Source organism: Stutzerimonas stutzeri, from assembly GCF_024448895.1.
Lineage (GTDB): Bacteria > Pseudomonadota > Gammaproteobacteria > Pseudomonadales > Pseudomonadaceae > Stutzerimonas > Stutzerimonas stutzeri_Q.
Window position 1 is genome coordinate 1 of the sequence record NZ_JAMOIC010000018.1, and the last position, 115,343, is coordinate 115,343.

At 60.6% G+C, this 115,343-nt stretch carries 98 protein-coding genes (1 of these 98 running past the window's edge); 50 read left to right on the forward strand and 48 right to left on the reverse strand.

The genetic code is table 11. The features are described from left to right. Positions 1 to 241: 241 nt before the first annotated feature. From NA619_RS25150 to NA619_RS18720, 7 genes are all read left to right on the forward strand, one after another. A complete protein-coding gene (locus tag NA619_RS25150; protein ID WP_255963308.1) occupies positions 242 to 643 on the forward strand; it encodes a DUF4145 domain-containing protein in 402 nt (133 codons plus the stop codon). A gap of 556 nt (positions 644 to 1,199) precedes the next feature. Next, complete coding sequence (locus tag NA619_RS18695; RefSeq protein WP_255963309.1) at positions 1,200 to 1,469, forward strand: hypothetical protein; 270 nt, start codon at positions 1,200 to 1,202, stop codon at positions 1,467 to 1,469. A gap of 89 nt (positions 1,470 to 1,558) precedes the next feature. Beyond that, complete coding sequence (locus tag NA619_RS18700) at positions 1,559 to 1,843, forward strand: hypothetical protein (protein WP_255963310.1); 285 nt, start codon at positions 1,559 to 1,561, stop codon at positions 1,841 to 1,843. Between the two features lie 235 nt (positions 1,844 to 2,078). After that, positions 2,079 to 2,339, forward strand: coding sequence for a hypothetical protein (locus NA619_RS18705; RefSeq protein ID WP_255963311.1), 261 nt, complete (start codon positions 2,079 to 2,081; stop codon positions 2,337 to 2,339). 62 nt (positions 2,340 to 2,401) lie between these two features. Further along, positions 2,402 to 2,890: a YcxB family protein gene (locus NA619_RS18710; RefSeq protein ID WP_255963313.1), complete on the forward strand. Its 489-nt coding sequence runs from the start codon at positions 2,402 to 2,404 to the stop codon at positions 2,888 to 2,890. Positions 2,891 to 2,995: 105 nt separating this feature from the next. After that, positions 2,996 to 3,433, forward strand: a complete 438-nt coding sequence (locus NA619_RS18715) for an NUDIX hydrolase (protein WP_255963314.1) — start codon at positions 2,996 to 2,998, stop codon at positions 3,431 to 3,433. A 43-nt stretch (positions 3,434 to 3,476) separates the two neighbouring features. Then, positions 3,477 to 4,052, forward strand: a complete 576-nt coding sequence (locus NA619_RS18720; protein WP_255963315.1) for a nucleotidyltransferase family protein — start codon at positions 3,477 to 3,479, stop codon at positions 4,050 to 4,052. 104 nt (positions 4,053 to 4,156) lie between these two features. Here NA619_RS18720 and NA619_RS18725 read toward each other — a convergent pair whose 3' ends face one another. Both NA619_RS18725 and NA619_RS18730 read right to left on the reverse strand, forming a co-directional pair. Continuing rightward, positions 4,157 to 4,945, reverse strand: coding sequence for an alpha/beta fold hydrolase (locus NA619_RS18725; protein ID WP_255963316.1), 789 nt, complete (start codon positions 4,943 to 4,945; stop codon positions 4,157 to 4,159). A gap of 201 nt (positions 4,946 to 5,146) precedes the next feature. Next, a complete protein-coding gene (locus tag NA619_RS18730; protein ID WP_255963317.1) occupies positions 5,147 to 6,781 on the reverse strand; it encodes an AMP-binding protein in 1,635 nt (544 codons plus the stop codon). A gap of 311 nt (positions 6,782 to 7,092) precedes the next feature. On the opposite strand from NA619_RS18730, the gene NA619_RS18735 reads away from it, so the two are divergent. After that, entirely contained in the window at positions 7,093 to 7,296 is a 204-nt protein-coding gene (locus tag NA619_RS18735; protein WP_255963318.1) for a hypothetical protein, read from the forward strand. A 110-nt stretch (positions 7,297 to 7,406) separates the two neighbouring features. Here the strand turns inward: NA619_RS18735 and NA619_RS18740 are convergent, their stop codons facing one another. Both NA619_RS18740 and NA619_RS18745 read right to left on the reverse strand, forming a co-directional pair. Further along, positions 7,407 to 7,715 (reverse strand): AzlD family protein, encoded by a 309-nt coding sequence (locus NA619_RS18740; protein WP_255963319.1) that lies wholly within the window; start codon positions 7,713 to 7,715, stop codon positions 7,407 to 7,409. After that, positions 7,712 to 8,422 carry an AzlC family ABC transporter permease gene (locus NA619_RS18745; RefSeq protein WP_255963321.1) on the reverse strand — a complete coding sequence of 237 codons (711 nt, stop codon included), beginning with the start codon at positions 8,420 to 8,422 and terminating at the stop codon, positions 7,712 to 7,714. The genes NA619_RS18740 and NA619_RS18745 overlap by 4 nt, the downstream gene beginning before the upstream one ends. Positions 8,423 to 8,596: 174 nt before the next feature. On the opposite strand from NA619_RS18745, the gene NA619_RS18750 reads away from it, so the two are divergent. From NA619_RS18750 to NA619_RS18765, 4 genes are all read left to right on the forward strand, one after another. After that, a complete protein-coding gene (locus NA619_RS18750; protein WP_255963322.1) occupies positions 8,597 to 9,475 on the forward strand; it encodes a LysR family transcriptional regulator in 879 nt (292 codons plus the stop codon). A 208-nt stretch (positions 9,476 to 9,683) separates the two neighbouring features. Then, the gene (locus NA619_RS18755) at positions 9,684 to 10,379 is read left to right on the forward strand and encodes a response regulator transcription factor (RefSeq protein ID WP_255963323.1); all 696 of its coding nucleotides are present in this window, start codon (positions 9,684 to 9,686) and stop codon (positions 10,377 to 10,379) included. Between the two features lie 8 nt (positions 10,380 to 10,387). Beyond that, on the forward strand, positions 10,388 to 11,716 hold the full coding sequence (locus tag NA619_RS18760) for a sensor histidine kinase (protein WP_255963324.1): 1,329 nt from the start codon (positions 10,388 to 10,390) through the stop codon (positions 11,714 to 11,716). Between the two features lie 84 nt (positions 11,717 to 11,800). Then, positions 11,801 to 13,756 carry a TonB-dependent receptor domain-containing protein gene (locus NA619_RS18765; protein ID WP_255963325.1) on the forward strand — a complete coding sequence of 652 codons (1,956 nt, stop codon included), beginning with the start codon at positions 11,801 to 11,803 and terminating at the stop codon, positions 13,754 to 13,756. A 60-nt stretch (positions 13,757 to 13,816) separates the two neighbouring features. On the opposite strand, the gene NA619_RS18770 is transcribed toward NA619_RS18765, so the two are convergent. After that, complete coding sequence (locus NA619_RS18770) at positions 13,817 to 14,011, reverse strand: hypothetical protein (RefSeq protein ID WP_255963326.1); 195 nt, start codon at positions 14,009 to 14,011, stop codon at positions 13,817 to 13,819. 114 nt (positions 14,012 to 14,125) lie between these two features. Beyond that, a complete protein-coding gene (locus tag NA619_RS18775; protein ID WP_255963327.1) occupies positions 14,126 to 14,899 on the reverse strand; it encodes an IclR family transcriptional regulator in 774 nt (257 codons plus the stop codon). 101 nt (positions 14,900 to 15,000) lie between these two features. On the opposite strand from NA619_RS18775, the gene hmgA reads away from it, so the two are divergent. Both hmgA and fahA read left to right on the forward strand, forming a co-directional pair. After that, positions 15,001 to 16,311, forward strand: a complete 1,311-nt coding sequence (hmgA, locus tag NA619_RS18780) for a homogentisate 1,2-dioxygenase (RefSeq protein ID WP_255963328.1) — start codon at positions 15,001 to 15,003, stop codon at positions 16,309 to 16,311. Then, positions 16,308 to 17,612, forward strand: a complete 1,305-nt coding sequence (gene fahA / locus NA619_RS18785; protein WP_255963329.1) for a fumarylacetoacetase — start codon at positions 16,308 to 16,310, stop codon at positions 17,610 to 17,612. Before hmgA ends, fahA begins: the two co-directional genes overlap by 4 nt. A gap of 193 nt (positions 17,613 to 17,805) precedes the next feature. On the opposite strand, the gene NA619_RS18790 is transcribed toward fahA, so the two are convergent. The 4 genes from NA619_RS18790 to NA619_RS18805 are packed head-to-tail and all read right to left on the reverse strand — an operon-like array spanning position 17,806 to position 22,613. Beyond that, positions 17,806 to 18,873, reverse strand: coding sequence for a hypothetical protein (locus NA619_RS18790; protein ID WP_255963330.1), 1,068 nt, complete (start codon positions 18,871 to 18,873; stop codon positions 17,806 to 17,808). Between the two features lie 2 nt (positions 18,874 to 18,875). Further along, a complete protein-coding gene (locus NA619_RS18795; RefSeq protein ID WP_255963331.1) occupies positions 18,876 to 19,124 on the reverse strand; it encodes an acyl carrier protein in 249 nt (82 codons plus the stop codon). After that, a complete protein-coding gene (locus NA619_RS18800; RefSeq protein ID WP_255963332.1) occupies positions 19,121 to 21,040 on the reverse strand; it encodes an HAD-IIIC family phosphatase in 1,920 nt (639 codons plus the stop codon). Before NA619_RS18800 ends, NA619_RS18795 begins: the two co-directional genes overlap by 4 nt. A 34-nt stretch (positions 21,041 to 21,074) precedes the next feature. Then, complete coding sequence (locus NA619_RS18805; RefSeq protein ID WP_255963333.1) at positions 21,075 to 22,613, reverse strand: MBOAT family O-acyltransferase; 1,539 nt, start codon at positions 22,611 to 22,613, stop codon at positions 21,075 to 21,077. Between the two features lie 514 nt (positions 22,614 to 23,127). Between NA619_RS18805 and NA619_RS18810 the strand changes: the two genes are divergently transcribed. Beyond that, positions 23,128 to 24,810, forward strand: a complete 1,683-nt coding sequence (locus NA619_RS18810) for a methyl-accepting chemotaxis protein (RefSeq protein ID WP_255963334.1) — start codon at positions 23,128 to 23,130, stop codon at positions 24,808 to 24,810. A gap of 287 nt (positions 24,811 to 25,097) precedes the next feature. Here the strand turns inward: NA619_RS18810 and NA619_RS18815 are convergent, their stop codons facing one another. The 4 genes from NA619_RS18815 to NA619_RS18830 all read right to left on the reverse strand — a co-directional run bounded on the left by NA619_RS18815 (position 25,098) and on the right by NA619_RS18830 (position 29,338). Beyond that, complete coding sequence (locus NA619_RS18815) at positions 25,098 to 26,438, reverse strand: short-chain fatty acid transporter (protein WP_255963335.1); 1,341 nt, start codon at positions 26,436 to 26,438, stop codon at positions 25,098 to 25,100. A gap of 150 nt (positions 26,439 to 26,588) precedes the next feature. Beyond that, positions 26,589 to 27,770, reverse strand: coding sequence for an acetyl-CoA C-acetyltransferase (locus NA619_RS18820; RefSeq protein ID WP_255963336.1), 1,182 nt, complete (start codon positions 27,768 to 27,770; stop codon positions 26,589 to 26,591). Positions 27,771 to 27,960: 190 nt separating this feature from the next. Further along, a complete protein-coding gene (locus tag NA619_RS18825) occupies positions 27,961 to 28,617 on the reverse strand; it encodes a CoA transferase subunit B (protein ID WP_255963337.1) in 657 nt (218 codons plus the stop codon). Between the two features lie 22 nt (positions 28,618 to 28,639). Next, positions 28,640 to 29,338, reverse strand: coding sequence for a CoA transferase subunit A (locus tag NA619_RS18830; protein ID WP_255963338.1), 699 nt, complete (start codon positions 29,336 to 29,338; stop codon positions 28,640 to 28,642). Between the two features lie 152 nt (positions 29,339 to 29,490). Here NA619_RS18830 and NA619_RS18835 point away from each other — a divergent pair, with 152 nt between their 5' ends. The 8 genes from NA619_RS18835 (at position 29,491) to pcaD (ending at position 39,352) form a co-directional block, all read left to right on the forward strand. Next, positions 29,491 to 30,384, forward strand: a complete 894-nt coding sequence (locus tag NA619_RS18835; RefSeq protein ID WP_255963339.1) for a LysR family transcriptional regulator — start codon at positions 29,491 to 29,493, stop codon at positions 30,382 to 30,384. A 189-nt stretch (positions 30,385 to 30,573) separates the two neighbouring features. Continuing rightward, a complete protein-coding gene (locus NA619_RS18840; RefSeq protein WP_255963341.1) occupies positions 30,574 to 32,199 on the forward strand; it encodes a methyl-accepting chemotaxis protein in 1,626 nt (541 codons plus the stop codon). Between the two features lie 318 nt (positions 32,200 to 32,517). After that, complete coding sequence (locus tag NA619_RS18845) at positions 32,518 to 34,449, forward strand: hybrid sensor histidine kinase/response regulator (protein WP_255963342.1); 1,932 nt, start codon at positions 32,518 to 32,520, stop codon at positions 34,447 to 34,449. A gap of 118 nt (positions 34,450 to 34,567) precedes the next feature. Beyond that, complete coding sequence (locus NA619_RS18850) at positions 34,568 to 35,410, forward strand: IclR family transcriptional regulator domain-containing protein (protein WP_272891832.1); 843 nt, start codon at positions 34,568 to 34,570, stop codon at positions 35,408 to 35,410. Between the two features lie 169 nt (positions 35,411 to 35,579). After that, positions 35,580 to 36,449 (forward strand): CoA transferase subunit A, encoded by an 870-nt coding sequence (locus tag NA619_RS18855; RefSeq protein WP_255963343.1) that lies wholly within the window; start codon positions 35,580 to 35,582, stop codon positions 36,447 to 36,449. Continuing rightward, positions 36,449 to 37,231, forward strand: a complete 783-nt coding sequence (locus tag NA619_RS18860) for a CoA-transferase subunit beta (protein WP_255963344.1) — start codon at positions 36,449 to 36,451, stop codon at positions 37,229 to 37,231. The genes NA619_RS18855 and NA619_RS18860 overlap by 1 nt, the downstream gene beginning before the upstream one ends. Beyond that, positions 37,228 to 38,433 carry a 3-oxoadipyl-CoA thiolase gene (gene pcaF, locus NA619_RS18865; protein ID WP_255963345.1) on the forward strand — a complete coding sequence of 402 codons (1,206 nt, stop codon included), beginning with the start codon at positions 37,228 to 37,230 and terminating at the stop codon, positions 38,431 to 38,433. The genes NA619_RS18860 and pcaF overlap by 4 nt, the downstream gene beginning before the upstream one ends. Positions 38,434 to 38,563: 130 nt before the next feature. Continuing rightward, positions 38,564 to 39,352 (forward strand): 3-oxoadipate enol-lactonase, encoded by a 789-nt coding sequence (pcaD, locus tag NA619_RS18870; protein ID WP_255963346.1) that lies wholly within the window; start codon positions 38,564 to 38,566, stop codon positions 39,350 to 39,352. Positions 39,353 to 39,416: 64 nt separating this feature from the next. Here the strand turns inward: pcaD and NA619_RS18875 are convergent, their stop codons facing one another. After that, complete coding sequence (locus NA619_RS18875; protein WP_255963347.1) at positions 39,417 to 41,414, reverse strand: methyl-accepting chemotaxis protein; 1,998 nt, start codon at positions 41,412 to 41,414, stop codon at positions 39,417 to 39,419. A 278-nt stretch (positions 41,415 to 41,692) separates the two neighbouring features. Continuing rightward, entirely contained in the window at positions 41,693 to 43,429 is a 1,737-nt protein-coding gene (locus NA619_RS18880; protein ID WP_255963348.1) for a tannase/feruloyl esterase family alpha/beta hydrolase, read from the reverse strand. 519 nt (positions 43,430 to 43,948) lie between these two features. Here NA619_RS18880 and NA619_RS18885 point away from each other — a divergent pair. Then, positions 43,949 to 45,589 (forward strand): Na+/H+ antiporter, encoded by a 1,641-nt coding sequence (locus NA619_RS18885; protein ID WP_255963349.1) that lies wholly within the window; start codon positions 43,949 to 43,951, stop codon positions 45,587 to 45,589. On the opposite strand, the gene NA619_RS18890 is transcribed toward NA619_RS18885, so the two are convergent. Then, a complete protein-coding gene (locus tag NA619_RS18890) occupies positions 45,586 to 46,326 on the reverse strand; it encodes a hypothetical protein (RefSeq protein WP_255963350.1) in 741 nt (246 codons plus the stop codon). The two genes, NA619_RS18885 and NA619_RS18890, sit on opposite strands and share 4 nt — an antisense overlap. Before the next feature lie 19 nt (positions 46,327 to 46,345). After that, positions 46,346 to 47,143 carry an alpha/beta fold hydrolase gene (locus NA619_RS18895; protein WP_255963351.1) on the reverse strand — a complete coding sequence of 266 codons (798 nt, stop codon included), beginning with the start codon at positions 47,141 to 47,143 and terminating at the stop codon, positions 46,346 to 46,348. A gap of 203 nt (positions 47,144 to 47,346) precedes the next feature. On the opposite strand from NA619_RS18895, the gene NA619_RS18900 reads away from it, so the two are divergent. Both NA619_RS18900 and NA619_RS18905 read left to right on the forward strand, forming a co-directional pair. Further along, positions 47,347 to 48,171, forward strand: a complete 825-nt coding sequence (locus NA619_RS18900; protein WP_255963352.1) for an AraC family transcriptional regulator — start codon at positions 47,347 to 47,349, stop codon at positions 48,169 to 48,171. Positions 48,172 to 48,216: 45 nt separating this feature from the next. Next, the gene (locus NA619_RS18905; protein ID WP_255963353.1) at positions 48,217 to 48,546 is read left to right on the forward strand and encodes a gamma-glutamylcyclotransferase family protein; all 330 of its coding nucleotides are present in this window, start codon (positions 48,217 to 48,219) and stop codon (positions 48,544 to 48,546) included. Between the two features lie 8 nt (positions 48,547 to 48,554). Here NA619_RS18905 and NA619_RS18910 read toward each other — a convergent pair whose 3' ends face one another. After that, positions 48,555 to 49,469, reverse strand: coding sequence for a DMT family transporter (locus NA619_RS18910; RefSeq protein ID WP_255963354.1), 915 nt, complete (start codon positions 49,467 to 49,469; stop codon positions 48,555 to 48,557). A 135-nt stretch (positions 49,470 to 49,604) separates the two neighbouring features. Next, positions 49,605 to 50,030, reverse strand: a complete 426-nt coding sequence (locus tag NA619_RS18915) for a VOC family protein (protein WP_255963355.1) — start codon at positions 50,028 to 50,030, stop codon at positions 49,605 to 49,607. Between the two features lie 112 nt (positions 50,031 to 50,142). Here NA619_RS18915 and NA619_RS18920 point away from each other — a divergent pair, with 112 nt between their 5' ends. Next, positions 50,143 to 51,009, forward strand: coding sequence for a LysR family transcriptional regulator (locus NA619_RS18920; RefSeq protein ID WP_255963356.1), 867 nt, complete (start codon positions 50,143 to 50,145; stop codon positions 51,007 to 51,009). Between the two features lie 27 nt (positions 51,010 to 51,036). Here NA619_RS18920 and NA619_RS18925 read toward each other — a convergent pair whose 3' ends face one another. Continuing rightward, a complete protein-coding gene (locus NA619_RS18925; RefSeq protein ID WP_255963357.1) occupies positions 51,037 to 52,257 on the reverse strand; it encodes an MFS transporter in 1,221 nt (406 codons plus the stop codon). A gap of 280 nt (positions 52,258 to 52,537) precedes the next feature. On the opposite strand from NA619_RS18925, the gene NA619_RS18930 reads away from it, so the two are divergent. After that, the gene (locus tag NA619_RS18930) at positions 52,538 to 55,123 is read left to right on the forward strand and encodes a bifunctional diguanylate cyclase/phosphodiesterase (protein ID WP_255963358.1); all 2,586 of its coding nucleotides are present in this window, start codon (positions 52,538 to 52,540) and stop codon (positions 55,121 to 55,123) included. A 60-nt stretch (positions 55,124 to 55,183) separates the two neighbouring features. Here the strand turns inward: NA619_RS18930 and NA619_RS18935 are convergent, their stop codons facing one another. Further along, on the reverse strand, positions 55,184 to 57,709 hold the full coding sequence (locus NA619_RS18935) for a bifunctional diguanylate cyclase/phosphodiesterase (protein ID WP_255963360.1): 2,526 nt from the start codon (positions 57,707 to 57,709) through the stop codon (positions 55,184 to 55,186). A 441-nt stretch (positions 57,710 to 58,150) separates the two neighbouring features. On the opposite strand from NA619_RS18935, the gene NA619_RS25155 reads away from it, so the two are divergent. The 4 genes from NA619_RS25155 to pgm all read left to right on the forward strand — a co-directional run bounded on the left by NA619_RS25155 (position 58,151) and on the right by pgm (position 63,812). Further along, the gene (locus NA619_RS25155; RefSeq protein WP_255963361.1) at positions 58,151 to 60,241 is read left to right on the forward strand and encodes an ATP-binding protein; all 2,091 of its coding nucleotides are present in this window, start codon (positions 58,151 to 58,153) and stop codon (positions 60,239 to 60,241) included. A 150-nt stretch (positions 60,242 to 60,391) separates the two neighbouring features. After that, the gene (locus tag NA619_RS18945; RefSeq protein WP_255963407.1) at positions 60,392 to 61,231 is read left to right on the forward strand and encodes an AraC family transcriptional regulator; all 840 of its coding nucleotides are present in this window, start codon (positions 60,392 to 60,394) and stop codon (positions 61,229 to 61,231) included. Positions 61,232 to 61,336: 105 nt separating this feature from the next. Continuing rightward, on the forward strand, positions 61,337 to 61,930 hold the full coding sequence (locus NA619_RS18950) for a LysE family translocator (protein ID WP_255963362.1): 594 nt from the start codon (positions 61,337 to 61,339) through the stop codon (positions 61,928 to 61,930). Between the two features lie 217 nt (positions 61,931 to 62,147). After that, positions 62,148 to 63,812 carry a phosphoglucomutase (alpha-D-glucose-1,6-bisphosphate-dependent) gene (gene pgm, locus NA619_RS18955; RefSeq protein WP_255963363.1) on the forward strand — a complete coding sequence of 555 codons (1,665 nt, stop codon included), beginning with the start codon at positions 62,148 to 62,150 and terminating at the stop codon, positions 63,810 to 63,812. Positions 63,813 to 63,878: 66 nt separating this feature from the next. Here pgm and NA619_RS18960 read toward each other — a convergent pair whose 3' ends face one another. Continuing rightward, entirely contained in the window at positions 63,879 to 64,286 is a 408-nt protein-coding gene (locus NA619_RS18960) for a RidA family protein (RefSeq protein WP_255963364.1), read from the reverse strand. 128 nt (positions 64,287 to 64,414) lie between these two features. On the opposite strand from NA619_RS18960, the gene NA619_RS18965 reads away from it, so the two are divergent. Beyond that, positions 64,415 to 65,353, forward strand: a complete 939-nt coding sequence (locus tag NA619_RS18965; RefSeq protein WP_255963365.1) for a LysR family transcriptional regulator — start codon at positions 64,415 to 64,417, stop codon at positions 65,351 to 65,353. A gap of 162 nt (positions 65,354 to 65,515) precedes the next feature. Here the strand turns inward: NA619_RS18965 and NA619_RS18970 are convergent, their stop codons facing one another. After that, entirely contained in the window at positions 65,516 to 65,914 is a 399-nt protein-coding gene (locus NA619_RS18970) for a DoxX family protein (RefSeq protein ID WP_255963366.1), read from the reverse strand. A gap of 578 nt (positions 65,915 to 66,492) precedes the next feature. Here NA619_RS18970 and NA619_RS18975 point away from each other — a divergent pair. Then, on the forward strand, positions 66,493 to 67,263 hold the full coding sequence (locus tag NA619_RS18975) for a 3-hydroxybutyrate dehydrogenase (protein WP_255963367.1): 771 nt from the start codon (positions 66,493 to 66,495) through the stop codon (positions 67,261 to 67,263). Between the two features lie 214 nt (positions 67,264 to 67,477). Here the strand turns inward: NA619_RS18975 and NA619_RS18980 are convergent, their stop codons facing one another. The 8 genes from NA619_RS18980 to NA619_RS19015 all read right to left on the reverse strand — a co-directional run bounded on the left by NA619_RS18980 (position 67,478) and on the right by NA619_RS19015 (position 75,680). Further along, a complete protein-coding gene (locus NA619_RS18980) occupies positions 67,478 to 68,962 on the reverse strand; it encodes a sigma-54 interaction domain-containing protein (protein ID WP_255963368.1) in 1,485 nt (494 codons plus the stop codon). A 75-nt stretch (positions 68,963 to 69,037) separates the two neighbouring features. Beyond that, positions 69,038 to 70,405: a TRAP transporter large permease gene (locus tag NA619_RS18985; RefSeq protein ID WP_255963408.1), complete on the reverse strand. Its 1,368-nt coding sequence runs from the start codon at positions 70,403 to 70,405 to the stop codon at positions 69,038 to 69,040. 16 nt (positions 70,406 to 70,421) lie between these two features. Next, positions 70,422 to 71,030, reverse strand: coding sequence for a TRAP transporter small permease subunit (locus tag NA619_RS18990; protein ID WP_255963369.1), 609 nt, complete (start codon positions 71,028 to 71,030; stop codon positions 70,422 to 70,424). A gap of 111 nt (positions 71,031 to 71,141) precedes the next feature. Beyond that, the gene (locus NA619_RS18995; protein WP_255963370.1) at positions 71,142 to 72,227 is read right to left on the reverse strand and encodes a TRAP transporter substrate-binding protein; all 1,086 of its coding nucleotides are present in this window, start codon (positions 72,225 to 72,227) and stop codon (positions 71,142 to 71,144) included. 624 nt (positions 72,228 to 72,851) lie between these two features. Next, the gene (locus NA619_RS19000) at positions 72,852 to 73,247 is read right to left on the reverse strand and encodes a MerR family transcriptional regulator (protein ID WP_255963371.1); all 396 of its coding nucleotides are present in this window, start codon (positions 73,245 to 73,247) and stop codon (positions 72,852 to 72,854) included. Between the two features lie 148 nt (positions 73,248 to 73,395). After that, the gene (locus NA619_RS19005) at positions 73,396 to 74,022 is read right to left on the reverse strand and encodes a CoA transferase subunit B (RefSeq protein WP_255963372.1); all 627 of its coding nucleotides are present in this window, start codon (positions 74,020 to 74,022) and stop codon (positions 73,396 to 73,398) included. Between the two features lie 2 nt (positions 74,023 to 74,024). After that, entirely contained in the window at positions 74,025 to 74,720 is a 696-nt protein-coding gene (locus tag NA619_RS19010) for a CoA transferase subunit A (RefSeq protein WP_255963373.1), read from the reverse strand. Between the two features lie 45 nt (positions 74,721 to 74,765). After that, positions 74,766 to 75,680 carry a hydroxymethylglutaryl-CoA lyase gene (locus NA619_RS19015; RefSeq protein ID WP_255963374.1) on the reverse strand — a complete coding sequence of 305 codons (915 nt, stop codon included), beginning with the start codon at positions 75,678 to 75,680 and terminating at the stop codon, positions 74,766 to 74,768. A 176-nt stretch (positions 75,681 to 75,856) separates the two neighbouring features. Here NA619_RS19015 and NA619_RS19020 point away from each other — a divergent pair, with 176 nt between their 5' ends. Further along, positions 75,857 to 77,479, forward strand: coding sequence for a methyl-accepting chemotaxis protein (locus tag NA619_RS19020; RefSeq protein WP_255963375.1), 1,623 nt, complete (start codon positions 75,857 to 75,859; stop codon positions 77,477 to 77,479). Between the two features lie 188 nt (positions 77,480 to 77,667). On the opposite strand, the gene NA619_RS19025 is transcribed toward NA619_RS19020, so the two are convergent. From NA619_RS19025 to NA619_RS19040, 4 genes are all read right to left on the reverse strand, one after another. Next, the gene (locus NA619_RS19025) at positions 77,668 to 79,626 is read right to left on the reverse strand and encodes an acetyl/propionyl/methylcrotonyl-CoA carboxylase subunit alpha (protein WP_255963376.1); all 1,959 of its coding nucleotides are present in this window, start codon (positions 79,624 to 79,626) and stop codon (positions 77,668 to 77,670) included. Positions 79,627 to 79,888: 262 nt separating this feature from the next. Further along, the gene (locus NA619_RS19030) at positions 79,889 to 80,686 is read right to left on the reverse strand and encodes a gamma-carboxygeranoyl-CoA hydratase (protein ID WP_255963377.1); all 798 of its coding nucleotides are present in this window, start codon (positions 80,684 to 80,686) and stop codon (positions 79,889 to 79,891) included. A gap of 60 nt (positions 80,687 to 80,746) precedes the next feature. Then, positions 80,747 to 82,354, reverse strand: a complete 1,608-nt coding sequence (locus NA619_RS19035; RefSeq protein WP_255963378.1) for a carboxyl transferase domain-containing protein — start codon at positions 82,352 to 82,354, stop codon at positions 80,747 to 80,749. A gap of 101 nt (positions 82,355 to 82,455) precedes the next feature. Continuing rightward, the gene (locus tag NA619_RS19040; RefSeq protein WP_255963379.1) at positions 82,456 to 83,619 is read right to left on the reverse strand and encodes an isovaleryl-CoA dehydrogenase; all 1,164 of its coding nucleotides are present in this window, start codon (positions 83,617 to 83,619) and stop codon (positions 82,456 to 82,458) included. Positions 83,620 to 83,872: 253 nt separating this feature from the next. Here NA619_RS19040 and NA619_RS19045 point away from each other — a divergent pair, with 253 nt between their 5' ends. The 8 genes from NA619_RS19045 (at position 83,873) to NA619_RS19080 (ending at position 92,544) form a co-directional block, all read left to right on the forward strand. Continuing rightward, positions 83,873 to 85,552 (forward strand): AMP-binding protein, encoded by a 1,680-nt coding sequence (locus NA619_RS19045; RefSeq protein ID WP_255963380.1) that lies wholly within the window; start codon positions 83,873 to 83,875, stop codon positions 85,550 to 85,552. A 28-nt stretch (positions 85,553 to 85,580) separates the two neighbouring features. Next, positions 85,581 to 86,174 (forward strand): peroxidase-related enzyme, encoded by a 594-nt coding sequence (locus NA619_RS19050; protein WP_255963381.1) that lies wholly within the window; start codon positions 85,581 to 85,583, stop codon positions 86,172 to 86,174. Between the two features lie 105 nt (positions 86,175 to 86,279). Continuing rightward, the gene (locus NA619_RS19055; protein ID WP_255963382.1) at positions 86,280 to 87,539 is read left to right on the forward strand and encodes an OprD family porin; all 1,260 of its coding nucleotides are present in this window, start codon (positions 86,280 to 86,282) and stop codon (positions 87,537 to 87,539) included. Between the two features lie 237 nt (positions 87,540 to 87,776). Continuing rightward, on the forward strand, positions 87,777 to 88,550 hold the full coding sequence (locus tag NA619_RS19060; protein WP_255963383.1) for an ABC transporter ATP-binding protein: 774 nt from the start codon (positions 87,777 to 87,779) through the stop codon (positions 88,548 to 88,550). Next, positions 88,547 to 89,263: an ABC transporter ATP-binding protein gene (locus tag NA619_RS19065; RefSeq protein ID WP_255963384.1), complete on the forward strand. Its 717-nt coding sequence runs from the start codon at positions 88,547 to 88,549 to the stop codon at positions 89,261 to 89,263. The genes NA619_RS19060 and NA619_RS19065 overlap by 4 nt, the downstream gene beginning before the upstream one ends. An 83-nt stretch (positions 89,264 to 89,346) precedes the next feature. Continuing rightward, on the forward strand, positions 89,347 to 90,564 hold the full coding sequence (locus tag NA619_RS19070) for an ABC transporter substrate-binding protein (RefSeq protein WP_255963385.1): 1,218 nt from the start codon (positions 89,347 to 89,349) through the stop codon (positions 90,562 to 90,564). Positions 90,565 to 90,634: 70 nt separating this feature from the next. Further along, entirely contained in the window at positions 90,635 to 91,522 is an 888-nt protein-coding gene (locus NA619_RS19075; RefSeq protein WP_255963386.1) for a branched-chain amino acid ABC transporter permease, read from the forward strand. A 2-nt stretch (positions 91,523 to 91,524) separates the two neighbouring features. After that, complete coding sequence (locus tag NA619_RS19080; protein WP_255963387.1) at positions 91,525 to 92,544, forward strand: branched-chain amino acid ABC transporter permease; 1,020 nt, start codon at positions 91,525 to 91,527, stop codon at positions 92,542 to 92,544. A 252-nt stretch (positions 92,545 to 92,796) separates the two neighbouring features. Here the strand turns inward: NA619_RS19080 and NA619_RS19085 are convergent, their stop codons facing one another. Continuing rightward, positions 92,797 to 93,573 (reverse strand): enoyl-CoA hydratase, encoded by a 777-nt coding sequence (locus NA619_RS19085; RefSeq protein ID WP_255963388.1) that lies wholly within the window; start codon positions 93,571 to 93,573, stop codon positions 92,797 to 92,799. Positions 93,574 to 93,752: 179 nt separating this feature from the next. Here NA619_RS19085 and NA619_RS19090 point away from each other — a divergent pair, with 179 nt between their 5' ends. From NA619_RS19090 to NA619_RS19110, 5 genes are all read left to right on the forward strand, one after another. Then, the gene (locus tag NA619_RS19090) at positions 93,753 to 94,643 is read left to right on the forward strand and encodes a LysR family transcriptional regulator (RefSeq protein WP_255963389.1); all 891 of its coding nucleotides are present in this window, start codon (positions 93,753 to 93,755) and stop codon (positions 94,641 to 94,643) included. Further along, the gene (locus tag NA619_RS19095) at positions 94,640 to 95,671 is read left to right on the forward strand and encodes an AraC family transcriptional regulator (protein WP_255963390.1); all 1,032 of its coding nucleotides are present in this window, start codon (positions 94,640 to 94,642) and stop codon (positions 95,669 to 95,671) included. The genes NA619_RS19090 and NA619_RS19095 overlap by 4 nt, the downstream gene beginning before the upstream one ends. A gap of 957 nt (positions 95,672 to 96,628) precedes the next feature. Next, positions 96,629 to 97,396: an SDR family NAD(P)-dependent oxidoreductase gene (locus NA619_RS19100; protein WP_255963391.1), complete on the forward strand. Its 768-nt coding sequence runs from the start codon at positions 96,629 to 96,631 to the stop codon at positions 97,394 to 97,396. A 13-nt stretch (positions 97,397 to 97,409) separates the two neighbouring features. Then, positions 97,410 to 98,597, forward strand: a complete 1,188-nt coding sequence (locus tag NA619_RS19105) for an acetyl-CoA C-acyltransferase (RefSeq protein ID WP_255963392.1) — start codon at positions 97,410 to 97,412, stop codon at positions 98,595 to 98,597. Positions 98,598 to 98,606: 9 nt separating this feature from the next. After that, positions 98,607 to 99,740 carry an acyl-CoA dehydrogenase gene (locus NA619_RS19110; protein WP_255963393.1) on the forward strand — a complete coding sequence of 378 codons (1,134 nt, stop codon included), beginning with the start codon at positions 98,607 to 98,609 and terminating at the stop codon, positions 99,738 to 99,740. A gap of 678 nt (positions 99,741 to 100,418) precedes the next feature. Here NA619_RS19110 and NA619_RS19115 read toward each other — a convergent pair. The 7 genes from NA619_RS19115 to NA619_RS19145 form a co-directional block, all read right to left on the reverse strand. Next, complete coding sequence (locus NA619_RS19115; protein ID WP_255963394.1) at positions 100,419 to 100,826, reverse strand: DUF2388 domain-containing protein; 408 nt, start codon at positions 100,824 to 100,826, stop codon at positions 100,419 to 100,421. 187 nt (positions 100,827 to 101,013) lie between these two features. Then, positions 101,014 to 102,090, reverse strand: coding sequence for a CaiB/BaiF CoA transferase family protein (locus tag NA619_RS19120; protein WP_255963395.1), 1,077 nt, complete (start codon positions 102,088 to 102,090; stop codon positions 101,014 to 101,016). A gap of 607 nt (positions 102,091 to 102,697) precedes the next feature. Next, positions 102,698 to 104,368, reverse strand: coding sequence for a long-chain fatty acid--CoA ligase (locus NA619_RS19125; RefSeq protein WP_423836850.1), 1,671 nt, complete (start codon positions 104,366 to 104,368; stop codon positions 102,698 to 102,700). A 228-nt stretch (positions 104,369 to 104,596) separates the two neighbouring features. Next, positions 104,597 to 105,748, reverse strand: coding sequence for an acyl-CoA dehydrogenase family protein (locus NA619_RS19130; protein WP_255963396.1), 1,152 nt, complete (start codon positions 105,746 to 105,748; stop codon positions 104,597 to 104,599). A 10-nt stretch (positions 105,749 to 105,758) separates the two neighbouring features. Next, on the reverse strand, positions 105,759 to 106,814 hold the full coding sequence (locus NA619_RS19135) for an enoyl-CoA hydratase/isomerase family protein (RefSeq protein ID WP_255963397.1): 1,056 nt from the start codon (positions 106,812 to 106,814) through the stop codon (positions 105,759 to 105,761). A 2-nt stretch (positions 106,815 to 106,816) separates the two neighbouring features. Further along, positions 106,817 to 107,707, reverse strand: a complete 891-nt coding sequence (gene mmsB, locus NA619_RS19140) for a 3-hydroxyisobutyrate dehydrogenase (protein WP_255963398.1) — start codon at positions 107,705 to 107,707, stop codon at positions 106,817 to 106,819. A 67-nt stretch (positions 107,708 to 107,774) separates the two neighbouring features. Then, positions 107,775 to 109,286, reverse strand: coding sequence for a CoA-acylating methylmalonate-semialdehyde dehydrogenase (locus NA619_RS19145; protein WP_255963399.1), 1,512 nt, complete (start codon positions 109,284 to 109,286; stop codon positions 107,775 to 107,777). Between the two features lie 233 nt (positions 109,287 to 109,519). On the opposite strand from NA619_RS19145, the gene NA619_RS19150 reads away from it, so the two are divergent. Next, positions 109,520 to 111,313 (forward strand): PAS domain-containing protein, encoded by a 1,794-nt coding sequence (locus NA619_RS19150; protein ID WP_255963400.1) that lies wholly within the window; start codon positions 109,520 to 109,522, stop codon positions 111,311 to 111,313. Continuing rightward, the gene (locus tag NA619_RS19155; RefSeq protein WP_200598823.1) at positions 111,303 to 111,665 is read left to right on the forward strand and encodes a response regulator; all 363 of its coding nucleotides are present in this window, start codon (positions 111,303 to 111,305) and stop codon (positions 111,663 to 111,665) included. The genes NA619_RS19150 and NA619_RS19155 overlap by 11 nt, the downstream gene beginning before the upstream one ends. Positions 111,666 to 111,734: 69 nt before the next feature. Here NA619_RS19155 and NA619_RS19160 read toward each other — a convergent pair whose 3' ends face one another. The 4 genes from NA619_RS19160 to glnT all read right to left on the reverse strand — a co-directional run. Continuing rightward, positions 111,735 to 112,835: a hypothetical protein gene (locus NA619_RS19160; protein ID WP_255963401.1), complete on the reverse strand. Its 1,101-nt coding sequence runs from the start codon at positions 112,833 to 112,835 to the stop codon at positions 111,735 to 111,737. A gap of 222 nt (positions 112,836 to 113,057) precedes the next feature. Then, entirely contained in the window at positions 113,058 to 113,672 is a 615-nt protein-coding gene (locus NA619_RS19165; RefSeq protein ID WP_255963402.1) for a TetR family transcriptional regulator, read from the reverse strand. Positions 113,673 to 113,774: 102 nt separating this feature from the next. Beyond that, entirely contained in the window at positions 113,775 to 114,848 is a 1,074-nt protein-coding gene (locus NA619_RS19170) for a putative urea ABC transporter substrate-binding protein (protein ID WP_255963403.1), read from the reverse strand. Between the two features lie 21 nt (positions 114,849 to 114,869). Beyond that, a protein-coding gene (gene glnT / locus NA619_RS19175) for a type III glutamate--ammonia ligase (protein WP_255963404.1) crosses the window boundary here: on the reverse strand, positions 114,870 to 115,343 show its end. It continues 891 nt past the right edge of the window; the window shows 474 of its 1,365 coding nt (coding positions 892-1,365); its start codon lies beyond the right edge, outside the window; the stop codon is at positions 114,870 to 114,872.

Consider the following 115,343-nt stretch of genomic DNA (forward strand, 5'->3'; position numbering starts at 1 on the left):
AGGGAGAGTCCATTACAGCCTTCAAATTGTTCGCTGCGCTCTCTGGCACCGGCTAAAGCCGGCCCCTTAACCAAACGTTAGCTATTCTTGCCAGGGTTCGATATGAACAACATAGAAAAGACATTTATGTTAGAGAATAATATCCCTGGCAAACATAAATTTATTTGCAGAGAGTGCAGTAAGGAAACCACTCATAGTATAGTTGCGGCTTACAAGGAAAGAGGATCGCAAGACTGTGGTGGTGGCAAGCGTTGACTGGGTTGAAATCAATCAAATTATTCAGTGTCAAGGCTGTGAGGCAGTCTCTTTCAGGGTTGAGTCAACAAATTCTGAAGACTATGAGCATGACTATGAAAGCCATGAGCTACATTACAACGAAACGGTAAAATTTTATCCTGGACGATCGGCAGGATTGAAAGCTATTGATAGCTACCTACTGCCTTCAAATGTTCAAGAAATTTATCAAGAAACAATCTTCGCGATTGAGCACGAACAAAATATATTGGCAGGCATTGGTGTTAGAGCTTTGATTGAAACGATATGCAAAGACCTTAATGCCGAAGGCAAAGACCTTTACCATAAAATAAATTCCCTTCAGGAAAAATCCATTGTTACAAAGGAGAGAGTTGAAACCCTGCACTAGCTCAGGGTATTGGTAACGATGCAGCTCATGAAGTAAAGAAGCACGACCATCAACTACTATCACTTGCCATTCAAATTATTGAGCACATGCTGGATGGCACTTATATAATTCCGCATAAAGTTTCTCTAGCGTTCAAGCAATAGCTAACAAGGCGCTCAAATCGTTTGCTTCGCTCACTGGGACGGGCTAAAGCCCGCCCCGTAGCTTAATCGTTAGGCACTGCGAAAGGATGTTAAAACATATGGAAAAACGGAAGTGTGCGAAGTGCGATGGCAGTATGGAACAGGGGTTTATTCCCGACATTGGTCAGGGTGTTCAGTTATCGCACTGGCATGATGGGCCACCCGAGAAATCATTTTGGCTAGGGCCAATACGTAGTTCTACCTCGCAGATCCCTATTGGCGCGTTCAGGTGCTCTGAATGCGGTTACCTTGAACTTTACGCTTTGAATGACTATTCAGCCTCTTAGGACTATGGCTAACGGCCTAACATTGCGTTGCAGTTGGGCGTGCTTCGCACGCCCCTGAACTTTGCGTTCGACCTCTAAGGAGGTTTAGTGGGTTATATTCCTAAATATAAAGAGCTGGATGCGCTTACCGATAATGAGCTCATCGCTCGCTACGACGCGGCCGCAGCGAATACAGTTGTCGGAACTAGTTTTTATCGTGAGGAGATTGCTCGCCGCCAAATGGCGAAAGAAAGTACTCGGATGCTGCAACTAACGAAGACAATGCGCACCCATGCCATGAGTCATACTTGGGCTTGCAACGGTAAACGCAGCCTTCGTTGCAGTTCAGCTTTGGCAGTCGTGAGGGTTGCGCCCTAACTTGAGGTTTAAGCTCGTTCGCTTCGCTCACTTGGGACGGGCTAAAGCCCTTCAGGTACTTTAAAGTTACATGGCGTTGGAGGTTCTGTATGAATCAAATTGAAATCGAAGAATTCATGCTGGAGGCCATCGTAGAAGGTAGAAAAGCGCTGCCGAACTGCCTTCCAAATCCCCCGGTTGGCTGCGTGCTAGTCAATGCTGGAAGAGTCATTGCCAGAGGGCACACCAATGAACCCGGTGGTAAGCATGCACAGGCTATGGCCCTGAGCCAAGTAAAGGGCAGCTTTGCTGAGGTCTCAGCATTTGTCACATTGGAACCCTGCTCATTTCACGGGCGCACACCATCCTGTGCAAAAGCGCTCATGTCAGCGTGAATCTCCGCCATATATGTAGCTCTCATTGATCCCCACCCCAGAAACAACGGAGAGGGGATCAGGCTTTTGCAAAACTCAGGAATCACAGTCACGTTGGGTGTTTCAGCTGAGTTGGCGATTGCTGACCTTGGCCCATATCTGTACAGGGGCCTATAGAAGTTCGCAGCGCCAGTTGGCACGGGCTAGCACGCCCCTCAGCCGAACGCTAGGCCATGAGACCAGGAGACCGCCATTCATGCAGAAGGAACAAGCAGATTTCATTGCTCAGGCCATTTTGGAGCCTGGGCTTAGTGCTCAAGATGATATTCGTCGCAAGCGCGCTGTTAGAGCTGCGAAAGTTGCGCGCAACCGCAGGATAGCTAGGGTCGCACTTGCCGGCTCCTGCATCGGAGCTGCGATCGCCTACTTCAGCAGCACTCACGTCTTTGGCGGAATCATAGGCGGTGGCTTGGCTGGTTGGGTGCTCGGCTGGCTGATCATTCGCCGGGCGGCTTAGCCCGATAAATCAGACATCTTTTCCGCGCGCCTATCAAACCCCGCCCAAATCATGAGGACACCATGATCGAAAAGAGCTTTGAGCCATCTGTAAAATTGTTTTTCAAGGCCCATCGGGCAGTTGTCAATAGGACTTGGCCCGTAAAGATCATGGTGATGATGTCTTTAGTGCTTCCTCTCATCGCTATCGCCATAACGGCGCTTACCAATACCAGACTTTCCCCTGCGATATGGGGCGGTGCCTCAGGGCTTTTCATTTATACTTTTATAGTGCTCCCGTTATTTCAGTTTATAAGCATAAAGCGCAGTATCGCTAGCAACCCATCTGCTAATCAACTTCAAAAATACGAGCTAACAGAGCGCGGCATTCGAAATTTTGGAGACGGGGTCGATGTTAGTATTGACTGGGGTAAAGTGGTTCGTGTTGAAATGACCAGTGCATTTTTGTTGTTTTACGTATCCAGTAGTGCTGCTTATTTTATCCCTGGGGAGCTAATGGCCCCCGCGGAGCTAGATCTAATTTCCCAATGGCACAAAGATTATTGCAGTTAGTATGGTGCCTGGTTTGTCAGGCGTTGTGATATCAATCTGTGCTTTAAATGCCCTGAGCTAGAAGTGCATTAAAGTAACTATTTTGTCAATCCAAAGTGTGAATTAATGAGCCATATAAGAGCCAAGTCTGTCTGCGTATTTCGTCATCAAGGTAAAGTCCTTCTCGCGGAGTGCTTTGATCCAGCCAAGGATGAAAAGTATTTATCACCTGTCGGTGGTGGTGTGGACTTTGGGGAGAAATCGGCAGATGCTGCTAAGAGAGAAGTCAAGGAAGAACTAGGTGCTGACATCCATCAGTTGAAATTGCTTGGCGTTATCGAAAACCTGTTCACTTACAACGGTAGGGAAGGCCATGAGATTGTATTCGTATACGAGGCGGATTTTATAGATGATGGTTTCTACGCAAAAGCGTCTGTATCGGGTGTTGAAAGCGATGGTCATGTGTTTGTAGCACGCTGGTATGATTTGGAGACTATCGATAATGGCAAGGTCAATGTTTATCCAGTCGGTTTAGTTCCTATGCTTAATGGCATCTCATCATAAAATCCTAGACGCTCGCTTCGCTTGTTAGTGGCGGATTTTGATCGTGCGTCAACCCAATGTAGGCATTATGGTTTCGAACTTCTTGAGTGATGTTTCGCTAAACCCAGCCAACGCAGCCATTCTTTCGCGTTGGGATCAGATTGATTTACCAAACGCTTGGCTTGTCGCCGGCTGCTTGTTTCAGACGGTTTGGAATCTCCAGTTAGGCCGCTCACCTAGCGCCGGTATCAAGGACTACGACATCTTTTACTTTGATGACGATGACTTGAGCTCGCGAAGCGAGCAATTGGCGCAAGCGAAGGTCGATGCCGTACTGGCTGATCTCGGAATTGATGTCGAGGTCGTAAATCAGGCCCGCGTTCATCTTTGGTATCCACAGCACTTTGGACGACCCTACCCAGCGCTTGCTTCTTCTGAAGAGGGAATCAAGCGCTTTTTGGTTCTGGAAACATGCGTCGGCGTTCGGCCGGATGAGTGCTATGCGCCGTTCGGCCTGCATGGCGTATACGCGGGTCAGCTCTCGCCAAACCCGCTGACGCCTTACGCTGAGCTCTTTTCTGAGAAAGGGGCGAGCTACCGGTCGCGCTGGCCGCATCTCAGCCAAGGCAGCGGCGCCTGACACTGCCATCGTCCATGTCGAACGTAAACCCGATAGCGTTGCCCGGCCGATCTGCAGAGTCTTTTGTTCATCAGCTACCGGATCATCTAATAGCTGCAGGACCTTCAAGCATCAAGTTGTTGTAGGAACTGCTCAATTGTCTCGACGACAACCTCCGGCCGCTCCCGGTGAGGCACGTGTTTGCAGTTATCGAGCAGCAGTGTTTGCACCATACCGCGTCCCAGTCTGGCGACCCGTTTCGGGTGGGCGACCGATCCGTATTCGTCATCCGTGCCGTGTATCGCCAGTAACGGGCAGGCGAAGCCGGGGGCGCTGTCTTCGATCCTCCATTGCGCGTAGCTCTCTGAGAGCCAGGTGTCGATCCAGGCCCAGAGAATCCATTCGGCCTTGTCGCCGTGATATTTGCGTAGCCGTTCCAGCTGACCGGGGTCGGCGAATGCGGCTTGGGTCTGACGAATGCCTTGAATGGTGCGGTCTTCGACGAAGGCGAGGGCGGCGAGGGTGATCAGTGCGCGGCAGTTGCTAGCGTGATGCGCGGCGAGACTGGCAGCCATGATGCCGCCGACGCTGTGGCCGAGCGCAATGAAGTGTTCGACGTCGAGAGCGTCCCGTACGGGCGGAAAGTAGTGCAGGGCTTCGTCACGAATGAAGCTGTTTGACCAACCGCCAGGATGCGGCGCGGATCGACCGAAGCCGAGGCGGTCATAGGCAATTACATCGCGTCCGGTGGCCACCGCAAGCCGCTCTGGGAAGTCACGCCAGAGTTCGACGCAACCGAGCGAATCATGCATGAGGATGATGGGTGTCTTCGGCGCGCGGGCAAGGCGCCAGCGACGCGAGAATACGTCGCCGTGTACGGTTGGTAGATAGCGGTCTTCAGTGGTGACGATCATGGTGGTCCTTGAGCCGCCGGGGTGCGTCGGTTTCGTTCCAGTTCTCTGTTCCGTCGCTAGGAATGGATGCGGAGCGGTTGGAGCCAGAGCAGTGCGGCAGCCCTGCGACGCGGGCTGCTTGCGATGGCTAGCCGGGCAAACAGGCAAGTGTCTGGCTGGCTGACGAGGCCCATCACGGTTGGGCCCCGGGCGCGCGTGCCGTCAGCTCGCGGCTGCGGTTGACTGCTGCTGTGCGTTCTTCTCCTGGTCGCGCAGTAGGAATCGCTGGATCTTGCCACTCGGCGTTTTGGGAAGCTCGCTGACGAATTCGATTTCCCGCGGGTAGGCATGCGCCGAGAGACGCTGGCGTACATGCAGTTGCAGCTGCTCGGCAAGGCTCGCGTCGCCCTGATGGCTGGCATGCAGCACGACGAATGCTTTCACCAGTTCGGTGCGCTCGGGGTCGGGTTTGCCGATGACGGCTGCTTCAATGACGGCCGGGTGTTCGACCAGCGCGCTCTCCACGTCGAAGGGGCCGACGCGGTAGCCGGATGTAGTGATCACGTCATCGGAGCGCCCGACAAAGCTGATGCTGCCGTCGTCATTGAGTTCGACGGTGTCGCCGCTCAGGTAATAGTGACTGACGAAGGCCTTGGTTCGGGTGCCGGCGTATCCGTTGAACCAGAGCAACGGTGACTGGTTACGATCGAGCGCGAGCATTCCTGGCTCGCCGGGCCCAAGCTCGCGCTGCTGGTCATCGAGCACCACGACCCGATGACCCGGCATGGCGTAACCGGCCGTGCCGATATTGACCGCATGGCTCAGCGCGTGATGATTGCAAAGCACCATGCCAAGCTCGGTCTGGCCGTAGTGGTCGTGAATCTTGCAGTCGAGGCCTGAGGCGAACCAGCGGATGACCTCTGGAGTAAGCGGCTCACCGGCGCTGCTCACTGCGCGCAGGTGTCCCTTGATTTTGCTCTCCACCTCGTCGCGCGCGGCCAGCAACAGGCGGAATGCCGTGGGCGATCCGGCCATGTTGGTGATGTTGTATTCGCTGACGATGCGGCAGGTGCTGTCCACCGTGAATCCACCCTCGTAGAACAGCGTGCTGTGGCCCATGGCGAGCGGGCCGGTGACGGCGTAGTACAAGCCGTATGCCCAACCAGGATCTGCGATGTTCCAGAAGTTGTCCTCGGGCTTCAGGTCCACCGCGTCCCGCATATAGGTAACGAAGGCGACGATGGCCTTGAGGGGTACATGCAGCTGTTTGGCGGGGCCTGTGGTGCCAGATGTGAACATGGCAAGAAAAGGTGCCTCGCCGTCCAGCAGGACAGGGGTGAAGTCGGGCGACTTGCGGTTCACCTGCGTCCAGAAATCATCGGCGCCATCACCTACCACCAGCCTGCGCGGAGCGGCTTCGATGGTGTCGAGCTTTTCGCTGTTGGCGCTGTCGGTGACGACTAATCTCGCGCCGGATTCCTTGATCCGGTGCTCGACCGCCTTGGGCCCGAAGGCCGTGAACAGCGGCTGATAGATCGCGCCGACCCGCCAGGTGCCGAGGATGGTGATCAGCAATTCCGGTGTGCGCGGCAGCAGTCCGGCAACCGTGTCGCCGGGCTTGATGCCATGGTTATCGAGAAGGTTGGCGAAGCGCGAGGCGGCTTCCTTGAGTTGTGCGAAAGTCCAGGTTGCCCGCTGGCCATCGCGGCCTTCCCAGATGAGCGCCACCTTGTCCGTATGGGCGTAACGATCGCAGCATTCGACACAGGCATTCATGGCGGATAGATCGCCGGAGAGAATGGCAGAGACGGTCTGGTCGTAATCGAACTCACTGGCCGCAGTGGCGTAGTCGCGCATGGCTGGCTCCTGGCTTTCTTGTTATTGGGTTGCTTCGGATATTGGCGTCGGCGGCACACTGCAACAATGGCTAAAGCCACCAATCGCGGTGAGCGGTTTGGACAAATTCAGCGTAGATGATGAGGCACGTCGGCGAGAGACGATCAGCGCCCGGATGTGTGGAGACGAATGGCGGAACAAAGGGGAGGTGCGCTATCGCCGCACACTTCTGCCGAGCTTGGATTGGCGCTCTTGCGACATGCGGACAGCACTAATTCAGAGGAGCTGCCTCGAAGCTAAAGGGCCATTTCCGGCCCCATCGGAGGTGATCCATGAGTATCGATCCGCTCGACAGACCCCACGACCAACAGCCAGTGCCCGGGCAAGACCAGAACCCCAGCCACTCGCCTGAGCCTGACTTCATAACTGATAACCCGGACGTTCAGCCGGGCGCTGGCACCGGCACCGAGCCATCCGAAAAGCCTGGCAATCAAATCGACCCGAACGAGCCGGGTCTGGGTAATCCACTGCCTTGAAGCTCGGAGGCAAATGAGCCCGGCGCGGTGCTGGGCTCTAATTTCAATCGTTATAAAGAAGGGATGCCGAACGTCCCTTTTTAGAACAGCAGTGACGCGTCGAATCGAAGCTAGAACTGCCGGACCAGCGCAGCGACCAGAATCCCGCCTGCGATTGCCGGCAAGGGTTTCTTTAGCGCCAGCATGATGATTGCGGTGGTCAACAGCGCCAGGCGCGCGCTGATATCACCCTCGATTGCCAGCGGCGTGAGGATCGCCACCAGTACCGATCCGGACATCGCGCTGATGAACTGTTGCACCCTGAAGCTGATAGGCACGAAAGACATTACGAATACGCCGCCCCAGCGGGTCGCCAGCGTCACGACGGCCATGATCAGCACGATGATCAGGGAGCCGAAACCGGCTGTCTCAACGCTCATCTTTGCTTCTCCGTCCACACGGCTCCCAGCACGCCACCAGCAAGGGCCCCGACGACCACATGGCTGTTCTCCGGCAAGTACCAATAGGCCAGCAGCGCTGCGCCCGCGGCTACTGTCCAGATAATGAGAATGCGCAGGTTCTTGTTGCCGCCTACTGCCATCGCTAGCAGAAAGCAGCCCATCACCATGTCCAGTCCAAAGGCTTTCGGATCACTGATCGCGCCGCCGAAGTGCAGCCCCAGCCAGCTGCCGAGCACCCAGAACGACCAAAGTGCGAGCCCGCCACCGAGCAACAGGCCGAAGCCCGGCTGGCCACGGTTGAAGGCTTGCAGCGCCATCGCCCAGTTGGCATCCGAGGCAACGATCATCACCCCGTAGCGCCTGGCGGGCGAAAGGTGTCGCAGCCAGGGATAGAGCGAGGCGCCCATGAGCAGGTGTCTGGCATTGATGGCGAAAACGGTGATGGCTAACGGCACCACTGGAATTCGCGTGCCCCAGAGATCAAGCGCCGCGAACTGCGAGGCACCGGCGAACACCAGCGTGCTCATGATCATGGAGAGAGGTTCGCCAAGGCCGGTTTGTGTTGCGGCCAGTCCGAACGCGGCACCGAAGGCAATCACGAATATGGAAATCGGCACCAGCTGCATGAAGCCGCGCCACACATCCTGGCGAGTGAATTCGTGCAGGTTCGCATTGCTGTCAGTCATTTCAGCCCTCTGGCTAACCTCTTGATAATGTCGAATGAGCGTTTGAGCCGCGTCGAACCAGTGGCCCGAAGCGTCCTGGCGCTCCGCTCAGCTAGAACTATGATCCCCGATATGCCCCGAGCAAAACGCATAATCCCGAAGTGTGCCATTCGATTATCTGATGTGAGCGCTGAGATGACCTTCCAAGATTTGCAGATCGACTGGCTGAAATGCTTCGTCGCGGTGGTCGATGCCGGTTCGCTGACCGGTGCGGCTCCGGAGGTGAACCGCTCCCAGTCTGCGGTCAGCATGCAGCTCAGAAAGCTGGAAAGCGCACTGGGTTGCCGGTTGCTCGTGCGCGGGCCGCGGCATCACCAGTTGACGCCTGAAGGGCAACAGTTGCTGGGTTACGCGCGTCGGATGCTCGATCTGCATGCCGAAACCCTGGCTGCCTTTCATGGCGAGGAGCTGGCTGGGCGGATTCGCCTGGGCGTGCCCGACGACTATGCAGCGAAGTACCTGACACCGGTGTTGAAGCGTTTCGCGCCTCAGCATGGTGCTGTCGAGATCGAGCTGGACTGCGAGCAATCCACTTCATTGATTCCCCGAGTGAAACGGGGCGAACTGGATCTCGCGCTGGTCTCCCGTGACCAACCGGGGCATGGGACGCTGCTGTTTCACGAACCAATGGTCTGGGTAGGGTCGGCTCAGTTTCAGGTCTGGCGTCGGGACCCGCTGCCCATCGCGGTTTATGAAGATGCCAGCCTCGCCAAGCGCGGCGCCATCAGGTCGCTGGCTTTACAAGGCCGCCGGTACAAGGTGGTCTACAACAGTTCAAGCCTCGCGGGGCAGATTGCGGCCGTGGAAAGTGGGCTGGCCGTTGCGGTGCTGACACAGTGCAGCGCGCCGCCGCATCTACAGATTCTTGGTGGCGAGCAAGGGCTGGGCCCGCTGGAGCCCATGGAAGTCGCTGTTTACCGAAGCCGTGCATCGCATGGCTCGAAGGCGGTCGACAGCTTATACAGCCTGCTGATTCGGACGTTGCGGCAATCGACTCCGGTGCAGGAAAGCTGAAACCGGGGCGCGCCCCACTGCAGCGCGCGCCTCTTACATTTTCAGTTCTGGTATGTCGGCAATGACGTTGCGGGCATCCATCCAGTCGAATCCTGCCGATACGAGCTGCTTCTTCATGGAAAAACCATTGCTAGTCGTTCGTGGCTTAAGCTATATGAGAATTGTTATCTTCTAGCGATGGGTGTAGCTCACCCGACAGGGAGTGGTGATGGGTGCGTGCCTGGCCGAAGTATTGATCATTGAAGACGATCAGGTTTTGAGTGCACAGCTGGGCGAGTTGCTGCGCCTGCAAGGCTATGCGGTGCGGTTGAGCCTGCTGGGCGAGAGCGGCCTGGCCATGGCGCTGGCCGACGCGCCGGATCTGGTGTTGCTCGATGTGATGCTGCCGGACCTCAATGGTTTTTCCGTTTTGCGCCGCCTGCGAGAACAGCAGCAGACGCCGGTGATCATGCTCACTGCTTGCGGCGCGGAAGAGGAGCGTATCCGCGGATTGCGCCATGGCGCCGACGATTACCTGGCCAAGCCCTTCAACCTGACGGAGTTGCAGTTGCGCATCGACGCCATCCTGCGCCGCACCCGCAGCGCGGAGACCCGGCCAACGCAGCCCTCGTCGCTGGAGGTCGACACCTTGGTGCTGGACCGGCGCCGGTTGCATGCGCGCGTCGGTGACCGTGACCTGGCACTGACGCCCTTGCAGTTCCGCTTGCTCTGGCAGTTGCTGCTGCAACGGGGCGAAGTGCTGAGCAAACCCTATCTCTACCGTGTGGTTTTCGAGCGCGAGCACAGCGGCTACGACCGTAGCCTGGACATGCACATCAGCCGTATTCGACGCCGGTTGGCAGACGCCGGCCTCGCTGCCGACCGACTGCAAACGCTGCATGGTCGCGGTTACAGCTTTCAATGAACCGGCGATTGTTCTGGAAACTCTGCCTTGGTGTCGCGCTCGGCAGCGTCGCGCTGTTCTGGGTCATCGCGCGTTTGAGCGGTCAGGCAGAGGAGCAGATGAGCTTCATCGATGCCGAACACCAGCGAACCTTGCACGACTACGGCGTCCAGGCCGAGGCGTTTTACCGTGCCGGAGACGAACAGGGCCTGCAGCAGTGGCTGGAACGGTTGCAACAAGAGGAGCAGACCTGGGCGGCAGTCGTCGAGCCTGAGCTGCGCACGCTCGCCGGTAGCCAGTTGTCCGAGCGCTTCCTTCGCGAGTTCACCTTGGGTCGTGATCCGTCCTGGAAGATCCACCTCTATTTCCAGGAGAACCCGATCATGGACGTACCGTTCGCCGATGGGCAGCGGCACCTGCTGATCCAGCTGCCGCAGCGCATGCGGCCCGGGCACTATTGGTATCCGGCGCGCTTGCTGCTTGAACTCGTGCTGCCCCTGGTGTTGCTGGTGATCGGTTGTCTGTTGCTCTATCGCCATCTGATGCAACCGTTGCGGCGTCTGGAGCAGGCGACCCGCCAGTTCAGCGAGGGCGACTATGACGCCCGCGCCGGCGCGCTGCTGGGGTCACGGCGCGATGAGTTGGCAGCGGTCGCCGAAACCTTCGATGCGATGGCCGAGCGCATCGGCGGGCTGATCATCGATCAACGTCAGCGCCTGGCCGAGATGTCCCATGAATTGCGCACGCCGCTGGCACGCATCGAGATGGCCGTCGATTTGGCCGAGCAGGGCGTCGCGGCAGAGAGTTTGCTGCCTCGCATTCGGCAGGATTGCGCGGCCATGCGGCGGCTGGTCGAGGATGCCCTCACGCTGAGCTGGCTCGAGACTGAGCGGCCCAGGTTGCGCGACGAGACGCTGGATCTGACCGATCTGCTGGACAGCATCCTCGATGATGCCCGCTTCGAGTATGCGGATCGCCACATCGACACGCAGCTCCCCGACGAGGCAGAGCTGGTCAACAGTTGCCATCGTGCGTTGGGCCAGGCCATCGAAAACATCGTGCGTAACGCGCTCGACCACACGCCACCGGGCGGTCGGGTCCGGATTGCCCTCCAGCAAGAGGCGCAGCGCTATAGGCTGGACGTCATTGATCAGGGCCCGGGCGTGCCCGAGCAGTGGCTTGAACGCATATTCCAGCCGTTCGAACGTCTCAGTGACCAGCGACGAGGATTCGGCCTCGGCTTGGCGTTGGCGCAGCGGCAGATTCTCGCCATCGGCGGGCAACTGGCGGCACGCAATCACGAGGACGGCGGACTGTGCATGGCCATCTGGTTGCCGCTTGCCGACACGACAACGTAACAGTTGTAAAAGTGATACATGCTGGGAGCAGCGACAGGCGAGAATCACGAATACGAAACGTTCGTATTAAAGCTCGAGGTTCTCATGCGCCAATGTCCCATCCCTCTGCCCCTTCTCGGTTCGCTTTCATTTGCCGCGTTGTTGACCGCTATGCCCAGCCATGCGCAAACAACGGAGCCGCTGGAGTTGAGTGGCAGTGAAGTCACTGCTCGTTATGTGCAGGGCGACAGCGTTGAAGCCGAACAGCTGCAGCACTACCAAGCTGCCGATCTGCAGGATGTGTTCGAGTCCAGTCCGGAAGTGTCAGTAGGCGGCGGTCCCGGTGTCGCACAAAAGCTTTATCTGCGCGGGCTCGAAGACACGCTGCTCAATATCACCATCGATGGTGCCAACCAGCCAGGACAGACCTTCCACCACACCGGCCGAATCGGTGTCGAGCCGGAGCTGCTCAAGCGGGCTGAGGTTCAGGCCGGTACGGGCGATGCGACGGCAGGCCCTGGCGCGCTGGGTGGATCGGTGCGATTCGTCACCAAGGATCCGGACGACCTGCTGCGTGCGGGTGAGCGTGTGGGGGCGCTGATCAAGGGCGGCTATTTCAGCAACGCCGAGGGCTACAAGACCAGCACGAGCCTGTTCGGCCGCTTCAATGACGCATGGTCGGCCATGGCGGTGGCTACCTATCAGGACCAGAACGACTACGAGGACGGCAGCGGACGGGACGTTCTCGGCACCGGCGCTCGACAGAAACTGGGCTTCACCAAGCTGGTCGGTCGCCTGACCGATGAGCAGACGTTGCGCCTGTCCTACGAGAAGCGGACCGACGAAGGCGAACGCAGCCAGCGCCCGCAGTGGATTCCGAGCGGGTTCAATCCGCTTTTCCCTCTGGAAACCGAACGTGAAACCTGGGCCGCCAACTATGGCTGGAACCCGCTCGACAACGGTCTGATCGATCTGGAGGTGACCACCTATCACACCTCCACCGAGCTGCAGCAGGACGGTCGCTATGGCCTCTACATCGGCGACACCACCAGCGCCGGGCTGGATGTTCGCAACACCAGTGAGCTTGGCGCCCATCGCCTGACTTATGGTGTCGACTACCGAGACGACCAAACCCTGCTTGGCCCGGCTGGTGACCGCAACCTCGATCAGGAAGACGGCAGCGTCCTGGGCTTCTATGTGCAGGACAGTTATCAGCTGACGAGCAAGTTGCTGGTGGGCATGGGCCTTCGGTATGACCGATACCGTCTCGACGATCGCGACGGCCAGGACTTCTCGGATTCGGGCTTCAGCCCTAACGTGAATCTGCGCTATCAACTGACGCCGCAACTTGCGCTGCTTGCCGGACATGCGCAGGCGCTACGCGGTGTGCAGGTGCGTGATGCGTTCAAGCTCGATGCCGCTGGCAATGATCCTGATCTGGACGCGGAAAAGGCGCGCACCAATGAAGTGGGCTTCGAGTACCGCCTGGATGGCCTGGAATTGTCCGGCAGGGTCTATGACACGCGCGTGCGGGACGCCATCTATGATCCGAGCGATCGCCCCAACCTCTATGTGAACGGCGGAACCCTGAAAACCCAGGGCGTGCTGTTGCAGAGCGCCTACCACTGGCAGCGTCTGAGCGTCGGACTCAGCTACCACCATAACGATGTCGAGCTGGACGGTGACGAGCTGAACGTCTACGAGCACAACGGACTGGGCACAACACTGGGCGACACCTGGACCGGCTTTGCCGATTACCGCGCCAGCGACCGGCTTACATTTGGCTGGCAGGGCCGCTTCGTCACTGCGGTCGACTCGCTGCGTACAGGCGTCGGCTCAATCGACAAGCCCGGTTACGGCGTCCACGACCTATATGCCCAGTGGTCCGCGTTGAGTGATGACCGGCTTGTATTGAATGTGACGCTGAAGAACCTGTTCGACAAACAGTACCTGGACCATGCCAGCAACGAAGACTTCGAAAGTATTCCGGACTATGAAGGGGTCCGCGGAAGCTACGAGCCGGGACGTGAGCTGAGGCTGGGTGTGGCGCTGCGTATCTGAATGGGGCGGGAGGATGGCAGGGTTGCCGGCGTCTGGTGTCGGCAACCCTGAATAATCGCGTCAGCCTGCGCGGCTGCTGAGCTGATGGTCGATTGCGAGATCGGGCAGGTGATGAGGCGCTGACAAGCGCGACTCCAGTAGCTGAACGAAAGCACGCGCCTCGGACTCACTGCGAAACGTGACCTTGTTTCGGTCCATGCGAACTTCCCAGGTGCTTCCTTCGAATGACGTAAGCGGTCGGACTTGGATATCCATGATGCCTCCGGGTCGGAAAAAGTCAGACGAACGCTAGTCGCCTGTCGGCCTCTCGTCAATTTGCATCTTTGACGCAGCCCTGCTGGTCCGTCACTTGTCCGGCGCCTGCGTGGTTCAGGCGCCCATCCGCGCGCTGATCTTGCGCGCAGTTTCCAGCAGTCGCTTCGCCGCATTGCCATTCGCTTCGGCCATAAAACCCGGTTCGGCGCCGACAATGGTGATGACGCCAGCCAGCTTATGACCGCCGCTGAACAAAGGCGCAGAGAGAGCATTGACGCCGGCCATCAGCAGGCCGTGAACGGACTGGACGTGGGTGCGCTGTAGCTTGTTCATCATCGCCAGCAAGGCATCGGAGGAGGGCGCTGACGGCAGCTTCAACTCGTCTTCACGCAACTGTGCGGTTTCTGCGTTTGGCATGAAGGCGTTGAACACCAGGCCGGTGGACGAGCCCAGCAAAGGCAGCACCGAGCCCATCTGGGTGACCAGCGTAACGGCGCGAACCGCCTGTTCGACATGCACGACGGCGGGGCCACGGTTACCCCATACCGCGAGAAAGCAGGTCTCGTTGAACTCGTCGCGCAGTTGCGCCAGATGCGGGGCGGCCAGTTTGACGACATCCAGCCGGCCCAGCGCGGCCAGACCTACGAACAAAGCCGCGCGGCCCAGCCCGTAGTGATTGGTCAGCGGGTCCTGTTCGGCAAAGCCGCTGGCCATCAGTGCCTGCAGATAACGGTGAACCTTGCTGGCCGGCATGCCAACGTGTTCAGCCAGGCGCGACAGCGAAGTAGCCGGCGCCAATTCGGCCAATGCCGTGAGGATATCCGTGCCGACTTCCGCCGCCTGGACCTTCTGCCGCCGAGGCGCTGCTTCCGTGTTGCTGTCTGCCATGAGTTCGTTGCCTGCCCTAGAAGGCGCTGTTTATAGCTTGACCTCCCGGTGAGTTCAAATTACTTTTTGCGTAAACGCATTACGCTAAATGAGAGACGGCCATGCAACCACAAGAACAAACCCGCGCAACCTCTCGCTACCAATCCGGCTTCGGCAATGAATTCAGCAGCGAGGCCCTGCCCGGTGCGCTGCCGGTCGGCCAGAACTCACCGCAAAAAGTACCCTATGGGCTCTATACAGAACTGCTTTCCGGCACGGCCTTTACCGTGTCGCGCAGCGAAGCGAGGCGTACCTGGATGTACCGCATCCGGCCCTCGGCCAGTCACGGCCGGTATGAGCGTTTGGCCCAGCAGCTCGGCAGCGAACTGGGGCCCATCACGCCCAATCGATTGCGCTGGAATCCAGAGCCAATTCCGCAGACGGCGACCGATTTCATCGACGGGCTCAAGTGTGTAACGGCCAACGCCGAGCCCGGCCAGCCGGCGGGTGCGAGCATCTACCGTTATGTCGCGAACAGGTCGATGGAGCGGGTGTTCTTCAATGCTGACGGCGAAATGCTGATCGTGCCGCAGCAAGGTGGGCTGAGACTTGTCACCGAACTGGGCGTGCTTGAGGTACTGCCCCTAGAGATCGCGGTGATTCCGCGTGGCATGCGCTTTCGCGTGGAACTGCTGGAAGCGAAGGCACGTGGCTACGTCTGTGAAAACCATGGTTGCGCGCTGCGTCTGCCAGATCTCGGGCCTATCGGCAGCAATGGCTTGGCCAATCCGCGCGACTTTCTCGCACCGGTCGCACACTTCGAAGAGCGCGATGAGCCCGCGGTATTGGTGCAGAAATTCCTCGGCGAACTCTGGTCGACCGAGCTGGACCACTCGCCGCTGGATGTGGTCGCCTGGCACGGCAACAACGTGCCCTACAAATATGATCTGCGCCGTTTCAACACCATCGGTACGGTCAGCTTCGACCATCCGGATCCCTCGATCTTCACCGTACTGACTTCGCCAAGCGCCATTCACGGCATGGCCAATATCGACTTCGTGATCTTCCCGCCGCGTTGGATGGTGGCGGAAAACACCTTCCGGCCGCCGTGGTTCCACCGCAATCTGATGAACGAGTTCATGGGCTTGATCGACGGTGCCTACGATGCCAAGGCCGACGGTTTCTCACCGGGCGGTGCGTCGCTGCACAACTGCATGAGCGCCCACGGGCCGGATCATGTTTCAACCGAACAGGCGATCAAGGCCGAGCTCAAACCGCACAAGATCGAGAACACCATGGCTTTCATGTTTGAAACCGGCCAGGTGCTCCGCCCCACACGCCAGGCGCTGGAAAGCCCGCAGCTGCAGAACGACTACGACAGCTGCTGGGCAGGCCTGACCAAGACATTCGATAAAAAACGGGAAATGACATGACCGTACAACAAACGCTACGCAGCTGGGTCGAGTCGGCCAATGACCATCCGGACTTTTCCCTGGCCAACCTGCCGCTGGGCGTGTTCAGCCGTGACGGCGACGTGGCGCGCGGTGGCGTCGCGATTGGTGACTTCATCCTTGATCTGCGCGCTGCCTGCGATGCCGGTCTGTTCGACGGCGAAGCACGGGATGCAGCTCTAGCGGCCAGCGACAGCTGCCTCAATGCCTTTTTCGCCCTCGGCACATCGGCTCGCAAGGCACTGCGCGCGGCCTTGCAGGATCTTCTGAGCGAGGACGGCGCGCAGCGTGAGCGTCTGCAGGGTATGGGTGAGGCACTGCTGCAACCCATGGATCGATGCCAGATGCATATGCCGGCCAAGGTGGGCGACTACACCGACTTCTATGTTGGCATCCACCACGCCAACAACGTCGGCAAGCTGTTCCGTCCGGACAACCCCTTACTACCCAATTACAAGTACGTGCCCATTGGCTATCACGGACGGGCGTCGACCATCGACGTATCCGGCGCGACCGTGAAGCGCCCCAATGGTCAGACCTTGCCGCCGGGTGCCAGCGAGCCGACCTTCGGGCCGAGCAAGCGGCTCGACCATGAGCTGGAATTGGGTATCTGGATCGGCGAAGGCAATGCTCGCGGGGAGTCGATACCGATCGGCGAGGCGAGCCGTCACGTGGCAGGCTTCTGTCTGCTGAACGACTGGTCCGCCCGTGATCTGCAGGCGTGGGAATACCAGCCGCTGGGCCCGTTCCTGTCCAAGAGCTTCGCCACCAGCGTCTCGCCCTGGGTGGTGACGCCGGAAGCACTGGAGCCGTTCCGTTGCGCGCAACCCGCGCGGCCGGAAGGCGATCCTAAGCCGCTGCCATACCTTTATGACGAGCAGGACCAGCAGCAAGGCGCGCTTGATATCGAGCTCGAGGTTCTATTGCTGACTGAGGCGATGCGCGAAAAGGGGCAGCCGCCGCAGCGCATCGCGCTGAGCAGCACCCGGAACATGTACTGGACGGTCGCGCAGATGGTCACACACCACAGCGTCAATGGTTGCAGCTTGCAGCCGGGTGATCTGTTCGGCTCTGGCACCTTGTCCGGGAGTAGCGCAGACAGCCTGGGCAGCGTGTTGGAGATCACACAGGGCGGCAAGCAGCCGCTCGAACTGCCCAGCGGCGAAACGCGCACCTTTCTGGAGGACGGCGACGAGGTGATTCTCAAGGCCCGTTGCCGACGGGAAGGGCATGCCTCGATCGGCTTTGGCGAGTGCCGCGGGCGTGTGATGCCCGCTAAGTAGGAATCGCTTGGGCCGGCCTTCGACGGTGAGCCGTGGTATCCGGGCAATCGGCATCCATGAGCTCATTCCGCAGCCCGCTGACCTCCCGGGGTGTTTCTTTTACCGCAACAGCGGGCGAATAAATTCGCCCCTACGGTCCCGCTTTTGTAGGGGCGAACTTGTTCGCCCGGTAGCAGTAGGTTGGCGATGCAGCTCAGTCTACGGCTGCGGTCTCAATTCCCAGTGGCGCTGTCGGGCCGGTCGCGGCGTTGCTGATCTGCTCGGCCAGGGCGACGGTGAATTCCTGCACGGCCGACCACCGCATGTGCACGGCATCGACGAACGAACGGGTCGGCGTACTCCAGTCCTTGTCTGCGTTCCAGTAGGTGCCACCATGCGTACTCAGGGCATCGGCGATGCGCTTGTCGAAGTCGGCGAGGAAGGTGCCATCCGGGTCGTATTTTTCTTTCCATTCCGGATGCAGCGGGGTGGAGACGACCATCAGTTTGCGGCCATCCTGTGCCAGGCGCGCGCCCATCTCGCGCAGGGCCGCGAAGCAGTTGCGGTCCAGTGGGTCAGGGCGGCCGTACAGCAGTTTGCGGGTGTTGTTGGTGACCAGTGGACCGTCGCCATAACGGTTGAACACCAGTGGATCCCATTCGATCTGTCCGGCGCGCTGCGCCTTCACGGTCAGTGCATTACGCGCCAGCGATTTGGGCGAGAAGTAGCGCATGTAATAGCCCCAGCGCGCCTCACCCTCATACACGTAAGGGTCGACATGCTCTCGGTTGAACACCGCGGCGGGCACTCGCCAGCACCCGGCGAAATCCTGCGGATCGGCAATCATCACCACGCTGCGAATGCTTGGCGATCGGTCCAGCAGCCAATGCCCGACATAGGTGGATTGATTGGCGAACAGTCCGCAGAAGGCGCCGTTCATAGGCCTGATTTCCGGCAGTGTATTGGCCAGGATCTGGCTATCCACGTGCCGCCAGGCAACGGATGAGCCGATCACCAGGAGGTTGGGCGACTGGATAGGGTTGTCACGAAGGAAGTTGAGCTTCTCGTCCACGCATAGGTTGTTGGAGAACGCCGGAGGTGGCAGGTTGCCGGTCCGGTCCAGTGCGAAAAGCGTGGCGCAGAACAGAGTCAGCGCGCCGATCAGCCCGGCAAAGATGGAGATCAGATACCGCGACCGCACCTTACCCGGCGCGCTGGCCGTGCTGTCTTTCCTGCTGTCGGTGGTGCTCCCGTCCCTCGGGAAATCGGCGGCATGGACCATGATTATCTTCCTTCGAGTTTGGCGTTGATGACTTGGGCGAAGTGACCGACGTTACGCAGCGACTCGAGTTCGGCCGTGCGGAACTTGATGCCGAAGCGCTGCTCGGCGGCGACCGTGAGCATGACGTGGGTCTGGCTGTCCCAGCCGTCGATGTCGTTGGCCGTCAGTTCCGGCGAGAGCACGATGCTGTCGTCGTCGAATACGTCGTGAAAAACCGGTGTGAGTGCCTTGAGTACTTCTGCTTCTGTCATGCCTTTACCTCGATGTGGTGGTGGGAAGGGGTGTCGTGTGTAAGGTCCAGGCGCCAGAAGGTTGCCTCGCTCAACGCATCTGCCGGAGCGGGATGCTGGGTGAAGCCGAGCTGCGGGAAATGCTCGGCGACCATGCCGTTGCGCTCGGTGGGCCGGTATTCGCCGATCAGTGCCTTGTAGCCGGCTGCGATGGCTGTCTTGGCGAGCACTTCGAGCACCGCGGTTTCCACTTGCCGGCCCAGCACGCGACAGCTCATGAGCCAGCTGTCGATCAGTAACTCCTCGTCGGCGATGGCGGCGTCCGGGCGCGCCAGCACAACGCTGATCAGGCCGTTGTCGCCGAACTTGTCAGCCAGGCGGATCGCCAGAGCCACCGAGCGCGAATCGGCAGCGAGGCGTTCGACTTCAGCCTCGCTGTAGCGGCGCGTGGTGAGGTTGAACTGATTGGTTTTGTTAATCAGCTGAGTGCAGCGGGCAAGTTCGGCGGCGCCGATGGGCAAAGCGGTCATCACCATTTCCAGCCCGCGCAAATAGCCTTCCATGTCAGTGGCCTGACCCATGGCGGCCTTGCGTTCGGCGTTCAACGCGTAGTTACGGCCGCGGGTGGCGTCGTCCGAAGTAAAAGAGACGGCCTCGAAATAGCCCGCCGCGGCGACGCGGGCAGGGTAGTCGGCCACGTCATCCGGCAATTCCGGCACTGCGACTTCAGGTAACTCGCGACGCACGATGTCACGCTCGGCCGGGTTGTCATCGACGAACACCAGGCTGTCCAGGCCGATGTCCAGCATCGAGGCGATGCGCCGCAGGTTGCCGGCCTTGTCTTCCCAGTTGGCGACGAAGGCTGCGATATCGCTGCGCTTGAGCGCCATTTCAGGGTGTTCAAAAGCCGCCTCGGCAACGCTCAGGTCATTCTTGCTGCACACCGCCAGGATGATCCCCCGACGGGCCAGCATTGCCGCATAACGTTGAAAGGCAAGAAAGGCTTCGCCGCTTGGCGAGCCCTGGCCGAGGTGGATGCCGTCAATGCCGTCGTCGCCGATGACGCCGCCCCACAGCGTGTTGTCCAGATCCAGCACCAGGCATTTGCGCGATAGGCCGACACTGGCCGCGGCGATGCGCGCGAGCTGATCACCATAAAGAGGTGCCAGGTTAGGGCTGACCAGCTGCTTGGCCTGATGCCAGCGCACGGGCTCAGCCAAGCCATCGCCATAGCTGCCGCGTGCGGCTTCCCAGGCAAGATCCATCAGCAAGACGCCATCTTCGCGGGCTGCAGCGCGAATGGTGGTGTTGAGTCGGTCGATCAGCGCATAGGGCGCAGCGGGAACCATCGCCTCGTAGGCCCCGAAGAGGGGCGGATCAGCCGGAACGATGGTCTGTTGCACAACCTGCGCGGCATGACGTTCACGGGCGCGACGCCAGAGCAGTCGAAGTAAATCGACGCGTTCGGCAATGGCGGCATCCACTTCCTCTTGAGTGGCCTCCAGCGGTAGTTGCAGCGGCGCATCGCGTGCGTCCAGGGCCATCACGATCAGCTGCGGTCCCAAGTCGTTGAGGGCGGCGTCTTCCATCAACAAGGCCTGACGGTACATGCCATAGGGCGCTACGTACGCTGAGATGGCCAACCCGCGCTGCAGCCCTGAGACGCGGATGGCCGGCACCAGATGGTCGACCGTATGCGAAGCGAGCAGGGCGATACGCAGCGGACGCAGGCCGGGCACGCTCGTATCCCCCTGTGCTATGGCGCGCAGGCCATCAGTTGCCAGCCGATCCAGGCGCGTGGTCTGGGTGAAATCCCGTCGAAAGCCAGACAATCGTGCGGCTTCGGCAAGTCTTACGAGCGGGTCCGCCACGCGCTTGGCCTCGCCGATGGCAGCACCGAGGTCGGAATGTTGAGCTAGCCAGAGAAGCTGATCCATTAGCCGTTCACTCCTTTAATGAGAGCCGACGTGCTCAGAACTGGAAATAGAGAAACTCGGTTGGCGCCACGGAGAACGCCACGGCCAGCGCAAAGAACCCCAGCACGCCTATGGCAACACCAATCACCGGCGTCGGGCTCCACGAGAAGATCGGGAACCAGCGCAGCAGCCAGCTATCCTGCGGCCTCGCATCCAGCGCAGTGCGAAAGCGGGTGATCCATTGCTGCACGTTGGGCATCAGCCAGACGAACGCCAGCAGCATGGCGATGGTGAGGAAGTCGGATTTGTCGAACTTGGTGGTCTGCTCGCTGAGGCCGACCATGCCGGACAGCACCGCCATCGCAGCGGTAACGCTCTCTGCACGGAAGAACACCATCGCCACGACCACGCAGAAAAAGGTCAGCAGGACGGCGCCGCAGTGATGCACCAGTTTGTCGCTATCCAGCGGTAACCCATGGCGCGCCTTGTAAGCGCGAAACCCGTGAGCGACCACCAGATAGAAGCCATGCAGCAGGCCGAACACCACGAACTGCCAACCCGCGCCATGCCAGACGCCGGAAATGAACATGGTCAGCACCGTCGGATAAGCAACCAGCACCACGAATGTCCCAAGGCTCATCTTGCCGCGACGGGGCATTGGCTTACCGGCGGCCATGCGCGAGCGGGTGATACGCACGACGATGGGGTTATAGATGTACGCGGTGAGAAAGCGCGTCAGCGTCATGTGCCAGCGTGACCAGTAGTCGATGACGTTGTGCGCCTTGAACGGGCTGTTGAAGTTGACCGGCAGGCGCAGGCCGAACATCAGGCCGAGCCCGATGGCCATGTCGCTGTAGCCGGAGAAGTCGAAGTAGATTTGCAGCGTGTAGGTGAGGGCGCCGAACCAGGCGTCGTATAACGCCGGTACCGTGCCGTCGGCTGCAACTGCGAAGATCGGTGAGGCATTGGCGCCCAGCGGGTCGGCGATGATGACCTTCTTGAACAACCCCAGCAGGAACACAGTGATACCCAGCGCGATGTTGTCGATTCGCGGGCGAAAGGTGCTGTCGTCCTTGAACTGCTTGAGCATTTCACCGTGGTGGGTGATGGGGCCAGCAATCAGCTGTGGGAAGAAGCTGATGAACAGGCAGTAGTTGACGAAGTCATGCTCACTCACCTCGCCATCGTGGGCGTCGACCAGGTAGGCGATCTGCTGGAAGGTAAAGAATGAAATGGCGAGCGGCAGGATGATGTCGCCCACGGACCAACCCAGCCCGAACGCGCTATCAAGCGAATCGAATAGAAAGCCTGTGTATTTGTAATACCCGAGTAAGGCCACGTTAGCGCCGACGCCAACGATCAGTAGCAGGCGCGACGGCCGACGCATCAAATAGCCGCCGATCAGGTAGTTCGCGACCATGCTGCCGACCAGCAAGGGCACGTATGCGGGATTCCACCAGCCGTAGAAGACCAGCGATGCCAGCGTCAGCCAGATCGCTGCGTATCGTTGTCTGCCAGTGCCTGCGAGAAGAACGAAGCCAAGAAGAACCACCGGAAGAAACCCGGCGATGAAGATCACTGAGTTGAAGAGCATCGTCCTTTTCCTTCCCTGAACATCCATCACTGCCCCGAAAATCGGAACGGCGGTCGCTTAATGCATCAAGGCGGGCTGACAACAGGTTCGGGCCGTCTGATTTTGCATCGTCGCCGGCGTCGAAAGGCGCCGGCGCAGCAGGTCTAACTCCTTTCACTGCATGGATGCTTAGCTCTGTCTGTTAACTGCGACTCAAGTCTGAGAGAAAAAGTTGCTGCCGTGAACGGGTAGCTAACTCCATTCAGACGAGTGGATATGGCTGCTAAAACAAGCGAAACGGTGGAGCTAGAGCCTGTCTGTGATGAAGGCTTGAAAGAGTTGCGACGAGTGGTCAGATCGGACGACGATCTTTCACGAAGTGATTCGTTCCAGGCGTCTGGACTCGCTTCAGGGTCCGTAGGGCCGCGCCAAACCAAAATACGAACCGGTCGTCATTCCCGAAAATTAGCGGCTGAAGTATCTGGTCGGTCAGCCGATGACCCTTGAGTACCGACCACTCACTCGAGATGCACCCATGCGTATGACCTTGAAACTCAAAGTGCTGCTGCTGGCACTGATACCCGTTGCCTTGTTCGCGCTGGTGCTCAGCGGAGCGGTGGCAAAAATTCTGGACAAGATGGCAGATGAAGAGATTGCTGAAACCCGCGAGCGGATGATCCAGGACAGCCGTGCCCGCCTCGAGGATTACATGAAAATCGGCGTCAGCAGCGTGGCACACCTCTACGAGCAGGCCGCGCAAGGTGACTTGGCGAGTCGTGCCGAGGCCATCGCCATTCTCAAAAAAATCAAATTCGGAAAGGACGGCTACTTCTTCGGCCACGACTCCAACGTGGTCCGACTGTTTCGCGGCGAAAGCCCGGTCGATGTCGGCTCCAACCTGAACGATCGTCGCGATTCCAATGGCGTCTACATCAACCGCGAGTTGGTTGCGGTCGCCAAGAACAACACCTATTACGTCAACTACTCATCACCGCTGCCCACCGATGAAACGGTGCAGGTGCCCAAGCTCGCCTATAGCTACTACCTGCCCAAGTGGGACATGGCGCTCGGCACAGCAATCAACCTGGATGGCATCGAGCTGGCACTTGATGAAGTACGCGCCGATATTGAAGAGCGCGTCCAGTCGATCCTAACCAGTATCCTGGTGATCGCGGCTGTACTGCTCGTTGCGCTCGGCATTGCGGGCGTCGTAGTGAGCAACTCGATCGTCCGTCCTATTCAGGTGATCAAGGATCAGCTGGACGAAATCGCTGCGGGCGATGGCAACCTGACGCATCGGCTGCCAGAGCATGGCAAGGATGAGCTGGGCCAACTCGCCGGCTCGTTCAACCGCTTTGTCGGCAAGATCCACACCATGGTGACTCAGGTTGCCGAAATGACTGGCCAGCTCACCGGCATGGTCGCCGAAGTGGCCGCCCAGGCGCAGCGCTCCGAAAAAGCAATGGAAACCCAGCGGCAGGAAACCGATCAGGTAGCCACCGCGATCAACGAAATGTCTGCCGCCGCACAGGAAGTTGCCCACAGCGCCCAGGGCGCGGCCGAAGCAGCACAGCAAACGGACAAGGAAGGCCAGCAGGCCAAAGCGGTCGTGGACTCCAGCATCCGTCAGATCCACTCCCTGGTTGATGAGATCCGCACCAGCGGCACCTCCTTGGATTCCCTGCAGCAGGACGTTCGCGCCATCGTCGGTGTGCTGGATGTGATCCGCTCGATTGCCGAGCAGACCAACCTACTGGCACTCAACGCCGCCATTGAAGCGGCACGTGCCGGTGAGGCTGGTCGTGGATTTGCGGTGGTGGCGGACGAAGTTCGTGCGCTGGCCAGCCGTACTCAGAAGAGCACCCAGGAAATCCAGGGCATGATCGACCGCTTGCAGACTGGCACCCAGCAGGCTGTAGCGGCCATGAGTCGCTCCAGCGAGGCCGGTGATGCGAGCAGTGCGCAGGCCAACCAGGCCGGCGCATCACTCGATGCGATTTCTCACCTGATCGCCACCATCAACGGCATGAACGCTCAGATCGCCAGTGCGGCCGAAGAGCAGACGGCCGTTGCCGAAGAGATCAACCGTAGTGTTCACCAGATCGCCAACGCCGTGGAAAACGTGGCGGTTGAAACCCAGCAGGGCGCGCAAACCGCTCGCAATCTCGCCAGTGTTGGTGATCGCCTGGGCGCGCTGGTGCGTCAGTTCCGCATCTGATCGCGGCCTGATCTCGCCCGATCACTCAAATGTGCCTTAAGGAAACCCCGCGTTTGCGGGGTTTTCCATTAGCGCAGGCCAGTTCAAAGTGCCGGGCTTCAACAGTCCTCGCAGTAGACGCGGCCCTCTAAAGCACAACAGAGAAAGCACCCTGCCGCGCCAATCTCCATGCTCACGTAGGGTGGATCACGCTTCATCGATCCACCGGGTGGCGGTCCACCGGTGGCGATCCACACGAGCGTGTCACGGTGGATGTAAAAGCGACATCCACCCTACCGGACTCCGCGTCAGCCGAAGAAGTACAGACAGCCAGAAATGACGATGCCAGAGTACACCAGCATCAGCAGGCAGTAGCCCATGATGTCGCGTGCACCGAGGCCGACGATGCCGAGGATCGGCAATGCCCAGAACGGCTGGATCATGTTGGTCCATGCGTCACCCCAGGCGATCGCCATGGCCGTAACCGCCGGCGCCACGCCCAATGCCTGGCCTGCAGGCAGCATGATCGGGCCTTGCACTGCCCACTGACCGCCACCGGATGGCACGAACACGTTGACCAGACCGGCGCTGAGAAAAGCCAGTACCGGGAAGGTGTCTGCGGACGACCAGGCGACAAAGGTGTCGGTGACTTGTTTGCCCAGCGACAGCCCGTCGGCGTTGGCCCCCACCATCATCCCCATGATGCCGGCGTAGAAGGGGAACTGGATGACGATCCCGCTAATGCCGCCGATGCCATCCTGCACCGCGCGCATGTAGCGCTCCGGGGAACCATGCAGCGCCAGTCCGATGAACAGGAACAGGCCGATGACGATGTTCAGCGTCAGGGCGAAACCGTTCTCGGCGAAGTAGTAGCCGAAATACACCACACCCAGCGCGACAATGATCAGGTTGAGGATGCGGCTGTCGTCCATGCGCTGCGCCAAGGTATTGCGCGGCAGCGGCTCATGTTCCGGGTCCAGCAGCAGCGCCGGTTCCGCAACCTTGGGATCCTTCGGATGCATCGCCCAGTTAAGGATCGGCAGACCGATCACCAGCAGCGCGATGATGGTCAGGTTCATGGTGGTGAACAGCGTGTCGCCGACGCCGATGGCGGTGGTGACTACGCCGCCAGTCATGCGCTCCAGATCCGCGCCGCCGGTGGCCAGCGATAACGGGATCGACCCGGACAATCCACCGTGCCAGATCAGGAAGCCCGAATACGCCGCAGCGACCAGCAGCGGATAGTCGACACCTTTGACTTCACGGGCCAGTGCGCGGGCGAACACCGCGCCGATCACCAGACCGAAGCCCCAGTTGATCCATGAACCTGCCAGCGCGACCAGCGTTACCATGACCACGGCGCGCCCCGGCGTGCGGGCGGTGCGAGCCAGGCCTGCGAGTAACCGGTGAATGGCTGGCGCGCTGGCCAGGGCGTGGCCGGTAACCAGGATCAGTGCCATCTGCATGGCGAAGGTCAGAAGATTCCAGAATCCCGAACCCCAGTGCTTGGCCATGGCGGGCACGCCCTGGCCGGTCACGAGCATGCTTGCAGCGAGCACGATAAGGCTGAGGATGATGGCAAATACGAACGGCGAGGGTAGGTAACGCTGTATGAGCTTGACGCTCAAGGCGGTAACGGAGCTGAGCATGGTCGTTGATCCCGTGTTGTTTTTCTTTTTTATAGGCGGCACACGTGCGTGGCGTGCGCCGCCGTGTTTCAGTGCTTGAACGTTCCAGTGTTTCGACGTTGTGTTGCGCTAGCTGTGTTGTTGATCCCCCTTACGAGTGGCTGGAGCTTTTCAGCTGCGTTCGATTGCCAGCGCCACGCCCTGACCGCCACCGATGCACAGCGTCGCCAGGCCTTTCTTCGCGTCGCGCCGGATCATTTCGTGGAGCAGGGTGACCAGCACACGACAGCCCGACGCGCCGATGGGGTGGCCGAGGGCAATGGCACCGCCGTTTACGTTGACCTTGCTTGCGTCCCAACCGAGTTCCTGGCCGACCGACAATGCCTGCGCGGCAAACGCCTCGTTGGCTTCGATCAGGTCGAGCTGGTCCAGCGACCAACCTGCCTTGTCCAGGCAGCGGCGGGTGGCGGAAACCGGCGCGATGCCCATGATTGCCGGGTCGACGCCAGCGTTGGCGTAGGCCTTGATGCGTGCGAGTACGGGTAGACCGAGGGCTTTGGCCTTGTCCGCGCTCATCAGTAGCACCGCTGCAGCGCCATCGTTCAGGCTGGATGCGTTGCCAGCGGTGACCGAACCGTCTTTCTTGAAAGCGGCCCTGAGTTTTGCCAGCGACTCGGCCGTGGTGCCGGCTCGCGGTTGCTCGTCAGTGTCGAAGCGCAGTGGCTCGCCCTTACGCTGGGGAATCTCGATCGGCGTGATCTCGTCCTTGAACCGCCCGGCCTCGATAGCGGCGACGGCTTTCTGCTGCGAGGAGGCGGCAAAGGCGTCCTGGGCTTCACGGCTGATCTCGTACTTGTCGACCAGGTTCTCCGCGGTGATGCCCATGTGGAAATCGTTGAAGGCATCCCACAGACCATCCGTGATCATGCTGTCGACAAGTTCTGCATGGCCCATGCGCAGGCCGGTACGCGCCTTGGGCAGCACGTAGGGTGCGAGGCTCATGTTCTCCTGGCCACCGGCGATGATCACTTCGGCGTCGCCGCAGCGAATCGCTTGCGTAGCCAAATGCAGCGCCTTGAGGCCGGACCCGCAGACCTTGTTCAGCGTGAAAGACGGCACCGCATGGGGCAGGCCCGCCTTGATCGAAGCCTGGCGCGCGGGGTTCTGGCCGGAGCCGGCGGTCAGGACCTGCCCGAGGATGACTTCATCGACTTCGGCGGGGTCCAGCCCGGTCTGTTCCAGCAGGCGTTTGATCACGGCTGCGCCCAAGTCAGGCGCGGCGATGTTGGCCAGCGCGCCTTGAAAAGCACCGATGGCGGTCCGGGTTGCTGCGACGATAACGACGTCTTGCATGTTCAGGCTCCAGTTTGAATTGGATGTTGTTGTGATGGCGGCGTGTCATTTTCTAGATCACGGGCGTGGTCAACGCATGCGTTGCCGAGCTCGCACACTCCGTAGGAGCCAGCTTGCTGGCGATCACGCGCCGCTAACTCCCACAATCGCGATGGGTCTGGCTTGCGTTCCCAAAGCAACACATGCGTGTCTAGAACGTCATTTCCGGCACGTGATCCGGCACCACCAGCTCGCCGGCTGTCTTGGCGACGATTTCCTCGACGCTCACGCCGGGCGCGCGTTCCTTGAGTACAAAGGCACCGTTCTCGATTTCAAGATAGGCCAGATCGGTCAGCACACGCTTGATACAGCCAGCGCCGGTCAGCGGCAGCGTGCACTTGGGCAGCAGCTTGGATTCACCATCCTTGGACGCATGGGTCATCAGCACGATGATGTTCTCTGCACCCGCGACAAGATCCATCGCCCCGCCCATGCCTTTGATCAGTTTGCCCGGGATCATCCAGGAGGCGATGTTGCCCTGCACGTCGACCTCGAAAGCGCCGAGCACGGTGAGGTCGATATGGCCACCGCGGATCATCGCGAAGGATTCGGCGGAGTTGAAGATGGACGCGCCGACCCGTGCGGTGACGGTCTGTTTGCCGGCATTGATCATGTCAGCGTCGAGTTCGTCTTCCGTTGGAAAGGCGCCCATGCCGAGCAGGCCGTTCTCCGATTGCAGCATGACTTCCATGCCCTCAGGCACGTAGTTGGCGACGAGGGTCGGGATGCCGATGCCGAGGTTTACGTAGTAGCCGTCCTGCAGTTCACGGGCGACGCGCTGGGCCATTTGTTCGCGGGAAAGTGCCATCGTCTGTTCCTTATTCTTGTGATCAGCTGCGGACGGTGCGCTTTTCAATGCGCTTTTCGAAGGTTCCGCAGATGATGCGGTCCACGTAGATGCCGGGCGTGTGGATCTGGGTAGGGTCGATCTCGCCGGGCTCGACGATTTCCTCGACTTCAACCACCGTGATTTTTCCGGCAGCGGCCGCCAGCGGGTTGAAGTTCTGCGCCGTGTGGCGGTAAATGACGTTGCCGTAGCGGTCGGCCTTCCAGCCTTTGACGATGGCGAAGTCGCCGGTAATGGCGTGTTCGAGGATATGTGGACGGCCGTTGAACTCACGTACGTCCTTGCCTTCCGCGATGGGCGTGCCGTAGCCGGTCGCCGTGTAGAAGGCGGGGATGCCGGCACCACCGGCGCGCATTTTTTCCGCTAGCGTGCCCTGGGGCGTCAGCTCGACTTCGAGTTCACCATTGAGCAGCTGCTTTTCAAAGAGTGCGTTCTCGCCTACGTAGGAGGCGATCATCTTGCGGATCTGTCGGTCTTCCAGCAGCACGCCAAGACCGAAGCCATCGACGCCGCAGTTGTTGGAAACCACCGTCAGATCGCAGGTGCCCTTGCGCTTGATTTCGGCGATCAGGTTCTCGGGGATGCCGCACAGGCCGAAGCCACCGGCGAGCACGGTCATGCCGTCCTGCAAGCCATCGAGCGCCTCGGCGTAGGAATTCACGCGCTTGTCGAAACCAGCCATAAACCTTTCCTTCTTGTTGTTGGTGACCCAAGGGTCGTGTTCCGAGTGTTCCTTTCACGCCGGTATTTGTTAAGTTGATTTTTAAGCGCTATTAATTGGCGAAACGAATCAATGCGGCCGCGCGACTCGTCGCGTGCGCAATGGGAAGAATCATGACCGTCAAACAACTGCGTGCTTTTCTTGCCGTGGCCCACACCCTGAGCTTTGCCCAGGCATGCGAGCGGTTGCACCTGTCGCAATCGGCGCTGAGCCTGACCATCAAGGCGCTTGAGGACGGGATGGGCGGGCGCCTGTTCAGCCGTACCACACGCGCCGTGAGCCTGACGCCCGAAGGCGAAGCGCTGCTGCCACTGGCGCGTAGATTGCTGGCGGACTGGGACAATACCGAGGATGAGCTGCGGCAGCGTTTCACCTTGAAACAGGGCAGGGTGGCGCTGGCGTCGATGCCGTCCTTCGCGGGCAATCTGTTGCCCGCGGTGTTGCGCGACTTCAGCGATCAGTACCCCTCGATCAGCGTCACCGTGCATGACGTGATCAATGAGCAGGTGATGGAGATGGTTCGTGATCGCCAGGTGGAACTCGGCATTGCCTTCGAGCCCGAGCCGGGCATGCCGTTGAGTTTCACACCGCTCTACACGGATCGGTTCGTTGCGGTGGTGCCGGCAGATTCACCGCTGGCGGCCAGCGGCGGGCTGATCTGGGATGAGTTGCTAGAGCACCCCTTCATTACCCTGCAAAGGCCATCCACGGTGCGCTTCATGCTGGAGGACCACCTGCGTCCGCGCGGCCGCAACCTGCCGGTGCAGTTCGAAAGCCATCAGCTGGCAACGGTCGGCCGCATGGTGGCCTGCGGTCTGGGTGTCAGTGCGGTGCCGGCCCTGTGTCGCGCGCAGATGCTGGAGGTCGGCGCCCAATGCGTTGCCCTGAGCGATCCGGTGATCGAACGGCCGGTAGGCTTCCTGACCAAACCCGGACACGAACTCTCGGTTGCGGCGCAGGCCATTGCCGATGCGTTACGTGCGAGCGTGGCCTATCCCGACGCATGACAGCTAACCGGCGGTTGCATGCCCCGTTTTCTTGACCAAGATCAATCCTTAGATGAGTGGTGTTTAAGGTCTGCGGCGCACAACCGATAAGCGAGCATGGACCGGCCTCACTACCAACGCCTGTCCGCCAGCACCCAGCCTCGAGGCATCACGGTGCGCAGTTGGCTAACTTATGGATAGGTGACACTCATGTTTCTACGCAATATTGGCATCGCCCCTCGCGCAGGTCTGGGCTTCGGTCTGGTTGCATTCTTACTGCTGTGTGTAGGCGTGTTCTCACTCACGCAAATGTCACGCATGGATATGGCCAGCAAGGACGTGGGCGGTAACTGGGTGCCATCGGTCACGACACTCAACGAAATAAACCAGGCTGTACTGCGCCAGCGTATCCACACGTTGCGTTTGACAACTCTCACCGATGAGGCGGCGTTGGCAAAAAGCAAAGCCAGCCTCACCGAACTTACCGGACAGATAACCGAGCTAAGCGCGGAATATGAGAAGTACCTGACCGGACAGGAAGAGACAAAGCTCTTCAACGACGTCAAGCGTCTCTATGGGATATACCAGGCGAGCCAAAAACAGGTCGCTGACTATGTTGCTCAAGGTCTTCTAGAAGACGCCCTGAATTATCTGAGTCAGACTTTTATCAACGATGCAGAAGCATTGATGTCGTCACTTAGAGTGCTTAATGACTTCAATTCGCAGGGCATAAACAGTGCAACGCAGAGTTCCAGCGACACCTACGAGGGTGCTCGTTTGGCGGTCATTGCTGCGATCGTTATAGCCGCCATGGTCACGGCGCTGCTTGCCTGGCTGCTGATTCGCAGCATAGTTCAGCCGCTGGCTGAAGCTGTTCGGGTAACCGAGGTCGTAGCCGCCGGCGATCTGACCAAAACCATCACGGTGGTCGGCAAGGACGAACCGGCTCGTCTGCTGGAGTCCATGAAAGCCATGCAGGCTAGCCTGCGTGAAACCATCATGAGCATCTCGGATTCATCCACACAGCTTGCGTCTGCCGCCGAAGAACTCAATGTGGTGACCGAGGATTCGAGCCGGGGCCTGCTGCAACAGAACAGTGAGATCGAACAGGCTGCCACCGCTGTAAACGAGATGACCGCAGCAGTCGATGAAGTCGCCCGTAACGCGGTGGCGACCGCAGAAGCATCCAAGCAATCGGAGCAGTCGGGTCGGGAAGGGCAGCAGCAGGTGAGCCGCACCGTGCAATCCATCAACGAACTGGCACAAGGCGTCACCACCACGGCCGGTCAGGTGGGCGAACTGGCAAATAAGGTGCGTGATATCACCAAGGTGCTGGACGTGATCCGCGCGATTGCAGAGCAGACGAACCTGCTTGCACTTAACGCTGCCATCGAGGCTGCGCGTGCCGGTGATGCCGGACGTGGCTTTGCTGTAGTTGCTGACGAGGTACGTGCCCTGGCGCACCGTACTCAACAGTCGACTCAGGAAATCGAAGAGATGATCGGGGGCATCCAGCACGGGACCGAAAGCGCTGTGCACGCCATGCAGCAAAGCAATCAGCAAGCGCATTCCACACTCGTCGTGGCCCAGGCTGCAGGCCAGGCACTGGATCAGATCGCCGCCGCGATCGCGACCATCAGTGAGCGCAACCTGGTCGTGGCCAGCGCGTCGGAGGAACAGGCGCAGGTTTCTCGTGAAGTGGACCGCAACCTGATGAACATCCGTGACCTCTCCATGCAGACCTCCGCTGGCGCCAACCAGACCAGCGCTGCCAGCCAGGAGCTGGCACAGCTCGCCGTCGGGTTGCGGGCTCTGGTGGGTCGCTTCTCGGTCTAGTCACGGGTTACTACGCCGCTCATCGCTGACGATCAAACGCCTCGCTTTGCCGAGGCGTTTTCGTTCCAGGGCTCTGGTTTGCGGGTTCCAATAGATGCGTGCATGCAGCGTCGCATCTGGGGCGTTCACGGAAACCTACAGAGCGCCGTTGGCGAGCTGCCGTCAGAGACGCTGCGCAAACACAACTTACATCCGCACCGGTCCTTGTAGAATCGTGATGCCAACAGCGGGCTGGAACGTGCTCCGGCGCTGTCGGCTTTCCTTTCCCAGTCCTGCTAACCATAATCCTGACCAAATCACTCGGATGCAGGAGCGCTCATGCGCAACGTGGCATCTCTGGATGCGTCGATTGCGGCGCAAGAGCGTTACCGCCTGCTTGTCGACGCGGTCACCGATTACGCCATCTACATGCTCGATGCGGACGGTAGAGTCGCGAGCTGGAATCCAGGTGCAAAACGCTTCAAGGGCTACGACGAAGCAGAGATTCTCGGCGAGCACTTTTCCCGTTTTTATAGTGACGAAGATCGCTCGAGCGGGCTGCCGCAACGCGCGCTGGATACTGCCGTTGCTGAAGGGAGATTCGAAGGGGAGGGTTGGCGACTGCGCAAGAATGGCACGAGATTCTGGTGCCATGTGGTGATCGACCCGATCTGGTCGCCTGACGGCACAGTGCTTGGCTTTGCCAAGGTCACCCGCGACCTCACCGAGCGGAAGCTGGCCGAGGAGTCGCTCAAGCAAAGCGAGCAGCAGTTTCGCTTGCTGGTTCAGGCCGTCACGGACTACGCCATTTATATGCTCGATCCCGATGGCCGGGTAACCAACTGGAACCTGGGCGCCGAGCGCATCAAGGGCTATCTGCCGGATGAGATTGTCGGGCAGCACTATTCGGTCTTTTTTACGGATGAAGATCGGCTAGATGGCGCGCCGCAGCGAGGGCTCGACACCGCGCTGCGCGAAGGGCGTTTTGCCAGTCAGGGCTGGCGGGTGCGCAAGGATGGCTCGCGATTCTTCGCCAGCGTGGTGGTCGACCCGATCCGAAGCGACACCGGCACCCTGATCGGTTTTGCGAAGGTGACCCGCGATATCACCGAAAGTATGGAGGCGCAGCGCGAGTTGGAAAGCGCGCGTGAGGCGCTGTTCCAGGCGCAGAAAATGGAATCGCTTGGCCGGCTCACCGGCGGCATCGCGCATGACTTCAACAACCTGCTCATGGCGGTGGTTGGCGCGCTCGAACTGGTGCGTCGCCGTGCTCCGGATGATCAAAAGATCATTCCCTTGCTGGATAACGCGATACAGGGTGCCCAGCGCGGCATCACGCTGTCCCAGCGCATGCTGGCATTTGCGCGGCGGCAGGAGCTGCATCTGGAGCTTGTCGATGTCCCGGCCATGGTGCGCGGGATGGCTGATCTGCTGCGGCAATCGCTGGGTCCGCGAATCGAAATCGACACCCGTTCTCCGCTGACGCTGAAGCCCGTTCTGGCGGACGCCAACCAGCTGGAACTAGCCCTACTGAATCTGGCGGTGAATGCACGCGACGCGATGCCGGACGGCGGCTCCGTGACGATATCGGCCCGTGAGCACAGGCTCGATGCGGGGGACGATTCGCTGTCGCCTGGCGTTTACGTCTGCCTGGCGCTCACCGATGAGGGCGAGGGCATGGACCAGGCAACGCTCGATCAGGCAATGGAGCCGTTTTTCACCACAAAAGGAGTGGGCAAGGGCACGGGACTCGGGCTTTCAATGGTCCATGGTCTTGCCGCGCAATCTGGCGGCCGGTTGGTGATCAAAAGTGAACCGGGGCGCGGCACCACGGCAGAGTTGTGGCTACCAGTGGCCGCGGATACCCACGAGGCGCCCGAAGCCGAAGCGTGTCCGGCACCCGATGTGCAGTGCCCGGTCGCGCTCAGGGTGCTTGCTGTGGATGACGACCCGCTGGTGTTGATGACCACCGCTGCGATGCTGGAGGAACTCGGCTGTCATGTTCTCGAAGCGGAGTCAGCTGAGCAGGCGCTCGATATCCTGGCGCAGGACAGCGTGCAGCTGGTGCTGACCGATCAGGCCATGCCACACATGACCGGGTCGCAACTGGCCGACTTCATAAGGCATCGATACCCGGCGCTGCCCGTCATCCTCGTCACCGGCTATGCCGACAAATTGACCGGCAGAGCAGGCCGACTTCCCAGGCTGGGTAAGCCGTTTGGGCTGGATGCGCTGGCCGAGAAGATCGCCGCGGTGATGAGCAAGGCGTGATTCCACCACGCATGCCCTGAGTGCAACCTGACGCTGATGACGACTGTTCTGGGCTGTTTTTGCGATTATCGCCCTGCTGGACGATAATCGCCCATCGCTCTTAGCCAGGCTTCCGCTCATGACCGACGAATCCCGCCCCAGCATTTCGCCCATGGTTCCAGCCATCATCGCCTCGCCGGCCAAGCGCATCGAGGCGTTGACCGGCGACCCGAACTTCATGACCTCACTGGCACGCGGGCTCGCGGTGATCCATGCGTTTCAGGAGCGCAAGCGACATCTCACCATTGCGCAGATCAGCCACCGCACCGAGATCCCTCGTGCGGCAGTGCGGCGTTGCCTGCATACGCTGATCAAGCTCGGCTACGCGACTACTGACGGACGCACTTATTCGTTGCTGCCCAAGGTGCTGACGCTCGGTCATGCTTACCTGTCATCGACGCCGCTGGCTGTTACGGCCCAACCGATCCTCGACCGCCTCAGCGATGAGCTGCACGAAGCCTGTTCGATGGCTACGCTGGAAGGCGACGAGGTGCTTTATGTCGCGCGATCGGCCACGCCGCAGCGTCTGATCTCTGTGGATCTGAGCGTCGGCAGCCGTTTGCCGGCTTACTGCACGTCCATGGGCCGCATTCTGCTGGCAGCTCTGGACGATGCGGCTCTGACCGACTATCTCGAACATGCCAATCTGCAGATCAAGACCAGCCGCACGCTACACGCGCCTGAGGCGATTCGGGCATCGGTCGACGAGATCAGGCAGAAGGGTTGGGTGATCATCGATCAGGAGCTGGAGGTCGGGTTGCGGTCGCTGGCTGTGCCGCTGAAGGATTCCGCCGGGCAAGTGCTGGCAGCGCTGAATGTCGGCACCCACGCCAGCCGGGTGTCCAAGCAGGAACTGGAGGCGCGCTTTCTGCCGGTATTGCTGGAGGCGAGCAAGGAGCTGAGCACACGGCTCTTCCACTGACGGGCCAGTGTTATTGCCCTGAACTCGTTTATCGCTTTATCTCCCACAACGCTTTTGTTCGTTAATCGCACAATGATTCGATTATCGGATTGTTCTCGTTCCGGCCGCTGGTTAGTGTTGTTCTCACGCGCAGCTCCACGCGCATCCAGACAACGACACGAGACTGACCATGGCCGAACTCCTTTCCCTTCGCGAGGCCGTCGAGCGCTTCGTCAGCAATGGCGACACCGTTGCCCTCGAAGGCTTCACGCATCTGATTCCCACGGCTGCCGCGCACGAGATCATCCGTCAGGACAAGAAAGACCTGACGCTGGTACGGATGACGCCCGATCTTGTCTACGATCTGCTGATTGGCGCCGGCTGCGCGAAGAAGCTGGTTTTTTCCTGGGGCGGTAATCCGGGCGTCGGCTCTCTTCATCGTCTGCGTGATGCCGTGGAAAAGCAGTGGCCGCAGCCGCTGGAGATCGAAGAGCACAGCCATGCCGATCTCGCGAATGCCTATGTCGCTGGCGCTTCGGGTCTGCCATTCGCCGTCCTTCGGGCCTATCTGGGTTCCGATCTGCCGAAGGTCAATCCGATGATCAAGTTTATCGATTGCCCGTTCACCGGCGAGACGCTGGCAGCTGTGCCGAGCGTGCGTCCTGATGTGACCGTGATCCATGCGCAGAAAGCCGACCGCAAGGGCAACGTGCTGATTGCCGGGATTCTGGGCGTGCAGAAGGAGGCGGCGCTGGCGGCCAAGCGCTGCATCGTCACCGTGGAGGAAATCGTGGACGACCTGCAGGCGCCGATGAATGCCTGCGTACTGCCAACCTGGGCGTTGAGCGCGGTATGCCTGGTGCCGGGCGGCGCACATCCGTCTTATGCCCATGGCTATTACGAGCGAGACAACCGTTTCTATCAGCAGTGGGACCCGATTGCCCGTGACCGCCAGACCTTCACTGCCTGGGTCGATGAATTCATCCGCGGCACCGTAGATTTTTCAGCCTTTCAAGAAAAGATAGGGGCCAAGCTGGCCGCGCAGCAGGAGGCCAAGTGATGAGCGACTACAGCACCAATGAAATGATGACCGTCGCCGCATCCCGCCGTCTGGGCGATGGCAGCGTCTGTTTCGTCGGGATCGGGTTGCCCTCCAAGGCGGCTAACCTGGCCCGACTGACTCACGCGCCAGAAGTCGTGCTGATCTACGAGTCCGGCCCCATCGGCGCCAAGCCCTCGGTATTGCCACTGTCGATAGGTGACGGCGAACTGGCCGAGACCGCCGACACCGTGGTGCCCACTGCCGAGATCTTTCGTTACTGGCTGCAGGGCGGTCGCATCGACGTCGGCTTTCTCGGCGCGGCGCAGGTCGACAAGTTCGGCAACATCAACACCACGGTGATCGGCGACTATCACCAACCGAAAGTTCGCTTGCCAGGGGCGGGCGGGGCGCCCGAAATTGCCGGGTCGGCCAAGCAAGTACTGATCATCCTCAAGCAGTCGCATCGCACCTTCGTCGACAAGCTGGCGTTCATCACCTCCGTCGGTTTCGGCGATGGTGGTGACCACCGCAAGCAGCTTGGTTTGCCGGGCAACGGGCCTGTGGGAATCATCACCGACCTGTGCATCATGGAGCCCGAATCCGGGTCCAACGAGTTCGTAGTGACCTCGCTGCACCCGGGCGTGACCCGCGAGCAGGTGATCGAGAACACCGGCTGGGCGATCCGGTTCGCTGATGATCTGAGCGAAACCGCGCGCCCGACCAAGACTGAACTGGAGGCCTTGCGCGCCCTCGAGGCTCGCACCGCCGCCGCCCACGGACAATCTGGAGGTGACGAGTGACACGCGAAGTCTTTATCTGCGATGCCGTACGCACGCCCATCGGGCGCTTCGGCGGGGCTTTGGCTGCCGTGCGTACCGACGACCTGGCCGCCACGCCAATCAAAGCCCTGCTGGAACGCAATCCCGGACTCGATCCTGCAGCGATCGAAGAGGTCTTCATGGGTAGCGCGAACCAGGCCGGCGAAGACAACCGTAACGTGGCGCGTATGGCGGCGTTGCTGGCCGGACTGCCGGAAACCGTACCCGGCGTGACCCTTAACCGCCTCTGCGCCTCGGGGATGGATGCCGTTGGCAGCGCCTTCCGCGCCATCGCCTGCGGTGAGATGGAGTTGGCCATCGCCGGCGGCGTCGAGTCCATGACCCGCGCGCCTTACGTGATGGGCAAGGCCGACACAGCCTTTGGCCGAACCCAGAAGATCGAGGACACCACTATCGGGTGGCGCTTCATCAACCCGAAGATGAAAGAAATGTACGGCGTCGATGCCATGCCGCAGACCGCTGACAACGTTGCGGAAGCGCACAAGATCAGCCGCGAGGATCAGGACGCTTTCGCCCTGCGCAGCCAGCAGCGCACCGGCAAGGCGCAGGCGGCCGGTTTCTTCGCTGAAGAAATCGTTCCGGTGGTGATCAAGGGCCGCACGGGTGACACCGTCGTGGATACCGACGAGCACCCGCGTCCGGACACCACGGCCGAGGCGCTGGCAAAGCTCAAACCTGTCAACGGACCGGACAAGACCGTCACGGCCGGCAATGCCTCGGGCGTCAACGATGGCGCTGCTGCGCTGATTCTCGCCAGCGCCGAAGCCGTGCAGAAATACGGACTAACGCCTCGCGCCAAGGTGCTTGGTATGGCCAGCGCTGGCGTCGCGCCACGCGTCATGGGCTACGGTCCGGTGCCGGCTGTGCGCAAGTTGTGCGAGCGGCTGAATATGGCGGTGAGCGACTTCGACGTGATCGAACTAAACGAAGCCTTCGCTGCACAGGCGCTGGCGGTCACCCGTGATCTCGGCCTGGAAGACGACAGCCCTAAGGTCAATCCGCAAGGCGGCGCCATCGCCCTTGGTCACCCGCTGGGCATGAGCGGCGCGCGCCTGGTGATGACCACCGTGCATGCGCTGGAAAAATCCGGCGGCAAGCTTGGCCTGGCGACCATGTGCGTGGGCGTAGGGCAGGGCCTGGCGTTGGCGGTTGAGAGGGTCTAAGAGGCGCGTCGTGCTGGGCTTCAGCCCACCAACGTTTTCACTGCTGTGATGGGCTTTGCCGCGCATGGCTTGTGTGGCGGCCGCCTAGCTCATCTGTTCAACCTTTAAGTTCGACTCCAGGAGGGCTGCCATGCCCAGCGTAAAGCTCGCCGATGGCGAACTGAGTTACCGTTTCGATGGCCCGGTCGACGCCCCGGTGCTGGTGCTGTCCAACTCGCTCGGCACCTCGCTCGGTATGTGGGATGCGCAGGTTCCGGCGTTCACTGAACACTTTCGCGTTCTGCGCTACGACACCCGCGGCCACGGTGGCTCATCCGTAACGCCGGGGCCTTACAGCATCGATCAGCTGGGCCGCGACGTGCTGGCGCTGGTGGATTCGCTCGGTATCGATCGTTTCGCTTTCTGCGGTCTGTCCATGGGCGGTTTGATCGGTCAGTGGCTTGGCATCAACGCGGGCGAGCGATTGACGCGACTGGTGATCTGCAACACCGGCGCGAAGATCGGCACCGAAGAGGTGTGGAATGACCGCATCGATACCGTGCTCAAAGGCGGCGCACAGGCCATGCGTGACATGCGCGATGCGTCCGTATCACGCTGGTTCACGCCGCCCTTCGCCGAGCAGCATCCCGAGCAGGTCAACCGCATCACCCAGATGATCGCCAGCACTTCGCCAAGCGGCTACGCCGCCAACTGCGGCGCCGTGCGGGACGCCGATTACCGTGAGCAGCTGAGCGGGATCAAGGTGCCAATGCTGATCGTCTGCGGCAGCAAGGACCCGGTGACCACCACCGAACACGGCCGTTTCATCGAGCAACGGGTCGCCAACGCCGAGCTTGTGGAGCTCGATGCTGCGCACCTGTCCAACGTCGAAGCGGGAGAGCGTTTCACCCGCTCAGTGCTGGAGTTTCTTCGCGACTGAACTGGTGAGCGATCCAAAAAGGAAAAGGCCCCGCAGGGCCTTTTCTGTTAACGAGTGCCTCGCGTTAGCGCACCTTGAATCGATTCACTAGAGCGGTCAGTCGTCCGTTGGTGCTGAGCAGCGACTCGGTGCTGCGGTCCACGCTCACACCGCTTTCCACCAGTTCGTCGACCACGTGGCGAACCGCGACCATGTTCCGATTGATCTCCTCGGCCACTGCGCTTTGCTCTTCGGCGGCGGTGGCGATCTGGGTGCTCAGATCGTTGATGTGAACGACCGAGTTGGTCATCTCGTCGAGGCCGACTGTGACCTGGGCAGTCTTGTCTGCAGTCGCCTGGCAGCTGACCTTGGTCTGCTCCATGGCTTGAACGGCGGAACCGACTGCTTGCTGCAGGTGGTGCAGCATTTCGTTGATCTCCGACGTGCTCTGTTGGGTCCGTGCCGCCAGGGCGCGAACCTCATCGGCAACTACTGCGAAACCACGGCCTTGTTCACCTGCTCGCGCGGCCTCGATTGCGGCGTTCAGGGCGAGCAGATTGGTCTGCCCGGCGATGTCGCCGATGACGCCCAGCACGTTGTTGATGCGCTTGGCGTCGGCTTCCATCGCCTGCACCTTGGCAGTTGCGCTTTCGACTTCGCTTACCAGCGCGCGCACGCTGGTGGATGCATCGTCGACGACCCGTTTCGAGGACAACGCGTTCTGGTTGGCAGTCTGCGTGTAGGCAGCGGTGTCGCTGGCGCTTTGCGCAACGGACTCCGCGGTCGAACTCATTTCATTGATGGCCGTGACTGCCTGATCTGTTTCCGATGCATGCCGTGCCAGCGCATCGTTGGTCGAACGTGACAGCTGCTTGAGCTGGCCGATTTCCGAGTGGATCTGGGTAGTCGCGTCGCTCACGTCGATCATCATGTTCTGCAGATAACCGATGAAGCCATTGACCGAGCGGCCGACCTGATCGACCTCGTCCTGGCCTTTGATATCGATTCGCTTGGTCAGGTCAGCATCGCCAGCGGACAGCGCATCGATATTAGAGCGCAGCACGTCAAGACGCTTCATCAGCTGGTTCAGCGCAACGATCATCAGCACCATCAGGATCAGCACCATCGGGATCTGCAGAGACGCCAGCGCCTTGAGCATCGCATCGCTCTTCGCCTCGAGATGAGCAGTGGGCAGCGCGGCGGCCAGCAGCCAGGGTGTTCCTTCGATGGGCGTCAGGAAGAAGCTGAACTCTTCTCCGGTTTTGCTGCTGTAGGTTTCCCGCTGAAGCTGTTGTGACGTGCCCGCCAACGCCTTCTGGATAGTGGCGATGAAAGGTGACTGGCTGGACAGCTCGGACACGTTGCGCAGCACCATGTCGCCACTCAGCTGCGGCTGGTTGCTCAGAATCTTGCCGTCGGCTTCAACGACCATGACTTCGCCACCGATCTCGTCCTGCTTTTCCGCAACCAGGCGGTTGAAGAAGCCCAGGGTCAGGTCGATCGTCGACACGCCCCACGCCGCGCCGTCCTTGTAGATGGTCATGGCGCAGTTGGTGCGCGGTTCGGCGCTGGCATCGTCCTTATATGCTGCGGCCCATACGCACTGGCCGCGCGGTGCCTGCAGGCCGCCACGGTGCCAAGGCTGTTCGAAATAATTCAGCGATTCGGGGGAGTTCCAGTGGGTGTTCACCACCAGCTTTCCGGACTGATCGCGATGATAGAAGGTGCTGTGCTTGGCGCGTCCGGGTGTGCGCTTTTCCGGCAGGGGCCAGATGCCGCCGCCGAAGACCTTCACATCACCGTACTGGTCCACCAGACCAGGCAGCACGCGGTCGATCTCATCGCTGTCCAACATGGGGACGGTTTGAGTGATGCTCCGCGCCTGAGCAGCAACCTGCGCCAGTTCGATCGAGATGCGCTGGCCGATTTCATTGACATCGGAAAGCACGATGGACTCGCCAGCTGCAATGAGTTGAGGCGTGACGAAACGCTTGATACCCAGAACAGTAAACAGTACGACCACGAGCACGAAGCCCACGAAAGTGATCGTATAGCGAGCCTTGATGGTTTGAAGCGAAAACATGAGTGAGAAACCTCTAGTCCAATCAGCCGTCGAGTGAAGACGCGGCAACAGGAGAGGTATCGGCTCTGGCCCAGGTAGCTTGAGGCCTCAGGGACCAGTGGTAGTGATGGCAGCTGGCGGAGGTCTGCATCGGCTCGATGCGTTCAGCCGACACGATAAGGGCTCGCATTGACGGCCGACTCGGCTGGGGCAATCAGGTTTTTTGCAGGCACATGTAATGCGGCTCGGCGAGGTGGGACGGAGCGCACGGCAGACCGAAGCGCTCCGTCCGGTTTTTCCTAGTTCTGATGACCGCGGCTTCTCATGCAGACGAATCTCGACGCATCGTTGATGTCGCCTCGCCCTTTGTACCTCGGCCAGGCCGGGTACTCACAGAGCGGCCGGGTGCGGCCAGGCACCGCGACGGTGTCGGTCACGATCTGCCGTCTGGGCGCGACGCCGAGTTCGACCCAGTTTTCCAGCGCTGTCAGCGAGTCCCAGGCGGCGTTGAACACCGTGCTGGCCGCGTGGGCGTAGCCGGGGATCTCGTAATAGCGCATGAAGTGCCGGGTTCGGCCCATCCCCATGTCCTGCTGAACGCGGCGATAGTAGTCCGCCGTGGCGCGTGTGCTGACCAGCTGATCGGAGGTGCCGTGAGCCATCAGGATCTTGCCGCCGTTTGCTGCAAAGTCGGACAGGTCGGTCTGGTTGACGTCCTGGCGCAGCGACAGCTGGTCTACTCGCGCCTGCCAGGGGCCGAGATTGCTTGGATCGAGCGAAAGCGAGTTGAACGAGGAATTGCGAGTGACGAAGTAGCGTACCCATTCATCCCAGAAGCCCGAATGATAGGGCGCTCCCTCGGTAAAACCGGTGCCGTGCAAGGGCATCGGATAGTCTGGCTGCAGCGTATTGAGCCCTAGCCGGTTGACCACCAATTGCAAACCTGTGCCGGGACGCCCCAGATCGGTGCCCCAGGTGTTGAAACCGGGGTAGCCGCGCTCGCCACTGGCCAGCGGTTGACTGAAGCGGATCGGCGTATCGAACACCTTGAGTGCTTCGATCTGCGCGTCGGACAGGCAGCGTTCACCGGTATCGGCGCCGCCAGCACAGCGTAACGGACGCCCGTCGAGCGTGGCTTTGGCAGGGTCGAATCTGGCATTGCAAGCCGCCTGATTACTGATGACACGATCACGCGCGCCGTCCATTTCGTCGCAGGCCTGCATCGCGGCCTCCAGCAATGCGGCTCGTTTTTCCAGGCTCGGGAAGGCACCGGGAGCGGCCAGCGCGCGGGTGATGCGGCCGAACTGCAGGTCAAGCGCTGCGGCGTTGTAGGCTGGATAGAGCACGATGGCGCCCTGAAAGTCGGTCGGCCACTGCTGCACCACCGCAAGCGCTTCACGGCCACCGGTCGAGCCTCCAGCGAAATAGCTGCGCTCAGGCGCGCGGCCGTAGCGCTGCGCGATCAGGTAGATCGCGGTATCACGGGTTTTCTTCAGCGCGTCGTGAGCGTAGTTCGCCAACGCTTCGTCGTTCCAGGCGAAGTCACCGGGGCTGATCGGATTGGCGACGTGTCCCGAGTCGCTGCCGAATACGGCATACCCGCGTCCGAGTGGGGTTGGCTGGTCGACCGGGCCGGCCGGCACGTTGCCGACAACGTTGGGAATGGTGCCGTTGTATCCGCCGCCGCCATACATCATCGCTTTGCCGTTCCACTGCTCGGGCAGCGCAATGCGCATTTTTATCGTCGGTGCGCTTGGGTCGACCGGTGCGATCTCCACATTCAAGTCGCAGTAGGGTCCATTAACCTGTGGTGCAGTGCCGCCACCTGGGGTCAATGTAGCGGCAGTCACGCTGGCACCGGAGGTCGGTAAAGCAATGGCGGAGGCGGGGATCATGGTGCCAGGCAGCTCATTGCATCCCGCCGCGAAGCCAGGTTCGGCAATTGCCAACGCCAGCAATGCGGGTGCGGCCACTAGCAGGTGAGGCGGGCGTCTGCAGTCATCGCGGATGACACGAAGAACACGGGGAGCAGTCATGGGGCTTCCTTCTTCTTGTTGTTGGTTTTGCGGACTGACGCGTCGAGGCGAGCAGGGCAGCGATCGGGCATTAGCCACGCGTGGATCGAAGAGCTAAAGCTATGCCAGCCGGCGCTGACGAGCCGCAAGCGGCGATGACCGGTCCGGTCGTGGGATCTCCAGCGCTCTGGCTCGGCATTCGCGAGTGTAAGAAGCGGAAGCCTGATCGGCGGAACCTTGTCCAGTTGTCAGGACAACGAGCGAAGAAATGTCATGCCAACTGGACACTGTGTCTTCTGTTCGGGACGTTTGCGACAGGCGGTACGGCTGAATGCCGCTAAGCGTCCTCTCGCGCGTGACGGAAAGACAGGGAAGTGACGTCTTCGCTTGTATTGCGATGAGCGCGGCAGCTATCAACGCGTTAGGTCGATCCGATCTGACGAGCGAGCCGGCTATTCCCAAACCCCTGACTATACTTTTGTCGTATGCGCGCAATCGCCGCATTCCGCCTTCATTTTTTTGTCGAGATCCGCCCGCCCCATGGAAACGCTTTATCTGATTTTCCTGCTGTTGCTCGCTGTAGGCGTAAGCCGTGTTCTGGCCAATGTCGTTCCGCTGCCGTTGCCCATCCTGCAGATCATCATGGGAAGCCTGCTGGCGCTCCCGCCGTTCGGCATGGGTGTCGAGTTGCGTCCCGAGATATTCATGCTGTTGTTCATCCCGCCGTTGCTGTTCTACGACGGCTGGAAGATTCCTAAGCGCGAGTTCACCGAGCATGGTCCCGAAATGACCGCGATGGCCTTGGTGCTGGTGCTGATCATCCTGGTAGTGGTCGGTTACTTCATTCACTGGTTGTTACCGGCGATTCCGCTGGGTGCTGCCTTTGCGCTGGCTGCCATTCTTTCTCCCACCGACGCGCTTGCAGTGATCGCCATCGCTCAAGGGCGGCTACCTCGGCACATGGCCCACCAGCTGGAAGGCGAGGCGATGATGAACGACGCCACCGGCCTGGTTTCCTTTAAGTTCGCGCTGGCTGCAGCCATTACCGGTAGTTTTTCGCTGGTCACGGTAACCGGCGAATTCTTCGTCATTGCCCTTGGCGGACTGTTGATCGGCGCAGGCCTGAGCTGGGCCGTTGGGAAAGGCAAACAGTGGATGACGGCCCGTGGGCTGTTCGATCCAGCCACCTATGTGGTGATGATTCTGCTGCTGCCCTTTGCCGCGTTCTTTCTCGCGGAGCATGCCGGGATGTCGGGCATCCTCTCGGCCGTGGCGGCGGGCATGGTGCAGAGCCGTATCGACATGCTTCCGGTGAAGACCAGTACGCGCATCCTCAACCGCAGCATCTGGGAAATGCTCGATTTCAGCTTCAACGGCCTGGTGTTCCTGCTGCTGGGTCTGCAGTTCCCTCGAATCGTAGAGCGCGTATGGCAGGACTCCGGCCAGGAGACCTACAACATGCCGATGCTGGTGTTCAGCGCCCTGGCGATCATGGCGTTGCTGCTGGTCATCCGTTTCGTCTTTGTATTTGCTTATCACTGGGGCGAAGCGCGGGTGCTTCGACTCCTTGGCAAGACGGTCCAGCCGAAGCCGCTTCGCTTGTTCTCCGCACTCAGTGCAGTGGCGGGCGTGCGCGGAGCGATCACGTTGGCCGGTGTGCTTTCGATTCCGCTGATGATCGGCGATGCGCCGTTTCCAGGCCGCGACCTGATGATCTTCCTGGCGTCTGCAGTGATCATCCTGTCGTTGCTGGTTGGCGCGGTGGGCATTCCGTACTTCCTCAAGCACATCCCGAACACCGAGGACAAAGAGCATCGAGAAGAGTTGAAGAAAGCGCGACGGCTCGCGGCGCAGGCGGCGGTCAGCTGGATGGAGAGCTGGAAGCAGGCCAACCCGGTGGAAGATGTCGACGATGCACTGCTGCGCAGCGAGGTTACCGCCCGGGTTACCGAGTCTTACCGAAAGGACATTGAAGCCCTTATGGATTATCAGGGCCGGGAAAACCAGGCGCGTGAAGCGATGGCACTGGAGCGAGATATCCGCGCCCAGGCCATTGCTGTGCAGCGAAAGGAGATGTACCGGATGAGGAAGCGTCACCAGATCGATGAGCAGATGCTGCAGACCCTGCTGCGCGAACTCGATTATGAAGAGGCCGCGCTGGGCGCAGGCGAGACGGCTTAACGGCCCGCCTGATCCTGCTGTGGTTCAGGTTCGAGCACGACGATCGTATGGTCGCTGTGCTTGAAGGAGACCAGTTCAACCAGCCATGCCTGTAGCACTGCAGAATTGGCTTTCTGGTTACGCATCGCGATAGAGAGTATTTCCCGCGCGATTGTCACTACCGCGCTTTTGCTGCCGAGAAAGTGCCAGTTGAACCAGCCGTCGCCATAGGTGAGCGGCGCCTTCTGGCCTGGCGCCAGGGGTATGTAAACCTTGACCGACAGGTCGAACAGAACCTCCGGCTTGGAGATGATCAGCAGCTTCACATCCGTCACTTTTCTCAACCAATAACGATGATCAAAGTGCCCTCCAGTGAGCGTCGCGGACTGGCTCAGGGCATCGTTGATCAGCGCTCGGTTATCGATGAGTTGCACAGTGAAGGCTTCCATATGCAGGGTGTGATGCCGGTCTTGAAAGGCTCGCGATAGGGCCGCTGAGCCACGAAACCAGCCGAAAGATCCTGGCGGTCGGTGCATCCTCGATGCAAGGTCCGCTTGGCATGCCGGGTTATCGGTACGTTCGCGTTTTTGTTTAATGCCGGATAGTGAAACGGTGATCGGTTTAGCCACCTTTAACACCGGCCACGCATGTGCCGAACCGGCGCTCAGTAGTGGTGAAGGCGCCGTATTCGCGGCGCCAGTGCTGCGGAAAACTCCCTTGGTCAGGAAGAAAAGAAACCGGCCGGTGAGCGTACTCACCGGCCGGTTTTTTTAGTTACTACCTCGTAGTGGCCTGGGCCGCTTCATCGATCAGTGCGGCCACCTCTTCCGGATAGGAGGTCATCACTACGTGGGAGGCGCCCGGGATGGTCACTGTCTTCTTCGATCCGGCCCGATCAGCCATGAACTTCAGCGCTGCTTCCGGAATGTTCTTGTCACCTGTGCCGTAGACGAACCAGGAGGGCACGTACTTCCACGCGTTTTCCTGGCTCTCCTCATTGAGCGCAGCGGCAGTGATGGGGCGTTGCGTGGCGGCCATGAGCGCCGCCTCGGCCGGTGCGACATCAGCGGCGAACTGTTCGGCGAATTTATCCTGCTGGATGTACAAATCCTGATTGCCATCGCTCAACTGCACCGGCTCCGCCAGCGTCGGGCCGAGCGTTCCGCCTGGAAACTTGCCAGCCAAGGTGGCCGCGCTTTCGCCGATGGCCGGGGCAAACGCGGCGACATACACCAGCGCCTTGACCTTGCTGCTGCCCTTCACCGCGTTGGTGATGACGCTGCCGCCGTAGGAGTGGCCGACCAGTACGACGGGGCCGGGGGTGTGCTCGATGATGTCGGACACGTACTCCGCGTCATTAGCCACGCCGCGCAGCGGGTTAGCGGCGGAGATAACTGGGTAGCCCTGGTCGATGAGTCGGGCCGCGACGCGGTTCCAGCTGGAAGACTCGGCAAAGGCGCCGTGCACCAGAATCACCGTCGGCTTGGCGGCGAAAGCCATGGCGCTGCCCAGGGTAGAGGCGGCAGCGAGGACAGTGGCGGCTACAACTTTGCGGCTTTTGGATGCAGTGGTCATGACGTTGATCTACCTTTTTCGTTGAGGTGGCTCGGATTCGGTTTGGTTGCTGGCTATGCTCAGGACCGGAGCACCAATGCTGAAACGGCTCAGGTCTTCAGGAGTGCCTTGCGTCAGGTGCAGGTACATAATGCGCAGACGAATCGGCGCTTCGGATTCAGAACGTCGACAATATGCAACTGATCGTCTAATCGAGGCTTGGAATGGATCGTCTATCTAGCCTGCTCACTCATTTCGGCATGAGTGCGGGGCTCTATCACAGCGGGGAGTTGTGCGGCGTTGCGGCGTTCGAAACCGCGGATCAGGTGGGCTACATCCATGTGTTGCGCGAGGGCAGCATGACGCTGCGCTTGGAGGACAACAGCGAGGTCAAGCTGACCGAGCCAACCGTCATGGTTTTTCCACGGCCCTATCGTCACCGGATGATCGCCAGTGAATCCGAGCACGCACGGCTGGTTTGCGCGACGCTGCGCTTCAGCGGAGGCGCGAACAACCCGCTGGCTGCGGCATTACCCGATGTGTTGCTTCTGCCGGTTGCCGAAGCGCCGATTCTCGATGGTGCACTGGGCTGGCTGTTCGAGGAGGCACTTGCCGGTTACTGCGGTCGGGAGGCGGTCATGGGGCGGCTTTTCGAGCTGCTTATCGTCCAGATGCTGCGCCACCTTATGGCCAGTCAGACCATGACCTCGGGAATGATGGCGGGGCTGGCGGACCTGCGACTGGCCCGCGCGATGACCTTGATGCATGCCGAACCCGAGCGTGCCTGGTCGGTGGCTGAACTGGCTGCCGAGTCGAACATGTCACGCGCAAGCTTTGCTGCAAGCTTCAGATCGGTGGTCGGCCAGACACCAGCCGACTACCTCACCAGCTGGCGCATAAGCCTGGCGCAGAAGCGCCTGCGAGAGGGTCGTCCTATCGCCCTGATCGCCGACGAAGTGGGCTACGAAAGCCCGTCCGCGCTTGCCCGCGCGTTCCGTCGCAAGACCGGGACCAGCCCGCGCGAGTGGCAGGCCGCCGCGAACGCATGACCGGCCCGGCGACGCAGTGCCAGATAGACCAAGCAGGACAGAGACATGACTGAACGGCTTTTCGTATACGGCACCCTCGCGCCCGGGCGGCCCAATGCGCACATTCTGGCTGACGTACCGGGCTCTTGGGAGCCGGCCAGCGTGACCGGCACCTTGCGAGCAGAAGGGTGGGGCGCGGCGATGGGCTATCCCGGCCTCGACCTGGACGAGAACGGCGAGACGATTGACGGTTTCGTGTTCAGTTCAGAAGCACTCGCCGACCATTGGGCCAGACTCGATCAGTTCGAGGGGGATGCCTACCGGCGCATCCCGACTGCCGTGCGGCTTGCCAATGGTGAGAGCGTGCAAGCCTATCTTTATGCGCTCAAAGCCTGAGGCAGGCACTACCGCCTGGCGATCGCAACAATCCAGCCGTAGCCGCTGACGAGAACGATGCCCGTCAGCGCCATCAAGGCACCGGCGACGAATCCTGGTTCGATGGGCTCGCTCAGCAGCCAGACGCCCAGCGCGACACCGAACAGCGGCGTCAGGAATGACAGTACGCCCAGCCGCGACGCCAGGTAGCGGCGCAACAGGCTGAACCAGATCAGATAGCTGGCAAAGGACACCAGCAGTGATTGGAAACCCAAGCTGAGCCAGACCAACCCGGTGGGATTGAACGTGGTGTGGCTGGTAAGCAGCGCTATTGGCAGCAGCAGCGCGAACCCCATCAGCAATTGATAAAGCAGCGTCTGGGTGGCCGGCAGTGACGACAGCCGAGTCGTGCGGACCAGCACCGTGGTCGAGCCCCAGGCCGCTCCGCCCAGTAACGCCAGAAAGTCACCCCAGAGCACGTCTCCCATGGCCGAATCGCTGGCGGCCCCGCGCAAGAAGGCTACCGCGATGCCGGCAAATGCAAGGCCCACGCCGATCCATTGCAGAGGTGCAAGCCGCTCGTTTGGCAGTTTCCAGTGCAGGCCCAGCGCGGCAAAGACCGGCGCGGTATAGAGAAACACCACCACATGCCCGGAAGAAGTGTGGAGCACGGCTTCGCCTACCAGCAGAAACTCCAGCGCGAATAGCAGGCCGGCCAGGCACCCGGCTTTCCAGATGCCTTGCGAGACGCTCAGCCGTTCTCGGCGAAACAGCATCAGGGCGCCAACCAGCAGCGCACCGACACCGGAGCGCAGCGCGATCTGCAGAACCGGGGAGAAATCCGCTGCGGTCGCCTTTAAAGCAATCTGCTGCATGCTCCAGATCAGACAGAGCATCAGCATCAGGCTAATGGCGGTGAAATCGAGCGGTTTACGGCTGTCCATCGCTAACTCCGGGGCGGTTGGCCGGGCATTGTCGGTCAGCTCGCCGCCGGTGTAAGCCACAGCCCGAGCCTGACACACCGCACAAGCGCCTCGCGCTGGCAGCGCAGTGCAGTCCCCCGATATCGCGGCAGGAATTTACTTCGCGAACAGCTGGCTCATGTCTTTGAAGGCTTTGAACTCCAGTGCATTGCCGCACGGGTCGAAGAGAAACATCGTGGCCTGCTCGCCCACCTGTCCTTGAAAGCGGACATAGGGCTCGATGACGAATTGCGTGTCACGCGCGCGCAGTCGCTCGGCCAGCGCCTCCCATTCGGGCCAGCTCAGAATGATGCCGAAATGCGGGACCGGCACGTCGTGACCGTCCACGGCGTTGGTGTGCGCCGCTTCCTGCGAGGCAGTTCTCGGGTGCTCATGGATGACCAGTTGATGGCCGTAGAAGTCGAAATCTACCCAATGCTCAGAGGAGCGGCCTTCGGCCAGGCCGAACACTTCACCGTAGAAACTCCGTGCGGCGGGTAAGTCGTAAACCGGGATGGCAAGGTGAAAAGGAGAGAGGCTCATCTGGGCTACCTGCTGTGGTTAGACGTGACGGCCATCTTGTCAATTTGTCGCACCCGTCGACAGCGGATATCTTTGCCATCGAGCCTCGAAAAAATCGATCAATGAAGGGCCTATGATCCGTGAACTGAAAACCCTGCTCGCCATCGCCCGGTGCGGCAGTTTCGCCTCCGCGGGTAACCATATCGGCCTCACGCAGTCGGCGGTGAGCGCCCAGATCAAGAACCTGGAAGCGGCATTGGGCTTTCGCCTTTTCGATAGAACGGGACGCTCTGCATACCTCAATGCAAACGGGTTGCGCGCGTTGCCGCTGGCCGAACAGATCGTCGAGACCTTTGCGCTGATGGGGCAGCCAGAGTCGCTCGATGACTACCGCGGCGAGTTGCGCATAGGGGCAATCGGCACGGTACAAACCGGGCTGCTTCCGGGCGCGTTGCTGCGACTGCTGGAGGAAGCACCAGGGGTCGCGCCCAAGCTGGTCCCAGGCGTTTCGCTGAATCTGCTTTCTCAGGTCGACGCCGGGGAAATCGATCTGGCGATCCTTATTCGTCCGCCCTATGCACTTCCGAAGGAGCTACACGCCGAGCTGATCGTGAAGGAGCCGTTCGTGCTCATTACGCCGCTGAAAGCTGTCGGCGACGATCCGCTCAAACTGATCATGGAACATCCATTCGTGCGGTACGACCGAAGCTCCTTCGGCGGCCGCCAGGTGAGTCAGTTTCTGCGCAAGCACCATCTGGACGTGCGGCCAGGGCTCGAACTGGACGAGCTGGATGCCATCGTCAAGATGGTTGAAAACGGCCTGGGTGTAGCGTTGGTGCCGAAGGCCGGGCTGTGGCTCGAACGCACACCTGCGGTGCGCATCATCTCCCTTGGCGCTGCAACCTTTTACCGGGACCTGATGCTGGTCAGCCGTTACAGCGCGCACAGGTTGCCTTTGCATCAGCTGTTTAGGCGCTGCCTGAAGGAGAAAGTGGACTAACCGGACTGTTGACCGGCGCGCTTGCAATCAAGCTGTGCTTTTCGTTCCCGGTAGGAAGATCGCCAGTACGCCGAACAGCGGCAGGAACGAGCAAAGGAAATACACGTACTGGACACCGTGGATATCGGCCAGATGCCCGAGCAACGCTGCGCCGATCCCGCCAAAGCCGAACATCAGGCCGAAGAACAATCCTGCAATCATGCCGACGTTCCCTGGCACCAGTTCCTGGGCGTATACGACGATGGCTGAGAACGCCGAGGCGAGGATGAAGCCGATCACGATGCTCAACACGGTGGTCCAGAAAAGATCAACGTGTGGCAACGCCAATGTGAATGGCGCTACGCCTAGGATCGAAAACCAGATCACCGCCTTGCGGCCAATCCTGTCGCCAATCGGCCCGCCAAAGAAGGTTCCAGCAGCAACCGCGCCCAGGAACAGGAAAAGGTGCAGTTGCGAGTTCGCAACTGACAGCTCGAATTTCTCGATCAGGTAGAAAGTGAAATAACTGGTGAAGCTGGCCATGTAGAAATACTTGGAAAAAACCAGAAGACCGAGCACGACCAGCGCGCTCAGAACCCGGTCTTTGGACAAGCCATGCGTGGCGGCCTGGCCTTGTTTGAGCTTGAACAATGCGAGGTGATCGGCGTACCAGCAGCTGATCCGGTACAGCACGAAAAGTGCAAACACCGCGAACAGCCCGAACCAGGCGACGTGGCTTTGCCCATAGGGAATGATTATGGCCGCAGCCAATAACGGCCCGAACGCCGAGCCTGCGTTGCCGCCCACCTGAAAGGTCGATTGCGCCAGCCCGAAACGCCCGCCGGAGGCCAGCCGCGCTACACGTGACGCTTCTGGGTGGAAGGTCGAGGAGCCGATGCCGATCAACCCGGCTGCCAACAGGATCATGGCAAAGCTGCCGACCACGGAGACCATCACGATGCCGATCAAGGTGCATACCGAGCCGGCTGGCAATAGCCATGGCTTGGGATGGCGGTCGGTGTGGTAGCCCACCCAGGGTTGCAACAGCGAGGCGGTGAGCTGAAAGGTCAGGGTGATCAGGCCAACCTGGGTGAATGTCAGGCCATAGCTCGCTTTGAGCATCGGGTAGATCGCCGGCAGCACCGCCTGGATCAGGTCGTTGATCAGGTGCGCCAGCGCAACTCCGCCGATGATACGCATTGCCAGCGGGCTGCCAGGGGAGGTTCCAGGTGCCTGCGTCACGCCTGTCTGTGCATTGCTAACGGCCATGAGAGTCCATCTAAAGAGGGGGTAACGGTCGATGCGCAAATGTGCCATCTTCCGATGTGAGTGCACCATCCCGAGCGATTCATCGCTCTGTTTCGAACGCCCACTGGTGCCTCCATGCATTTTCCTGATTTAGGCCAGGTCGATCGGTGTGATCCCGCGGGAGACGCTGACTTGCGCTACGCTGTTACATGTCCGTTGTATGCTTCAACCCGCGCTAGAACGCCGCGTCGCGCCCAGGGTCGAAGCCCGTAGTAGCCGCCACCATGTTTGGAGAACTTGCATGGCCCAACCTGATCTCCAATCCCGTCTTGCTTTCACGCTTCAATCTGCCGGTATGCTGGAGTGGTACGTCGAACTCGACGAGCCGCTTAATGACTCGAAGGCCGCAGTCGAAGCGGTTACTCACGCACTGGACGCCTGTTCGCTGGGCAGCACCTCACTGACCGAGTTTCTCGAGCACATTCATCCTGAAGACCGCGACACCGTCGCCGAAGAGGTCGCCATTGCGTTGTCGACCGGCGACGAGGTGCGTTTTGAATGCCGTGTCCTCGTCGGTGAAACCGGTGTCCAGACGGTCTGCGTCACGGGGCGCTCTACCGCACATCCCGAATTTCGATCGCTGCACTTCGTCACTCAGGACGTCACCGATTGCCGCCGTTCCGAAGCCATCGCCGAAGGCCAGATGCGCGCACTGGAGCGGGCGGTGGCGGGAGCACCGTTGACCGAGGTGCTGGTTGAACTCACCCAATCCGCGCAGAAGCAATCAGCCGGGATGATCCGGGCAGCGATCATGCGCCTGGATGACGATGGCAAGCTACGATTCGTCGAGTCGTCCAGCCTTCCGGATGATTTCGTTCGATCTCTCGATGGGATGGATGCGGGATCCAACGAAACGAGTTGCAGCGTATCGGTGCGCACCGGCGAGCCGAGCATCACCGCAGACATCAGAGTCGATCCGAATTGGCAACGACATCGCGGCAAAGCCCTGGAACACGGGTTTCATGCCTGCTGGTCGACACCCATTCTGTCAGCTGAGCGCGAGATCATGGGGACCATCGCCTGCTACAGCAGCATGCCATCCGTGCCGTCGGCCTTGGAACAGGAGGGCATCACGCTGCTTGCCAACACGGCGGCGATGGTCGTGCAACGTGACCGAGCCAATCGGGCCCGTGCCAAGGCAGAGCAACGAATGGCCATCAATGAGCGGCGCTTCCGGGGTCTGGTAAAAGCCACCAATAGCCTGACCTGGTCGACGAGCCCGGCGGTGGACATTATCGAGCCGCAAAGCGAGTGGAGCGAGTTCACTGGTCAGAGCTTCGAGCAAGCCTGCGGCAAAGGCTGGCTGGATGCCGTGCATCCTGATGATCGTCCGGAGCTTGAAGTGGTGGTCGGCGAAATGCATTCGGTCTTTACCAACAAGCGCGCCGAATATCGCGTACGCCGGTTGGACGGGCAGTACCGGCACATGGCAGGGCACGCGGTCCCGATCTTCGATGAGCGCGGCAACATCAAGGAGTGGTCCGGCGGCCTGACCGATATCACCGACCGCAAGCAGGCCGAGCACCGGTTGAACCACATGGCCACCCACGATGCCCTGACCGGGCTACCGAACCGGACCTATCTCAACGACCATCTGCGCGAACTGGTCAACTTCATTCCCGAAGGCCAGCAGGTGATGATCATGCTGATCGACCTTGACCGGTTCAAGGAAGTGAACGATTCCATGGGGCACGGTTATGGCGACGTACTCTTGGTACAGATCGCCCATCGGCTGCGTCAGGCGCTGCCCTCCGGTGATCTGGTGGCGCGATTGGGCGGTGATGAGTTCGTGGTGGTTGCACACTTGCCGGATGGAATCAGGTCAGCCGAGCTGATCGCGACCAACCTGCTGCGGGCCATCCAGGTGCCTTGTGATGTGCTTGGTACGCGCTATTACCCGTCGGCCTCGATGGGCATGTGTCTCTATCCCAACCCCGATACGACCATTGACGAACTGCTGCAGCATGCCGATATCGCCATGTACCGGGCAAAGGATGCAGGCGGCACGCGGATACAGTTCTTCTCTGCTGAGATGAGCATTGAAACCAAGAACCGCATGGCCCTTGAACTGGACCTGCGCGACGCGCTGGAGCGTGACGAGTTCGTGTTGCACTACCAGCCGCGCATTCGCCTGGGCGACGACACGGCCTGTGGCGTCGAGGCGTTGATTCGCTGGAATCACCCCACAAAGGGTCTGATTCCGCCCAATGCCTTCATTCCGATTGCCGAGGCCACAGGACTGATCTGCAATATCGGCAGTTGGGTCCTGCGCCAGGCCTGCGCGGACATTCAGCTATTGGTCGAGCGCATCGGGATCGATCTGGTGTTGTCCGTGAACGTGTCACCTGTTCAACTCAAATCGCCGACGCTGTGCAGCGATGTTCGACAGGCGCTGGAAGCATCGGGCATGAACGCGGCCCACCTCGAGCTGGAGTTGACCGAGTCTGGTCTGATCGAAGATACCGACACCTCGCACAAACTCCTGCGGGACCTATGCAACATCGGCGTCAGGCTGGCCATCGACGACTTCGGGACCGGATACGCCGGCATTGCTTACCTGCGGCAATATCCCATCGATGTCGTCAAACTCGATCGCTCCTTTCTCGGGCCGTCGTCCAATACGGACAGCTCACTTGATTTCATCAAGGCGGTGACCGAGATGTGCCATTCGCTTGGCATGCGAGTGGTGGCAGAAGGGGTCGAGGATTCGAACATGCTGCAGCAGCTGGTGCGGTCATCATGCGATGAAGCCCAGGGCTACCTGTTCGCTCAGCCCATGCCGTTGGCTGGGCTCAATGACTTCATCATCGACCGGCAAGCGAGCTGAGCATGCGCTGAGCTAGCTCGCCGTGTGGAGGTCCGGCCATGCCGGGCCGCCAAGGACTGCTCATCCTCTTGCCGCACTTCGGCTGATCGCTTGCTCCTGGTGCTCGTCGACGATCCGCTTGAAAGGCTCCGAGGCGGTAGGACGGCCCAGGTAGAACCCCTGGGCCTGGTCACACGACAGTTCGGTCAGCTTTCCAAGCTGCGTCACTGTCTCTATGCCCTCGGCCGTTACCGTGAGCGACAAGGCATGACCCATGCTGACGATGGCATGCACGATCGCCTCGCTGCTTTGCGAGTGATCCAGGCCGGAGATGAAGCTGCGATCGATCTTGATGCCGTCGAACGGGTAGGTGCGCAGATAGCTGAGCGATGAATAGCCGGTGCCGAAATCATCCATCGACAGCCGAACACCCAGCGCCTTCAAATGGTTCATGGTAATCAGCGCGGCGGCGGCGTCTTCAAGCATCACACTCTCGGTGATTTCCAGCTCAAGCCGTTCCGGTGATATGCCGGTTTCAGTCAGCGCCGCAGCGATGCGGTCCACCAGATCATTGCGCTGAAACTCCACCGACGACAGGTTTACCGAAACCATCATGCTGTCACCCCATGTCAGGGCGTTGGTGCAGGCCTCACGGATCACCCAGTCGCTGAGCTCGATGATCTGCCCGGTTTCTTCAGCCAGCTGTATGAAACTGTCCGGTGGCAGCAGGCCCCGGGTGGGATGATGCCAGCGCACCAGCGCCTCGGCCCCGACCAGCTTCTGCCCAGCCGCTTCGTAGCGCGGTTGAAAGTCCAGGCGGAACTCACGCCGACGCAGCGCGTGCCGCATGTCGATTTCCAGCTGTCGGCGCTCCATGATTCGCTCGTTCATAGCCGGCTCGTAGAAGCGGAACAGGTTGCGGCCGCTGGATTTGGCTTCGTACAGCGCGATGTCGGCGTACCGCAGCAGGTCCTCCCCATTAATGCCATCGAATGGCGCGCAAACCACGCCGATGCTGGTGCCGACACTGACTTCATTGCCGGCTATCGTAATTGGCTGATTGATGCGCTCGATAAGCCGTTGGCAGAGTCCCTCCGCTTGTTCGCGGGTCTTGCAGTCGGTCGCAACCACGACGAATTCGTCCCCGCCGAGCCTCGCCACCAGGTCGGTCGAACGAGTGCAACTGTTGAGCGCATTGGCCACTTCGCGCAATACCATGTCGCCCGCTGCGTGACCGAACGCGTCGTTGACCGGCTTGAACCGATCAAGGTCGAGCGCCAGGAGAAACACGGGACGGTCCGCGTTCAAGCCTTCGCTGAGGCGGCTATTGATGAAATGGTTGAGCCGATGACGATTGGCAAGGCCAGTCAGCGCATCGTGATGGCTGATGTGTTCGATCCGTGCCTTGGCTTCAATTTCTTCGGTGATATCGCAAACCGTGCCCTGGTAGCCCAACAGCCGGTCACCTGCACGCACCGCGCGTGCGGAGAGCTGGCAATAGCGCAGGCTTTCGTTCGCGGCGTTCATTTCGCAAGGTATAGGTCGTCGCCCGCTATTCGCACTCACCTCTGCCGTGATCGCCAGCAGCCTCCGGTCATAGGCAAGTAGATCGGTCAATGAGCGTCCCAGCCATTGTTTAGGAGACAGCCCGGTCAACTGGGCGAAGCGATCGGAAAGGTAGGTCAGGTTTTGCTGCGAGTCGGTTTCCCAGATCCAGTCCGATGACGCCTCGGATATGTTCTTGAAGCGCTGCTCGCTGATCTGCAATGCCTGCTGGGCAGCATCGATCATGCGGGTGGCGTGCATGACGCGCATGCGCAGCCAGCACACCAGTACCCCAACCAGCAGGCCGACGAGAAACAACACCGGCAGGAAGATTTTGAGGAGCGAAAGGCCGAGCTCTTCACTGTTCCATTGAAGGGTTACGGGACTGCCTAAAGCGGCCTGTAGCGTCAGTTTCGGGCTGGGCGAGCCGGGCAGGGTGCCAATGGTTGCCCTGAGATCGTCCAGGTCGAATGCCAGGTCGATGACCTTCAGCTTTGCCTCGGTCAGCACATCGACGTAAACGAGGTAGGACAGCGTCGAGAAGTCGTCATAGGAGCTGTCAGGGCGTATCACTGCTGCGGAAACAACGGTCGGGATTCCGGCCACCGAAAAATAGGCATGGGCCACCTCATCATCCGTGGACTTGTCGCGGGCCTCTTTCAGCAGGGCTGGGATGTCTCCCGAGATCCAGTCATTGGCAGGCGTTTCGCTCAAGGCGCCATCGATGATGCCGTAGCGGGTAGCGGCATCCGGCCCAAGGATGAAAACGCCGTCCAGACCGTAAGTCGAAAACAGTGAGGGCCCAATATTGTCTCCTTCAAAGGTCCAGGTCAGATCAATTTTGCTATGCGTGTAGTTGTAGGCGTCGTACCAGAATGCGTAGTCAGCTAGTGCAGTACCTATCTTGTCCTGGCGGCTTTCCATTGCCCTGGCAGCATCCGTTTCGCTGTGGTTCACCTGATGCTCATCCAGCGCAAGGCATAAATAGACCAGCGCCAACCCAGCCGCGATGAACAGTGCTGCAACTACGTAAACAAAACTGAGGGAGGCTTTGCGGGTCATGGCTGTATAGCCGGCTGACTCGAGAGCGGGGTTCGCTGCGGTAAGTGTCATTAGATCATTCGCCAAGCTGGAACAGGACTGCGCGAACTGACTGTGCGCAAGCTCTGTATCGGCGGTAGCGCGGTCTAGGTTGATAGCGGCTGCGTGATTCCGACCGGCGGCGGCCTCGCCTGGAGCCCGTCCAGCCGGCACTCGGGCGTCGTCCTCTTCGCGACATGTAAGGACATTGTAAAAAGCCATCGCCAGCGCCGATCCGGGCGCAGTACCATTTCGCGGACTAACTACCTGACGCCTCCATCAGCTCGTCCAACATTGGTCGTGCGGCTTTGTCACATCAGCGGTATCCCCTCTTGGTGATCGATGTGCCAATTCGAGATTGCGTGGCGGTTCGGCAAATATCTGCCAGCCGTAGGCCCGCCTTTCCAACCGACGAGCATCGATGTGAGCGCAGACGTGTCTTCCGAAGAAAAACGAATACTCATCGGTGCGCGCGAGGGCTCTAACGCTGCCGGCGCAATCAATGTGCTAACAGAAGAGGGTTATGCAACCCTGTTTTGCGGTGACGCGGCCGGTCTGATTCAACGGCTGGATGATGGTGTCGGCGCCGTGATCATCGACGACGCCTTTGTTTTGGCTCTGCTCGATCTCTCACCTGCGTCGAGGGCAACACCGGCCTGGACCAACATCCCCGTCATCCTGATAACGCAGCGTCAGGGCATGTCCCGTGCCGACTTCGCGGCGTTGAGTGCGCAGCTGCCGGCGAGTATCGCTGACCTGGTGGTTCTTGAATCGCCGCTGGGCGAGGCATCGCTGCTGAGCACGGTGGCCGCGGTATGGCGTTCGCGTCAGCGTCAAGTCGAGATACGCGACCGTTTGAATGAGCTGGCCGAGCAACGCGCCACGTTCGAAAGCCTGGTCGAACATCTTCCGGTCGGGGTGTGCCTCATCGACATGAACGGCGCCACGATACTCAGCAACCCGGCCTACGAGCGTTACGTGCCGAATCGGCAGATCCCCTCCGCCGATGACGCTCGTGCGGGGCGCTGGCTAGGTGTGGATAGTGACGGACAACCGCTGCCGCGTGACCAGTTTGCAGGTGCGCGCGCTCTGCGTGGCGAGCGGGTCTCGAGTCTCGATGCACGTTACTTCCCAGAGGAGGGTGGCGAGTTATGGGCCCGTATCAGTGCGGTGCCTTTGTACGATGCCAATCAGACGGTCAAGGGCGCTGCACTCGTCATCATCGATATCGACGCTCAGAAGCAGAACGAGGACATGTTGCGTCGTTTCAATGATGATCTGGAAGCACAGGTAAAGGCCCGCACCCGAGCGTTGGAAGATGCGCTGGAGAAGCTGACGCTTGAAACTCAGGAGCGCGCCCGTGCTGAGGAGCAGTTGCGACAGTCCATGAAGATGGATGCCGTAGGCCAGCTTACTGGCGGCATCGCGCACGACTTCAACAACATGCTCACTGGCGTCATCGGAGCGCTTGACCTGATGCGTTTGCGCATCGGCCGGCAGCAGTACGGAGATCTGGACCGCTACATGAGTGCTGCGCATTCATCTGCCAGCCGCGCCGCCGCCTTGACCCAGCGCTTGCTCGCATTCTCACGCCGGCAATCGCTGGAGTCTCGCGTCGTTGCAGTCAATCCGTTGATTCTTTCCCTGGGCGAACTCCTGCAGCGGACCCTTACAGAGCGAATCATCCTGGACATTCAGCTGGATGAAGCCAGCGGTCTGGCCGAGGTGGACCCCAATCAGCTGGAAAACGCATTGTTGAACCTGAGCATCAATGCCCGGGATGCAATGCCCGATGGCGGCACCCTGACCATTACCACCCGCCTGGCCCGGATCGATGCGGCAGAAGCCGCCGATCTGGGCGGTAACGCGGGCACCTACGTCGCGATCGATATAGCGGACACAGGCGTAGGTATTCCGGCCGCCATGCTGACGAAGGTCTTCGAACCCTTTTTCACGACCAAGCCGCTGGGGCAGGGGACCGGGCTGGGGTTGTCCATGGTCTACGGTTTTGTTCAGCAGAGCAGCGGGTTCATTTCGGTAAGCAGCACCGAAAATGCAGGAACCTCGATCACCTTGTATTTGCCGGCAGCGCAGGCATCGACCGAGGTGGCGGAAGCGCGCGCGGCTAATACCGAGGTCAGGTCGGGTACTGGTCAGGCCATTCTTGTGGTGGAAGACGACGACTCCGTTCGGTTGTTGCTCGATAGCGTCCTACAGGACCTCGGCTATAGGGTTCATCTCGCCGAGAACGGTCAGCAGGCATTGGACATGCTTCCTCGCATTGGCACCTTGGACCTGCTGGTTACCGATGTCGGGCTGCCGGGGTTGAATGGTCGTCAGCGCGCCGAGATCGTTCAACAGCGCCGTCCGGGGCTACCGGTTCTGTTCATCAGTGGTTATGCGGAGAACGCTGCCACCCGTTCCGAGTTTCTCGGGCCCAGGATGCGGTTGATGACCAAGCCTTTCACCCTCGAATGTCTGGCCGAAACGGTCTCGAGCGTGTTGCAAATCTGACGCTCCGCTCCGCTCCAGTCGTGCAACTTGGTGAGATGCGCCCGGTACGAAGCGGGTTGGTGCACAGACGTTCTAGAACGGTGAGTGGGCGTTCGGCCCATAATCTGCAATTCGAAACCGATGCGAGTGGCGCACCCGCGTATGAGCGGCATCATCAGCAACAGCTGGATCGACCTGAATCTCGATGCCGAAACCGGCATCGAGACCATTCGTGCGCACTTCGAAGGGCACGCTTACGATGCGCACTGGCACGACGCCTACCTCGTTGGCTTTACCGAGCAAGGCGTGCAACAGTTCAATTGCCGCAAGACACTGCACAACAGCGTAGTAGGGCAGGCGTTTTTGCTCGAACCCGGTGAGATCCACGACGGACGCGCACCGGTCCCCGGCGGCTTTACCTACTCGACGTTTTACCTGCAACCCCATTGGCTGGAAGCCCAGCTGCGAGAGTTGTTCGAGGACGCCCCGAACGATTGCCTGCCAGGTTTCGCCGAGACACTCGCCGACGAGCCGGGCCTTGTGAGCCACATTGCATTCGCCTTCCAGGCAGTCCATCAGAGTGAGTTGCGCATCGTGCGCCATGCCGCACTTGACGCTCTGCTGGAGATCCTGTCGCGCCGTACGCACTGGCGTAAACGTCTGGAGACGACCGCGCCGCTGCCAGCGGTGGCGATCAGGGCCAGAGATTATCTTCATGCGCATCTGGATCAGGACGTCGGGCTCGATGAGCTGGCTAGCGCAGCCGGCATCGATCGTTTTCGGCTTTCCCGCGCCTTCAAGGCTTCGTTCGGGCTGGCGCCCCATGCCTATCTGGTCCAATTGCGGCTGAGCGTGGCGCGTAAGCTGCTACGTCAGGGCTTGGCGCCCGCCAAGGTTGCCATGGAGCTCGGGTTTTCCGATCAGAGCCATCTCGGTCGATGGTTTCGCCGTGCCTACGGCATGAGCCCCGCGGCTTATCGCAAACGTTGCTCAAACCTTCCAGACCGCTAGTTCGAGCGAATGCAAAGTGGCAGAACCGAAACCGGAGGTTCTGTCCATGCCATCCACCAATCCTGAACATTCAACGCCTGACCGATCGTCTAATGAGCTGCAGGGATGAGCCAGTTGTTGCCATTCTTTCTGTTTGTCCTGGTTGCTTCGATCACCCCAGGGCCGACCAATATGCTGGTGCTCAGCAACAGCGCGCGTTTCGGCTGGCGTGCCGCACTGCCGCTGATATTCGGCGCCTGCGCAAGCGCTGCGGCTATCGTCCTGCTTGTCGGGCTGGGGTTGGGGGAGCTACTGATGCGGGCGCCAACCGTGCAGCAGATCATGGCTTGGCTGGGTGTCGGCTGGATAAGCTGGTTGGCTTGGAAACTCTGGTGCAGCGCTGATACGTCTCTGGATTCCGCATCGCCTGCCATGCGAATCGGTGCCTGGGGTGGGGCGGGGCTGCAGCTGATAAACCCCAAGACCTGGATGATGGCGCTTGCGGTAGTCAGTGTGTTCGCCGGCGCTGACGCCGGGCTGGCCGGCTATGGCATATTCGCGCTGATTTTCCTCCTAGTAGCCATACCCTGCCTGATCGTATGGGCCGCGATTGGGCGGGGTGCGGTCAGTCTGCTGCGCTCCAACGCGGCGCTTCGGCGGTTCAATCAGGTCATGGCGCTGCTGTTGCTTGTCTCTGCCTGGAGCAGTCTGCTCATGTAGGCGATTTCAGCGTGTTTAGCTCAGTACGCCAGATTCGCAAAAGCCTCTATCGCGGCGGTACAGTCGCTTGCACATTCATCTCGCCGCTGGGGAAACAAAGCCCGGTGATTCATGGTCTGAGCGGCTAGACAATAACCTTGACCCATCGTGGTTTTTGATTGCCTCCCGTGCGGCGCTGTTGCCTGAGGCGACCTTCTTACCCCCAAAGGAACGATAGATGAGCATCGACCTCAACGCAGGACGCCTTCCCGAAGAACACACGCTAACCAACATCCCGCGCCTGATTTCGCGTTATTACAGCGAGCGCCCGGATCCGTCTGACCCGGCGCAGCAGGTTTCTTTCGGCACATCTGGCCATCGTGGCTCGTCGCTGAAAAACAGCTTCAACGAGTGGCACATCCTGGCGACCACCCAGGCGATCTGTGATTACCGCCGTGAGCAGGGCATCGACGGCCCGATCTTCGTCGGCATGGACACCCACGCGCTGTCCGAGCCGGCATTCGTATCCGCCCTGGAGGTGTTGGCAGCCAACGGCGTCGAGACACGCATCGACGCCGGTTGCAGCGAAACCAATGGCGAGCCCGGATTCACGCCGACACCCGCCATTTCCAACGCGATTCTCGAATACAACGCCGGCCGCAGCAGCGGTCTGGCTGACGGTATCGTCATCACGCCGTCACACAACCCGCCTGCTGACGGTGGCTTCAAGTACAACCCTACCAATGGCGGCCCGGCCGACACGGGCGTGACCAAGTGGATCCAGGAGCGCGCCAACGCGTTGCTGGTTGCCGGTCTGAAGGGCGTGCAGCGGATGGATTACGCACAGGCACTCAAGGCACCGACCACCCAGCGCTTCGATTTCATTGAGAGCTATGTGGGCGGCCTGGAACAGGTGGTCGACCTCAATGCGATCCGCAGCTCGGGTCTCAAGTTTGGCGTCGATCCGCTCGGTGGCGCCGGTGTGCATTACTGGTCGCGCATCGCCGAGCGTTACAGCTTGCCGCTTGAAGTGCTTTCGACTCGCGTCGATCCGACCTTCCGGTTTATGCGCCTTGACTGGGACGGCAAGATCCGTATGGATTGCAGCTCGCCTCACGCCATGGCCGGGCTGATCGAAAACAAGGACCGCTTCGACGTGTCCTTTGCCTGCGACACTGACCATGACCGCCACGGCATCGTCGCGCGCTCGGTTGGTCTGCTGAACCCCAATCACTACCTGGCCGTCGCCATCGAATACCTGTTTACCCACCGGCCCGAGTGGAGCGCGCAGGCGGGCATCGGCAAGACGCTGGTGTCGTCCTCGATGATCGATCGCGTCGCCAAAGGCATCGACCGCAAGGTCGTGGAAGTGCCGGTGGGCTTCAAGTGGTTCGTCGATGGCTTGATGGATGGCAGCTTGGGCTTCGGCGGCGAAGAGTCTGCAGGTGCTTCTTTCCTGCGCAAGCAGGGCGGAGCCTGGTCGACCGATAAAGACGGCTTGATCCTCGGCCTGCTGGCTGCAGAGATCACCGCCGTCACCGGCAAGGACCCAGGCGAGCGTTACCAGGCGCTTACTGAGCGCTTCGGTGCACCGGTCTATGAGCGTATCGATGCTCCGGCCAATCGCGAGCAGAAGGCCAAGCTTGGCAAACTTTCGGCTTCCCAGGTCACCGCTGGCGAACTCGCTGGCCAGCCGATCACCCAGATCCTCACCGAAGCCCCAGGCAACGGCGCTGCCATCGGCGGACTCAAGGTCGTGACTGACAACGGCTGGTTTGCCGCTCGGCCTTCCGGCACCGAAGACGTTTACAAGATCTACGCTGAAAGCTTCGAGGGTGACGCACACCTCAAGCGCATCCAGGAAGAGGCCAAGGCGTTGGTGGATGGCGTGTTGAACGGCTGAGACGCGGTAGTGAAAAAGCCGTCACCCGTTATAGGTGACGGCTTTTTTGTGGGCGGTAGCTGTTGATCAGCCCGCAGACCGGTCGGGCAGTTTCGCGATCACCTTGATTTCGAACTGAAACCCATAGAGCCAGGTCACGCCAACAGCGGTCACCGTGGGGTGTGGCGCGCTTCCCCAATATTCCGGCACGACGATACTCCAGATCTTCTCGAAGTTGGCCTGCGGGTCGACGAGGAAGAGGGTCACATCGACCACATCGTCGAAGGTGCAATTGGCCGCCTCAAGGATCGCGTTCAGGTTCTTGAAGGCCAGCCTCACCTGCGCTTCAAGCTCGGGTTCGGGCGATCCGTCCTCGCGACTGCCCACTTGGCCGGACACGAACAGCATCCCGTTGGCGCGAACGGCCGGTGAATAGTGATTCTGTTCATAAAGCGCCTGCCGGCCGGCTGGGAAAACGACGTCACGTGTGTTCATGAGAGCCTCGTCTGTTGGAGATAGGTAATTGAGGAGACCACTGTAGGGTTCGGTGCTGGCCGGATAAATTCGCCAGATCGATCAGCACTGTTCTCGAAAACCAAACAATCCCGATACCCGGAGCCAGCATGGACCGTTTCGTTGCGATGCAGGCCTTTGCTCGTGTGGTTGAAACAGGCAGCTTCACCAAGGCGGCCGAAACGCTGCATCTGAGCAAGACCAGTGTCACCCAGCTGGTCCAGCAGCTTGAAGCGCGCTTGCGCGTGCGGCTTCTCAACCGCACCACGCGCAAGGTCAACGTCACGGCCGATGGCGCGGCGTATTACGAGAGGGTGGTGCGGCTGCTGGCCGATTTAGACGACGCAGAGACGAGCCTCTCCAGCGCATCGGTATCACCAAGGGGACGCCTCCGGGTGGATGTACCGAGCCCGTTCGCGCGCCTGATACTGATACCGGCGCTACCGGCATTCCATGCGAAGTACCCCGAAATCCAGCTGGATCTGGGCGTTAGCGATCGCGTGGTCGATCTGATCGACGAGAACGTCGATTGCGTCGTGCGCGGCGGGGAGCTCACTGATCAATCATTGATCGCGCGTCACATAGGTGACCTGCCACTGGGTATGTACGCGGCGCCGAGTTATCTGGCGCGCGCCGGCACCCCATCCCACCCCCGGGAGCTGGAAGATACGCATCACCGCATTATCGGGTTCTTATGGGCACGTAGCGGTAAGGCAGCGCCGTATGCCATGCACTGCGATGGCGAGCGAGTGAATCCGCTAGGCCGCTATCTGGTTTCGGTTGATGACGGCAATGCCTACCTGGCAGCCGGGGTGGCGGGGTTGGGTGTGATCTGGTTGCCTGAGTACATAGCCAAAGAGCATCTGGCGCGGGGCGAGCTGGTGCCGCTTTTTCAGAATTGGCAATTCGACACGATGCCGCTGTACATCGCTTTCCCACCAAACCGGCACGTCAGCGCGAAGCTAAGAGTCTTTATCGATTGGGTTGCTGCTTTGGTGGCGCAGCTGGCACCTGTGCGTCGGCCACAGGTTGTTGCTAAGACCAGCTAGCAGTTCAAGTTCGGCGGATATGCCAGTCGTTCCCAAGGGGACGAAGCGGCCTGCCTCGCTCGATCAGGCGACCATCAGAACGATGCCGAACGGCTGACCTGAGTAATCTTGAAAATCGCCCGCACGGCAGCTGTGCACCGTGCGGGTAGCGCAATCCCGGCGTTAGTTATAGCGTCCGTGGACGCCGCCAACGCTCAATCTGCCCGCGCCCAGCAGTGCGATGGCGACCGAACCGAACAGGAACAAGCCTTGGGTCTCCAGCGCCCAGCCACCCATCTGGCCCATCGAAAACAGCTCGTCCATATGGGCGAGGGCGAACGCTACCAGCATATTGCCGACCATCAACACCGCCCCAACCCGAGTGAAGAGACCGATGATGACCAGCACCGGGCCGACGACTTCCCCAAGATAAACGCCATAGGCGAGAAACCCGGGTAGCCCATGTCCGGCCAGCATTCCAGAGATCCCACCGACGCCACCTTGAAGCTTGGCAATACCATGCAGCAGCATCAGCAAGCCGACGCTCACCCTCAATACCAACTTTCCAAGATCGTCATTCATTGGCATGCCCTTCCTCTCTAGCGCCAGGGTTCTGGCTGAATGCCTAACAAAATAGCCTAACGGGGCGGTTATTGCGTGACACGACTGCGGGCCAGCGCCGTTTAGACGAAAACTGCTGCATCGCCCAACCTCCGGCAATTCGACATTGCGGTCCAGCAGGACGGACATTGATCGTTTGAAGGTGTATGGCCGCCCAAGCATGTCCAGAAGGCCGGACGGGTGCGCTAGCTGCCGGCAGGCGGGATGCTCGCTGCATCGCCCTATGGTAGGAGGGCAACGGCCAATAGCGTGCCGTCGTAATCACCGATCGCTTTTGGCATGGCTTTCGCTCGGTGTTTGGAGTCTCGTTTGTTTCGCGCGATGCCGCACCGCTTACCCATGGCTGACGCGGCCCAAGAACAACAACAAGGAATACTGCAGATGTCCCTTCGCTCCGATCTGGCTCGTACCGTGCCAGGCAGCTCCGTGTTGAGTCTGCCAGAGACAGCCTTCAAGGCTCGTGACATTCACTATGCTGATGCTAAGTGCCTTGCTTCAGGGCTCGCCACATCAGTCGCCCGTCACTATTGGAGCCAGCCATGAGCCTGAACGGAAAGACAGCATTGGTGACCGGTTCGACCAGCGGGATCGGCCTGGGTATCGCCTGTAAGCTGGCCGAAGCCGGCGCTGACGTGATGCTCAACGGCTTCGGCAACGTAGAAGCGGCCATCGCTCAAGTCGCCGTCTATGGAACCCGGGTGCTGCACCACACGGCTGACGTGTCCGATGCGGCACAGATCGAAGAAATGGTCAGCCAGACCAAACGTGATCTCGGCTCGCTCGACGTTCTGATCAATAACGCCGGCATTCAACACGTCGCACCCGTGGAGCAGTTTCCGGTAGAGCGATGGGACAGCATCATCGCCATCAATCTGTCTTCTGTGTTCCACACCATGCGGCTCGCCTTGCCGGGAATGCGCGAGGGCAATTGGGGGCGGATCATCAACATATCCTCCGTGCACGGCCTGGTGGCATCGGCGCAGAAAGCGGCCTATGTGGCCGCGAAGCACGGGGTCATCGGCCTAACCAAGACCGTCGCGCTGGAAACCGCCACCACAGGTATTACCTGCAATGCGCTCTGTCCGGGCTGGGTGCTGACGCCACTGGTGCAGCAACAGATCGATAGCAAGGCGCGGGAGCATGGAGACGCAGCCCGCGCGACCCGCGAGTTATTGATGGAGAAACAACCCTCGCTGGATTTCGTCACCCCGGAAGAATTGGGCGAACTTACGCTTTTCCTCTGCAGCGAGGCCGGCAGGCAGGTCCGCGGTGCTGCGTGGAATATCGATGGCGGCTGGTTGGCTCAGTAGCGAAGGGCCGTAGGGTGGGCCGGGAGGCGCTCCGCTTCAGCCCACCAGCGTTTCCGCGGCTGGCGACAACCGGTCGGGTGTTTGCGCGCGCTACGGGCGGCACGCGGTGGGCTAGAGCCCACCCTACAAGCGACCAACTGCGGTTCGGGAACGGTGCGGTCGGTAGGATGACGTTGAGCAAAGCGATACCCATCAAAAGCGGTAAGCCCTCCACTTAACGTTCGCTCAATCCATGCAGCTGAAGCTTGGAGTAGAGGCTCGCTCGGGATATGCCGAGTTCGACCGCAGCACGGCGGCGGTTGCCTTTACAGGCGCGCAATGCATGTTGGAGCGCGCGGCGTTCGGCCTGCGCGACGCACTCTGCCAGCAACTGCAACGGTGATTCTTCTGGGGTAGGAGGCTCGCTAGCTTGGGGCGCTATTCGGATTTCTGGTAATGCCGTGTTGCTTCGCGCATCAAGCAGCGGAGACAGGTGCCGAGCCTCAAGCGGCAGGCCATCGGCGTTCAGCTGGGCGCGCTCCAACAGATTGCTGAGCTCGCGCACATTGCCGCGCCACGGCTGGCCGCAAAGCAGGGCGACAGCTTCGGCCGTGAGCTCCATCGGGGCTTGGCCGGATCGATTGGCGATGTCATCGAGCAGATGTTCGACCAGCGCCGGAATGTCACTGGCGCGTTCACGCAAGGAGGGCACTTTCAGCGCGAGCACATTGAGGCGGTAGTAGAGGTCATCGCGAAACTGCCCGGCGGCGACTTTGGCTTCCAGGTCGATATGGGTGGCGGCGATCACCCGCACATTCAGGGGTTTGACCTGATTGGAGCCCAGCGGCTCGATTTCCTGTTCCTGCAGCACACGCAACAGCTTGGCCTGCAAGGCCAGCGGCAGGTCGCCTATCTCGTCGAGAAACAGGGTGCCGCCATTGGCGACTTCGAACTTGCCGATGCGTGCCTTGCGGTCCGCGCCGGTGAAGGCGCCGGGGGCTGTGCCGAAAAGCTCGGCCTCGACCAGGGTTTCCGGAATGGCCGCTACGTTGACCGCGACGAAGGGGCCGTTGGCGCGCGGCGACAGGTTATGAATGCCTTGAGCCAGCAATTCCTTGCCGGTTCCGGTTTCGCCTCGGATCAGTACTGTGGCGTCCAGCTGCGCGGCTCGGCGGGCCTGGCGTTTGACCTCGCTGGCGGCGGGGCTGGTACCGATGAAACCCGCGATGGTGTAGCGGGCACGGCGGGCCTTGGCCAGTTCGTTCTGGGTGGCGACTAACTGACTCTGCAGAACGTTGAACTTGGACATCAGCGGTTTGAGGTGCTGCGCGCGGTCGAACAGCACGAAGCCAAGAGCGCCGACCAGCGTGCCGTCTTCATCGCGCAACGGGATGCGCGTGACCACGAAGTGTTCGTCACCAAAGGCCATGAGGTCGAGCATGCTCGGCAAGCCACTGTCCACCACCTCACGCAGGCGACTGGCGGGCAGTACTTCTTCGATCTCCTTGCCGAGCACGCTGCGCGGATCGCTGATGCCGATCTTCTCCGCGTACTTGTCGTTGATCCAGACGATGCGTGCCTGCCGGTTGACCGCAATGGTGCCTTCGCACTGCGCGTTTAGATGGTCGAACAGCAGGGGCATCGCTACGGCACGAAAGCGCTCCGGGGAAACGCCGATGATCAGGCCGTTGTGGTCGAGGTCGTTGCGGGCGATTGCCATGGGCGGTGCAGTCCGGTTGGGTTCGGCCGATTATGAAAGGCGCCGGCTGCCCTGAGCAAGGCGGCCGGCGGGCCGTTAGAGCCCGTACACCTCATTGGGCAGCCAGGTCGCCAGCGGCGCGAAGAAGAACACCAGCGCCAGGCCAAGAAGCTGAATGAGGATGTACGGCAGCACTCCGAGATAGACGTCGCGCGTGGTGACTTCCGGCGGGCAGACCCCCTTGATGTAGAAGAGCGCGAAGCCCACCGGCGGGGTCAGGAATGAGGTCTGCAAGCACAGCGCGAAGAGGATCGCGAACCACAGCGGATCGACACCCATGGAAAACAGCACCGGTGCCACCAGCGGCAGGATGATCAGCGTGATCTCCACCCAGTCGAGGAAGAACCCGAGCAAAAAGGTGATCAGCAGCACCGTCAGCAGCACGCCAGTCTGGCCGAACGGTAAGCCGGTGAGCGCCGCGCGTATGACGTCGTCGCCACCCAGGCCCCGCAGTACGGCGGCAAATACCGTGGCGCCGATGAAAATGCCGAAGATGAAGGCTGAAGTACGGCTGGTCTGGTAAAGCGCGTCTTTCAGCACGGCCATGTTCAGCTTGCGGCTGCAGGCGGCCATGATGACCGCCCCGAATGCGCCGACAGCCGAGGCTTCGGTGGTAGTCGCGATGCCGAAGAAGATCGAGCCGAGCACCGCTAGAATCAGCACGAAGGGCGGCACCACGGCCCAGAATACGTCGATCAACGCACGCGCATCGAGCTTTGGGCGGTTGGCCGGCGCAGGCGCGAAGTCTTTCTTCACCCACGACACGATGACGATGTAAAGGATGTACATCAGCGCCAGCATCATGCCGGGAATCAACGCGCCCATGAACAGCTTGCCCACCGAGGCTTCGGAGGTGCCGAGGCGGTCTGCCATCAGCACCAGCATGATGCTCGGGGGAATCAAGATGCCAAGGGTACCCACCGAGCAGGCGGTGCCCACGGCCAGGCTCTTGTTGTACTTGGCCTGCAGCATTGGCCCGATGGACAGCATGCCGAGCAGCGCCACCGACGCGCCGACGATGCCGGTCGAGGCGGCGAGCAGGATCCCCACCAGCACCACCGTTACCGCATAACCGCCGCGCAATGGCCCCAGCACCCGGACCAGGCTGTGCATCAACCTTTCGGCAATGCCGGAGCGGTCGAGCATGATGCCCATGAAGATGAACAGCGGCAGGGCGACCATCAGCTCGTTAGCGACGATGCCGTAGATGCGCGCGTCCAGCACGCCGATGGTGCCGTCCCAGGTAAACCAGAGATCAGCATCGAAGTGTTCGACCATCACATGGCCGAGCACGGCAAACAGCAGTCCGATGCCTGCGAGTGACCAGGCGACCGGGAAGCCAAGCAGCAGCAGACCCATGAAGGTGGCGAACATGCTGATGACGAGAATTTCTTCCAGACCCATGATTACGGCTACTCCATCAGGGCTGCGAATGGCCGCGGTCGCGGTCATGCGAGGGAGCCGTGAAGGCCCGCGGAAAATCGAACAGCAGCGTGCTGCAGCGTGAGGCACGCGATAGCAACGCAAGCGCAACCAGCGTCAGGCCCAGCGGCAACACACTCTTGAAGATGAAGCGATGCGGCAGCCCGCTGGGCGCCTGTGAGCGCTCGTTGTGCATAAAGGACTGGTAGGCGAAGGGCACCAGTGCGTCGACCATCAGCACCACGACGGGTAATGCCAGAATCAGGATCGCCAGCAGTTCGATGATCGCCTGGCTGCGCAGGGTGAATTTCTCGCGCAGCACGTCCACTCGCACGTGATCGTCACGCACCACGGCGTAGGCGAGGGCGAGCATCAGGGCGGCGCCGAACAGATGCCAGGACAGCTCTTCCAGCGCGATCGAGCCACGCGACATGACGAAGCGGCTGAACACGTTGGTCAGTACAACCGCCAGCACCAGCAACCAGATCCACGCGCTGGCTTCGCCAATGGCGACCAAGGCCCGATCCAGCAAGTAAGAGAGTCGGTTATGTGGGAGCGCCACTTCGGAAGCGGGCGCTGCGTTAGGGGGAACGGGATGAACGGACATGGCCACCTCGGTAATCCGGCACGGACAAGCCATGGCACGCCTTCGGCTAAAGCGGGCAATGGCTCGATGGGAAAAGGGGGCTAACGTCGCTAGCCCCCTTGACGCGTGCGGTCACTCGTACTTGTAGTAATCACGCGGTAGGTAACCCTTGCCGTGCCAGATCGAGTGGTGCTTCATGAAGTCCCGCTGGCTGGTCAGGACGCGATTGAACATCTCGTCCTCGGCGGCAATTTCATCAAGCACTTCATTGGTCACCCGCTCGAGTTCACGCAGCACTTCCTCTGGCAGCACCTGGGCCTTAACGCCTTGCTTCTCGTAATCGCGAAGCGCGGTTGGCTGGGCCCATTCGCTCTCGGCAAAACCTTTGAGGGTGGCCGACTCGCAGCCCGTTTCGATCAGCGCGCGGCTCTGCGGCTCAAGCTTGTCCCAGACGCCCTTGTTCACCAGCAGGTGCGAGGTGGTCAGCGTCTGGTGCCAGCCCGGCATGATGTAGTTCTTGATGATCTGATCGAGGCCCAGCATTTTGTCGATGGCGGGCTGGGAGAACTCGGTCGCATCGATGGTCTTGCGTTCGAGCGCCTGGTAGATCTCACCGCCCGGAATCATGGTTACCGAAGCGCCGAGCTTCTCCAGCACCTTGCCGCCGATGCCTGCAAAGCGGATGCGCAAGCCGTCGATGTCTTCCAGCTTCTCAATCGGTTTGGCAAACCAGCCCGCGCCTTCCGGGCCGATGATGCTGCACAGCATGGGGTGAATGTTTCGCTGCGCGTAGATTTCCTCCAGCAGCTTTTTGCCGTCACCTTCGTAATACCAGGCCAGATAGGCCGGCGGCTCCATGTTGAACGGCGCGCCGGAGTAGAGCGGCAGGGCGGCGATGGTGCCCTGGTCGTAGCCGATCCAGGTATAGCCGGCCGGGTACTTGCCGTTGCTCACCGCATCCATGATCTCGAAGGGTGGCACCAGTTCGCCAGGCTCGTAGTATCGCAGCTGGATATCGCCGCCGGAGATGGCTTTGAGCGATTCGGACAGATGTTTGATTGGTGTAGTCAGGCCAACCAGATGCGAAGGGAAGGCCAGTGGCACCTGCCAGCGAATCTTCTCGGCGGCGGCGGCCTGGCCACTGACCAGGCTGGCGCTGAGAAGCGTGGTGGCGCCTATCGCGCAGGCGAGACGGGACAGCTTTTTGGTAATCGACATGCAGGTTTCCTTCTTTCTTGTTGTTTTTGACCAGAGGTCGCAATCCGGCGCGAGGCGTCGGAAGGCAGAACGGGAGCGGCGAAGCTCCTCGTTCGCGGGTGATCTGGCATCGCAGTTGTTGCATAGCAGGTTCTGTGCCGGTGAACGGAGGCCCGCCGAAAGGCCCGTTTTAGAAGGGTTCTGGATAAAAGGGTACGGGTCGATCATCCAGCAAGTTGGACACGGTTTCGGGGTGCTGGAGCGAGTGTCCAGAAATCTGGAAGGTTGTCTGCCGGAATGGACGCTTTAGCTAGTGAGGGGTCGAAGAGCAGCGGGTAGCCGGCAGGCCTTTCAGAATCATGCTTGGGGCCGATATTGAGGGGTGCAGATGGATTTGGCCGGCGGCATGCCCTTTGTAAGGTACGTCACCGCAGTACAGGACAGCACGGAGCAAGCCCCTCTCCCTCAGGGAGAGGGCTGGGGTGAGGGGCGGTACGACTTGGCTGTCAACATGGCGGACTGCAAAGCGCATAGCCTATTGGAGGTGCGGCTCACCTCTAGAAGGCAGCCCGGAATATGCCGCCAGTTCCCGCTGGAAGGAGGAACCACTCACCAGCGAGGAGGCCCGGACGGGAAAGTCGACGTTCAGCTGGCTTCTTTGCTGATGGTGGTTTTCAGCGCGGACAGGCAACGCTCCTCAGCGGTATCGAGTTCCAGCTGCATCTGCTGAATGTCGAGAAGCTGCTGCTCCAGCTGCTGACGACGCTCGGCGATCATCCCTAGCATGATATTCAGCTGCTTTTGGTTACCGGCCTTTGGATCGTAAAGCTCGATCAGGGTCTTGCATTCGGCGAGCGAGAAGCCGATGCGCTTGCCGCGTAGGATCAGCTTGAGGGCTACGCGGTCCTTCGGGCTGTAGATGCGCTCCTGGCCGCGGCGTGTCGGCGAGAGCATGCCCTGTTCTTCGTAGAAGCGTATCGCGCGGGTGGTGATGTCGAGCTCGTTGGCCAAATCGGAAATGCTGTACGTCTGCTTTGCCATGAAGGTATCCAAGTCCTGCCTGTCCACCCGCGGCTCGCGGAGAGCCGGGTGCGTTTACAACGATGTTTCGCGGGCCGCCAAGGCTACACGCTGCGACGGCCCGATGCACAGTGGCGTCGGGCCATATCGCATTGATGCGCGTGGGCGTTCAGCGATGTACCGTGCAGCCCGTTGCTTCTTGAATCTGTTCGAAGCTCACGCCGTCTGCCAATTCGACCAGCCGCAGCCCCTGTTCGGTCACGTCCAGCACGCCCAGGTCGGTGATGATGCGGTCTACCACGCCAACGCCGGTGAGCGGCAGGTCGCATTGCTTGATTATCTTGTGCGCGCCCTTGGCGGTATGCTCCATCAGCACCACGACGCGTTTGACCCCGGCCACCAGATCCATCGCACCGCCCATCCCCTTGACCATCTTGCCGGGGATCATCCAGTTGGCCAGATCACCTTTCTCCGAGACCTGCATGGCGCCGAGAATTGCCAGATTGATATGGCCGCCGCGGATCATGCCGAAGCTCATGGCGTTGTCGAAGAAGGCGCTGCCGGGCAGGGCGGTGACGGTCTGCTTGCCGGCGTTGATCAAGTCGGGGTCGATCTCATCTTCGGTTGGGAAAGGGCCGATGCCGAGCAGGCCGTTCTCGCTTTGCAACCAGACGTCCATGCCCTCGGGGATGTAGTTGGCGACGAGGGTCGGCAGGCCGATGCCGAGGTTCACATAGAAACCATCCTGCAGTTCCTGCGCGGCGCGTTGCGCCATCTGTTCACGTGTCCAGGCCATGATCAGCTCCTCACCGTACGTTTTTCGATGCGCTTTTCGGCGTTCGGATTGTGGATGATGCGCTGCACGTAGATACCGGGCAGGTGGATCTGGTCCGCGTCCAGCTCGCCGGTTTCGACGAGATGATCGACCTCGACCACGCAGACCTTACCGGCCATGGCCGCGAGCGGGTTGAAGTTGCGCGCCGTTTTGTTGAAGACGAGGTTGCCAGCCTTGTCCGCCTTGAAGGCTTTGACCAACGCGATGTCGGCCGGCAGCGATTCCTCCATCACGTACCACTCGCCGTTGAACTGGCGGGTTTCTTTGCCCTCCGCGATCAGCGTGCCGTAGCCGGTCCGGGTATAGAACGCCGGGATGCCGGAGCCGGCCGCGCGCAGCTTCTCGGCGAGCGTTCCCTGTGGTGTGAATTCCAGCTCCAGTTCACCGGCCAGATACTGTCGCTCGAATTCCTTGTTCTCGCCCACGTAGGACGACACCATCTTGCTCACTTGGCGTGATTCCAGCAGCAGGCCGAGGCCAAAACCGTCTACGCCTGCGTTGTTGCTGATGACAGTGAGATTCTTCTTGCCGGTGTCACGCAGCGCTGCGATCAGCGCTTCGGGGATGCCACATAGACCGAAGCCGCCGACAGCGAGGGTCATGCCGTCCTCGACCAGGCCGGCTAGCGCCTGTTCAGCGTTGGGATAGATCTTGTTCATGTAGGCCTCTTGTTTTTGATCGATGGCTACCAGGCAGCCAATCCGTCACTTCGCGCTTAGTCGCGCTCTGGCGACGCGTGATCCATTGGGTCGTCCGAGAACATCGCTGATGCGTTGACCCGCTGCGATCAGTGCGTTCAGCTCGATGCCGGTTTCGATGCCCATTCCGTCCAGCATGTAGAGCACATCCTCGCTGGCAACGTTGCCGGTGGCGCCCTTGGCATAAGGGCATCCGCCGAGCCCGGCTACTGAGCTGTCGAAGGTGCAGATTCCTTCCTGCAGGCTGGCATAGATGTTCGCCAGCGCTTGGCCATAGGTGTCGTGAAAGTGCCCGGCGAGCTTGTCGCGCGGTACGTGTCGGCTGACAAGGTCGAACAGCTGCCGCGTCTTGCCGGGTGTGCCGGTGCCGATGGTGTCGCCCAAAGAAACTTCGTAGCAGCCCATGGCGAATAGCTCATGGGCGACATGCGCGACACGTTTGGGATCGATCTCGCCTTCATAGGGGCAGCCAAGCACGCAGGACACGTAGCCGCGCACCTGGATGCCGTTTTCCCGCGCGGCAGCCATCAGCGGGACGAAGCGTGCCAGGCTCTCGTCGATCGAGCAGTTGATGTTCTTCTGTGAGAAGGCTTCAGACGCGGCGGCGAATACTGCGACTTCACTGATACCGGATTCGATGGCCGCTTCCAGCCCCTTGAGGTTTGGCGTCAGTGCCGCGTAGGTCACGCCGGGCTTCTGCTTGATCTGCGCGAATACATCAGCCGAACCCGCCATCTGCGGCACCCACTTCGGCGACACGAAGCTGCCCACCTCGATATAACGCACCCCGGCGGCGCTCAGGTCATCCACCAGGCGCACCTTGTCGGCGATGCTGATTGGTTGCTTTTCGTTCTGCAAGCCGTCGCGCGGGCCGACTTCGACCAGACGTACCCGGCGTGGGATTTCAGCGGTTGTGGTCATTAACTTTCCTCAAATAAACAAGCGAGTTGCTGAAAGGCTGTGGTGCAAGGCTTCGCGCCGCCCGAATCCCGACTCGGTAGTCAAACAGTGGACTCCTGATGCTCAAGTTAGGCCGCCCGGTGCAGATAAATAATAGGAAACCCGGCTTTTGCCGGACGCCTTTTTTCGAGGTTCCTATGCTCCGCAAACTGAAGATCTCCCATCGCACGCTGTTGTTCTTTGCGCTCGTAGCCGTATTGCTGACGGCGCTTGGGCTGTTCAGCCTGATGCAGATGGCCGCGATCCGAGCGGCCGGCAGTGAAATCGACTCGGACTGGATGCCAAGCCAGGCGGCCGCGGATGACATCGCGCTGAATTTTTCTCATATCCAGACGGAATCGTTGCGTCAGCTCGCTTTCAATGATCCTGAGACGATTCGCAAGAGCGATGGCGTGATTGCAAAGGCGTTGAGCGAGATCCAAGCCCTGATGGTTCGTTACGAGGCACACGTCTCCGATGCGGACGAGGCTCGCGTGTTCGCAGGAGCCAAGGATGTGTTCGCGCAGTATCCTCAGGCGCTCGAAGAGCGTAAGCGCGTCATGGCTGGCAGCCCGAGCGCCGAGCAAGCGGCAGCGATCAATGCTCGTGTTGACGCGATGGGGGCGCAGTTCGAGGAAGCGCTGTTGAAACTTCGCACCTTCAATGAGGAAGGCGCTCACCATGCGGTGGGGGCCGCTACGGCCGTCTACCAGAATGCCCGGATGGTTATCGCCGCTGTGATTCTGGTTGCGTTGATGGCTACCGTCGCCTTGGCATTCATATTGACTGCCAGCATCGTCCGGCCGATGCGCCGGGCTGTGGTGGTGTCCAACGAGATCGCCAAGGGCGACCTGACCCACGAGGTACTGGTCGATGGTAATGACGAAGCCACCGAGCTGCTCACGTCCCTGCGAGAGATGCAGACCAACCTGCGCAATATCATCGGGCAGATCAACGATTCGACTAATGTTCTGACCACCTCGGCTGAGGAAATGACGGCGGTGATGTTGGACAGCACCACGGGCCTTCAGAGACAGAACGATCAGATCGAACAGGCGGCCACTGCCGTCAACCAGATGACCTGCGCCGTCGAAGAAGTCGCCAGCAATGCCGTCTCGACGTCCGAGGCTTCGCGTGCATCGAGCGAGTCGGCGCAGCAAGGCCGTATCCAGCTGGACGACGCTATCGCTTCGATTCAGGCGCTCGCCCATGACGTACTCAGCGCCTCGGATCGCGCTGGAGATCTGGCTAACCAGACCCAGAACATCACCCGTGTGCTGGACGTCATCCGCGCGGTGGCAGAGCAGACCAACCTGTTGGCCCTTAACGCCGCCATCGAGGCTGCACGAGCGGGCGATGCCGGTCGTGGCTTTGCCGTCGTGGCAGATGAGGTACGCGCACTGGCTAAACGTACCGGTGAATCGACTCAGGAAATTGAATCGATGATCGGCAGCATCAAGCAAGGAACCGGCCTGACCGTAGACGCGCTGCAGCAGAGCGCATCTCGCGCTCAAGGGACGCTCGACAAGGCTCAGGCGGCGGGCGTTGCGCTGGTGCAGATCGCCGAGACGGTGGCCGGTATCAACGAACGCAACCTGGTTATCGCCAGTGCATCCGAAGAACAGGCCCAGGTCGCTCGCGAAATTGACCGCAATCTTGTGAACATTCGGGATCTGTCGGTGCAGACGTCGGCGGGTGCGCAGCAGACCAGCATCGCTACGCAGGAACTGACGCGTCTGGCGGTGGACCTGAACGCGCTGGTAAGCCGCTTCAAAATGTAGCCACTGCTTGGTACTGGCGGCAATGTAAAAGCGGGCGCAACGCTTCAGTCCTTGCTCGCAAAAACAACTCCCTGGCGGCGCTGGTTCGCTCCGACGGGGAGTGGTTTCGAAGTGGGTCCGGCGGCTATCCCAGTCGCGGGACCAGACTGGCGGCGCTTCCTCGATTCGCCAGACAGCCGTGGCATTCATCACTCAAGCTCTACCAGCGTGGCGCCCTCGCTGATCATCTCGCCTTCAGCGCAATAGACGGCTTTGACCACCCCGGCTTCGGCAGCTCGAATGCTGTGCTCCATTTTCATGGCCTCAAGCACAATCAGCGTGGCGCCCGCTTCAACACTTTGCCCGGCCTCAACCAGTACGCGCACGATGCTGCCGTTCATGGGCGCCGTCAGGCCGCCGTGATGCTGGTGGCTGGCTTCGACTTCGGCGATGGGGTCGAATGCGGTCACCGCCTGCAGCTCACCATTCCATTCCAGATACAGGGTTTTGCCCTGACGAATCACTTTCGGGCGCCGCACGGCGTGTGCTGCGGCGGGCTTGTGCGTGAGCGAGCCTTCGGAAAGGGCCGAATCGTCAGTGCGCTCGCTCCCGAGAGAGGCAGCATCGATGCGCACCAGACGGTTTTCGCCGTTGCATTGCAGGTGTACGCCTATCCGTGTCGGCATACCGAAACGCAGGCCGTCACGATTGGCCCAGGGTGAGTGGGGGTCGTCCTGACGGATCTTCGCGGGCTCGGTCTGCACGTAGCGCTCACCGGCCAACTGCCAGAACGCATCAGGCAGCTCGCCGGGCGTGCGCATCAACTCGGTTTCGTGGCGCGGGATGAATCCGGTGTCCAACTCGGCGCTGGCGAAGGCGGGATGACCGATCACCCTGCGTAGAAACGCGAGGTTGGTGCGCACGCCGCCGACACAGGTTTCGTCGAGCATTGCCAACAGACGCAGGCGGGCCTCCTCACGGTTCTCGCCCCAGGCGATCAGCTTGCCAAGCATGGGATCGTAGAAGGGTGACACGGTGTCGCCCTCGGCTACGCCGCTGTCGACTCGCCGGCCAGGGCCAGCGGCGGATTCGCGGTAGAGGTCGAGGGTGCCGGTGGCCGGGAGGAAGTCATTGTCCGGATCTTCGGCATACAGGCGCACCTCGATGGCATGGCCCATCAGCGGTACCTGTTCTTGCGTTATCGGCAGCGGCTCGCCGCGTGCAACGCGGATCTGCCAGGCCACCAGATCAAGGCCGGTGATGGCCTCGGTGACGGGATGCTCCACCTGCAGACGGGTGTTCATTTCCATAAAGAAGAACTCGCCGCGCGCATCGAGCAGAAACTCGACCGTGCCGGCACCGACATAGCCGATCGCCTGCGCGGCCTTCACCGCCGCTTCACCCATGGCGCGGCGCAGTTCAGGCGATAGGCCCGGCGCTGGCGCTTCCTCGACCACCTTCTGGTGTCGGCGCTGGATCGAGCAGTCGCGCTCGTTGAGGTACAGGCAGTTGCCGTGCGAGTCGGCGAACACCTGGATTTCAACGTGGCGCGGTTTGAGCACGTACTTTTCGACCAGCATGCGCGAGTCACCGAAGGAGGACTGCGCTTCACGCTGTGCCGATTGCAGCGCCTCGGCGAGATCCGCTTCGCGCTCCACGACCTTCATCCCCTTGCCGCCACCGCCTGCGGTTGCCTTGAGCAAGACGGGATAGCCGATTTTTTCTGCGGCGACGCGGAAGGTTTCCACGTCCTGCGCTTCGCCGTGATAGCCCGGCACCAGCGGTACGCCCGCTTTCTCCATCAGCGCCTTGGCTGCGGACTTGCTGCCCATGGCGTCGATTGCGGAGGCGGGCGGGCCGAGGAAGATCAGCCCGGCATCCTCGATGGCGCGAGCAAACGCCGCATTTTCCGAGAGAAAGCCATACCCGGGGTGGATAGCCTGAGCACCGCTGATTTTGGCGGCGGCGATCAGTTTGTCGATCATGAGGTAGCTCTCGCCGGGCTTGGCGCCACCGAGATCGACGCGGATGTCCGCTTCTCGGGCATGCCTTGCGTCACGGTCGATGGCGCTATGCACGGCAACTGTAGTCAGGCCCATGGCCTTGGCGGTGCGCATCACGCGGCAGGCGATCTCACCGCGGTTGGCGACCAGGAGGGTGGTTATCATTGTTGTGATTCCTGCGTGGCCTTGAAAATTTTCCCCCTCACCCTAGCCCTCTCCCCGGGGGAGAGAGGGAACGACGAGGTTAGGCGGGGCGATGGTGGTGTGGTCTGGCGGCTGTTGGCTTGCCAGATCGATACATAGAAATGTACGTATGAGACGGCGCGGCGGGCCGACCTAGCAGTCCAAACACCGCACGACCTAACCCCCTCGCCCCTCTGGGGAGAGGGTTGGGGTGAGGGGGCTGAGCTCCGGGCAGACCCGGCCATCAAGTGCGCCCCAACCACTTGGGTTTACGCTTTTCCAGAAAGGCGTTGAGCCCTTCCTGTCCCTCGGGGCTGACACGGATGCGCGCGATTGCGTTCTCGGTGTAGCGCCGCAGTGCCGGGCTCAGCAGAACGCTGCCAGCTTCACGCATGAGGTCCTTGCTGGCACGCATGGCCTGGGGGCTGTTGAGCAGCAGGGTATCGATCCAGCCGTGAAGGCTGTCGTTCAGTTCAGCTCCGTCATAGGTCTCCGACAGCAAACCCAGTTCGCGTGCACGCTCGCCGCTAAAGCGCTCGCCTGTCATCGAATAGCGCCGCGTGGCGCGCTCGCCGATGGCCTTGACGAGGAAGGGGCTGATCACCGCGGGCGCCAGCCCTATACGCACTTCCGATAACGACAGCTGCGCATCATGCGCACCGATGGCCATGTCGCAGCAGGCGATCAACCCAACAGCGCCGCCAAAAGCTGCGCCCTGCACCACAGCCAGGGTTGGCAGTTTAAGGTGGTAGAGGCTGTACATCAGTTCGGCCAGCTCCCGGGCATCGGCCAGATTCGCCTCGAAATCCAGTTTGGCCGACTGCTGCATCCAGGCGAGATCAGCACCCGCCGAGAAATGACGGCCGCTTCCGCGCAGCAGCAAGAAGCGGAGACTTTTGTCCAACTGCACCTGATCGATAGCGAGCACTAGCTCACGAATCATTTCGGCGTTGAATGCGTTGTTCTTTTCCGGGCGGTTGAGCCATAGGGTGGCAAACCCGCGAGGGTCCATTTCCAGTTCTATGGTGGTGAAATCGGTCATGACGGGTCTCCTCGACGTAGGGCAGCGCAGTCCGGCGATTGCGCTGCCCTAGAGAAATAATTACATCCGGAATACGCCGAAGCGGGTCGGCTCGATCGACGCGTTGAGACTGGCTGAGATTGCCAGGCCCAGCAGATCGCGCGTCTGCGCCGGATCAATAACCCCGTCATCCCAAAGCCGGGCGCTGGAGTAATAGGGATGCCCCTGTTGCTCGTACTGCTCGAGAATCGGCTGCTTGAGCTGCGCTTCGTCCTGGTCGGAAAACGTCTGGCCGCTGCGCTCGGCCTGCTCGCGCTTGACCTGTACCAACACGCCCGCCGCCTGTTCGCCGCCCATCACGCCGATGCGTGAGTTGGGCCACATCCACAGGAAGCGCGGGTCGTAAGCGCGGCCGCACATGCCGTAGTTGCCCGCACCAAAACTGCCGCCGATGACCACGGTGAACTTCGGAACATGGGCGCAAGCCACTGCTGTCACCAGCTTGGCGCCGTGTTTGGCGATGCCGCCGGTTTCGTATTTCTGGCCGACCATGAAGCCCGTGATGTTCTGCAGGAACAGCAGTGGAATGCCGCGCTGGCAGGCCAGTTCGATGAAGTGCGCGCCTTTCTGCGCAGCTTCGGCGAAGAGGATGCCGTTGTTGGCGAGGATGGCGATCGGATAGCCGTGCAGATGGGCGAAGCCGCAGACCAGCGTGTTGCCGAACAGCGCCTTGAACTCATCGAATTCACTGCCGTCCACCAGCCGGGCAATGACTTCACGGACGTCATAGGGCTGTTTGGACTGAGCGGGAATCACGCCGTAAAGCTCATCTGCCGCATACAAGGGGGCGCGCGGCTGGCGTGCTTGCACTTCGCCGAGCTTTTTCCAATTGAGATTGGCCACGCAGCGTCGAGCGATGGCCAACGCGTGCTCGTCATTCTCGGCGTAGTGGTCGGCCACTCCGGAGATCTTGCAGTGCACATCGGCACCGCCCAGATCCTCGGCGGTCACCACTTCGCCGGTGGCTGCTTTAACCAGCGGCGGGCCGGCGAGAAAGATGGTCGCCTGGTTACGCACCATGATGGTTTCGTCCGCCATGGCCGGCACATATGCGCCACCGGCGGTGCAGGAGCCCATCACCACAGCGAGCTGCGGAATGCCCATTGCGCTCATGTTGGCCTGATTGAAGAAGATCCGGCCGAAGTGTTCGCGATCTGGGAAGACCTCATCCTGGCGTGGCAGGTTGGCACCGCCGGAGTCCACCAGATAAATGCAGGGCAGGCGGTTCTGCTGGGCGATGGACTGCGCGCGCAGGTGCTTTTTCACGGTAATAGGGTAGTAGCTGCCGCCTTTAACGGTGGCGTCGTTGGCGATGATCATGCATTCGACGCCTTCCACCCGACCGATGCCGGCAACAACGCCAGCGGCAGCGACGTCTTCGCCGTAGACCTCGTAAGCCGCCAACGGGGCGACTTCGAGAAACGCCGAGCCGGGGTCGAGGAGAGCATTTATGCGGTCGCGAACCAGCAACTTGCCGCGCGAGACGTGGCGCTGTTGTGCCTTCTCACCGCCGCCTTCGCTGACGCGGCCGAGCAGGGCGCGCAGGTTTTCCACCTGTTCGAGCATCGTATCGCGGTTGGCTGCATATTCAGGCGAACGGGTGTTGATCTGGGTGTTCAGGATGGCCATGTTCGGCTCACTCCGGATTAAGTGCTTTTCGTAGGAGCCAGCTTACTGGCGATCGGCCTGTGAACAGCATCGCCAGCAAGCTGGCTCCACTTCTACTTACGTTATTTGGTTTCGTTGAACAGCTCGCGGCCGATCAGCATCCGGCGGATCTCGCTGGTCCCCGCGCCGATCTCGTAGAGCTTGGCGTCGCGCAGCAGCCGGCCGGTCGGAAATTCGTTGATGTAGCCGTTGCCGCCCAGAATCTGAATGGCCTGCAGCGCCATCTGTGTTGCGGCCTCAGCGGTATAGAGGATCACGCCGGCAGCATCCTTGCGGGTGGTCTCGCCACGGTCGCAAGCTTGCGCCACGGTGTAGAGGTAGGCGCGGCTGGCGTTGAGCTGGGTGTACATGTCGGCCACTTTGCCCTGGATGAACTGGAATTCACCGATGCTCTGGCCGAACTGCTTGCGGTCGTGAATATAGGGCACCACCACGTCCAAACAGGCTTGCATGATGCCGACCGGGCCACCGGCCAGCACCACGCGCTCATAGTCCAGCCCGCTCATCAAAACCTTCACGCCGCCATTCTCGACACCCAGCACGTTCTCTTCGGGCACCTCGACGTCATCGAAGAACAGCTCGCAGGTGTTGGAGCCGCGCATGCCGAGCTTGTCGAACTTGCTGCCGCGCGAGAAACCCTTCCAGTCGCGCTCGACGATAAAGGCGGTGATGCCATGCGCGCCCTTGTCCAGGTCGGTCTTGGCGTAGATCACGTAGGTGTTGGCGTCCGGGCCGTTGGTGATCCAGGTCTTGCTACCGTTGAGGACGAAGCGGTCGCCTTTGCGATCGGCCCGCAGCTTCATCGAAACCACGTCCGAACCAGCGTTCGGTTCGCTCATCGCCAGCGCACCGACATGCTCGCCCGAGACCAGTTTGGGCAGGTATTTAGCCTTCTGCTCCAACGTGCCGTTGCGGTTGATCTGATTGACGCAAAGGTTGGAATGCGCGCCGTAGGACAGGCCCACCGAGGCCGAGCCACGGCTGATTTCCTCGATGGCGATGACATGCGCCAGGTAACCCATACCGGCGCCGCCGTATTCCTCGTCTATGGTGATACCGAGCAGGCCCATGTCGCCGAACTTGCGCCACATGTCGCTGGGAAAGAGGTTGTCGCGGTCGATGGCTTCGGCGCGGGGCGCGACTTCATCGGCAACGAAACCGCGCACCTGATCGCGAAGCATGTCGACGGTTTCGCCGAGAGCGAAGTTGAGGCCGGAATAGTTCATGTGCCACCTGTTTGTCTTGTAGTTGTTCTGGTTCGACTGCTGCAGGAGGAAAAAAGCCGACTTTCCAGCTGCGGTTCAGCCTGTTGTCTGTCGCGTCCCGGCACCGATTTCCTAAGCTGAAAAGGAGCGAGGTGCGGTGGGTTGTCACGCTGTTACCTTTACGTTAACGTAACCACGTCCGGAATGACTGTCAACAGCGGCAAGCCCCGGATAGCAAGGCCTCATAACAAACATAAGACTGAGGAATTTCGACATGAGTCTTCCGAGCTACACCTGCGGACCGCAGACCAACCCTCTGTTGCCGATGACCATCGGCGCAGCGTTCGACCGAGCGGTCGAGCGGTTCTCCGACCGCGAGGCCTTGGTCGTGCGTCATCAGAACCTGCGTTATTCCTGGTCGCAGCTGGCAGAAGAAGTGGATCGCTGTGCTCGCGGCCTTCTGGCATTGGGGCTGCAGCCGGGCGAGCGGGTAGGCATCTGGTCGCCAAACAATGCGCAGTGGTGTATCACCCAGTTCGCCACCGCGAAAGTGGGTGTAGTGCTGGTGAACATCAACCCGGCTTATCGGCTCAACGAACTCGAATACGCGCTCAAGCAGTCCGGCTGTCGCTGGCTGATCTGTGCAGATGCATTCAAGACCTCTGACTACCATGCGATGCTTCATGAGTTGCTCCCGGAACTGGAACGCTCGGCCGTAGGTGCCTTGCAGAGCCACATGCTGCCCGAGCTGCGCGGCGTGATCAGCCTGTGCGACAAGCCCGTGGACGGCATGCTGCTGTGGAAAGGCCTCATGGACATGGCTGAAAGTGTAGGCCCGGAACAGCTACGTCAGTGCGGCGAGCAGTTGCAGTTCGATGACCCGATCAATATCCAGTACACCTCGGGCACCACCGGGTTCCCCAAGGGCGCCACCCTCAGTCACTACAACATCCTCAACAACGGTTACATGGTCGGGGAGAGCCTGAAGCTCACCGAACATGACCGGCTGGTAATTCCCGTACCTCTGTACCACTGCTTCGGCATGGTGATGGGCAATCTGGGGTGCGTTACTCATGGCACCACCATGATCTACCCCAGCGCCGCCTTCGAACCCCTGGCGGCGCTGCAGGCCGCCGCCGAAGAAAAGGCCACGGGTATGTACGGCGTCCCGACCATGTTCATCGCCATGCTCGACCACCCGGAACGTCAATCGCTGGACCTGAGCAATCTGCGCACCGGGATCATGGCGGGCTCTACCTGCCCGATCGAGGTAATGAAGCGGGTGATCGACGACATGCACCTCGCCGAAATGCAGATCGCCTACGGCATGACCGAGACCAGTCCGGTCTCCACCCAGACCGGCCCGGACGATGATCTCGAGCGACGTGTCACCAGCGTCGGCCACACCCAGCCGCATCTGGAAAGCAAGGTCGTGGACGAGCACAACCGCATCGTGCCGCGTGGGCAGATCGGTGAACTCTGCACCCGCGGCTACAGCGTAATGCTCGGCTACTGGAGCAACCCGGAAGCTACGGCCGGCGCCATCGATGGCGCGCGCTGGATGCACACCGGCGATCTCGCGATCATGGATGACGAGGGTTATTTGAAGATCGTCGGGCGCAACAAGGACATGATCATCCGCGGCGGGGAGAACGTGTATCCACGCGAAGTGGAGGAGTTCTTGTTCACTCATCCAGCAGTGGCGGACGTGCAGGTCATCGGTGTGCCGGACAAGACTTACGGCGAGGAGATCGTCGCCTGGGTCAAGTTGCATCCCAGCCATGAGGCCACGGCTGACGAGCTTCGCGAGTTCTGCAAGGGCCGAATCGCACATTTCAAGACGCCACGGCACATCAAGTTCGTCGATGATTTCCCCATGACCATCAGCGGCAAGGTGCAGAAATTCAAGATGCGCGAAGTCAGCGTGGCCGAGCTTGGGCTCGGGGAACAGTAATCGTCGCCCCAACTGCGAGGAGCCTTCCATGACCCAAGCCATCAGCCGATTTCCCCTGATCGGTGATCTCGCGGCACTGCCAGACGATGTGCGCCAGCGCATCCTGGCCGTGCAGGAAAAAGCGGGTTTCGTGCCCAACGTTTTTCTTATGTTGGCTCATAGGCCGGATGAATTTCGGGCGTTTTTTGCCTATCACGATGCTTTGATGGAGCGTGAGTCCGACAGCCTGACCAAGGCCGAGAAGGAGATGATCGTCGTAGCGGTAAGTGCCGATCACGGGTGCCTGTATTGCGTAGTCGCCCACGGTGCAATTCTGCGGATCCTTGCTAAAGACGCGATGATCGCCGATCAGATTGCCGTCAACTATCGCACCGCGCCGATCAGTAAGCGTCAGCAGTTGATGCTCGATTTCGCGCTGCATCTGGCAGCGCATCGCGGTGTGCTGGATGACAGCTGGCAGGCACAACTGGAAGAAATAGGCTTCACTCTGAACGACATCTGGGACATTGGCGCGATTGCTGCGCTGTTCGGGCTTTCCAATCGTCTGGTGTCGATGGCGCGCACGCCGCCCAACGACGAGTTCTATTTGCTGGGCCGCGTGCCCAGAGCTACCGCAGGCTGAGCGGTAGCGACGAATTTACCGCTTCGTGCGGTAAAAATGAGACCCGACAGGAGCGAGGTCGGGTTCTCAGCTGCATCAACCAAGACAATAACAAGAGAGATAACTATGCAACTGAAACCCCTGAGCCGTTTCTTCATTCTCAACAGCCTGGCGGCCGCTGCCCTAGGTACCTCTTCGATGGCTTCAGCCGCGTTTCTCGACGACAGCAAGGCGAGCGTCGAGGCACGCAACTTCTATATGCACCGTGATTTCCGCAGCGGTACCGGGCAGAACAAGGCAGAGGAGTGGGGCCAAGGCTTCATTCTCAAGATGGAGTCCGGCTACACCGAAGGACCGGTCGGTTTCGGCGTCGATGCCCTCGGCCTGTTGGGCGTCAAGCTTGACTCCAGCCCAGACCGTTCAGGTACCGGTCTTCTGCAACGAGATTCGTCCAATCAGCCGGAGGATGACTACGGTACGGCGGGCCTTACCGCCAAAGCGAAGATGTCCAACACCACCCTGCATGTCGGTACCCTCCAGCCCATCATTCCGGTGGTGATGCGAAACGACAGCCGACTGTTGCCCAGCATTTACCGAGGCGCCTGGCTACAGAGCAAGGAAGTCGAGGGGCTGCAACTCGACGTGGGTATGCTCGACCGCACCAGTTATCGAGACTCCTCGAATTATGAGGAGATGGCTGTCTTTAACGCCGGTGCGAGAAATATCGTGCTGGGCAACACCGCGACCAGTGATGAGTTTCTTTTTGCCGGTGGCAAATACCAGTTCAGTCCGGAACTGACGGCCAGCTACTACTACGGCGGGCTGGACGGAATTTACAAGCAGCACAACACGCAGCTGGTTCACGTCATGCCGATCGGCGACAACCAGAGCTTCAAGACCGATCTTCGCTATGTGCGCTCCACCGATGACGGCAATAGCAATGTCGATAACAACGCCTTTGGCGCGCTCTTTACCTACAGAGTCGGCGGCCATGGCTTTACCGGCGGCTACCAGAAAATGAGCGGCGACACCGGGTTTGCTTACATCTCCGGCGGCGACAACATGCTGATCAACCTGCTGCAGATCAACGACTTCGGTAACGAAGACGAAAAATCCTGGCAGGTCCGCTACGACTACGATTTCGCGGCGATGGGCATTCCTGGGCTGAGCCTGATGACGCGCTATGTGTCGGGTGACAACGTCAATCTGAGTGGTGGTGGCGAAGGCGAGGAGTGGGAACGCGACACCGATATCGCCTACGTGGTCCAGAGTGGCCCGCTGAAGAACGTTGGCATGAAGGTTCGTAACGCAACCGTACGTACCAACTTCGGTCGCGATATCGATGAGACCCGTCTGATCCTCAGCTACACGCTCGCACTTTGGTAACAGATACACGCGATACTGCAATACCTCCTCGTTGATCTTTACCGGGCCCGAAGCGGCCCGGTTTTTTTCGGCTACCTTCTAGGGTGGCTCGACGCCTTTAGAGGCCATCGATACATCAATCGCGCGTTTGAATTTGAGGCTTGCCTCGGGCTGGAAACGATTGTTATCGTTTACGTAAAGGTCACCCGGCGACCTGCGCCATAACCAACAACAATAATCAGGGTTAGAGGGCATCCCATGGCACCAGACTTCGTGCTGGAAACGCGTGGATTGACGAAGGAATTCCGCGGCTTCACGGCGGTTGATTCGGTTGAGCTTCGTGTCGAGAAGGGACACATCCATGCACTGATCGGCCCGAACGGCGCCGGCAAGACAACCGTCTTCAATCTCCTCACCAAATTCCTGACCCCGACTCGCGGGGAAATCATCTACCGCGGCAAGTCCATCACCGCCATGAAGGCGAACGAGATCGCCCGTCTCGGTCTGGTGCGCTCGTTCCAGATATCGGCTGTGTTCGGCCACATGAGCGTGCTTGAAAACGTGCGCGTCGCGCTGCAACAGAAGCTTGGCAATTCCTTCCACTTCTGGAAATCAGAACGCACCCTGCGCGAGTTGGACGATCGAGCCATGCAGCTGCTGGCCGACGTCGACCTCGAAACCTTCGCCCAGACACTGGCCATCGAGCTGCCTTATGGCCGCAAGCGCGCGCTCGAGCTTGCCACTACTCTGGCTCTGGATCCCGTTGTTCTCCTGCTCGACGAGCCCACGCAAGGCATGGGCGGTGAAGACGTCGATATGGTCGTTGCGCTGGTACGGCGTGCTGCGGTCAATCGGACGGTGCTGATGGTCGAGCACAACCTGAGTGTGGTCAGCCGGCTCTGCGACCGCATCACTGTCCTGGCACGCGGCTCGGTTCTGGCAGAAGGCGACTACGAGACCGTCTCGGCAAATCCCGACGTGCGTGAAGCCTACATGGGCAGTGAAGCCGACGCAGAGGAGGCGCACCCATGACACCCATGGCTGATCGCGATCAATTGCGCGTCGATGACCTGCATGCCTTCTATGGTGAATCCCACATTCTGCATGGCGTCGATCTGGTGGTCGGGCGCGGCGAACTGGTTACGCTGCTCGGTCGGAACGGCTCCGGTCGCAGCACCACCCTGCGCGCGATCATGAACATGGTCGGCCGCCGCACCGGCTCGATTGTCGTCAACGGTAACGAAACCATGGGCATGCCGGCCCACCTCATTCCGCGGCTCGGGGTCGGTTACTGCCCAGAGGAGCGCGGCGTGTTCTCCAGCCTCAATGTCGAGGAAAACCTCTTGCTGCCGCCGACCGTGCGCAGCGGCGGAATGGGGCTGGACGAGCTCTACGAGATGTTCCCCAACCTGTATGAGCGCCGCTTCAGTCAGGGCACGCGGCTGTCTGGTGGCGAGCAGCAGATGCTCGCCATGGCGCGCATTCTTCGCACCGGCGCCAACCTGCTGCTGCTCGATGAAATCACCGAGGGCCTGGCGCCGGTGATCGTGCAGAAGCTGGGCGAGGTACTGATCAAGCTGAAAAAGCGTGGCCTGACCATCGTCCTGGTGGAGCAGAACTTCCGCTTCGCCGCACCACTGGCCGACCGTCATTACGTGATGGAGCACGGGCAGATCATCGAGGAAATCAGCGCTGCAGACCTGAATTCGAAAAAGGAGTTTTTGAATAGCTGTCTGGGTGTGTAACCACCCTCGCAAAGCAAGCCAGCCGGTCCGCAGTGAACGCCGGTGTTCAATAGCCACAACAAAAACAATCACAGTGGGTGAATATGAAAAATCTAAAGAAGACCGCAGCCGCCGTTCTCGTTTCCAGCATGATCGCCGGTGCCGCGCAGGCTGAAATCAGCAACGATGAAATCCGCATCGGCTACCTGGCCGACATGTCCGGTACCTACCGCGATCTGTCCGGCCCGGGTGGTCTGGAAGCTTTGAAGATGGCCATCGAAGATTTCGGTGGCACCGTCGATGGCAAGAAGATTGTCACTTTCAACGCGGATGACCTGAACAAGCCGGACGTCGGCGCAAACACCGTGCGGCAGTGGATCGACGAGCGCAACGTGGACATGGTGACCGGCCTGGTTGCCAGCTCGGTGGTTCTCGCTGCAGCCAAAGTGGTAGAGCAGGGCGACAAGCTGGCCCTGATCTCCGGCGCAGCGGCTTCGAGCATCACCAACGAATTCTGCTCACCCAATCATATTCACTGGACCTACGACACCTTCGCCCTGGCCAATGGCACGGCCAACGCCGTACTCAAGGACGGCGGCAAGAGCTGGTTCATCCTCACCGCCGACTATGCGTTCGGCCACGCGATGGAAGCGGACATCAAGAAGGTCGTTGAGGAGGAGGGGGGCAGTGTGGTCGGTACTGTCCGCCATCCATTCCCGAGCAGCGATTTCTCGTCCTACATTCTCCAGGCACAGGGTTCAGGCGCCGATGTGGTCGCCTTGGCAAACGCTGGCGCGGATACAGTCAACTCGCTGAAAACCGCTAGTGAGTTCGGCGTGACCCAGTCCGGCCAGCGCCTCGCAGGCATGGTCGTGTTCCTCAATGACATTCATGCGATGGGGCTTGAAGTGACCCAGGGCCTGATGCTGACCACCGGCTGGTACTGGGACATGAATGAGGATACCCGGGCCTGGGCCAAGCGTTACTCCGAGCGCGTAGGCAGCATGCCGACCATGGTGCAGGCAGGGATTTACTCGGCCACCACGCATTATCTCAATGCAGTGAAGGAAACCGGTAGCGACGACACCAAGACCGTGCGCGCGCATATGGCCAAGACGCCAGTCAACGACATGTTCGCTAAGAATGGCTCCATCCGCGAGGACGGCCGCATGGTGCACGACATGTACCTGGTGCAGGTCAAGACGCCCGCCGAGTCGAAAGGCGAGTGGGACCTGTACAAGGTCGTCAGCACCATCCCGGGCGACCAGGCGTTCCGCCCGATTGGCGACAGCCAGTGCAAGAAGATGGCGCCCAAGAGCTGACCTGTCTGGCCCACGCCTCAGCCCGGCCGTCATTGGCCGGGTGTCCCGGAATTCCTTTGGGTAGTGAATCATGACTCTCGTTTTCGGCGTTCCCCTGAGCGTTCTGTTCGGACAGCTGCTGCTAGGACTGATCAATGGTTCGTTCTATGCGCTGCTGAGCCTAGGCCTGGCGATCATTTTCGGGCTGCTACGGATCATCAACTTCGCGCACGGTGCGCAATACATGCTCGGCGCTTTCGCCGCCTACCTCGGGTTGAATTACCTGGGGATCAATTACTGGGCAGCACTGGTGCTATCGCCGCTGCTGGTCGGGTTGCTGGGGATGGGCATCGAGCGCGGCCTGCTGCGACGTATCGCCGGTGAGGATCATTTGTATGGGCTGCTGCTTACCTTTGGCCTCGCACTGATCGTCGAGGGCAGTTTCGTCAAACTGTTCGGCGTTTCCGGGTCGTCCTACCCGATGCCCGAAATGCTCAAAGGTGGCCACAATCTCGGCTTTATGTTCATGCCAACGTACCGCGGCTGGGTCATCGTTGCGGCGCTGTCGGTGTGCTTTGTCACCTGGTACATGATCGAGCGGACCCGGCTGGGTTCCTACCTGCGGGCCGGCACGGAGAATCCGAAACTGATGCAGGCGTTCGGCATCAACGTACCGCTGCTGATCACCCTGACCTATGGCTATGGCGTCGCGCTGGCGGCGTTTGCCGGAGTGCTTGCTGCACCCATCTACGCGGTGACGCCGGGCATGGGCTCCAATCTGTTGATCGTGGTGTTCGCGGTGGTGGTGATCGGTGGCATGGGGTCGATCATGGGGGCCATCATCACCGGCCTCGCCATGGGCCTGATCGAAGGGCTGACCAAGGTCTTCTATCCCGAGGCGGCAAACACGGTGATCTTCGTGATCATGGTTCTGGTCCTGCTCGTGCGTCCCGCAGGCCTGTTCGGCAAGGAGGCATGAACATGTCGACTCAAGAAAACGTTCAAGCCTCTTCCATGAAAGCGTCTGCCGTGCGTGCCAACGCCGAGCGCGAACGCCGCCGCGCGGCGCGGCGACGTCAGGGCATCTTCTATCTGGTGCTGCTAGCTGTGGCGCTGGTTCTACCGATGATGGTCTACCCGGTGCTTCTGATGAAGCTACTGTGCTTCGCGCTGTTCGCTTGCGCCTTCAATCTACTGCTGGGTTACGCGGGGCTGTTGTCGTTCGGGCACGCGGCATTTTTTGCCTGCGGTGGTTACATAACCGGCTACATGCTCAGTACCTACAGTGGCTTGAGCACCGAGCTCGGCATTCTCGCCGGAACCCTGGCGTCTACCGTGCTGGGGGCGGTATTCGGGTTGCTGGCGATTCGCCGACAGGGCATCTATTTCGCGATGATTACGCTGGCCCTGGCGCAGATGGTGTTCTTCGTATTCGTTCAGGCACCCTTCACGGGCGGCGAAAACGGCATGCAGGGCGTTCCGCGCGGCCATCTGTTTGGCCTGTTCGACATGCAGAACAACCGGTCGCTGTACTACTTCGTTCTGGCGGTATTCGTGATTGGTTTTGCGATCATCCAGCGCACCATCCACTCACCCTATGGACAGGTGCTCAAGGCGATTCGCGAAAATGAGCCGCGTGCGATCTCGCTGGGCTACAACGTCGATGCGCACAAGCTGTTGGCCTTTGTCATTTCTGCCGCTTTGACTGGGCTGGCCGGATCGACCAAGACGGTGGTCTTTCAGCTCGCCTCGCTAACCGACGCACACTGGCACATGTCCGGCGAAGTGATCCTGATGACGCTGCTGGGCGGCGTCGGCACTATCCTCGGGCCAATCGTAGGGGCAACGGTAGTGGTTACGCTGCAGAGCTCGCTGTCCAACGGGCCGTTGGGTGAGTGGGTGCACGTCATTCTCGGGGTGATCTTCGTGCTCTGCGTTTTGCTCTTCCGGTCCGGCATCGTGGGTTGGCTGGAGCGGCTGGTGAAGCGCAACTTCAAGTAATGCCGTGCGCTATGGATTGCCGGGCGAATAAATTCGCCCCTACGGGATGCACGGCGTGGGCTGCCCGCTTGCTCCAGGCGGAAAGAATGAACCTGTAGGGTCGAATTCATTCGACCATGAGCGCGAAGATGCCCTAGGCAGGCGAATAAATTCGCCCCTACAGATGTACTGCTCGCCCCGGGGTTCGTGAATAGAGAAAGCTTCCCTATCCACCTTCCCGAGCTCCGCCGAGGCGAGGCGGGGCCGACGGGCTCAGGCGTTACGCCATGTTGGGCTGCGCTTCTCCAGAAACGCATTAACGCCTTCCTTCTGATCCTGGGTATCGAACAATTCGGCGAACAGTTCGCGCTCGGCTTGCCAGCCGGCATCCTGCGGCCCCTGACGTGCATTCATCACCAGGCGCTTGCAGCGGCTTATGGAGGAGGGGCTTTGCTGATCGACGAGCGCCGCGAGTTTCAGAGCAGCTTCCAGTGATTCGCCTCGGCCAACGACTTCCTCGACCAGTCCGATCTTCTCGGCTTTCTGCGCATCGATGCGCTCGCCGCACAGGATCATTCGCTTGGCCCAACCTTCGCCGACCAGCCATGGCAGGTTCTGTGTGCCGCCTGCGCAGGGCAGCAATCCGACCTTGGCTTCCGGTAACGCCATCTGCGCCTGTTCTTCGGCGATTCGAATGTCGCATGCCAGAGCGCATTCCAGTCCGCCACCCATGGCGTAGCCGTTTATTGCCGCGATGGATACACCACGAAAATGGGTCAAGGCCTCGAAAGCGCGACCGAACAGTGCCGCGATTTCCTGGGCGCCTTGCTTGTCGCCGTCGGCAAACTGCTTGAGATCCGCGCCTGCCGAAAAGAACTTCTCGCCCTGGCCGGTAATTACCAGTGCATAGACGTTGGGGTCGTCGTTGAGCCGGTTGATGATCTGTTCCAGCGCTGCCAGCGACTCGCGATCCCAGGTATTGGCAGGCGGATTGGCGATGGTCAGCAGGGCCGTGTGGTCGCGCATTTCGAGCTGGATCTTCTGGCTCATGTCGGTTCCTTCTTCTTGGAATGATGCGGATGCCGTTAGGCAAAACAGGTTCGATCAACGAGCCTAGCAGCGTGAAAATAGTAAACCTATGGCGCGAAATGCAGAGGTATTCTGTGTTTTTGCACAACGATGTTCGGCAAAGGGCCGCGAACGGCTCATCTGATGGATCTGGAGCTGCTGTGGATTGGGACAACCTGCGTTTCTTTCTTGAGCTGTCACGGGCCGGCAAATTGACCATCGCCGCGCGGCGCCTGGCCGTCGATCACACCACCGTGGCCAGGCGTGTGCAGGCGCTGGAGAAGGCGCTGGACCGGCAACTTTTCGTCCGCGCAAAGGCGGGCTATCGGCTGTCCGAGGCGGGGCGGGAATTGCTTGCCCAGGCTGAGGCGATGGAAAGCGCAATCGCCTCGATCGAACAACCGAGCCTGACTGCCGACAAGCTATCCGGCCAGGTACGCATCGGTGCGACCGAGGGGTACGGCACGCTGATGTTGGCCGGTCAGCTGGCCAACCTGACCCGCGATTACCCGCATCTGGGAGTCGATCTGCTGGCCGTACCGCGCTCGGTGCGCCTGGCGCGGCACGAGGCGGATATCGTCATCACTCTGGAGCGGCCGGAGCGCGGCCCTTATGTGATCACCAAACTTACTGACTACGTATTGCGTCTCTATGCCTCGGAAGCCTATCTCGCCGCGCATCCGCCGATCCGTAGCCGCGAAGACCTGAGTGGACACGTGTTCGTGAGCTACATCGAGGACCTGCTCTACAGCAAAGAGCTGTTCTACCTCGACGAGATCGTCCGCCCGCGTCAGCACTCGCTGCGCAGCACCAGCATCCTTGCCCAGCAGGAAGCGGTTGCAGCGGGCGCCGGGCTGGCGATCCTTCCAGCGTTCTCGGCAAGCCGGGAGCCATTGCTCAAGGAGGTGCTGGTCGAGGAAATCGAATTCACTCGAACCTTCTGGATGTTGATGCCGATCGAAAACAAGGACCTGGCGCGGATGCGCGTGTGCTGGGACTTCCTGCGCGATGTCGCCGCCAACAGCCACGATGTGATGATGGGGCGCGCATGAGCCGCGACGACAAGGGCACCATTTCCGTACGTCTGGTAGAAGAGGCGCTGCGCGCATTTACCTCGCCCTCACTGCCGGCTGAGCTGTTGCTGCGTCAGCTTGGGCTGGCTCCGATCGATCTGGCTGATCCCGATGCGAGAATCGATGTGGTGACATACAGCAAATTCTGGCGGCGCCTGGCCCGGCATTTCGATGACGAGTTCTTCGGGATGGATGCGCGACGGATGCGTACCGGCAGCTTCGCGTTCGTCTGCCGCGCGGCCATGGCCCAGCCAAACCTCGACAGTGCGCTACGCGTGGCGCTGGATTTCTTTGGCCTCACCTTCGAAGGTTTTCGCGGCCAGCTCCATCGCAGCGAGAGCCTGGCGGAGGTGGCGCTGCATGAGGCGGCCGGCGCGTCTCCGCTGCGCGCCTTCAGCTATTTCACCTTCTGGATGCTGTTGCACGGCATGGCCTGCTGGCTGGTGGGTCGCCGTATCCCGCTGCTGGCGGTGGAGCTGCGCTGTGATGAGCCGGCCTACACCGACGACTATCGAGTGATGTTCTCGCGCAACCTGCGCTTTTCTCGACCTACCACGCGCATCATCTTCGCTGCCGAAGTGCTCGACCTGCCGGTGCGGCGCAACGAGCAGGAACTGCACAGCTTCCTGGCTCAGGCACCGGCCAACATTCTGGTGCGATACCGCGACACAACGAGCCTCGCCAGCCGCATCAAGGCGCAGTTGCGCGAGTTGCCAGCCGAGCACTGGCCAACCAGCGAAGGACTCGCGCAGACCCTGTGCGTATCGCCCTCGACCTTGCGCCGTCGGTTGGCCGAAGCCGGACAGACGTATCAGGCCATCAAGGACCAAGTGCGACAGGAGATGGCGACCCTATGGCTGGCGGACGCCTCGATCACCTACGCCGACATCGCCGAGCACTTGGGTTTCGCCGACGTCAGCTCCTTCTACAAGGCATTTCGCAAATGGTCCGGGACCAACCCGGGGCAGTACCGCAGCCTGATCTTGCGTGGCGATGAAGGACCATAGCCCGTTTGTAGGTGCTGGCGGGACCTAGTCTTTTGCAGGTGATTCGGTCTAGTGGTTGGGCCTTGGATCGCCAGCAAGCTGGCTCCTACAGGATTGGCAGGGCGAGTACAGGCGTCAGCCGCTCGCCGTCGCGCTTTTCGTAAGAGCGAGCTCGCTCGCGATCATGCGTTAACTCAATTCACACGGGATGGTGAAGCACGGATCGCCAGCAAGCTGGCTCCTACAGAACTGGCAGGACGAGTACAGACGTCAGCCGCTCGCCGTCGCGCTTTTCGTAGGCGCGAGCTCGCTCGCGATCAGGGGTTAGCTCAATTCAGGCGGGGCGGTGAAGCGCGGATCGCGGATCGCCAGCAAGCCGGGCTCCTACAGAGCTGGCAGGACGAGTACAGGCGTCAGCCGCTCGCCGTTGCGCTTTTCGTAGGAGCGAGCTCACTCGCGATCAGGGGTTGGCTCAGTTCACGCAGGGCGGTGAAGCGCGGATCGCCAGCAAGCTGGCTCCTACAGGACTGGCAGGGCGAATACAGACGTCAGCTGCTCGCCGTCGCGCTTTTCGTAGGAGAGAGCTCGCTCGCGATCATGCGTTAACTCAATTCACGCGGGGTGTTGAAGCGCGGATCGCCAGCAAGCTGGCTCCTACAGGACTGGCAGGACGAGTGCAGACGTCAGCCGCTCGCCGTCGCGCTTTATCGTAGGAGCGAGCTCGCTCGCGATCAGGCGTGAGCTCTCAGTTCACGCGGGGCGGTGAAGCACGGATCGCCAGCAAGCTGGCTCCTACAAAGTCAATCATGGACCCACACGGCCCACAGCGTGCAACCCGTTCCAGCTGCCTTGGCCAAACCGGTCACCGCGATTGCCCGCAACGACCATTGTCCGTACCCATCGGTCTGAAGAAGATGAATCCAGCGGGATCCGGCAGGTGATCTGCCGCGATACCTATCATTTTCTCGAGGTCGTGCAGTGAACATTCAAGACAAGGTTTTCCTGATAACAGGCGGCGCCTCCGGGCTGGGCGCTGCGGCTGCCGAAGAGCTGGTCGCGGCCGGTGCGAAAGTGGTCCTGGCCGATATCAACGCCGAGCTGCTCAACGAGCGCAGCGAGGCGCTCGGCGTCGACGCTCACGCGGTAGTCACCAATGTCTGTGACGAGGCCGCTGCGCAAGCGGCTGTGAAAGCAGCGGTCGAATGTTTTGGCGGCCTGCATGGGCTGGTCAACTGCGCCGGAGTCGCCAGCGGCGAGAAAATCCTCGGGCGTCAGGGGCCGCATGGGCTGGAGAGTTTCAGCAAGGTGATCGGCCTTAACCTGATCGGCAGCTTCAACATGCTGCGTCTGGCCGCTGAAGCCATCGCCCGGGGCGAGCCGGATGCACGGGGCAATCGCGGCGTGATCATCAACACGGCGTCCATCGCCGCTTATGACGGCCAGATCGGCCAGGCCGCCTATGCTGCATCCAAGGGCGGCGTTGTCGCCATGACGCTACCCGCGGCCCGCGAACTGGCGCGCCACGGGATCCGCGTAATGACCATCGCGCCCGGCGTGTTCGAGACGCCGATGATGGCCGGCATGCCGCAGGAGGTTCGTGACTCACTGGCTGCCGGTGTTCCGTTCCCGCCGCGGCTTGGCCGAGCGAATGAATACGCGGCGCTGGTGCGCCACATCATCGAAAACGACATGCTCAACGGCGAAGTGATCCGCCTCGACGGCGCGCTGCGTATGGCCGCGAAATAATTCGGAGACAGTGATGAACACCGATCCAATCGTAATTCTGGGCAGCGCCCGTACACCCATGGGCGGCTTTCAGGGAGATCTGAAATCCGTCAGCGCGCCGGAGCTTGGCGCGGCCGCAATTCGCGCGGCGGTCGAGCGCAGTGGCGTCGCAGCTGAACAGGTACAAGAGGTGCTGATGGGCTGCGTGCTGCCGGCGGGCCTCGGTCAGGCGCCAGCGCGTCAGGCCGCGCTTGGCGCCGGTCTGGGCAAGGCGACGGCCTCGACCACGCTGAACAAGATGTGCGGCTCCGGAATGCAGGCGGCCATCCTCGCGCATGACGCATTGCGTGCGGGAAGCGTCGACGTGATCGTCGCGGGCGGCATGGAGAGCATGTCCAACGCCCCCTATCTGCTGGAAAAGGCGCGCAGTGGCTATCGCATGGGCCACGGGAAGGTGCTTGACCACATGTTCCTCGACGGTCTTGAAGACGCCTACGACAAGGGTCGACTGATGGGCACCTTCGCCGAAGACTGCGCGCAAAATCACGGCTTCAGCCGCGAAGAGCAGGACGCCTACGCGCTGACTTCACTACAGCGTGCCCGCGATGCAATCACCAGCGGCAGGTTTGCCACTGAAATCGTGCCGCTCGACGTCACGCAGGGACGCGAGCAGCCCACTATCCGCGACGACGAGCAGCCGCCCAAGGCGATGCCGGAGAAGATTCCTTCCCTCAAGCCGGCGTTCCGAGAGGGCGGCACCGTCACCGCAGCCAACTCCAGCTCGATCTCCGATGGTGCAGCGGCACTGGTGCTGACGCGCAGCTCATACGCGGACCAGCATGGCCTCAAACCGCAGGCCGTGATTCATGGGCACGCCGTGTTTGCCGATGCCCCGAATCTGTTCCCGACTGCGCCCATCGGCGCCATCCACAAGTTGCTTGAGCGCACCGGCTGGAGCCTCGACGAAGTGGATCTGTTCGAAATCAACGAGGCCTTTGCCGTGGTTAGCATGGTCACCATGCGTGAGCTGGGGCTGGATCACGCCAAGGTCAACGTCAACGGCGGCGCCTGTGCGCTGGGGCATCCGATTGGAGCCTCTGGTGCGCGGATTCTAGTGACCCTGATCGCCGCGCTGCGTGACCGTGGCCTGCGCAAGGGCATTGCGGCCATCTGCATCGGTGGTGGCGAAGCGACTGCCATGGCCGTCGAACTGCTGGACTGAGGATTTGCCATGCTGCTCAACGACGATCAAACCAGTATTCGTGACATGGCCCGGCAGTTCGCCCAGGAGCGGCTGAAACCCTTCGCCGCCGAGTGGGACCGCGAACACCGTTATCCGGCCGAGGTGATCCGCGAAATGGCCGAGCTCGGGTTTTTCGGCATGCTCTGCCCTGAACAATGGGGTGGCAGCGAGACTGGCTATATCGCTTATGCACTCGCGCTGGAGGAAATCGCAGCCGGCGATGGTGCCTGTTCGACCATCATGAGCGTGCACAACTCGGTGGGTTGCGTGCCGATCCTGCGATTTGGCACCGAGGAGCAGAAGCAGCGCTACCTGGCGCCATTGGCCAGCGGCGCGCAGATCGGCGCCTTCGCGCTCACCGAACCCCATGCGGGTTCCGACGCCAGCAGCTTGCGCACGCGTGCTCGGCGTGATGGTGACGGTTACGTGCTCAACGGCGCCAAGCAGTTCATCACCTCGGGGCAGCACGCCGGCACGGTGATCGTGTTCGCCGTGACCGATCCCGAGGCTGGCAAGCGCGGCATCAGTGCATTCATTGTCCCGACCGACACGCCCGGCTACCAGGTCGTGCGTGTCGAGGACAAGCTCGGACAGAACGCCTCGGATACCTGCCAGCTGGCATTCGAAGACATGCGCGTACATGAATCCCAGCGGTTGGGGGATGAGGGAGAAGGCTACCGCATCGCCCTGGCAAACCTTGAAGGCGGGCGCATCGGCATCGCCGCCCAAGCGGTCGGCATGGCCCGTGCGGCATTCGAAGCAGCTCGCGACTATGCCCGTGAGCGTGAGGCGTTTGGCAAGGCGATCAGCGAGCATCAGGCGGTTGCGTTTCGGTTAGCCGATATGGCGACTCAGATCGCCGTTGCCCGTCAGATGGTCCTTCACGCCGCCGCATTGCGCGAAGCCGGCCAGCCGGCGCTGGTGGAAGCGTCCATGGCCAAGCTGTTCGCTTCGGAAATGGCCGAAAAAGTGTGTTCAGCCGCGATCCAGACCCTCGGCGGCTACGGCTACCTTAAGGATTTCCCAGTGGAACGCATTTACCGCGACGTGCGGGTGTGCCAGATCTACGAGGGCACCAGCGACATTCAGCGGTTGGTGATTGCACGAAACCTGGGCGAGTGAGCGTCAGGCGTTTTGCCAAGATATGGCTCAGCGGCGGATCAGAGGTGTTTGAGCTCCAGTCTTTCGGAGCTAAACCTGCGAGTTAGCCAATCCCGGCGTGACGGTTTCACCCAGATCGCCGGGCGAATAAATCCGCCCCTACCAAAGCCGCGTCCGGAACTGACCGTAGCCCTGCTTGTTTGCCCGTCGCATACCCGTCAAAACGTGCATCCGCACCTGAATCGAAGCACCGCTTATCTGTAGGGGCGAATTTATTCGCCCACCGGGGTTGGCTCCAGCTTTCTGATCGCGAGCAAGCTCGCTCCTACGAACGGTGGCGGTGGCGGTGGTCAGGCGGAGGGAGTGATCAGTCCCAGCCTTCTGCCGCCTCGACGGAATCTCTTATCGACCCCGGCGTCCGCGAAAATCGTGGGGTGGGGCGGGGCGGGATGCAGGACGTAGGGTGGATCACGCTTCACCGATCCGCCGTTGAACCGCATTGTCGTTTTGGTGGATGGATAAAGCGCCATCCACCCTACGGTGTCGGAGAGTCAGGCGAGTCCATAGTTTGATATCACCCCGGAGGGCAAGCGGACGTAGGGTGGATCATGCTTCACCGATCCACCGTTGAACCGCATCGTCGCTTGGTTGATGGATGACGCGCCATACACCCAACGGAATCGCTGTGCCAATCGATGCTCATCGTTTGATGACACTCACGGGACTGGCCGCTAGAAGCATCGCGGCGAACTCCACATCACCTAGGTGCGATGCAGGATTCTCTTGCTCCTTGAACCGAAGCCTTGCCGATTCGAAATAGGGGCCTTTGATTTCCCCCTGGCTAGCTACAACCACAGCGGCATCGTCGGCCACGGCCGCCGCGTATCCACTCCAACCACTGCTGGAAGATTCAGTGGTCTGGTGACTGCTCATCAACGGTAGCCCGACAGTAACGAAAGCGGTTGAGATAAGACCTTCACCAAGGTCTCGCGCCTTCAGCAGGCACGGTGCACCTGTACAGGCTTCAGCTAAAACCGTTGGGGTTACAAATAGGGCCGTGAGAAAGGCAGCGAGCAGGTACGTAGGATGCTTGGCGATGACAGACATGATCGATCCTTGATTGTCTGGTGGGTGTTAAGCGTCGCGCATTGAACCCTATGCCGGGCAAGAGATAGCGGGCCTGTTTCACAAGGATGATCGTTGAAAAGCGTTTCCAGGGCAGTTGGATGGAAATCGCTCTGCCGAACCGCCCGGTCGCTTCTTATGCTGTACGGATCCCTCATCCCACACCTTATCAATCCCAACCACTTGCATCTTCGGAATCTCTTATCGACCCCGGCGTCCGCGAAAAGCGTGGAGCGGGTGCGGCGTGCAGGGCGCCGTCGATGTCGCGGTAAACGCCACGTTCCCGCATATGCGGATGCTGTGCGGCTTCCTCCAGCGTGAGTACCGGCGCGAAGCAGGCGTCAGTGCTTTCGAGCAGGGCGCACCATTGGGCTTGGGTTCGACTGGCGAACAGCGCGGCGAGCTGTTCGCTTTGTTCCCGCCATTGCGCAGGGTCGGTGCAGCCATCGCGTAATGACTCGGGCGCATCGATTCGTTGCATCAGCTCGTAGAAAAACTGCGGCTCCAGCGGGCCGATGGCAAGGTCGCGGCCGTCTGCGCAGGTGTAGCAGCGGTAATGGGGCGCGGCGCCGGAAAGTAGGTTGCGGTCGCGCTCGAGGGATATGGCGCCGCTGGGCAGTAGCCCGGCGAAAAAGCTCATCATCGAAGACACCCCGTCGACAATGGCCGCATCGACCACCTGGCCTTGGCCGGATCTTTCCCGCTCCCAGAGCGCAGCCATGATGCCAAATGCGAGGTACAACGACCCGCCACCAAAATCGCCGACAAGATTGAGTGGAGGTATCGACGGCCCTTCGCGACCGCCGATGGCAGCCAGCGCGCCGGTGATCGCCAGATAGTTGATGTCGTGCCCGGCGCTTTTGGCCAATGGCCCAGTCTGGCCCCAGCCCGTCATGCGACCGTAGACCAGCCGAGTATTGCGTGCATGCACCTGCTCCGGCCCGAGCCCAAGACGTTCCATCACGCCGGGGCGAAAGCCTTCAATCAGCACATCCGCCTTGTCGGCGAGCGACAGGCAGCGTTCACGTCCCGAGTCAGTGCGGATATCCAGCGTTAACCGTTTACGGCCGCGGTCAACAACTGGATTGGGCCAACCATTACCGCCCTCACGATCGATGCGAATCACCTCGGCGCCGAGGTCGGCCAGCAGCATCGCGCAGTGCGGGCCGGGGCCGATGCTGGCGAATTCCAGCACGCGCAGGCCGAGTAGAGGACCTTGGCGGTGTTGAGCTTCATCGAACGGCATGGGGTGCTCCTGGTGATGTACCGGTAATGGGTATCGCAGGCTCAGCCCCCGCTAGGTTTTTGGGCTGATGTCGCTTGCGAATCATGATTACGGGCGTACGAAGTGTTGTTCGATGGGTATCGCAGGCTCAACCCACCCTACGGGGCAGGCGTCGTAGGATGGCATTGAGCGCAGCGATACCCATCAAGCCCTAGGGTTTGTGGCTGGTGTCGCTTGCGGAGCATGAATGCGGGCGGGTGGAGTGTTGGTTCGATGGGTATCGCAGGCTCAACCCATCCTGCGGGGCAGATGTTCGTAGGATGGCGTTAAGCGTAGCGATACCCATCAAGCCCTACGGTTTGTGGCTGGTGTCGCTTGCGAATCATGATTGCGGGCGGGCGGAATGTTGGTTCGATGGGTTTCGCAGGCTCAACCCATCCTACGGGGCAGATGTTCGTAGGATGGCGTTGAGCGGAGCGATACCCATCAAGCCTTAAGGTTTTTGGGCTGGTGTCGCTTGCGGAGCATGATTGCGGGCGGGTGGATTGTTGGTTCGATGGGTATCGCAGGCTCAACCCATCCTACGGGGCAGATGTTCGTAGGATCGCGTTGTGCGGAGCGATACCCATCAGGCCCGACTTACTGACGTCCCATTCGCGGCGCATGCTTCGTCAGTTGGCGTGTCGATGAGATAACTGCGGTAGCGATCACGCAGGTTTTTCTTGTCGATCTTGCCGGTGGCGGTAAGCGGAACGGAATCGAAAATCACCGCATCGGGCATCCACCATTTGACGATCTGGGGCTCGAGGTAGGCGAGGACCGCTTCGGCGCTCGTCTCTGCATCGTCGTGCGGTTCGATGATAAGGATGGGCCGCTCTTCCCATTTCTCGTGGGTCACGCCGACCACCGCGGCGATGCGCACACCTGGGCAGGCTACGGCGATGTTCTCGATGTCGATGGAGCTGATCCACTCTCCGCCGGACTTGATCACGTCCTTGCTGCGGTCGGTGATGCGCATGTAGCCGTTGGGGTCGAGGGTGGCGATGTCCCCGGTGTCGAACCAACCGTCGTCGTCCAACGCGCTGGTTTCGCTGCGGAAATAACGCTCGACGGTCCAGGGCCCACGAACCAGCAGCGCGCCCGAACTGACGCCGTCATGGGGCAATGCGTTGCCCGTTTCATCGACGATTTTCAGCTCGATACCGAATTGCAAGCGGCCCTGACGCGTCCAGATCGCCTCGTTGGTTGCAGCCTCGCCGAGGGCGGTGAGCTTGGGCGTCGGGGTGGCGACTACGCCCAGCGGGCTGGTTTCGGTCATGCCCCAGAGCTGTCGGACGCTCACGCCGTAACGGGTCTCGAACTTCTCGGCCATTGCCCTTGGCACGGCCGAGCCCGCGATCACCAGGCACTTGAGATGGCCCGTGCTTTCGCCGGTGCGCTCAAGATAATTGAGGTACATGGTCCAGATCGTCGGCACACCGCCGGAGAAGGTCACGCCTTCTGCCTGGATCAACTCCTGCAGCGAGGCGCCATCCATCTTGTCGCACGGCAGCACGAACTTGCAGCCGGTGATGGCGGCGGTAAACGGGACGCCCCAGGCGGTGGCGTGGTACAGCGACGAGCACGGCATGATGCAGTCGAACGCCGAGAAGCCGAAGGCACCCGTAAGCCCGGCAGCCATGGCGTGCAGCACGACCGAACGATGACTGTAGACGACGCCCTTCGGGTTGCCGGTAGTGCCGGAGGTGTAGCAGAGCATGGCGCCTGCGTTCTCATCGAACTGCGGCCACTCGGTGACGGGTGCCTGCTTGGCGATCAAGGCTTCATAACTGAGCGCACCCACTTCGCCTGGGTCCGTGCGTTGCTCATCAGAGAGCATGATGAAGGTGTGGATGTGTTCCAGCCGTGGTCGTACGCGCTCGACCACCGCGAGAAAGCTGCGATCGAACAGCAGCACGCCGCTCCCGGCGTGGTTCAAGGTGTAGATGATCTGCTCGTCGGACAGCCGTGGATTGGCGGTATGCAACACGGCACCTATGCCAGGTACGGCGAAGAACAGCTCGAAGTGTCGATGGGTGTTCCAGGCCATGGATGACACCAGATCGCCCGGCTGCACGCCGAGGCTGCGCAGCATGGCAGCGGCCTGACCGGCGCGCCTCGCGAGGCCGGCGTAGTCGTAACGCCATTGGGGTTCGTCCACCAGCCGCGACACGATTTCCTGATCGCCATGGGCCAAGGCGGCGTGGGTCAGGATGCCGCTGATCATCAGCGGGGTCTGCTGCATCGTACCTTTGAGCATCGTCGTATCCTTCTTATTGTTGTCTGGATGGCGGGCGCGCTTGCCGCTATCTCGCTCGGATTACTGCTTCGAGGTGTTTCTTCTTCACCGTCTGGTGCCAAGCCTTGATCGCCAGCAAGCTGGCTCCTCAAAAGCAGGTTGCGCCTAGTCCGACCGGCAATCCCGTACCGGACGATTTCTGCTGATCATTAGCAAAACCCAGGTGTGGTTCACCGCCCCTGAGATCGATCACAACCCGTAGTTATTCAACTCCCTCGCGATCAGCAGACGCTGGATTTCGCTAGAACCTTCATAAATTTGCGTAATCCGCGCATCGCGGTAGTAGCGCTCGACCGGGTAATCCTCCAGATATCCATAGCCACCGTGGATCTGCATGGCCTTGGAGCACACGTATTCGGCGACCTCGGAGGCGAACAGCTTGGCTTGGGACGCCTCGGACAGGCACGGCAGGTTGGCGCTGCGCAGGCGGGCGGCATGCAGGATCAACAGCCGCGCGGCGTTGAGCCGGGTGTGCATGTCGGCTAGCATGTTCGCCACGCTCTGGTGCTCGATGATCGGCTTGTCGAACTGGATGCGTTCGCGGGCATACCCCAGCGCCGCTTCGAATGCTGCACGCGCGATACCCAGCGCTTGGGCGCCGATGCCGATGCGACCGCCTTCGAGGTTCGATAGGGCAATCGCCAGGCCTTTGCCACGCGGGCCGAGCAAATCGGCTTCGGGGATGCGGCAGTCGCGAAGGGTCACGCCGCAGGTATCCGAGGCGCGGATGCCCATCTTGCTTTCCATGCGATCGACGACGAAACCGGGGTTATCGGTGGGCACCAGAAACGCGGACAGGCCTTTCTTGCCCAGGTCCGGATCGGTGACGGCGAAGACGATGGCGATCTTGGCGCGCTTGCCGTTGCTGACGAACTGCTTGGCGCCGTTGATCACCCACTCGCCGTTTTGCAGCACGGCGCGGGTGCGCAGGTTGTGTGCTTCGGAGCCGGCCTGGGGCTCGGTCAGGGCGAAGCAGCCGATGGCACGACCGGCTGCCAGATCCGGCAGCCATTCATCCTGCTGCTCGGGCGTGCCGTATTTGAGAATGGGGCCGCACCCGACCGAGCTGTGAATGCTCATCAGCGCGCCAATCGCGCCGTCACCGGCCGAGATTTCCTCGACCGCCAGGGCATAGGCGACGTAATCAATGTAGGTGCCGCCCCATTGCTCGGGGACGATCATGCCCAGCAGGCCGAGGTCGCCCAGTTGAGTCACGGTGTCGTCGCCAATCCAGCCGGCTTTTTCCCAGGCTTGGGCCTTGGGGGCGATTTCGGCGCGGGCGAAGTCACGCGCCATGTCGCGGATCATCCGCTGTTCTTCGGTCAGTTCGATGTCTTGCATGTGCAGCTCCTCAGACGCCGGCGAAGAAGGCCGCCACGCGCTCGGACGTCACTTCATCGAGCGTAGGCGGGTTCCAGCGTGGATTCTTGTCCTTGTCGACGATCAGCGCGCGAACGCCTTCGATGATGTCGCCGCCGTCGAACCACTGACGGTCCAGATGCAGCTCCATGGCAAAGCACTCGGCCAGTGACAGCGTTCGGCCCCGGCGGAGCATTTCCAGCGTGACGCTGACTGACAGCGGCGAGCGGCTGTCGATGACCTTGAGCGTTTCTGCCGCCCAGTCGCGGTATTCCGGACGGTTTTCCCCAGCGAGCGATTGGCGGATGGCGATGACGGTGTCGTGGGCGAAATGCTGTTCGATGGCGGGCGCAAGCATCTTGAAGGGGGCGTCCGGCAATTCAGTGCTACCCATGTCCTTGAGCAGCGCGGTCAACGTGCCCTCGGCAGGTGCTTTCCAGTCCTGCTTATCCAGTTGCTGTTCCAGCTCGGCGAAGCGTTCGTAGGGGACGCAGCAGTCGGCAAGGCCTGCATACAACGCATCAGCCGACCCCACATGGTTGCCGGTCAGGCCCATGTAGATGCCAAGGTTATTCGGCAGGCGAGACAGGAAGTAGCTGCCGCCGACATCTGGGAAATAGCCAATACCGACTTCCGGCATGCCCATCCGCGTTCGGTCGGAAATCACTCGCAGCGAGGCGCCCTGAACCAGGCCCATGCCGCCACCGAGTACGAAGCCGTTCATCAACGCCATCAGCGGTTTGCTGTACGCATGGATGTACTGATCCAGTGCGTATTCTTCCTCGAAGAACTCGCAGTGCAGGCTGTCGCCGTTCTGATAGCTGTCGTACAACGAGCGGATGTCGCCGCCGGCGCAAAAGGCTTTCTCGCCAGCGCCACGGAGCACCACGGCAACTACCTCTTGTTCATCGGCCCACTCCTGCAATTGCCGGTGGAGCATCCGCACCATCTCGAGGGTGACGGCATTCAGCCCGGCGGGTCGGTTGAGGGTGAGATAGCCGACGCGATTGCGAACCTCGATCAGTACCGGCGCTTCTGCCTGGGTCATGTTTAATCCTCTTGGCGGTAGAGTTTGATGATCGCGGAGAAGTCCAGTGCACCATGGCCCTGCACGCTGAAGGCCTGGTACAGCTGCTGCGCGAGACCGCCGAGGATAACCGGCTGGTGCACTTGTTTGGCCGCTTCGCTGGCCAGTCCGAGGTCCTTTAGCATGAGGTCGGTGCCGAAACCGCCGGTGTACCCGCGCGAGGCCGGGCCGTTTTCCAGCACGCCAGGGAAGGGGTTGTTGATCTCCGATGCCCAGCAGCGGCCACTGGAGGAATTGATGATGCCTGCGAGGACCTTGGCGTCCATCCCCAGCGCAACGCCGAGGGACATGGCTTCAGCCACGCCAATCATCGAGATGCCCAGCAGCATGTTGTTGGCGACCTTGGCGACCTGACCATTGCCGGTGTCGCCGCAGTGAACGATGTTCTTGCCCATCGTCGCGAGGATCGGCTGGGCCTTCTGGAAGTCCGCCTCGCTGCCGCCGACCATGAAGGTCAGCGTGCCAGCGGCCGCGCCGACGGTACCGCCGGACACCGGCGCGTCGAGCATCGGATTGCCATTCTTCGCAGCCGCAGCAGCCACTTCACGTGCCGACATTGGATCGATGGTGGAGGAGTCGATCAGCAGCACCCCGGCCGGAACCTGTGCCAGTAATCCGTCTTCGCCGAGGTAGACCTGCTTTACGTGCGCAGCGGCGGGCAGCATGGTGATGATGGCGTCGACGCCTGCTCGCGCAACCGCTGCAGGTGACGTCGCTTCTTTCGCGCCGGCTTCGACAAGGCCAGAAACCGCCTCAGCGGAGAGATCGAAGACCGTGACCTGATGGCCGGCCTTGAGCAGGTTGCGCGCCATAGGCCCGCCCATGTTGCCGAGCCCTAGAAAACCGATATGCATGGCCGTTTCCTTCTTGTTCTTGATTGACGGCTGAAGCGGCGCCACCCAGTGGTTGGCGCCGATCCGTTTACTTGAGGTTGATGGTGGTATTCACCGGCCCGCCGACTTCATTCTCGTCGAACCAGCGCTGAGTGATGGTCTTGGTCTGAGTGTAGAACTGCACCACCTGCTTGCCGTACGGGCCGAGGTCGCCAAGCTTGGAGGCGCGGGACCCGGTGAAGGAGAACATCGGTACGGGCACCGGAATCGGCACGTTGATGCCTACCTGGCCGACGTCGATTTCCTCCTGGAAATGCCGCGCCGCGGCGCCGGAGCGGGTGAAGAGGGCGGTGCCGTTGCCGTTGGGGTTGGCGTTGATCAGCTCGATGGCCTCGTCCAAGGTATCGACCTGCATCACGCAAAGCACCGGCCCGAAGATCTCCTCGCGGTAGATGCTCATTTCGGGCTTCACGCCGGAGAAGATGGTTGGGCCTACGAAGTTGCCGCTGTCGTATCCCGCGACCTGTGGGTTGCGACCGTCCAGCACCAATTCCGCGCCTTCCGACACGCCGCGCTCGATGAGCGAGCTGATGCGATCCAGCGCCGCGCAGGACACCACCGGGCCGACATCGGTGCCGTTTTCGGCGCCGGCGTTGACTTTCAGTGTCTTGGCTTTGGCGATCAGATCCGGCAGCCAGTTGTTTGCTTCGCCCACGAGGATCAGCACCGACAGCGCCATGCAGCGCTGACCGGCCGCGCCAAATGCAGCGCCGGTCAGGTTGTTGAGGGTTTGTTCTTTGTGTGCATCGGCCAGGATGATGCCGTGGTTCTTCGCACCCATCATGCATTGCACACGCTTGCCGCCCTGGCTGGCGCGGTTGTAAACGTGCGTACCGACCTTGGTCGAGCCGACGAAGGAGACAGCCTTGATGTCCGGGTGGTCGCAGATCAGGTTCACCGCATCGGCGCCGCCATGAATGACGTTGAGCACGCCTGGTGGAACACCGGCTTCCATGGCCAGCTCCGCCAGGCGCATGGTTACCATCGGGTCCTGCTCGGAGGGCTTGAGGACGAAGGTATTGCCGGTGGCGATGGCCATCGGGAACATCCACAGCGGGATCATTGCCGGGAAGTTGAACGGGGTAATACCAGCACAGACGCCCAGTGGCTGCAGCAAGGTGTAGGTGTCCACGCCCGTTGCAACATTGTTGGCCAGTTCGCCCAGCTGCAGATTGCCGATGCCGGCAGCGTGCTCGACCACTTCCAGGCCGCGGAACACATCCCCCTCGGCGTCCGGCAGGGTCTTGCCCTGCTCGGCAGTAAGGATCGCCGCCAGCTCCTTCATATTTTCGCGAATCAGTTGCTGGTACTTCAGAAAGATCCGCGAGCGCGCGCCGATGGGGGTCTTGCGCCAGGTCTTGAAGGCTTCCTTGGCGCTGGCTACCGCAGCGTTCATTTCCGCTTCGGTTGCGAAGGGAACGCGTGCCAGAACCTCTTGCGTGGCCGGGTTCACAATGTCGCGCCACTCGGTGGTAGACGACTCGACCAGCTCACCGCCGATCAGGAGTTTGACAGTTGGGATGGCACTTGACTGGGTCATGGCGGGTCCTAGCGTTAGTTGTTATTGGATCAGACGGATCATGTTGTCCTGATCCTAGAGTGCAAAATTGCCAACATCAATGCGGGTTGCTGCATAGCTGCTCTGCAGAAATACACAGTTAGATCGCCGTGCAAAACTGCCGTGTCTCAAGCTTTCGCTGCTGGTCGTTACAGGGTTGAAGAAGCGAAGAGAGTCGGCAGGGCTGACTGATCGATTCGCCGGAATAGGTACAGATGCTTAATGCAGATCCCCGCGTCGAGCACTCCACAACCGAGTGCATCGAACAACCGGTGCCTTTTGACGAGGCGCTGATCAACGTACTGCCGATGGCTGTCTGCACGCTCGATGCAGACGGTGCGGTACTGCGATACAACGACCTGGCCGATCGACTTTGTGGCGGTGGTCTGGCGGAAGCCGGGCGTTTGCGAATCCTCTCCGATGACGGTCAGTTGCAGCCTCTGACTGACACGCCGCTGGCCCATACGCTTCGTACCGGACGGAGCGGGGTGGATGTGCCGCTAGCCATCCTATGCCCTGATGACACTTCAGTTTCGGTGCTGGCGAATATCGAAGCGTTGCGCAATGAGGCCGGGCAGATAACAGGAGCGGTCATCTGTTTTCAGGCCCATACGCCAACGCGCGAAGCGAGCGCGGACCGGCGCCGTAACGTCGAATGGCTGAGCGCGATCGTCGAGAACACACCCGAATGTGTGAAGGTCGTCGATCGAAACGGCATGTTGGTGCAGATGAATCCAGCAGGCCTGAGGATGCTGGAAGCCAGCAGTTCCGAAGACGTCGAAGGTCAGGAAGTCTTCGCGTTGATCGCCCCTGAGCATCAGGCGCACTGGCGCGAACAGCACCAGCGAGTCTGCGCCGGGGAAAAGCTTAGCTGGGAGTTCGACATCATCAGCCTCACGGGCAACAGGCGGCATATGGAAACCCACGCGGTGCCCATGACCCTCCCTGCCGATGGCGAAGATCACGGCGGCTTTGTGCAACTGGCGGTGACGCGGGATATCACCGAGCGCAAGCGCCTGGAGATCGCCAACAGTGAGGCCGAGCAACGCCTTCGGGATCTGCTGGATGCTTTGCCTACCGCTGTGTACACCGCCGACGCGGCGGGCAAGATCACCTATTTCAACCCGGCTTGCGTCGACCTGGCGGGAAGGGTGCCGACCATAGGGGCTGACGATTGGTGCGTGACCTGGCGCCTGTATTGGCCGGACGGCAAGCCCATGAGCTATCCCGAGTGCCCTATGGCGGTTGCGTTGGCCGAGGGCCGTGCGATACAGGGTGCCGAGGCGCTGGCAGAACGACCGGATGGGAGCCGTGTGCCTTTTCTGGCGTATCCGGCCCCGTTGCGCAACATCGATGGCGACGTAGTAGGCGCCGTCAACATGCTGGTGGATATAACCGAGCGCAAGATTGCCGAGGACCATCGCCAACTGCTGCTCAACGAGCTGAACCATCGGGTCAAGAACACCCTGGCGACCGTTCAATCCATTGCCGCGCATAGCTTTCGTCGGGACGTGGAGAACCAGAGTTATCCCTGGTTCGAAGGGCGGCTGATTGCCCTGTCCAAGGCACACGACGTGCTGTCGCGTGAAAATTGGCAAGCGGCAGACCTGTACGAAGTGGTCGATCAGGTGGCGGCTCCGTTCCAGGCTCGCGGTCAGCAGCGTTTCGCGATTCAGGGACCGACGCAACGGCTGCGTCCCAAGCAGGCCCTGGCATTGGCCATGGCACTGCACGAACTCTGCACCAATGCGTCCAAATATGGCGCGCTGTCGACTCATCTCGGTCAGATAAGGCTGCACTGGCAGGTATTAGAGGATGAAGACACGCCTCTCTTGCAGATCCACTGGGAGGAGGTCGGCGGCCCGCCAGTCGAGCCGCCGACACGAAAGGGCTTCGGCTCGCGCTTGCTGGAACTTGGTTTGGCCGGCGAATTGAACGCCGACGTGCGTCTGGCGTACCTGAAGACTGGATTGTTGTGCGATATAGAGGTGCCGCTGAATGACCATTGAATGTGCAAAAGTGCTGGTCATCGAAGACGAGGCATTGGTGGGCATGTTGCTTGAGGACATGCTGCAGGATATCGGCTGCAGCTCCGTTGAGCTCGTGCAGCGTTTCGATGATGCGATGCAGACCGCCGAACATGGTCACTACGACCTGGCGGTGCTGGACGTCAATCTGGATGGGGTGAGCAGTTTCCCTATTGCCGATCGGCTGATCGAGCGCGGAATTCCACTGATTTTCGCGACCGGCTACGGCAAAGCCGGAATGGACCCGCGCTATGCAGAGGTCCCAACGTTGCAGAAGCCCTTTTTCTTCGGCGATCTGGAGCAGGTAGTGCTCTCGGCGCTGGCGTCCCGATGAGGGCGACTCATCAGGACGCGATTTCTCTAACGGCCAGCGCAGTGCGGTGCGCTCGTCATCGCCGGCAGATCATGGGCCCTGGGTGACGAATGCCGAGTTGCCAGTTCCCTCCTGCCTGATTACCGCATCGTATTGGGGCACGCTGTCGAGGCCTCCGGTCTGAATCAGCGAGGCGTAGTTCTCGGTGCCGACCTGCTCGATAGTGCCGCTGCGGTAGTAGCCCGATTGCACCACGTCGATCTCGTTGGAGGTGCCGTCCTGATCGATGACTAAGCTGCTGCCATCGAAGCTCTGCTCGATGTCCACCCGGTTGAAGTCGCCGGTCGAACGGCCTTCGACGCTCGTGGTGCGACCGCCTTGCGTGGCTGTAAGCTCATTACCCGTTCCGTCCTGGGTGAACGAGAAAGTGGAAAATCCACCTGTTTCCACTACATCCATGCTGTTGTAATTGCCAATCTGCACGAGATCAACCTCGCCAGCGGCATAACGACCGCCTGAAAGCTGATCGAGTGTTGCCTCGTTGCCCGTGCCGTTCTGGCTGATCGAAGCTTTGGCGCCGTAGGGGAAGCCGTCCTGGCTCAGTGTGATTGTATTGTTGGTCCCGGTTTGCTCGGTGTCTGCAACCGCTCCACCCGTCTGCTCAACATAGGCAATGTTGCCGTTTCCGACCTGCACGCCTTCGTAGCGGTTTCCCTTACCTTCCTGAAACAACTCCGTGACGTTGTTCTCCCCGTCCTGGCTGATCGTAGCGTTGCTCGCGTCGCCCTCCGGGTCCAGCTGCTCAATGTACGCAAGGTTGCTAACGCCGACCTGGGTGATCGCTGCGGAGTTACCCACTTCCTGAGAGAATTGGCCGACGGTCGCGAGGTTGAAATCACCATCCTGGCTGATGCTGACCTCACCGCTAGCGCCGCTCTGTTCGGTGGTCGAGATGTTGCCGTTGCCGGTCTGGTCACTTTCAGCCGAATTTCCGAACCAACTCTGAGTGGTGTAAACGACGTTGCCAATGCCGTCCTGAATCTGGCTGATGCGGTTGTCATTCCCAGACTGCATGACGTCTGCATAGTTATCTGAGCCAGTCTGTTCCTGCGTCGACTCGCTGGCGGCTAATGCTTGTGTAGCCACGAGCAGCGATATGGCTGCGGCCAGCATCGTTTTTGTTGTGTGCATGTTCAGAGTCCCTTGAGTGAAGGAACCCGTCTTCTAGCCGCCTCGGTTATGTGTCGCTATACATCGTCCGATGGATAGATGATGAACGGCGGATTAATCCCAGGCCTGGCCGCTGCCTTAGCCCCGCGGACAATCAAGCCTCTGGCCTGCTTGCAAAGGTCCGTTCGCCTTGGATCGATTCGCAATAAGTCGAACGGTGCTTAATGCTGGGTGCTCAGCGCGTCACGCCTGCTTGAGCGGCGCGATGCTCGCAAGCAAACGCGCAGTAAAAAATTCGCGTTGCGCCTTGAGGCTGAACAGCTTGGGGGAGAACAGCCAGCTATGGGTGATGCCCATCAGGCTTGAGTAGAGAAAGACTGCTTGGGACTGACCGGCATCGGGCGATTCTGCATCCGGGTAAGCGGCGGCGATGAGCTGTTTTAGCAGCTGTACGATCTCACGGGTCAGTTTGCGCTCGCGTTTGAGCGTGTCGGCCATCTGCTCGGTTAGCTCGGTCTTGTTCAGAAGAATCTCGAACGACTGTCGATGCCAGCGGTTTTCCACCAGCAGGCGAAACCACTCGCTGATGAGATGTTCGATCGCATCGAGCGGCTGATCCGAGATCGCCTGGCTCTGCTCGATCAACCGCTCCAGTGGTTCCTGGGAGAAGCCGAGCACTGCCTGATACAACTCATCCTTATTCTTGAAGTGCCAGTAGATCGGCCCCCGGCTGAAGCCCGCTTCGTCTGCGATCATGGCCAAGGTCGTATTGGAATAGCCGTTCTTGCTGAACAGCTCCAGCGCAGCGGCGATGATCTTCAGGCGAGTCTGCTCGGCGTCTTCTTTGGTACGGCGCATGGGCTTGATCGATTGGGGTAGGAAATACATCGGGTTCCCACACGCATGTGGAAACCCGATCTGGTGGTTTTCGCCTTGAGTACCGACGGAAGCAATTGTCGGTCAGAGCTTTCCGTCAGCCGCCATCTGCATGTAAGTGGTATCAAAGCGCAGTTTGACGTTGGCATCCGAGCCGAGCAACTTTTCGCCCGGCATGCTGATGCCGATGAAGTCTACCGAGTCCGCACCGTCACCGAGCAGACCGTGATCGAATGAGAACTGGCGAACGCTATCCATGGCCTGATACGCCTCGTCACTTTCGATGAACGCCAGCGAGTCGGCCGGCGTCCAGAACATCTTCATGCCCTTGAGTTGGCTTTCGTAACCGGCCTGATCGGTGCCCGACGCTTCGCCCAGTGACGCACGGGCCTTTGCGCCTTCTTCGGTGTCGCTTTGCAGAATCGCCATTACTTCATACCAGGCGCCGACCACGGCTTTGCCGAAGTCAGGATTATCGGCGAGGGTTTCGCTGTTGACGATGGTCAGGTCCTTGATGTGGCCGGGGATCTGGCTGGAATCGAACGTCTCGTGCGCGCCGGGCATGGCGGCCACTTCGTCCAGCAGCGGATTCCAGGTCACGACGTTGCGCACGTCGTCCGTACTGAAGGCCGCGACCAGGTCGGCGTCAGAGGTGTTCACCACCTGTACGTCACGCTCGCTCATGCCCACGCTATCCAGCGCCTGGGCCAGCAGGTAATGGGAAACGGAAAGCTCGACCAGATGGATCTGCTGACCTTTAAGGCTCTTCAGGTCACTGCTGTCCTTCATCACCATGCCGTCGTTGCCGTTTGAATAGTCCCCGACGATCAGCGCTGTCGTATCGACTCCACCTGCCGCCGGAATCGACAGTCCATCCATGCTGGTGGCAACCACTCCGTCGAACTGGCCGGCGGTGTACTGGTTGATGGATTCGACGTAGTCGTTGACCTGGGTGATGTTCACCTCGATGCCGTACTTGTCAGCCCATTTCTTCATGATTCCCGACTCGTCGGCGTACTTCCATGGCATCCAGCCGGCGTAGATGGTCCAGGCAATATCGAATGACGTTTTCTCCTCCGCCTGTGCGGCGAAGGGGGAGAGGGCAGCAAAGATGACCGCACCAGCGCATAGCGCCCGCTTGAATGTGTTCGTTTGCATGGTGAATCTCCTTTTCATCGATCAAAAGAATTTCAGATAGCGCTGGATTTCCCAGTCGGAAACGTGGGTGTGATAGGCATTCCACTCATCACGCTTGTAGTCGACGAAGGCCTTGTACATGGCGTCGCCGAACACCTGGCGTGACAGCGGGTCCGCCTCGAAGGCGTCTATGGCTTCGCTCAGCGTGCGTGGCAGGGTCTCGATCCCCATCTGCGCCACTTCCTGTTCGCTGTAGTGGTACATGTTTTCGCGGTGCGGCTGGCCGGGGTCGAGCTTCTCGCGCACGCCTTCCAGCCCCGCGGCAAGAATCATCGCTGCGCCCAGGTAAGGGTTGCAGGCGATGTCTGCCGCGCGACATTCAACGCGAGCGCCCTGGGACGGGATGCGCAGCATGTTGGTGCGGTTGTTGTTGCCGTAGCAGCAAAAAACCGGCGCCCAGGTAGAGCCGGACATCGCGCCCTTGTGCACCAATCGCTTGTAGCTGTTAACCGTCGG

Excerpts from the sequence above, each read along its gene's own strand:
- NA619_RS18700 (WP_255963310.1), top strand. The coding sequence starts at position 1,559 with ATGAATCAAATTGAAATCGAAGAATTCATGCTGGAGGCCATCGTAGAA.
- NA619_RS18705 (WP_255963311.1), top strand. The coding sequence starts at position 2,079 with ATGCAGAAGGAACAAGCAGATTTCATTGCTCAGGCCATTTTGGAGCCT.
- NA619_RS18710 (WP_255963313.1), top strand. The coding sequence starts at position 2,402 with ATGATCGAAAAGAGCTTTGAGCCATCTGTAAAATTGTTTTTCAAGGCC.
- NA619_RS18715 (WP_255963314.1), top strand. The coding sequence starts at position 2,996 with ATGAGCCATATAAGAGCCAAGTCTGTCTGCGTATTTCGTCATCAAGGT.
- NA619_RS18725 (WP_255963316.1), bottom strand. The coding sequence starts at position 4,945 with ATGATCGTCACCACTGAAGACCGCTATCTACCAACCGTACACGGCGAC.
- NA619_RS18730 (WP_255963317.1), bottom strand. The coding sequence starts at position 6,781 with ATGCGCGACTACGCCACTGCGGCCAGTGAGTTCGATTACGACCAGACC.
- NA619_RS18735 (WP_255963318.1), top strand. The coding sequence starts at position 7,093 with ATGAGTATCGATCCGCTCGACAGACCCCACGACCAACAGCCAGTGCCC.
- NA619_RS18740 (WP_255963319.1), bottom strand. The coding sequence starts at position 7,715 with ATGAGCGTTGAGACAGCCGGTTTCGGCTCCCTGATCATCGTGCTGATC.
- NA619_RS18745 (WP_255963321.1), bottom strand. The coding sequence starts at position 8,422 with ATGACTGACAGCAATGCGAACCTGCACGAATTCACTCGCCAGGATGTG.
- NA619_RS18750 (WP_255963322.1), top strand. The coding sequence starts at position 8,597 with ATGACCTTCCAAGATTTGCAGATCGACTGGCTGAAATGCTTCGTCGCG.
- NA619_RS18755 (WP_255963323.1), top strand. The coding sequence starts at position 9,684 with ATGGGTGCGTGCCTGGCCGAAGTATTGATCATTGAAGACGATCAGGTT.
- NA619_RS18765 (WP_255963325.1), top strand. The coding sequence starts at position 11,801 with ATGCGCCAATGTCCCATCCCTCTGCCCCTTCTCGGTTCGCTTTCATTT.
- NA619_RS18770 (WP_255963326.1), bottom strand. The coding sequence starts at position 14,011 with ATGGATATCCAAGTCCGACCGCTTACGTCATTCGAAGGAAGCACCTGG.
- NA619_RS18775 (WP_255963327.1), bottom strand. The coding sequence starts at position 14,899 with ATGGCAGACAGCAACACGGAAGCAGCGCCTCGGCGGCAGAAGGTCCAG.
- hmgA (WP_255963328.1), top strand. The coding sequence starts at position 15,001 with ATGCAACCACAAGAACAAACCCGCGCAACCTCTCGCTACCAATCCGGC.
- fahA (WP_255963329.1), top strand. The coding sequence starts at position 16,308 with ATGACCGTACAACAAACGCTACGCAGCTGGGTCGAGTCGGCCAATGAC.
- NA619_RS18790 (WP_255963330.1), bottom strand. The coding sequence starts at position 18,873 with ATGGTCCATGCCGCCGATTTCCCGAGGGACGGGAGCACCACCGACAGC.
- NA619_RS18795 (WP_255963331.1), bottom strand. The coding sequence starts at position 19,124 with ATGACAGAAGCAGAAGTACTCAAGGCACTCACACCGGTTTTTCACGAC.
- NA619_RS18800 (WP_255963332.1), bottom strand. The coding sequence starts at position 21,040 with ATGGATCAGCTTCTCTGGCTAGCTCAACATTCCGACCTCGGTGCTGCC.
- NA619_RS18805 (WP_255963333.1), bottom strand. The coding sequence starts at position 22,613 with ATGCTCTTCAACTCAGTGATCTTCATCGCCGGGTTTCTTCCGGTGGTT.
- NA619_RS18810 (WP_255963334.1), top strand. The coding sequence starts at position 23,128 with ATGCGTATGACCTTGAAACTCAAAGTGCTGCTGCTGGCACTGATACCC.
- NA619_RS18815 (WP_255963335.1), bottom strand. The coding sequence starts at position 26,438 with ATGCTCAGCTCCGTTACCGCCTTGAGCGTCAAGCTCATACAGCGTTAC.
- NA619_RS18820 (WP_255963336.1), bottom strand. The coding sequence starts at position 27,770 with ATGCAAGACGTCGTTATCGTCGCAGCAACCCGGACCGCCATCGGTGCT.
- NA619_RS18825 (WP_255963337.1), bottom strand. The coding sequence starts at position 28,617 with ATGGCACTTTCCCGCGAACAAATGGCCCAGCGCGTCGCCCGTGAACTG.
- NA619_RS18830 (WP_255963338.1), bottom strand. The coding sequence starts at position 29,338 with ATGGCTGGTTTCGACAAGCGCGTGAATTCCTACGCCGAGGCGCTCGAT.
- NA619_RS18835 (WP_255963339.1), top strand. The coding sequence starts at position 29,491 with ATGACCGTCAAACAACTGCGTGCTTTTCTTGCCGTGGCCCACACCCTG.
- NA619_RS18840 (WP_255963341.1), top strand. The coding sequence starts at position 30,574 with ATGTTTCTACGCAATATTGGCATCGCCCCTCGCGCAGGTCTGGGCTTC.
- NA619_RS18845 (WP_255963342.1), top strand. The coding sequence starts at position 32,518 with ATGCGCAACGTGGCATCTCTGGATGCGTCGATTGCGGCGCAAGAGCGT.
- NA619_RS18850 (WP_272891832.1), top strand. The coding sequence starts at position 34,568 with ATGACCGACGAATCCCGCCCCAGCATTTCGCCCATGGTTCCAGCCATC.
- NA619_RS18855 (WP_255963343.1), top strand. The coding sequence starts at position 35,580 with ATGGCCGAACTCCTTTCCCTTCGCGAGGCCGTCGAGCGCTTCGTCAGC.
- NA619_RS18860 (WP_255963344.1), top strand. The coding sequence starts at position 36,449 with ATGAGCGACTACAGCACCAATGAAATGATGACCGTCGCCGCATCCCGC.
- pcaD (WP_255963346.1), top strand. The coding sequence starts at position 38,564 with ATGCCCAGCGTAAAGCTCGCCGATGGCGAACTGAGTTACCGTTTCGAT.
- NA619_RS18875 (WP_255963347.1), bottom strand. The coding sequence starts at position 41,414 with ATGTTTTCGCTTCAAACCATCAAGGCTCGCTATACGATCACTTTCGTG.
- NA619_RS18880 (WP_255963348.1), bottom strand. The coding sequence starts at position 43,429 with ATGACTGCTCCCCGTGTTCTTCGTGTCATCCGCGATGACTGCAGACGC.
- NA619_RS18885 (WP_255963349.1), top strand. The coding sequence starts at position 43,949 with ATGGAAACGCTTTATCTGATTTTCCTGCTGTTGCTCGCTGTAGGCGTA.
- NA619_RS18895 (WP_255963351.1), bottom strand. The coding sequence starts at position 47,143 with ATGACCACTGCATCCAAAAGCCGCAAAGTTGTAGCCGCCACTGTCCTC.
- NA619_RS18900 (WP_255963352.1), top strand. The coding sequence starts at position 47,347 with ATGGATCGTCTATCTAGCCTGCTCACTCATTTCGGCATGAGTGCGGGG.
- NA619_RS18905 (WP_255963353.1), top strand. The coding sequence starts at position 48,217 with ATGACTGAACGGCTTTTCGTATACGGCACCCTCGCGCCCGGGCGGCCC.
- NA619_RS18910 (WP_255963354.1), bottom strand. The coding sequence starts at position 49,469 with ATGGACAGCCGTAAACCGCTCGATTTCACCGCCATTAGCCTGATGCTG.
- NA619_RS18915 (WP_255963355.1), bottom strand. The coding sequence starts at position 50,030 with ATGAGCCTCTCTCCTTTTCACCTTGCCATCCCGGTTTACGACTTACCC.
- NA619_RS18920 (WP_255963356.1), top strand. The coding sequence starts at position 50,143 with ATGATCCGTGAACTGAAAACCCTGCTCGCCATCGCCCGGTGCGGCAGT.
- NA619_RS18925 (WP_255963357.1), bottom strand. The coding sequence starts at position 52,257 with ATGGCCGTTAGCAATGCACAGACAGGCGTGACGCAGGCACCTGGAACC.
- NA619_RS18930 (WP_255963358.1), top strand. The coding sequence starts at position 52,538 with ATGGCCCAACCTGATCTCCAATCCCGTCTTGCTTTCACGCTTCAATCT.
- NA619_RS18935 (WP_255963360.1), bottom strand. The coding sequence starts at position 57,709 with ATGACCCGCAAAGCCTCCCTCAGTTTTGTTTACGTAGTTGCAGCACTG.
- NA619_RS18950 (WP_255963362.1), top strand. The coding sequence starts at position 61,337 with ATGAGCCAGTTGTTGCCATTCTTTCTGTTTGTCCTGGTTGCTTCGATC.
- pgm (WP_255963363.1), top strand. The coding sequence starts at position 62,148 with ATGAGCATCGACCTCAACGCAGGACGCCTTCCCGAAGAACACACGCTA.
- NA619_RS18960 (WP_255963364.1), bottom strand. The coding sequence starts at position 64,286 with ATGAACACACGTGACGTCGTTTTCCCAGCCGGCCGGCAGGCGCTTTAT.
- NA619_RS18965 (WP_255963365.1), top strand. The coding sequence starts at position 64,415 with ATGGACCGTTTCGTTGCGATGCAGGCCTTTGCTCGTGTGGTTGAAACA.
- NA619_RS18970 (WP_255963366.1), bottom strand. The coding sequence starts at position 65,914 with ATGAATGACGATCTTGGAAAGTTGGTATTGAGGGTGAGCGTCGGCTTG.
- NA619_RS18975 (WP_255963367.1), top strand. The coding sequence starts at position 66,493 with ATGAGCCTGAACGGAAAGACAGCATTGGTGACCGGTTCGACCAGCGGG.
- NA619_RS18980 (WP_255963368.1), bottom strand. The coding sequence starts at position 68,962 with ATGGCAATCGCCCGCAACGACCTCGACCACAACGGCCTGATCATCGGC.
- NA619_RS18985 (WP_255963408.1), bottom strand. The coding sequence starts at position 70,405 with ATGGGTCTGGAAGAAATTCTCGTCATCAGCATGTTCGCCACCTTCATG.
- NA619_RS18990 (WP_255963369.1), bottom strand. The coding sequence starts at position 71,030 with ATGTCCGTTCATCCCGTTCCCCCTAACGCAGCGCCCGCTTCCGAAGTG.
- NA619_RS18995 (WP_255963370.1), bottom strand. The coding sequence starts at position 72,227 with ATGTCGATTACCAAAAAGCTGTCCCGTCTCGCCTGCGCGATAGGCGCC.
- NA619_RS19000 (WP_255963371.1), bottom strand. The coding sequence starts at position 73,247 with ATGGCAAAGCAGACGTACAGCATTTCCGATTTGGCCAACGAGCTCGAC.
- NA619_RS19005 (WP_255963372.1), bottom strand. The coding sequence starts at position 74,022 with ATGGCCTGGACACGTGAACAGATGGCGCAACGCGCCGCGCAGGAACTG.
- NA619_RS19010 (WP_255963373.1), bottom strand. The coding sequence starts at position 74,720 with ATGAACAAGATCTATCCCAACGCTGAACAGGCGCTAGCCGGCCTGGTC.
- NA619_RS19015 (WP_255963374.1), bottom strand. The coding sequence starts at position 75,680 with ATGACCACAACCGCTGAAATCCCACGCCGGGTACGTCTGGTCGAAGTC.
- NA619_RS19020 (WP_255963375.1), top strand. The coding sequence starts at position 75,857 with ATGCTCCGCAAACTGAAGATCTCCCATCGCACGCTGTTGTTCTTTGCG.
- NA619_RS19025 (WP_255963376.1), bottom strand. The coding sequence starts at position 79,626 with ATGATAACCACCCTCCTGGTCGCCAACCGCGGTGAGATCGCCTGCCGC.
- NA619_RS19030 (WP_255963377.1), bottom strand. The coding sequence starts at position 80,686 with ATGACCGATTTCACCACCATAGAACTGGAAATGGACCCTCGCGGGTTT.
- NA619_RS19035 (WP_255963378.1), bottom strand. The coding sequence starts at position 82,354 with ATGGCCATCCTGAACACCCAGATCAACACCCGTTCGCCTGAATATGCA.
- NA619_RS19040 (WP_255963379.1), bottom strand. The coding sequence starts at position 83,619 with ATGAACTATTCCGGCCTCAACTTCGCTCTCGGCGAAACCGTCGACATG.
- NA619_RS19045 (WP_255963380.1), top strand. The coding sequence starts at position 83,873 with ATGAGTCTTCCGAGCTACACCTGCGGACCGCAGACCAACCCTCTGTTG.
- NA619_RS19050 (WP_255963381.1), top strand. The coding sequence starts at position 85,581 with ATGACCCAAGCCATCAGCCGATTTCCCCTGATCGGTGATCTCGCGGCA.
- NA619_RS19055 (WP_255963382.1), top strand. The coding sequence starts at position 86,280 with ATGCAACTGAAACCCCTGAGCCGTTTCTTCATTCTCAACAGCCTGGCG.
- NA619_RS19060 (WP_255963383.1), top strand. The coding sequence starts at position 87,777 with ATGGCACCAGACTTCGTGCTGGAAACGCGTGGATTGACGAAGGAATTC.
- NA619_RS19065 (WP_255963384.1), top strand. The coding sequence starts at position 88,547 with ATGACACCCATGGCTGATCGCGATCAATTGCGCGTCGATGACCTGCAT.
- NA619_RS19070 (WP_255963385.1), top strand. The coding sequence starts at position 89,347 with ATGAAAAATCTAAAGAAGACCGCAGCCGCCGTTCTCGTTTCCAGCATG.
- NA619_RS19075 (WP_255963386.1), top strand. The coding sequence starts at position 90,635 with ATGACTCTCGTTTTCGGCGTTCCCCTGAGCGTTCTGTTCGGACAGCTG.
- NA619_RS19080 (WP_255963387.1), top strand. The coding sequence starts at position 91,525 with ATGTCGACTCAAGAAAACGTTCAAGCCTCTTCCATGAAAGCGTCTGCC.
- NA619_RS19085 (WP_255963388.1), bottom strand. The coding sequence starts at position 93,573 with ATGAGCCAGAAGATCCAGCTCGAAATGCGCGACCACACGGCCCTGCTG.
- NA619_RS19095 (WP_255963390.1), top strand. The coding sequence starts at position 94,640 with ATGAGCCGCGACGACAAGGGCACCATTTCCGTACGTCTGGTAGAAGAG.
- NA619_RS19105 (WP_255963392.1), top strand. The coding sequence starts at position 97,410 with ATGAACACCGATCCAATCGTAATTCTGGGCAGCGCCCGTACACCCATG.
- NA619_RS19110 (WP_255963393.1), top strand. The coding sequence starts at position 98,607 with ATGCTGCTCAACGACGATCAAACCAGTATTCGTGACATGGCCCGGCAG.
- NA619_RS19115 (WP_255963394.1), bottom strand. The coding sequence starts at position 100,826 with ATGTCTGTCATCGCCAAGCATCCTACGTACCTGCTCGCTGCCTTTCTC.
- NA619_RS19120 (WP_255963395.1), bottom strand. The coding sequence starts at position 102,090 with ATGCCGTTCGATGAAGCTCAACACCGCCAAGGTCCTCTACTCGGCCTG.
- NA619_RS19125 (WP_423836850.1), bottom strand. The coding sequence starts at position 104,368 with ATGCTCAAAGGTACGATGCAGCAGACCCCGCTGATGATCAGCGGCATC.
- NA619_RS19130 (WP_255963396.1), bottom strand. The coding sequence starts at position 105,748 with ATGCAAGACATCGAACTGACCGAAGAACAGCGGATGATCCGCGACATG.
- NA619_RS19135 (WP_255963397.1), bottom strand. The coding sequence starts at position 106,814 with ATGACCCAGGCAGAAGCGCCGGTACTGATCGAGGTTCGCAATCGCGTC.
- mmsB (WP_255963398.1), bottom strand. The coding sequence starts at position 107,707 with ATGCATATCGGTTTTCTAGGGCTCGGCAACATGGGCGGGCCTATGGCG.
- NA619_RS19145 (WP_255963399.1), bottom strand. The coding sequence starts at position 109,286 with ATGACCCAGTCAAGTGCCATCCCAACTGTCAAACTCCTGATCGGCGGT.
- NA619_RS19150 (WP_255963400.1), top strand. The coding sequence starts at position 109,520 with ATGCTTAATGCAGATCCCCGCGTCGAGCACTCCACAACCGAGTGCATC.
- NA619_RS19155 (WP_200598823.1), top strand. The coding sequence starts at position 111,303 with ATGACCATTGAATGTGCAAAAGTGCTGGTCATCGAAGACGAGGCATTG.
- NA619_RS19160 (WP_255963401.1), bottom strand. The coding sequence starts at position 112,835 with ATGCACACAACAAAAACGATGCTGGCCGCAGCCATATCGCTGCTCGTG.
- NA619_RS19165 (WP_255963402.1), bottom strand. The coding sequence starts at position 113,672 with ATGCGCCGTACCAAAGAAGACGCCGAGCAGACTCGCCTGAAGATCATC.
- NA619_RS19170 (WP_255963403.1), bottom strand. The coding sequence starts at position 114,848 with ATGCAAACGAACACATTCAAGCGGGCGCTATGCGCTGGTGCGGTCATC.